The organism is Paenibacillus phocaeensis, from assembly GCF_900021165.1.
In the GTDB taxonomy this organism is placed as follows: Bacteria; Bacillota; Bacilli; order Paenibacillales; family Paenibacillaceae; genus Fontibacillus; species Fontibacillus phocaensis.
The window spans coordinates 1-113746 of sequence record NZ_FCOQ01000009.1; the positions used below are offsets into that span (position 1 = coordinate 1).

Annotated in this window: 119 protein-coding genes, 2 pseudogenes and 4 riboswitches (1 of these 125 cut by a window edge); of the genes and pseudogenes, 27 read left to right on the forward strand and 94 right to left on the reverse strand. The window is 51.1% G+C overall.

Annotated features, from left to right (window positions below; translation table 11 throughout):
* Positions 1-225: GntR family transcriptional regulator (locus BN3795_RS03010; protein ID WP_198524633.1), on the reverse strand; the 225-nt coding region annotated here is incomplete at its 3' end.
* Positions 226-357: 132 nt separating this feature from the next.
* Between BN3795_RS03010 and BN3795_RS03015 the strand changes: the two genes are divergently transcribed.
* The 3 genes from BN3795_RS03015 (at position 358) to BN3795_RS25795 (ending at position 2617) form a co-directional block, all read left to right on the forward strand.
* Entirely contained in the window at positions 358-978 is a 621-nt protein-coding gene (locus BN3795_RS03015) for a pyridoxamine 5'-phosphate oxidase family protein (RefSeq protein WP_068783280.1), read from the forward strand.
* Positions 979-1100: 122 nt separating this feature from the next.
* Positions 1101-2399 carry an aminotransferase class I/II-fold pyridoxal phosphate-dependent enzyme gene (locus BN3795_RS03020; RefSeq protein WP_068783281.1) on the forward strand — a complete coding sequence of 433 codons (1299 nt, stop codon included), beginning with the start codon at positions 1101-1103 and terminating at the stop codon, positions 2397-2399.
* 107 nt (positions 2400-2506) lie between these two features.
* Positions 2507-2617, forward strand: coding sequence for a YjcZ family sporulation protein (locus tag BN3795_RS25795; RefSeq protein WP_222860910.1), 111 nt, complete (start codon positions 2507-2509; stop codon positions 2615-2617).
* Between the two features lie 55 nt (positions 2618-2672).
* Here the strand turns inward: BN3795_RS25795 and BN3795_RS03025 are convergent, their stop codons facing one another.
* The 5 genes from BN3795_RS03025 to BN3795_RS03045 all read right to left on the reverse strand — a co-directional run bounded on the left by BN3795_RS03025 (position 2673) and on the right by BN3795_RS03045 (position 8437).
* Positions 2673-3899 carry an ABC transporter permease gene (locus BN3795_RS03025; protein ID WP_068783282.1) on the reverse strand — a complete coding sequence of 409 codons (1227 nt, stop codon included), beginning with the start codon at positions 3897-3899 and terminating at the stop codon, positions 2673-2675.
* Between the two features lie 2 nt (positions 3900-3901).
* On the reverse strand, positions 3902-4654 hold the full coding sequence (locus BN3795_RS03030) for an ABC transporter ATP-binding protein (protein WP_068783283.1): 753 nt from the start codon (positions 4652-4654) through the stop codon (positions 3902-3904).
* A gap of 23 nt (positions 4655-4677) precedes the next feature.
* Complete coding sequence (locus BN3795_RS03035) at positions 4678-6162, reverse strand: DEAD/DEAH box helicase (RefSeq protein ID WP_068783284.1); 1485 nt, start codon at positions 6160-6162, stop codon at positions 4678-4680.
* A 418-nt stretch (positions 6163-6580) separates the two neighbouring features.
* Positions 6581-7357, reverse strand: a complete 777-nt coding sequence (locus tag BN3795_RS03040) for an SDR family NAD(P)-dependent oxidoreductase (protein WP_068783285.1) — start codon at positions 7355-7357, stop codon at positions 6581-6583.
* Positions 7358-7978: 621 nt separating this feature from the next.
* On the reverse strand, positions 7979-8437 hold the full coding sequence (locus tag BN3795_RS03045) for a chemotaxis protein CheX (protein WP_068783286.1): 459 nt from the start codon (positions 8435-8437) through the stop codon (positions 7979-7981).
* Between the two features lie 267 nt (positions 8438-8704).
* Between BN3795_RS03045 and BN3795_RS03050 the strand changes: the two genes are divergently transcribed.
* Positions 8705-9607, forward strand: coding sequence for a LysR family transcriptional regulator (locus BN3795_RS03050; RefSeq protein ID WP_068783287.1), 903 nt, complete (start codon positions 8705-8707; stop codon positions 9605-9607).
* A 64-nt stretch (positions 9608-9671) separates the two neighbouring features.
* Positions 9672-10481, forward strand: coding sequence for a histidinol-phosphatase (locus BN3795_RS03055; RefSeq protein ID WP_068783288.1), 810 nt, complete (start codon positions 9672-9674; stop codon positions 10479-10481).
* A gap of 143 nt (positions 10482-10624) precedes the next feature.
* On the opposite strand, the gene BN3795_RS03060 is transcribed toward BN3795_RS03055, so the two are convergent.
* Together BN3795_RS03060 and BN3795_RS03065 are read right to left on the reverse strand one after the other, a co-directional pair.
* A complete protein-coding gene (locus BN3795_RS03060) occupies positions 10625-11188 on the reverse strand; it encodes a GNAT family N-acetyltransferase (protein ID WP_068783289.1) in 564 nt (187 codons plus the stop codon).
* A complete protein-coding gene (locus BN3795_RS03065) occupies positions 11185-11928 on the reverse strand; it encodes a DUF1361 domain-containing protein (protein WP_068783290.1) in 744 nt (247 codons plus the stop codon). The genes BN3795_RS03060 and BN3795_RS03065 overlap by 4 nt, the downstream gene beginning before the upstream one ends.
* A 172-nt stretch (positions 11929-12100) precedes the next feature.
* Here BN3795_RS03065 and BN3795_RS03070 point away from each other — a divergent pair, with 172 nt between their 5' ends.
* Positions 12101-12430, forward strand: a complete 330-nt coding sequence (locus tag BN3795_RS03070; RefSeq protein ID WP_068783291.1) for an MGMT family protein — start codon at positions 12101-12103, stop codon at positions 12428-12430.
* Here the strand turns inward: BN3795_RS03070 and nagZ are convergent.
* The 8 genes and pseudogenes from nagZ to selD all read right to left on the reverse strand — a co-directional run bounded on the left by nagZ (position 12418) and on the right by selD (position 21159).
* A complete protein-coding gene (gene nagZ / locus BN3795_RS03075) occupies positions 12418-13746 on the reverse strand; it encodes a beta-N-acetylhexosaminidase (protein WP_232729840.1) in 1329 nt (442 codons plus the stop codon). The two genes, BN3795_RS03070 and nagZ, sit on opposite strands and share 13 nt — an antisense overlap.
* Before the next feature lie 54 nt (positions 13747-13800).
* Positions 13801-14376 carry an LOG family protein gene (locus BN3795_RS03080; protein ID WP_068783293.1) on the reverse strand — a complete coding sequence of 192 codons (576 nt, stop codon included), beginning with the start codon at positions 14374-14376 and terminating at the stop codon, positions 13801-13803.
* A 29-nt stretch (positions 14377-14405) separates the two neighbouring features.
* Positions 14406-14957: a hypothetical protein gene (locus tag BN3795_RS03085; RefSeq protein WP_068783294.1), complete on the reverse strand. Its 552-nt coding sequence runs from the start codon at positions 14955-14957 to the stop codon at positions 14406-14408.
* Positions 14958-15023: 66 nt separating this feature from the next.
* A pseudogene (locus BN3795_RS03090) lies at positions 15024-15475 on the reverse strand (DinB family protein).
* A 75-nt stretch (positions 15476-15550) separates the two neighbouring features.
* Positions 15551-16324 (reverse strand): MerR family transcriptional regulator, encoded by a 774-nt coding sequence (locus BN3795_RS03095; protein ID WP_068783295.1) that lies wholly within the window; start codon positions 16322-16324, stop codon positions 15551-15553.
* Positions 16325-16511: 187 nt separating this feature from the next.
* Positions 16512-18854 (reverse strand): YcdB/YcdC domain-containing protein, encoded by a 2343-nt coding sequence (locus BN3795_RS03100; RefSeq protein ID WP_198524634.1) that lies wholly within the window; start codon positions 18852-18854, stop codon positions 16512-16514.
* A 195-nt stretch (positions 18855-19049) separates the two neighbouring features.
* Positions 19050-20084 carry a tRNA 2-selenouridine(34) synthase MnmH gene (mnmH, locus tag BN3795_RS03105; RefSeq protein ID WP_068783626.1) on the reverse strand — a complete coding sequence of 345 codons (1035 nt, stop codon included), beginning with the start codon at positions 20082-20084 and terminating at the stop codon, positions 19050-19052.
* 22 nt (positions 20085-20106) lie between these two features.
* A complete protein-coding gene (gene selD / locus BN3795_RS03110; protein WP_068783297.1) occupies positions 20107-21159 on the reverse strand; it encodes a selenide, water dikinase SelD in 1053 nt (350 codons plus the stop codon).
* A 197-nt stretch (positions 21160-21356) separates the two neighbouring features.
* Between selD and BN3795_RS03115 the strand changes: the two genes are divergently transcribed.
* The gene (locus BN3795_RS03115; RefSeq protein ID WP_068783298.1) at positions 21357-22439 is read left to right on the forward strand and encodes a permease; all 1083 of its coding nucleotides are present in this window, start codon (positions 21357-21359) and stop codon (positions 22437-22439) included.
* Positions 22440-22555: 116 nt separating this feature from the next.
* Here the strand turns inward: BN3795_RS03115 and BN3795_RS03120 are convergent, their stop codons facing one another.
* From BN3795_RS03120 to BN3795_RS03225, 22 genes are all read right to left on the reverse strand, one after another.
* A complete protein-coding gene (locus tag BN3795_RS03120) occupies positions 22556-23077 on the reverse strand; it encodes a YfiT family bacillithiol transferase (protein WP_068783299.1) in 522 nt (173 codons plus the stop codon).
* Between the two features lie 90 nt (positions 23078-23167).
* On the reverse strand, positions 23168-25525 hold the full coding sequence (locus tag BN3795_RS03125; protein WP_068783300.1) for a histidine kinase: 2358 nt from the start codon (positions 25523-25525) through the stop codon (positions 23168-23170).
* Positions 25526-25546: 21 nt separating this feature from the next.
* On the reverse strand, positions 25547-26116 hold the full coding sequence (kdpC, locus tag BN3795_RS03130) for a potassium-transporting ATPase subunit KdpC (RefSeq protein ID WP_068783301.1): 570 nt from the start codon (positions 26114-26116) through the stop codon (positions 25547-25549).
* A gap of 26 nt (positions 26117-26142) precedes the next feature.
* Entirely contained in the window at positions 26143-28170 is a 2028-nt protein-coding gene (gene kdpB / locus BN3795_RS03135; protein WP_068783302.1) for a potassium-transporting ATPase subunit KdpB, read from the reverse strand.
* A gap of 24 nt (positions 28171-28194) precedes the next feature.
* Positions 28195-29865, reverse strand: coding sequence for a potassium-transporting ATPase subunit KdpA (gene kdpA / locus BN3795_RS03140; RefSeq protein WP_068783627.1), 1671 nt, complete (start codon positions 29863-29865; stop codon positions 28195-28197).
* 31 nt (positions 29866-29896) lie between these two features.
* The gene (gene kdpF, locus BN3795_RS26225) at positions 29897-30088 is read right to left on the reverse strand and encodes a K(+)-transporting ATPase subunit F (protein ID WP_198524635.1); all 192 of its coding nucleotides are present in this window, start codon (positions 30086-30088) and stop codon (positions 29897-29899) included.
* Positions 30078-30503 carry a hypothetical protein gene (locus tag BN3795_RS03150; RefSeq protein WP_068783304.1) on the reverse strand — a complete coding sequence of 142 codons (426 nt, stop codon included), beginning with the start codon at positions 30501-30503 and terminating at the stop codon, positions 30078-30080. Before BN3795_RS03150 ends, kdpF begins: the two co-directional genes overlap by 11 nt.
* 116 nt (positions 30504-30619) lie before the next feature.
* Positions 30620-30786, reverse strand: a riboswitch (cyclic di-AMP (ydaO/yuaA leader).
* Positions 30787-30894: 108 nt separating this feature from the next.
* A riboswitch (cyclic di-AMP (ydaO/yuaA leader) is annotated at positions 30895-31077 on the reverse strand.
* 211 nt (positions 31078-31288) lie between these two features.
* A complete protein-coding gene (locus BN3795_RS03155; RefSeq protein WP_068783305.1) occupies positions 31289-32074 on the reverse strand; it encodes a nucleotidyltransferase domain-containing protein in 786 nt (261 codons plus the stop codon).
* 46 nt (positions 32075-32120) lie between these two features.
* Positions 32121-32456: a cupin domain-containing protein gene (locus tag BN3795_RS03160; RefSeq protein WP_068783306.1), complete on the reverse strand. Its 336-nt coding sequence runs from the start codon at positions 32454-32456 to the stop codon at positions 32121-32123.
* Positions 32453-33031 carry a DUF4269 domain-containing protein gene (locus BN3795_RS03165; RefSeq protein ID WP_068783307.1) on the reverse strand — a complete coding sequence of 193 codons (579 nt, stop codon included), beginning with the start codon at positions 33029-33031 and terminating at the stop codon, positions 32453-32455. Before BN3795_RS03165 ends, BN3795_RS03160 begins: the two co-directional genes overlap by 4 nt.
* Positions 33032-33049: 18 nt before the next feature.
* The gene (locus BN3795_RS03170) at positions 33050-33685 is read right to left on the reverse strand and encodes a class I SAM-dependent methyltransferase (RefSeq protein WP_068783308.1); all 636 of its coding nucleotides are present in this window, start codon (positions 33683-33685) and stop codon (positions 33050-33052) included.
* A 29-nt stretch (positions 33686-33714) separates the two neighbouring features.
* Positions 33715-34326 carry a class I SAM-dependent methyltransferase gene (locus tag BN3795_RS03175; protein WP_068783309.1) on the reverse strand — a complete coding sequence of 204 codons (612 nt, stop codon included), beginning with the start codon at positions 34324-34326 and terminating at the stop codon, positions 33715-33717.
* A gap of 345 nt (positions 34327-34671) precedes the next feature.
* On the reverse strand, positions 34672-35601 hold the full coding sequence (locus BN3795_RS03180; RefSeq protein WP_068783310.1) for a glycoside hydrolase family 43 protein: 930 nt from the start codon (positions 35599-35601) through the stop codon (positions 34672-34674).
* 25 nt (positions 35602-35626) lie between these two features.
* Entirely contained in the window at positions 35627-37474 is a 1848-nt protein-coding gene (locus BN3795_RS03185) for a glycoside hydrolase family 127 protein (protein ID WP_068783311.1), read from the reverse strand.
* Between the two features lie 31 nt (positions 37475-37505).
* On the reverse strand, positions 37506-38336 hold the full coding sequence (locus tag BN3795_RS03190; RefSeq protein ID WP_068783312.1) for a carbohydrate ABC transporter permease: 831 nt from the start codon (positions 38334-38336) through the stop codon (positions 37506-37508).
* Positions 38336-39244 carry a carbohydrate ABC transporter permease gene (locus tag BN3795_RS03195; RefSeq protein ID WP_068783628.1) on the reverse strand — a complete coding sequence of 303 codons (909 nt, stop codon included), beginning with the start codon at positions 39242-39244 and terminating at the stop codon, positions 38336-38338. Before BN3795_RS03195 ends, BN3795_RS03190 begins: the two co-directional genes overlap by 1 nt.
* A 116-nt stretch (positions 39245-39360) precedes the next feature.
* The gene (locus tag BN3795_RS03200; protein WP_068783629.1) at positions 39361-40776 is read right to left on the reverse strand and encodes an ABC transporter substrate-binding protein; all 1416 of its coding nucleotides are present in this window, start codon (positions 40774-40776) and stop codon (positions 39361-39363) included.
* A 125-nt stretch (positions 40777-40901) separates the two neighbouring features.
* Complete coding sequence (locus BN3795_RS03205) at positions 40902-42668, reverse strand: sensor histidine kinase (protein ID WP_068783313.1); 1767 nt, start codon at positions 42666-42668, stop codon at positions 40902-40904.
* Entirely contained in the window at positions 42665-44284 is a 1620-nt protein-coding gene (locus tag BN3795_RS03210) for a response regulator transcription factor (RefSeq protein ID WP_198524636.1), read from the reverse strand. Before BN3795_RS03210 ends, BN3795_RS03205 begins: the two co-directional genes overlap by 4 nt.
* A 116-nt stretch (positions 44285-44400) precedes the next feature.
* Positions 44401-46023, reverse strand: coding sequence for an extracellular solute-binding protein (locus BN3795_RS03215; RefSeq protein ID WP_068783315.1), 1623 nt, complete (start codon positions 46021-46023; stop codon positions 44401-44403).
* 47 nt (positions 46024-46070) lie between these two features.
* Positions 46071-46997, reverse strand: coding sequence for a carbohydrate ABC transporter permease (locus BN3795_RS03220; RefSeq protein ID WP_408634999.1), 927 nt, complete (start codon positions 46995-46997; stop codon positions 46071-46073).
* A gap of 13 nt (positions 46998-47010) precedes the next feature.
* Positions 47011-47934 carry an ABC transporter permease gene (locus BN3795_RS03225; protein WP_068783317.1) on the reverse strand — a complete coding sequence of 308 codons (924 nt, stop codon included), beginning with the start codon at positions 47932-47934 and terminating at the stop codon, positions 47011-47013.
* Between the two features lie 318 nt (positions 47935-48252).
* Between BN3795_RS03225 and BN3795_RS03230 the strand changes: the two genes are divergently transcribed.
* Together BN3795_RS03230 and BN3795_RS03235 are read left to right on the forward strand one after the other, a co-directional pair.
* A complete protein-coding gene (locus BN3795_RS03230; protein WP_068783318.1) occupies positions 48253-49998 on the forward strand; it encodes a sensor histidine kinase in 1746 nt (581 codons plus the stop codon).
* A complete protein-coding gene (locus tag BN3795_RS03235) occupies positions 49995-51626 on the forward strand; it encodes a response regulator transcription factor (protein WP_068783319.1) in 1632 nt (543 codons plus the stop codon). Before BN3795_RS03230 ends, BN3795_RS03235 begins: the two co-directional genes overlap by 4 nt.
* A gap of 74 nt (positions 51627-51700) precedes the next feature.
* Here the strand turns inward: BN3795_RS03235 and BN3795_RS03240 are convergent, their stop codons facing one another.
* The 17 genes from BN3795_RS03240 to BN3795_RS03330 form a co-directional block, all read right to left on the reverse strand.
* Positions 51701-52177: a DinB family protein gene (locus BN3795_RS03240; protein WP_068783320.1), complete on the reverse strand. Its 477-nt coding sequence runs from the start codon at positions 52175-52177 to the stop codon at positions 51701-51703.
* A 64-nt stretch (positions 52178-52241) separates the two neighbouring features.
* Positions 52242-52796, reverse strand: a complete 555-nt coding sequence (locus BN3795_RS03245) for a GNAT family N-acetyltransferase (protein ID WP_068783321.1) — start codon at positions 52794-52796, stop codon at positions 52242-52244.
* 45 nt (positions 52797-52841) lie between these two features.
* Positions 52842-53606 (reverse strand): GNAT family N-acetyltransferase, encoded by a 765-nt coding sequence (locus tag BN3795_RS03250; protein WP_198524637.1) that lies wholly within the window; start codon positions 53604-53606, stop codon positions 52842-52844.
* Positions 53572-54180 carry a GNAT family N-acetyltransferase gene (locus BN3795_RS03255; protein WP_198524638.1) on the reverse strand — a complete coding sequence of 203 codons (609 nt, stop codon included), beginning with the start codon at positions 54178-54180 and terminating at the stop codon, positions 53572-53574. The genes BN3795_RS03250 and BN3795_RS03255 overlap by 35 nt, the downstream gene beginning before the upstream one ends.
* A 184-nt stretch (positions 54181-54364) precedes the next feature.
* The gene (locus BN3795_RS03260) at positions 54365-55348 is read right to left on the reverse strand and encodes an ABC transporter substrate-binding protein (protein ID WP_232729841.1); all 984 of its coding nucleotides are present in this window, start codon (positions 55346-55348) and stop codon (positions 54365-54367) included.
* 68 nt (positions 55349-55416) lie between these two features.
* Positions 55417-56559 (reverse strand): helix-turn-helix domain-containing protein, encoded by a 1143-nt coding sequence (locus BN3795_RS03265; RefSeq protein WP_068783325.1) that lies wholly within the window; start codon positions 56557-56559, stop codon positions 55417-55419.
* 184 nt (positions 56560-56743) lie between these two features.
* Positions 56744-57391: a FusB/FusC family EF-G-binding protein gene (locus BN3795_RS03270; RefSeq protein WP_068783326.1), complete on the reverse strand. Its 648-nt coding sequence runs from the start codon at positions 57389-57391 to the stop codon at positions 56744-56746.
* Positions 57392-57654: 263 nt separating this feature from the next.
* Complete coding sequence (locus tag BN3795_RS03275) at positions 57655-58068, reverse strand: VOC family protein (RefSeq protein ID WP_110944982.1); 414 nt, start codon at positions 58066-58068, stop codon at positions 57655-57657.
* 136 nt (positions 58069-58204) lie between these two features.
* Positions 58205-58831, reverse strand: a complete 627-nt coding sequence (locus tag BN3795_RS03280) for a nucleotidyltransferase family protein (RefSeq protein ID WP_068783327.1) — start codon at positions 58829-58831, stop codon at positions 58205-58207.
* A gap of 372 nt (positions 58832-59203) precedes the next feature.
* Positions 59204-59728 (reverse strand): GNAT family N-acetyltransferase, encoded by a 525-nt coding sequence (locus BN3795_RS03290; RefSeq protein ID WP_068783329.1) that lies wholly within the window; start codon positions 59726-59728, stop codon positions 59204-59206.
* 130 nt (positions 59729-59858) lie between these two features.
* Positions 59859-60209 carry a VOC family protein gene (locus tag BN3795_RS03295; protein ID WP_068783330.1) on the reverse strand — a complete coding sequence of 117 codons (351 nt, stop codon included), beginning with the start codon at positions 60207-60209 and terminating at the stop codon, positions 59859-59861.
* Positions 60210-61107: 898 nt separating this feature from the next.
* Positions 61108-61446, reverse strand: coding sequence for a phosphotransferase (locus BN3795_RS24870; protein WP_110944983.1), 339 nt, complete (start codon positions 61444-61446; stop codon positions 61108-61110).
* Between the two features lie 424 nt (positions 61447-61870).
* Positions 61871-62764 carry a PhzF family phenazine biosynthesis protein gene (locus BN3795_RS03310; RefSeq protein ID WP_068783631.1) on the reverse strand — a complete coding sequence of 298 codons (894 nt, stop codon included), beginning with the start codon at positions 62762-62764 and terminating at the stop codon, positions 61871-61873.
* 54 nt (positions 62765-62818) lie between these two features.
* Positions 62819-63286, reverse strand: coding sequence for an SRPBCC family protein (locus tag BN3795_RS03315; protein WP_068783333.1), 468 nt, complete (start codon positions 63284-63286; stop codon positions 62819-62821).
* 174 nt (positions 63287-63460) lie between these two features.
* Positions 63461-64111, reverse strand: a complete 651-nt coding sequence (locus BN3795_RS03320) for a lysozyme inhibitor LprI family protein (RefSeq protein ID WP_068783334.1) — start codon at positions 64109-64111, stop codon at positions 63461-63463.
* 345 nt (positions 64112-64456) lie between these two features.
* Positions 64457-65038, reverse strand: coding sequence for a DJ-1/PfpI family protein (locus BN3795_RS03325; RefSeq protein ID WP_068783335.1), 582 nt, complete (start codon positions 65036-65038; stop codon positions 64457-64459).
* A 227-nt stretch (positions 65039-65265) separates the two neighbouring features.
* On the reverse strand, positions 65266-65724 hold the full coding sequence (locus tag BN3795_RS03330) for an NUDIX domain-containing protein (protein ID WP_068783336.1): 459 nt from the start codon (positions 65722-65724) through the stop codon (positions 65266-65268).
* A 395-nt stretch (positions 65725-66119) separates the two neighbouring features.
* Between BN3795_RS03330 and BN3795_RS03335 the strand changes: the two genes are divergently transcribed.
* The gene (locus tag BN3795_RS03335; protein ID WP_332835583.1) at positions 66120-66728 is read left to right on the forward strand and encodes a nucleotidyltransferase domain-containing protein; all 609 of its coding nucleotides are present in this window, start codon (positions 66120-66122) and stop codon (positions 66726-66728) included.
* Between the two features lie 148 nt (positions 66729-66876).
* On the opposite strand, the gene BN3795_RS03340 is transcribed toward BN3795_RS03335, so the two are convergent.
* The 4 genes from BN3795_RS03340 to BN3795_RS03355 all read right to left on the reverse strand — a co-directional run bounded on the left by BN3795_RS03340 (position 66877) and on the right by BN3795_RS03355 (position 69962).
* Complete coding sequence (locus BN3795_RS03340) at positions 66877-67737, reverse strand: class I SAM-dependent methyltransferase (RefSeq protein ID WP_232729842.1); 861 nt, start codon at positions 67735-67737, stop codon at positions 66877-66879.
* A 38-nt stretch (positions 67738-67775) separates the two neighbouring features.
* Positions 67776-68441: a PadR family transcriptional regulator gene (locus BN3795_RS03345; RefSeq protein ID WP_232729843.1), complete on the reverse strand. Its 666-nt coding sequence runs from the start codon at positions 68439-68441 to the stop codon at positions 67776-67778.
* Positions 68442-68481: 40 nt separating this feature from the next.
* Positions 68482-68814, reverse strand: a complete 333-nt coding sequence (locus BN3795_RS03350; protein ID WP_068783338.1) for a DUF3024 domain-containing protein — start codon at positions 68812-68814, stop codon at positions 68482-68484.
* 371 nt (positions 68815-69185) lie between these two features.
* Positions 69186-69962, reverse strand: coding sequence for a Cof-type HAD-IIB family hydrolase (locus tag BN3795_RS03355; RefSeq protein WP_068783339.1), 777 nt, complete (start codon positions 69960-69962; stop codon positions 69186-69188).
* A gap of 198 nt (positions 69963-70160) precedes the next feature.
* Between BN3795_RS03355 and BN3795_RS03360 the strand changes: the two genes are divergently transcribed.
* From BN3795_RS03360 to BN3795_RS26055, 3 genes are all read left to right on the forward strand, one after another.
* Positions 70161-70436, forward strand: coding sequence for a type II toxin-antitoxin system prevent-host-death family antitoxin (locus BN3795_RS03360; RefSeq protein ID WP_068783634.1), 276 nt, complete (start codon positions 70161-70163; stop codon positions 70434-70436).
* Positions 70420-70725, forward strand: coding sequence for a type II toxin-antitoxin system RelE/ParE family toxin (locus BN3795_RS03365; protein WP_068783340.1), 306 nt, complete (start codon positions 70420-70422; stop codon positions 70723-70725). Before BN3795_RS03360 ends, BN3795_RS03365 begins: the two co-directional genes overlap by 17 nt.
* A 324-nt stretch (positions 70726-71049) precedes the next feature.
* Positions 71050-71133 carry a putative holin-like toxin gene (locus BN3795_RS26055; protein ID WP_220687457.1) on the forward strand — a complete coding sequence of 28 codons (84 nt, stop codon included), beginning with the start codon at positions 71050-71052 and terminating at the stop codon, positions 71131-71133.
* Between the two features lie 443 nt (positions 71134-71576).
* On the opposite strand, the gene BN3795_RS26230 is transcribed toward BN3795_RS26055, so the two are convergent.
* The 11 genes and pseudogenes from BN3795_RS26230 to BN3795_RS03405 all read right to left on the reverse strand — a co-directional run bounded on the left by BN3795_RS26230 (position 71577) and on the right by BN3795_RS03405 (position 78123).
* A complete protein-coding gene (locus BN3795_RS26230) occupies positions 71577-71669 on the reverse strand; it encodes a type II toxin-antitoxin system RelE family toxin (RefSeq protein WP_110944984.1) in 93 nt (30 codons plus the stop codon).
* Positions 71670-71829: 160 nt separating this feature from the next.
* Positions 71830-72054 (reverse strand): hypothetical protein, encoded by a 225-nt coding sequence (locus tag BN3795_RS03370; protein WP_068783341.1) that lies wholly within the window; start codon positions 72052-72054, stop codon positions 71830-71832.
* Between the two features lie 676 nt (positions 72055-72730).
* Positions 72731-73252: a YfiT family bacillithiol transferase gene (locus tag BN3795_RS03375; RefSeq protein WP_068783342.1), complete on the reverse strand. Its 522-nt coding sequence runs from the start codon at positions 73250-73252 to the stop codon at positions 72731-72733.
* A gap of 434 nt (positions 73253-73686) precedes the next feature.
* On the reverse strand, positions 73687-73782 hold the full coding sequence (gene comI / locus BN3795_RS25805) for a competence inhibitor ComI (protein WP_229752580.1): 96 nt from the start codon (positions 73780-73782) through the stop codon (positions 73687-73689).
* A gap of 360 nt (positions 73783-74142) precedes the next feature.
* Positions 74143-74427, reverse strand: a complete 285-nt coding sequence (locus tag BN3795_RS24890) for a type II toxin-antitoxin system RelE/ParE family toxin (RefSeq protein WP_110944985.1) — start codon at positions 74425-74427, stop codon at positions 74143-74145.
* On the reverse strand, positions 74415-74597 hold the full coding sequence (locus BN3795_RS03380; RefSeq protein ID WP_068783343.1) for a hypothetical protein: 183 nt from the start codon (positions 74595-74597) through the stop codon (positions 74415-74417). Before BN3795_RS03380 ends, BN3795_RS24890 begins: the two co-directional genes overlap by 13 nt.
* A gap of 250 nt (positions 74598-74847) precedes the next feature.
* Positions 74848-75537: pseudogene (locus tag BN3795_RS03385) on the reverse strand (IS3 family transposase); the annotation flags it as partial.
* Positions 75538-75667: 130 nt separating this feature from the next.
* Positions 75668-76204 carry a hypothetical protein gene (locus BN3795_RS03390; protein ID WP_068783344.1) on the reverse strand — a complete coding sequence of 179 codons (537 nt, stop codon included), beginning with the start codon at positions 76202-76204 and terminating at the stop codon, positions 75668-75670.
* A 160-nt stretch (positions 76205-76364) separates the two neighbouring features.
* A complete protein-coding gene (locus BN3795_RS03395) occupies positions 76365-76862 on the reverse strand; it encodes a hypothetical protein (RefSeq protein ID WP_068783345.1) in 498 nt (165 codons plus the stop codon).
* 242 nt (positions 76863-77104) lie between these two features.
* Positions 77105-77596 carry a DUF6756 family protein gene (locus BN3795_RS03400; RefSeq protein WP_068783346.1) on the reverse strand — a complete coding sequence of 164 codons (492 nt, stop codon included), beginning with the start codon at positions 77594-77596 and terminating at the stop codon, positions 77105-77107.
* Positions 77597-77850: 254 nt separating this feature from the next.
* Positions 77851-78123 (reverse strand): DUF6809 family protein, encoded by a 273-nt coding sequence (locus tag BN3795_RS03405; protein WP_068783347.1) that lies wholly within the window; start codon positions 78121-78123, stop codon positions 77851-77853.
* Between the two features lie 107 nt (positions 78124-78230).
* Between BN3795_RS03405 and BN3795_RS03410 the strand changes: the two genes are divergently transcribed.
* The gene (locus BN3795_RS03410; protein WP_036714644.1) at positions 78231-78449 is read left to right on the forward strand and encodes a helix-turn-helix domain-containing protein; all 219 of its coding nucleotides are present in this window, start codon (positions 78231-78233) and stop codon (positions 78447-78449) included.
* Positions 78450-78688: 239 nt separating this feature from the next.
* Here the strand turns inward: BN3795_RS03410 and BN3795_RS03415 are convergent, their stop codons facing one another.
* The 6 genes from BN3795_RS03415 to BN3795_RS03435 form a co-directional block, all read right to left on the reverse strand.
* A complete protein-coding gene (locus BN3795_RS03415) occupies positions 78689-79117 on the reverse strand; it encodes a hypothetical protein (protein WP_068783348.1) in 429 nt (142 codons plus the stop codon).
* 440 nt (positions 79118-79557) lie between these two features.
* On the reverse strand, positions 79558-79653 hold the full coding sequence (gene comI / locus BN3795_RS24895; RefSeq protein ID WP_071784179.1) for a competence inhibitor ComI: 96 nt from the start codon (positions 79651-79653) through the stop codon (positions 79558-79560).
* Between the two features lie 268 nt (positions 79654-79921).
* Complete coding sequence (locus BN3795_RS03420; RefSeq protein ID WP_110944987.1) at positions 79922-81067, reverse strand: tyrosine-type recombinase/integrase; 1146 nt, start codon at positions 81065-81067, stop codon at positions 79922-79924.
* 132 nt (positions 81068-81199) lie between these two features.
* On the reverse strand, positions 81200-81985 hold the full coding sequence (gene sdhB, locus BN3795_RS03425) for a succinate dehydrogenase iron-sulfur subunit (RefSeq protein WP_198524639.1): 786 nt from the start codon (positions 81983-81985) through the stop codon (positions 81200-81202).
* A 12-nt stretch (positions 81986-81997) separates the two neighbouring features.
* Positions 81998-83743 (reverse strand): succinate dehydrogenase flavoprotein subunit, encoded by a 1746-nt coding sequence (gene sdhA, locus BN3795_RS03430; protein WP_068783349.1) that lies wholly within the window; start codon positions 83741-83743, stop codon positions 81998-82000.
* A gap of 85 nt (positions 83744-83828) precedes the next feature.
* The gene (locus BN3795_RS03435) at positions 83829-84500 is read right to left on the reverse strand and encodes a succinate dehydrogenase cytochrome b558 subunit (protein WP_068783350.1); all 672 of its coding nucleotides are present in this window, start codon (positions 84498-84500) and stop codon (positions 83829-83831) included.
* A gap of 284 nt (positions 84501-84784) precedes the next feature.
* Here BN3795_RS03435 and BN3795_RS03440 point away from each other — a divergent pair, with 284 nt between their 5' ends.
* Entirely contained in the window at positions 84785-85696 is a 912-nt protein-coding gene (locus BN3795_RS03440) for a LysR family transcriptional regulator (protein WP_068783351.1), read from the forward strand.
* A gap of 55 nt (positions 85697-85751) precedes the next feature.
* Here BN3795_RS03440 and BN3795_RS03445 read toward each other — a convergent pair whose 3' ends face one another.
* From BN3795_RS03445 to BN3795_RS03455, 3 genes are read right to left on the reverse strand one after another with little or no spacing between them, the layout of a single operon-like run.
* Entirely contained in the window at positions 85752-87035 is a 1284-nt protein-coding gene (locus BN3795_RS03445; protein WP_068783352.1) for an ArsB/NhaD family transporter, read from the reverse strand.
* Between the two features lie 36 nt (positions 87036-87071).
* On the reverse strand, positions 87072-87734 hold the full coding sequence (locus BN3795_RS03450; RefSeq protein ID WP_068783353.1) for a potassium channel family protein: 663 nt from the start codon (positions 87732-87734) through the stop codon (positions 87072-87074).
* 16 nt (positions 87735-87750) lie between these two features.
* Complete coding sequence (locus tag BN3795_RS03455) at positions 87751-89094, reverse strand: TrkH family potassium uptake protein (protein ID WP_068783354.1); 1344 nt, start codon at positions 89092-89094, stop codon at positions 87751-87753.
* A 66-nt stretch (positions 89095-89160) separates the two neighbouring features.
* A riboswitch (cyclic di-AMP (ydaO/yuaA leader) is annotated at positions 89161-89330 on the reverse strand.
* 328 nt (positions 89331-89658) lie between these two features.
* Between BN3795_RS03455 and BN3795_RS03460 the strand changes: the two genes are divergently transcribed.
* Positions 89659-91395 carry a CPBP family intramembrane glutamic endopeptidase gene (locus tag BN3795_RS03460; protein ID WP_068783355.1) on the forward strand — a complete coding sequence of 579 codons (1737 nt, stop codon included), beginning with the start codon at positions 89659-89661 and terminating at the stop codon, positions 91393-91395.
* Here BN3795_RS03460 and uvrC read toward each other — a convergent pair.
* Positions 91355-93175 carry an excinuclease ABC subunit UvrC gene (uvrC, locus tag BN3795_RS03465; protein ID WP_068783637.1) on the reverse strand — a complete coding sequence of 607 codons (1821 nt, stop codon included), beginning with the start codon at positions 93173-93175 and terminating at the stop codon, positions 91355-91357. The two genes, BN3795_RS03460 and uvrC, sit on opposite strands and share 41 nt — an antisense overlap.
* A gap of 144 nt (positions 93176-93319) precedes the next feature.
* Entirely contained in the window at positions 93320-93637 is a 318-nt protein-coding gene (gene trxA, locus BN3795_RS03470) for a thioredoxin (protein WP_059041077.1), read from the reverse strand.
* A 269-nt stretch (positions 93638-93906) separates the two neighbouring features.
* Here trxA and BN3795_RS24900 point away from each other — a divergent pair, with 269 nt between their 5' ends.
* Positions 93907-94062 (forward strand): YqzM family protein, encoded by a 156-nt coding sequence (locus BN3795_RS24900; protein ID WP_110944988.1) that lies wholly within the window; start codon positions 93907-93909, stop codon positions 94060-94062.
* A gap of 272 nt (positions 94063-94334) precedes the next feature.
* Here BN3795_RS24900 and dnaI read toward each other — a convergent pair whose 3' ends face one another.
* From dnaI to BN3795_RS24905, 3 genes are all read right to left on the reverse strand, one after another.
* Entirely contained in the window at positions 94335-95288 is a 954-nt protein-coding gene (dnaI, locus tag BN3795_RS03475; RefSeq protein ID WP_068783356.1) for a primosomal protein DnaI, read from the reverse strand.
* 37 nt (positions 95289-95325) lie between these two features.
* Positions 95326-96864: a DnaD domain protein gene (locus BN3795_RS03480; protein WP_068783357.1), complete on the reverse strand. Its 1539-nt coding sequence runs from the start codon at positions 96862-96864 to the stop codon at positions 95326-95328.
* A gap of 193 nt (positions 96865-97057) precedes the next feature.
* Positions 97058-97231, reverse strand: coding sequence for an anti-repressor SinI family protein (locus BN3795_RS24905; protein ID WP_110945021.1), 174 nt, complete (start codon positions 97229-97231; stop codon positions 97058-97060).
* A 39-nt stretch (positions 97232-97270) separates the two neighbouring features.
* Positions 97271-97355: riboswitch (cyclic di-GMP riboswitch) on the reverse strand.
* Between the two features lie 475 nt (positions 97356-97830).
* Here BN3795_RS24905 and BN3795_RS03485 point away from each other — a divergent pair.
* The 4 genes from BN3795_RS03485 (at position 97831) to BN3795_RS03500 (ending at position 101142) form a co-directional block, all read left to right on the forward strand.
* Positions 97831-99375, forward strand: coding sequence for a hypothetical protein (locus BN3795_RS03485; RefSeq protein WP_198524640.1), 1545 nt, complete (start codon positions 97831-97833; stop codon positions 99373-99375).
* 1 nt (position 99376) lies between these two features.
* Entirely contained in the window at positions 99377-99967 is a 591-nt protein-coding gene (sipW, locus tag BN3795_RS03490) for a signal peptidase I SipW (RefSeq protein ID WP_068783358.1), read from the forward strand.
* 102 nt (positions 99968-100069) lie between these two features.
* Positions 100070-100657, forward strand: coding sequence for a TasA family protein (locus BN3795_RS03495; RefSeq protein WP_068783359.1), 588 nt, complete (start codon positions 100070-100072; stop codon positions 100655-100657).
* Positions 100658-100806: 149 nt separating this feature from the next.
* A complete protein-coding gene (locus BN3795_RS03500; RefSeq protein ID WP_068783360.1) occupies positions 100807-101142 on the forward strand; it encodes a helix-turn-helix domain-containing protein in 336 nt (111 codons plus the stop codon).
* A 70-nt stretch (positions 101143-101212) separates the two neighbouring features.
* Here BN3795_RS03500 and BN3795_RS03505 read toward each other — a convergent pair whose 3' ends face one another.
* Complete coding sequence (locus BN3795_RS03505; protein ID WP_068783361.1) at positions 101213-101506, reverse strand: YuiB family protein; 294 nt, start codon at positions 101504-101506, stop codon at positions 101213-101215.
* A gap of 616 nt (positions 101507-102122) precedes the next feature.
* On the opposite strand from BN3795_RS03505, the gene hemQ reads away from it, so the two are divergent.
* Entirely contained in the window at positions 102123-102869 is a 747-nt protein-coding gene (gene hemQ / locus BN3795_RS03510; RefSeq protein ID WP_068783362.1) for a hydrogen peroxide-dependent heme synthase, read from the forward strand.
* 62 nt (positions 102870-102931) lie between these two features.
* Here the strand turns inward: hemQ and BN3795_RS03515 are convergent, their stop codons facing one another.
* Entirely contained in the window at positions 102932-103180 is a 249-nt protein-coding gene (locus tag BN3795_RS03515; protein WP_068783363.1) for a hypothetical protein, read from the reverse strand.
* Position 103181: 1 nt separating this feature from the next.
* Entirely contained in the window at positions 103182-104375 is a 1194-nt protein-coding gene (locus BN3795_RS03520) for an NAD(P)/FAD-dependent oxidoreductase (RefSeq protein WP_068783364.1), read from the reverse strand.
* A 419-nt stretch (positions 104376-104794) separates the two neighbouring features.
* Here BN3795_RS03520 and BN3795_RS03525 point away from each other — a divergent pair, with 419 nt between their 5' ends.
* Positions 104795-105793, forward strand: a complete 999-nt coding sequence (locus BN3795_RS03525; protein ID WP_068783365.1) for an NAD(P)/FAD-dependent oxidoreductase — start codon at positions 104795-104797, stop codon at positions 105791-105793.
* Positions 105794-106187: 394 nt separating this feature from the next.
* Here the strand turns inward: BN3795_RS03525 and sda are convergent, their stop codons facing one another.
* Together sda and BN3795_RS03535 are read right to left on the reverse strand one after the other, a co-directional pair.
* A complete protein-coding gene (gene sda / locus BN3795_RS03530; protein WP_028540204.1) occupies positions 106188-106331 on the reverse strand; it encodes a sporulation histidine kinase inhibitor Sda in 144 nt (47 codons plus the stop codon).
* A gap of 224 nt (positions 106332-106555) precedes the next feature.
* Positions 106556-107218, reverse strand: coding sequence for a YheC/YheD family protein (locus BN3795_RS03535; RefSeq protein ID WP_068783366.1), 663 nt, complete (start codon positions 107216-107218; stop codon positions 106556-106558).
* Positions 107219-107414: 196 nt separating this feature from the next.
* On the opposite strand from BN3795_RS03535, the gene BN3795_RS03540 reads away from it, so the two are divergent.
* Together BN3795_RS03540 and BN3795_RS03545 are read left to right on the forward strand one after the other, a co-directional pair.
* Positions 107415-107639: a hypothetical protein gene (locus BN3795_RS03540; protein ID WP_068783367.1), complete on the forward strand. Its 225-nt coding sequence runs from the start codon at positions 107415-107417 to the stop codon at positions 107637-107639.
* A gap of 176 nt (positions 107640-107815) precedes the next feature.
* Positions 107816-109009, forward strand: a complete 1194-nt coding sequence (locus BN3795_RS03545; protein ID WP_068783368.1) for an AI-2E family transporter — start codon at positions 107816-107818, stop codon at positions 109007-109009.
* Between the two features lie 74 nt (positions 109010-109083).
* Here the strand turns inward: BN3795_RS03545 and BN3795_RS03550 are convergent, their stop codons facing one another.
* Positions 109084-109440, reverse strand: a complete 357-nt coding sequence (locus BN3795_RS03550) for a HesB/IscA family protein (RefSeq protein WP_068783369.1) — start codon at positions 109438-109440, stop codon at positions 109084-109086.
* Between the two features lie 242 nt (positions 109441-109682).
* Between BN3795_RS03550 and mqnE the strand changes: the two genes are divergently transcribed.
* On the forward strand, positions 109683-110789 hold the full coding sequence (gene mqnE, locus BN3795_RS03555; protein ID WP_068783370.1) for an aminofutalosine synthase MqnE: 1107 nt from the start codon (positions 109683-109685) through the stop codon (positions 110787-110789).
* A 106-nt stretch (positions 110790-110895) separates the two neighbouring features.
* Here the strand turns inward: mqnE and BN3795_RS03560 are convergent, their stop codons facing one another.
* Positions 110896-111129, reverse strand: coding sequence for a YuzB family protein (locus BN3795_RS03560; protein WP_068783371.1), 234 nt, complete (start codon positions 111127-111129; stop codon positions 110896-110898).
* 78 nt (positions 111130-111207) lie between these two features.
* On the opposite strand from BN3795_RS03560, the gene BN3795_RS03565 reads away from it, so the two are divergent.
* A complete protein-coding gene (locus tag BN3795_RS03565) occupies positions 111208-111453 on the forward strand; it encodes a NifU family protein (protein ID WP_068783372.1) in 246 nt (81 codons plus the stop codon).
* Positions 111454-111515: 62 nt separating this feature from the next.
* On the opposite strand, the gene BN3795_RS03570 is transcribed toward BN3795_RS03565, so the two are convergent.
* The 3 genes from BN3795_RS03570 to BN3795_RS03580 all read right to left on the reverse strand — a co-directional run.
* Positions 111516-112289 (reverse strand): SDR family oxidoreductase, encoded by a 774-nt coding sequence (locus BN3795_RS03570; RefSeq protein WP_068783373.1) that lies wholly within the window; start codon positions 112287-112289, stop codon positions 111516-111518.
* Between the two features lie 420 nt (positions 112290-112709).
* Entirely contained in the window at positions 112710-113591 is an 882-nt protein-coding gene (locus BN3795_RS03575; protein ID WP_068783374.1) for a MetQ/NlpA family ABC transporter substrate-binding protein, read from the reverse strand.
* A gap of 61 nt (positions 113592-113652) precedes the next feature.
* Positions 113653-113746 carry the 3' end of a methionine ABC transporter permease gene (locus tag BN3795_RS03580; protein ID WP_068783375.1) on the reverse strand. 575 nt of this gene lie beyond the right edge of the window, so only the last 94 of its 669 coding nucleotides appear in the window; its start codon lies off the right edge, out of view — the gene reads right to left on this strand; the stop codon is at positions 113653-113655.

The window sequence follows — 113746 nt, forward strand, 5'->3', positions numbered from 1 at the left end:
GACCGCGGTCCGCACGTAACCGTCGGCGTGCAGCATGTCGTACGCCTGCGAGACGCTCCCCCGGGACAGGCCGTACAATTCGGCCAGCTCCCGGGTAGCTGGCAACCGCGTCCCCTCCGGCAGCGTGCCGTCGAGAATCGCCGCGCGAATCGCATGATACACGGCCAAATATTTGTATCGGTATTTCTCGCTGAACGAAGCCAGCGGGATCGTAAAGTCCGTCACCCCAAGCCCCTCCACTTCTGCCACTATCGGCGATCTTTTTAAATGGACCCATAAAATTAATCTAAATTGGTTCTTTTTTCTTGTCAATTTCCGGCGTAAGCTGGGAGTCAATGAAATGAGGGGGGAACGGAAATGCGCAGAAAAGAATTTGAAGTCACAGAAGAAACCGAAATTCGCGAGTTTTTACAGGAGATGACCTTCGGGTTTCTCGGAACCGTAGGCGAGGACGGTTGGAGCCGGGTTACACCGCTGAACTTTGTATATGACGGTGAGCATTTCTATTTTCACGGCAGCCTGGCAGGGGAGAAGATGAAGCATCTCGCCCGGGATCCCCGGGTCAGCTTCACCGTGGCTAAGGAGTATGCGATCATTCCGTCGTATTTCACCGATCCCAAGCAGGCTTGCCCGGCTACGGCCTATTTTAAAAGCGTGATGGTGCGCGGCCGGGTCGAAAAAGTGGTGGATCTGGAAGAGAAAGCTCATGCGTTCACCTTGTTTATGGAGAAGCTGCAGCCTGAGGGCGGCTATGCGGCAATCACCCCGAAGGATCCCGATTATGCCGGAGAACTGAAGGCGGTAGCGTTATGTCGAATCGTCCCCGAAGCGATCAGCGCCAAATTCAAATTCGGGCAAAACCTGAAGGAACCGAAGTTGTCCGCAGTGACTTCCGGTTTGGAACATCGAGGGGGCGAGCTGGATGTGGAAACGCTGGCTCTGATGAAGAAATACTGTCCGGCCCACCGCGAAAATTAGGCCATGAACCTCGTTATTTCACCGTGACGTGCCCGGATCGAAATGATATAATGTTAGGCAGTTTAAGCAATTTAAGACGGTACTGTCCTAAAATATCAAACCGATTTGGAAGGATGAATGTGATGAACCCACTCGCGGAGCAGTTAAACGAGAGCGTCAAATCTGGCAATAGGCACGTGTATGACATGCTGTCAACGCTGGGCAAGGAAATTTATTTCCCGAAGGAAGGCATCCTGAGCCAATCCGCCGAAGCTTCGGCCCACGCCAAGAAATATAACGCTACGATCGGCATCGCCATCGAAGACGGCGGTCCGATGCATCTGGCAGCCATTCAAGACACGTTATCCGCCTATAAACCGCAGGATTTGTACCCTTATGCCCCGCCGGCCGGCAAACCTGAGCTGCGCAGCGTTTGGCGCGAAAAAATGGTCCAGGAGAACCCGTCGCTCACCGGCAAGAGCTTCGGCCAACCGATCGTGACGAACGCGCTGACCCACGGGCTCAGCATCGTCGCCGACCTGTTCGTCGACGAAGGTGACGCCGTCATTTATCCGGACAAGAACTGGGAGAATTACGAGCTCACTTTCGGCATCCGCCGCCATGCCGACATTATCAATTTCCCGCTGTTCACCGAGGACATGAAGTTCAACAGCGCCGGGCTGCGCGAAGCGCTGCTGGCCCAGAAAGGGAAAGGCAAGGCGATCGTCATCTTGAACTTCCCGAACAATCCGACCGGATATACGCCGGGTGCCAAGGAAGGCGGGGAGATCGTTGCTGCGGTTCAGGCAGCCGCCGAAGAAGGAATCAACGTGGTTGTCGTCACCGATGACGCCTATTACGGATTGTTCTTCGAGGATTCGCTGAAAGAGTCCTTATTCGGTCAACTGGCCGGCCTGCATCCGCGCATCTTGCCAATCAAGGTTGACGGTGCAACGAAGGAGGAATACGTCTGGGGATTCCGCGTCGGGTTTATCACCTATGCCGCCGAGGATCCAGCGCTGCTGGCCGCTCTGGAGCAAAAAACGCTGGGGATCATCCGGGCCACCATCTCCAGCGGTGCCCATCCGTCGCAAACCTTCGTCCTGCACGCGTTGAAATCACCGGAATTCGCGGCTCAAAAGGAAGCGAAATTCCAAGTTATGAAAGGCCGAGCCAACAAGGTTAAGGCTTTGCTCGACAGCGGCAAATACGGAGACGTTTGGGCGTACTATCCGTTTAATTCCGGTTATTTTATGTGCCTCAAACTCAAGACCGTAGAAGCTGAAGCGCTCCGCCAGCATCTGATCCAGCAATACGGCATCGGCACGATCGCCCTCGGCGACGCCGACTTGCGGATCGCCTTCTCCTGCATCGCTGAGGAGAATCTGGAGGAACTGTTCGATCTGATTTACCAAGGCGTTCAAGACCTTCAAGGCAAATAGGCGTCTGACCGGCAGAAGAAGGGCATGATGGCCCACGCACGCTGACACCCCCTCTCATACAATACGGTGTACGACCACACAACGCCGAATGGGAAAGGGGAATGAAAATGAGCGGAGTTGAGGAAGTCAGAGGCGGCTACGGCGGCCTGTTCACGAGCACAGGGGTAATCCTGGTTCTCTTTATCCTGTTGGTTATCGTTAGCCGTTCCATCCTGTAGTCAGTGATTCAATCCAAAAACGGACCGTTCCCGTTAAGGGAAGCGGTCCGTTTTGTTATTCCTCGTCATCCTCTTCTTCGTGCCATCTGCGCCTCCAGGCGGAGCGCAGCCCCCATGCCAGCAAGAGGCCCGCAGCCAGGGAGCCGAACGTCAATACGGCGTCTCCGCCGGGAATGACAGCCATCGGCAGCCATAACAGCACGGTGATTGCAAGCAGCAGCCGGGAGCAGAGGCGCAGTGCCGCTGCCTTCCGCGCGCCGGCAGGCAGCGGATAGAAGGAGGCGGCCGGTGAATCCCGATGAACCTGGCGCAAGGAGGCCAGCTGCGTGCCTGCCAGGAACACAAACAGCAAATGGATCACCGGCCCCAGCCAGGACGTATCGTTCCATCCTGTGAGGACCATGCCCAGAAGCGTTAAACGGAGGACGATGCCTAGGAGTTCACTCCGGACAAACGTCTTGACCAGTAAATACCGGTAAGCCTCCGACGGCTGCCACGGTATTCCGTTTCCGACCCCGGACAACCAGCGGCGGCGAATGACCTTCTGCCCTTCGGCCGGCACATCCACGAACCAGCCGAGCATCAGCATCACCCGGGCGGCTGCCGAACGTTCGGCGGCGATCAGGTTGTCCCAGGGGAGCTTATGCTTCATCGGGAACCGTAAAATCAGGGCATAATTGAGGCTGACGAGCACGGTGAACAAGGCGCTTTTCCAGGCGGGCTGCCAGATCCAGGCCGCGGTCATCAACAGCAGGAAGCACCAGCGAAGCAAACGAAACCCGGCTCTGGCCCGGGACGTCGTGATTCGCAGCTCCTGCCAGGCCCCGTAGGCGCTTAACGTCTTAAGCAGCAGCAGGACAAGGAGCATCAGCCAAAGGGGCTGGATGACCCCGCCGTCACCGCTGCGCTGATATAGCGGCCAAGACAACAGGACTACGAGATAGAGTCCAATCAGCTTATAGATCAGTCCGTTCCGATAGGCCGGGGTGAGGTAGGCAGACATCTTCGTCTCCTGCGGCAGCAGAAAAATGACGTCCGCCGGCTGTGCATAGGTTCGAAAACCGGCATACACGGTTAATGGGCCCCAGAGCAGCAGCATCAGCCAGCGAATCGGCAAGCCGGGCGGAATGTTCTGCAGAAAGGCCGTGTACCAGGCCGAAAAAGCGATGATGAGCAGGAGCAGCAGCACGGCAACGCCGCTTTGAAATACATAGGGCAAATACGGGAGCACTTTGCCCCAGAAGGCTGCTTTCCGCCGGCTCCGCAGCGTTCGAAGCTCCATCGTTACTCGCCGTCCTTCACTAAGGCGTAGAACATTTGCTCCAGCGAAGCTCCCGAGACTTGCGCCTGCTTCCCGATGTCGGCCAGCGTCCCTTGGGCCAGCACCCTCCCCCGGTGCAGGACGATAAAGCGATCGCAGTAATTTTCGATCGTCGACAGAATATGCGAGCTTAACAGAATCGATGCGCCGCTCTGCTTCATCTCCAGCATAAAATCCAGCAGCGACCGGATGCCAAGCGGGTCCAATCCGAGAAAAGGCTCATCGATAATATACAGCGGCGGCCGGGCGACAAATGCGCACATAATCATGACTTTCTGCTTCATCCCTTTGGAGAGATGGGCGGACAGGCTGTCCGCCTTCTCCTCCATGTGGAACAGCTTCAGCAAGCGGTTCGCCCGTTCCCGGTAAGCCTCCGGCTCCACGCCGTAAGCTCGCGCCGCGAACTCCAGATGTTCCCGAACCGTTAGTTCCTCGTATAACAGCGGCGATTCGGGAACGAAGGCCAACTGCGACTGATAGGCCTCCGGCGCTTCGCTGCGGGTGTTGCCGGAGATCAGAATCTCGCCCCGATGCGGCGCCATAAGCCCAAGAATATGCTTCATGGTCGTGCTTTTGCCGGCCCCGTTCAACCCGATCAGCCCGACCAATTCCCCCGGCTTCACCTCGAAGCTGATGTCGTGAAGCACAGGCCGCCCCAAGCTGTAGCCTCCGCTCAGCTCCTCGACCTGCAATACGGGCAGTTCACTTCCACTCAAACGTAACGCCTCCCACGATCCGCCTAACTGCGCGGCGGCTTATTTTTCAACCATTTCGGAGCGCCCTTATTCTTCCGGTCCTGGAGACGCTCCTTCTTCCGTTCAGCGGGCGGTGATGCCTTGCGTTGTCCGCCGCCGCCGGAAGCCGCCCGGTTGTCCGACCGGCCGGAAATTTGCGCAGGCGTGCCTGCCCGTCTGCTGTTCTCGTCCCAGTCCCCGTCCCTGGCTAGACGACTCGTTGTGGCCTGCGAGCTGGTCGGGCGAGGGGGTGTTGGTTCTGCCCCCGCTTTGCCAAGGCCGGACGGACGTGTCCGCTTACCAGGCTTGCCGGGCTTGCCGGGCTTACCCGGGTTGCCGCCTTGGGCATCCGTTCCGGCGTCCGCCAGCTTGCCCCCGTACAACGCCCTAGGATTCATCTCAATGCCAAGCTCACGGGAGAACTTGCGCATGATGAACTCCTCCTGCGGTGTAATGATCGAGACGGCCAATCCTTTCCGCCCCATTCGGCCGGTCCGGCCGGCCCGGTGTACATAATGCTCGGCATCGATCGGCGGATCCAGGTTGACGACCAGCGCCAGATCCTCAATGTCCAACCCGCGGGCTGCGACATCGCTGGCCACAAGCACACGAATCTTGCCTTCGCGGAATCGCTTCAGCGTTAAACTGCGCTGTGTCTTGTCCGCATCCCCGTACAAGGCCCCGGCGCTGAGGCCGACATAATTCATCTTCCCCTCGACCTCGGCGATCTGATCGGTATTATTAATAAAGGCAATCGTCCGCTCCGGTTCGAAGTGGCGCACAATCCGCCGCAGCATATCGATCTTGTCCCGCGCTTCGCATACGAAGTACAGATGCTCCACGGTTTTGGACGTTCGTTGCTCCGGTTCGATCCCGATCTCCAGCGGCTCCTTCATCTCTTTTGCCGCCAACGAGCGAATGTCCGGGTTGATCGTCGCTGACAGGAACATCAGCTGGCGGTCCCGCAACGTCCCGCGCAAGATGTGTTCTACGTCCGCCGTACCGCCGAGCTGGAACATCTGGTCCACCTCGTCGACGACAACGGTGCGCAGCGTATGCAGCTTCAGCTTGCGGAGCGCCAATATCTCGCGGATTCGTCCCGGCGTGCCCACAACAAGCTGAGGATGCAGCCTCAGCTTCTCCAGCTGTCGTTTGATGGCCGCGCCGCCGATGAGCGCCTGGGTTTTGATCCCCAGCGGCTCGCCGTACTTCTCCGCTTCCCGCTGGATTTGCATCGCCAGCTCCTGCGTCGGAGCCAGAATCAACCCCTGTAACGATTTATCCGCAGGGGATACTCGCTGCAGCAACGGCAGCAAGTAAGCCAGCGTTTTTCCAGTGCCCGTCTGCGACTGCGCCAGGATATCCCGGCCTTCCAGTGCCGCGGGGATACACTCCGCCTGAACCGGCGACGGCTCCGATATTCCGTAATCCAGCAAGGCGGCCGTCAGCTGTTCGCCGATCCCCAGCCCGGCAAATGTCGGTTTTGTCATTTCGAATTTTCATCCTTTATTTTCATATTACTTGTTGTCCCATGCCAATATTTTCATTATATGCGATAAGCATGAGTCACAACAAATCAATGCTTCAATTTACCGGGTTCTGGAGGCGGACATTGCCCCACTCGTTCCGAAATGTTGCAATTTATACAGCATTTTAAGTGCATAACGGGCTGTCCCCCACGAAATCTTGCATTTTGTACAACATTTCACGCTCAAACTTACCTGATACGATTAAAATGCTGCACTTTTTGCAACATTTCGGCCAAAATGGATCGGAACACATCAAAAATGTTGTCTAAATTTCAACATTAGTCCTTCCAACTCGTCTCCAGGGGGGCGACTCGCTTCCGCAACCCTCCATAACTGCCTGATTCGATCCGCAAACAAAAAGCCCGCCTTCACAGGCAGGCTATTTCTTATTCAATATCCGATAGCTTAAGCGATCCGCCAGGCTCGGGAACATCTGGTACCATTTGGCCCCTACTCCGGCGATCCAGGGCAGGTTCGTTTCGGTCGTGCCTTTTTCCGCCGCCTTCACCATCGCTTTCGCAACTCGCATAGGCTTCAACATCATCCATCGCACATTCTTGACGTACCCGCCGCCGGGGTCGGCAATTTCAAAAAATGGCGTATCGATCGGGCCCGGATTGATGGTTGACACCGTAATCCCGTACTCCCGAACCTCCTGGCGAAGCGCGCTGCCGAAGCCCACGACGGCATGCTTCGTTGCGGTATAAGCCGTCGATTTGGCCGTGCCGATCTTGCCGGCGATCGAGGCCACATTGACGATCCGTCCGGACCGGGCTGCCTTCATGGAAGGAAGTACCGCCTTGGTGCATCGAACCATCCCTATGTAATTCACGTTCATCATCTCAACAAATTCAGACACCGGCATCTGGTCCAGATACTCGAATTTGCCGTATCCCGCATTGTTGATGAGGACATCCACTCTTCCAAACTCCGTCAGCACCCGTGCGATGCCTTCGTTGACCGAAGTATCGCTGCCGACATCCATCTCAAGCCTTAGATACGGCCCCGCCATTCTGGCTGCGACCTGCTTCAACTTGTCCGTGTTTCGAGCAGCCAAGACAACTACAGCCCCGCGCTCCGACATCATTTGTGCCGCAAGGGCGCCGATCCCGCTGGATGCGCCGGTGACGACGACGATTTTACCCGCTAACGACATACTCTCCTAACTTCCCTTCAAAAAAGGTTGTTCAAACCGTCATCTTCGGATCACGAAGCAGGCCATGCGGTAGATTCGACATCTAATCTTGAACTCACCCGGTCCCTCCGCCCGCTCGCGTCCCTCAAACGTACGCTCCCGCTGCTAACGGAACTCAGAGACGCTATTGCCACAGTTTCGGGGCACCCCCCGGTATAACGGAACGAGACGCCCTTATTTATAAAATAAGTGGCCGTATAACCACGAATAGAGCCCAATAAGGGCTCCTGATTCCGTTAAATCGGGAAATCGTGAGGAAATGGACAGATAAGGGCTATACGTTCCGTTAGCTGATTCAGCAACTCGAAGCGAAGCCAAGCCAAGCCAACCCGACCAAGCTAGTCTAAGCTATGCCAAGCTATGCTAACCTAAACCAACCCGAGCCAGACCCTGCTTTCAGCAAACCCTGCTCTCATCAGATCTTGCTGGACCGGGTGTCTCCCCCTGCTCTCAGCAAACCCTGCTGGACCGGACGTCTCCCCCTGCTACATCCCAACTCCCCGATGTTCCAACTGCTTTATTTCACGCTCAAGGTAAAAGCTGTTGCCGCCTCGTTACGCTTGGCTTCCTGCTGCCTATATCTTAAGAAATCATCACCTGAATGTCCAGTTCGCCAATCCCGTCCATCAATAACGGAATGCACAGCGCCTTGCGAGGTCCCATCCCGGTTGCATTCTCCGTCTTGATGACCTGAGGAGGCGTGATGTCCACGGCGAAACCCTGGTTGGACAAAATCGTGCTGGCATTGCCGCTGATCATGTTGCCCAACTCCGATATCGCGCTTTGTCCCATCTCATCCATTTCGGTAAGGACGAATCCGCCCATCATCGCGGATACGATGCGAAGCGCTACGGCTTCCTGCAAACCGAACACAACCATGCCACTGAAGTGGCCGGACATCCCGATTTGAATCCATATATGATCCTGTACAGGCATTACGTCTTTGACTCCCATACTCCCGGTGGAAGGAGAAACTTGAACAACCTGTTGTATGACCGAACGCGCGGATTCAAGAAAAGGATTTATGACTTCTGCTTTCAAAATTATGCGCCCCTTTTCACTAGGAGAATAACTTTACGATACATTAGACCCAGCTTTTAGTTAAATCTTATTATACTTTATTCCTATACATAAGTCATTAAAAATCGAATGATAGGACCTAAACAGCCCCCCTGGGGGAGATTCTGTCGAACTTGGTAAATTGCAGTAACGTTGATTTAGCAAAGGAACTTCCCCTATAATGAATAAATCACGAGGAAAGCGCCGGACCGGCGCGATCCCAAGGACGGGAAGAAAGGAGGCCTTCTGGTGAATATTAGTCAATTGGAGACGCTGATCACCATATCCAAAACGAAAAGCTTCCGAAAGGCCGGGGAGTTGCTCAACTTGACCCAGCCTGCCGTATCCGCCCAGATCAAAAGTCTGGAGGATGAATTCCGCACCGTGTTGGTTGACCGCAACCAGCCGGTCACGCTGACGGATCGGGGGCAGGTATTCCTCGAGCAAGCCGAACGAATTCTGGATATCGTCGAAGAGCTTAAGCAGAAGTTGTCCGATATGGAACATACCCCGCAAGGCCATATCGTGTTAGGGACCACCACATCCATCGCAATTCAAATTTTGCCGCGAATTTTGTCGTACTTTCAAGACCAGTTCCCTCTGATCAAAACGACCATTCAATCCATGCCTTCCAGCTTGATTTACCAAAACGTGGAGCAAGGGCTTGTCGACATCGGGATTGGCTATTTGATTGAAAATAACCCCCAGGTGCTCTCGTCGGTGTTATACTACGACACCTTCGAATTCGTCGTTTCGCCGCGCCACCCTTTGGCGGGCAACCCTACACCCACACTCGAGTCGCTGCGCGACGTTCCCCTTATCATGTTATCCCCGGATACGGTCGGGCGTCGGTTTATCGACGAGGTCCTGCGACAGCACGACCTCGAACCGAACATCGTCATGGAGCTCTCCAGCAGTGAAGAAGTCAAACGGATGGTAGAGATCAATTTAGGCGCGGCGATCATTTCACGGCAGTCGATATTACGCGAGTTGAAACAGGGTACGCTAAAGGTGGTTCCGATTCCGGAGCTCGAAGTGACGCACCCGGTTGGCGTCATCTACAAATCGAGCCGCTACATCAATTCGGCGATGCAGCAGTTTCTCGCCGACCTCAAAGGCATGCCGGAAACGCACTTTATCAGTTCGGAATAACCCGGGACGCGAAGATCGGCACCCCATTGCGCCCCTCGCCATCCCAGAAAGGAGCAGTTACCCGATGAAATTCGACCTTCACACCCATCACTTTCGCTGCGGCCATGCCGACGGGAACATCCGCGATTATATCGAAGCCGGCCTGGCTGCCGGTTTGTCGGTGATCGGAATCAGCGATCATACGCCATACTTCGGCCGCGAAGAGGATCAGCCTTTTCCCCGGATCGCCATGGGGAAACAAGCTTTTGCCGGGTACGTTGAGGAAGTGCTGAAGCTGAAGCAGGAGTACGCTGGCCGCATCGATGTTTTACTTGGGATCGAATCCGATTTCTTCCCAGAACACTTGGGCGCTTACCGGAATACGCTAAACCAGTATCCTTTCGATTATGTGATCGGTTCGGTGCACAGCGTTGGAGAGGTGAGCATCTTCAATAAGAACCGCTGGAAGGGGCTGAGCCGCGAGGAGAAGGTAGCCAGCAAGGAGGCCTATTACGCGTTGATTCGCCAATCGGCACGCAGCGGGATGTTTCAGATTCTCGGACACATCGATGCAATGAAAGGCAACTACCCGGCATTTACCGACATTCCGGCGGCCCAGGCGATCGACGAGACCTTAAAAACGGCCGCAGAGCACAAGGTTGCCATCGAGATCAACACCTCCGGCAAAACGAAGCTAAGCGGAGGCTGGTACCCGGACGATTCCATCCTCGAACGGGCCCTCCACTTCGGCGTTTCCGTGACCTTTGGTTCCGACGCTCACACCCCCTCGCGGGTTGGCGATGAATGGGAAGAAGTCGCTCAGCGCCTCAAAGAGATCGGCTTTCACGAATGGGTCTACTTCAAGAACAAACAGAGCGTCACCGTTCCGTTGTAGACAAAAAAAGAGAACCCGTCATCACACGCTCCGGGTTCCAAGAGAAAATATATATTCAAAAGGGGGTCATGTAATAAGTGTACCCCCTTTCTATTAGGGTTTGATCACAGCTATATTTCATTTGTGTAACAAAAAGCGATCGCTTATATTTCAAGGGATTTCCTTTCCGCAAGATACCTCTTCAGCCCCGCTCCCCGGCTCGTTCGACTGACGGCGGAGATCGTGCCGGCTTCCCGCAGGCCGCATTTCCTCAGAACGCGCTCCGAGGCCGGATTATCCGGGCTGCAGCGCGCTTCTACGCTGGCGAGTCCCAGCGTGTCGAAAGCGAAATCGAGCAGTCTTGCCGCAGCTTCGGTTGCGTAGCCCTGGTTCCAATGCGCCGGAGAGATCAGATAGCCGAGCCGCGCTTTTTGGCCCTCCACGTCCCAATATTGCAGGGAGCACAACCCAATCCAATCTCCATCCTCTTTTCGGATCACGGCAAAATGAAGATCCCGCAGAAATCGGTAAGATTCCTCAAAATAGCGGTATAAACGGCCCGGAAACAGCAGCTTGCCCGGGTTGATCTCCGTATACGCACGCACCTCCGGATGAGACATGCAGCGGAACATCGCCGCCGTATCCTTCGGCTGAAGCCGGCGCAGCGTGAGCCGTTCGCTCTCCAGCACCGGAAACCGCCGCCGCAGTTGCTCCTTGATTTCCGTCATGCTTGCTCCCCCCGGTTCCGCTCCAACGCGCGGAAAATGCTCGCAACCCCATAAAGCATAAGATAACAGAAGAACGTGATCAGAAAAATCCATTTGCAGAAGATCAGCGCATGCTCCACATTCGCCGCAACCGAAAAATAATGGGCCGTTTCGCGGAGCACAACCCCCGGTTGTCTTAGCAGATCCCAACTGTTCCAGCGCATAAAGCGGCCGAGATAAATGCCGAAGCTGCTTAGCAGCAGCACCATCACGGCAAATGCCCAGCCGGTTAGCCGGCCTCCCGCTTGTCGCACCAGTTGATGCACCGACGCCAGGGAGATCGACGCCAGCGCCAGGCCCAGCAATCCGGCGAACAGCAAGGTAAAGAGGTGATCCCAGAACGGCATTTCCTCCCAGAACCGGGTCCCCGCCGCAATTGGATAGCGGTTAAACGGGTGCAGCAAATCGGTAATTAAATACGCGGCATTGGGATAAAAAAACAGCCACAGCAGTCCCACCGGCACACTTAACCCAAGCCTAGCCGTCCGTGAGGTTAACAAGCTGATCAGATCAAGCAGAACCGCCAACCCCAGCGGAATCCAGGCCAGGAACACGTTCCAGATCAGAAACAAATAGGGCGGACGTCCGCCTCCCGGCAACCGCGTGTCGATCACATATTTCATCCCGATGACCGTAAAAATGAACAAGAGGACATACAAGATCCATTTCTCCGGATAACCAAGCTTCCCCCATTTCTGCAAGAGATCATCCCTCCCGTCTGCCTTTGGCCAATATACGTTCCAGGCCGGCGGATAGTTACCGTCGCCGCGAGTCCCTCCCCACGCGACGCGGGATTCGAAAGGCTGGAACTTGTCGCGGCAACATGGTATAAAACGGTATAGATATCTTAGTATGGATTAAGGAGTTAACGCCATGCAGCCGTTTACCGCACGAACGATTGAAATCATATCCGCCATCCCCCAAGGTAAGGTGATGACCTACGGACAGATTGCCGCCGCTGCAGGGAGCCCCCGCGCCGCGAGACAGGTCGTCCGTATCCTTCATAGCATGAGCGGCAAATATGGCTTGCCCTGGCACCGTGTCGTCAATGGGAAGGGGGAAATTGCGCTGCAAGAGGAATCGGCTGTACAGGAACAGACGTGGAACCTGGAAGCGGAAGGGGTGGAGGTGCTCCCCGGCGGTCGTGTTGACTTGGACCGGTACCAGTACCGCCCGGAGAGCTTGAAGGATCATAACCCGTAAGGCTTCAGGATATTGCCGATATCGCGATTCAACCGTTTCGTATCGGGCCCTGGCGCCGCTTCGTTGGTAAGGGCATATTTCTCCTTCAACTTCAACACGTTATAAACCCGTTCATCCAGCATTTCCGCCGAAATCCCTCCGGAGCTGACCGCATCGCGGAGCGCCTGAAGGACCTGCTTTTCCTTCTCTTCATCATGGCCGACCAGCACGATATTCCCGCCAGCCTGAACGAACTTCACGGCCGCATCGCGAATGTCATAATGTTCGACAACCGCCCCCATGGTCATGTCGTCGGAAATGATCGTGCCTTCATACCCAAGTTCCTGCCGCAACAAATCGTTAATGACCGCCTTGGAGAAGGAGGCCGGGTGATCAGGGTCCAGCTTGGGCATTAGCAGATGAGCGATCATCACGACGTCCGCCCCCTCTTGAATCGCCTGTTTGAAGGGAACCAGCTCCAGCTTCCGCAGCCGCGTCAAGTCATGTTCAACGACCGGCAGCCCCAGATGCGAATCCACCGAGGTATCGCCATGCCCCGGAAAATGCTTCACGACCGGGATTACGCCTTGCTCCCGAATCCCCTTCATGACGGCGATGCCCATCTTACTGACGATCTCCGGCTTCGTCCCGAATGCCCGATCCCCGATCACCGGATTGTCCGGGTTGCTGTTGACATCAAGCACCGGGGCAAAGTCAAGATTGAGCCCAAAGCTGGCCAACTCGCGTCCAAGGAGGCCGCCAATTTGCCCGGCGAACTCCTCGCTGCCGGTATTGCCGATCTTGCGGGCGGCCGGAAGCTTCGCAAGTTCTTCAGGCATGCGGCTCACCCGTCCGCCTTCCTCGTCGACGCTCAGAAACAGCGGAACCTTCTCGTTATGGTTGGCGGCTTTCAAGCCATTAAATAATTCAAGCGCCTGCTTGGCATCCTGGATATTATCCTTATAGAAAATAAAGCCCCCGACGTGATACTCCTCAATCAGCGAGCGAGTTGCGTCGTCCGGCTGAGTACCGTCCATCCCCACCAGAACCAACTGCCCGATTTTCTCTTCGGTGCTCATTTGGGCCAGCAGTTCTGCGGTTGGATCGGTCGGTGCCTCCGGTGTCTCCGGCGCTTCCGGCGCAGCGGGGCCGGAAGGGGCGGTTTCTCCCTGAGGGTTCCCGTTCCCGGCGGTTCCGTGTCCTGCACCTGCAGAAGGTGAAGGAGGCTCCGCCGCCCCCTGCCTCGGGGAACACCCTCCGATCAAGAGGAGCGCCAGCAACAGGCAGGCGATCATCCAAAGGTTTCTTTTCCGATGTTGTGTGTGTATCCCGTCCATTCTATCGCCTCCGTGTTCAACGTGATAACCTTTATCCGGCAAGGATGGATGGGCTCATTCCTGCTTCCACTTCTTCTCCGCAATAGACGGCACGAAGTGTTCCATCCGGGACAACAACTCCCCCGGTTCCTCGGCCAGATTAATCAAAGCCTCGTGCCCGGGATGTACAAACCCCGACCGGACACAGGAATGCACCAACTCCATCAGCGGCTCGTAATAGCCCTGTACATTCAGAACGCCAACCGGCTTCTGATGAATGCCGATTTGCAGCCAGCACAGCACTTCAAACAACTCTTCCAGCGTGCCGAATCCGCCGGGAAGAGCGATGAATCCGTCCGCCATTTCACTCATTTTCGCCTTGCGGGCGTGCATGCCCTCGACTTCGATAAACTGCGTCAGCCCGGGGTGGGCCATCTCGCCGTGAATCAACCCGGAGGGCATGATGCCAACCGCTTCGCCGCCGGCTGTCAGGATCGCATCGGCCACCGCGCCCATCAGCCCGTGCCTTGAGCCCCCATAAATTAAGCGGTACCCCCGCTGTGCCATGACTTCCCCCAGCCGCTCCGCTTTTACGCGGTATTGCCCATCTTCGCCGAACCTGGATCCGGCAAACACGCAGATCGATTTCATCCTCTTCCCTCCTGTATGATGAGTATGGATTACACGTGATCCAGCGAATCTAAACGCCCGCCGGCAAGGTCCCAGCGATGACTGAACTTTACCAGCCGCGGATGCGGATCGGCCGGCTCCGCCGCAAGCACAAGCCGAATTTTGACGATCCACTCTTCAAAGGAAGAGAAGGAGGCAAACTGGTTGGCCAGCTCCGGCGTCACATACAAGAAGTGGGGAGCCGGATAAACCTCCGTCAAATGACGAAGGGCCGTGTCGATAGGGGTGTACTTTTTCCGCTTCCCTTCCCAGCCTTCCACGCTGATGGCCAGCCGGGTCCCCTCCTGTTCCCGCTTCCACGCATGAAGCCGATCCTCCCTGCGATAGAGAGGACTGACCGGATCTTTGGACATCCGTCTCACCGTTTCTTCATGCAGCGGATAGAGGACCAGCTTCGTAAACTTGCGGTTCTCCGCCTCCTCGGCAGCCCGAAGCAGCTCATCGTCCGAAGTCTTTTCGAACGCATCATAATAAATCAGCGACCCTTTGCGGCTCGGGGCCGGCGGCTCGTAACCAAAGGGCACCTGAATGTTCTGTCTCAAGCCGTTTCCTCCTACATGCGATAATTAGGGATATATGGAGTAGAATGCCCTTTTTTTCGAAAAAAGCTAACGAATTCCCCGTTCGATAAAATTAGGCGAAACCGGCGCCAGTCCCAACTCCCGCGACCAAACGGACAACTGGCCGATAGATGAATTTCGTGGGCGATGGCATGTCGCAGAATTTCACCTCGCGTAAACTCTCTACCCCATGGATCGGTGACGAGTAGACCGTCCATATCGTGGGTCCAGGTCTGGAGGAATTCCTCCACTTCGATGTGAAATGAATCCGAAAGTTTTCTCACCCGTTCCAAAGTCATATAGGACTTAAAATCTTCCTGAAAATCCGGTTTCCCTTGGATGACGCGGATCCAACTCCATTCCACATCGGCGATATGAAACAACGTCTGCAGAATGCTCCCCACCCCGCCTACCCGCTTGCGCAGCAGTTCTTCCGGAGGGACGTTCTCGCACCAAAGAAACCACGGTAACCTGATTTTACCATAAGCCGCCAGACCAATTCAGCCCGCAGAATGTAAAATAAGCCCCCGGACATCCCTGTCGCGGGAGCGTCTTTGTCATTTTATCTGATTGGGTTAGCTGCCCATACGGTCCGCCTTCGGCGGATCGGCGGCATAAGCTTCGGCTGCAGCCAGCAAATAATACGCCAGCCCGGTTTGTTGTCCTTCCAGCATCGTGCGATGGAATTCGTCAGTTAGGAAGAATCGAGCTTGCGCCGCGAAATCCGCAGGAGCAGCGGGATGGCCGTGCTTCGTCATAAAAGCCAGATGGTCTTGGATGATTTGCCGGATTCCCTCATCCTGGTGGGATATTCCGGAACGTAAGGCCTCCGCCAGGTTGTTTGTAAATTCCATAGCCTCCTTGGCTTGCTCGTTTAATTCCGGCACGTCAATGGGCTGTGATCCGGGGATCTCCACTCCGTAGGTCTGGCTTAAATACTCCTCTTGCTCCCGCAGCGCTTCGCGCCACTCGGCTTCATCGGCAAATCCTACAAACAACGACTTCCCCTCCATTTCTTCCCCTGCAGTTGCACTCTCCAGTGACTTCTCCAACGTTTGCAGAATGGCCTCCAACCTCCGCTTTCGGCTGTGAAGCAGTTCCCGCTGCTCGGCCAAAATGTCGCTGCGTTGCCGCTGCTCTTTCAGAAGCGACTGAATTTGCGCCAGCGGCAGTTCGAGCTCCCGGTAAAACAGGATTTCCTGCAGCCGCTCCAGTTCCCGTTCCCCATACAACCGGTAGCCTGCCTCGCTGATTTCCCGGGGCTCTAACAGGCCGATCTTGTGGTAATGATGCAGCGTTTTGATCGTGACCCCCGACAGGTCCGATACCTCCTTGACGGTGTATAACATCGAATCTCCTCCTTATTTTTGGCGGTCACGCCGTTGTTCCACATCGGCTTCCCGACGTCCGCTTCTTGAGCGTAAGGCCTCCTCAAAGGGGAGAGTCAACTGCCATTTTACCCTTTCACAATCCAACCAAGCTTATGAAAAAGAGAGAGGCCATGAGGCCTCTCCCTGCTGACTTCACCCCGCGGCGTTAATTCAAGCCGATCGGCTGATCGGTTTGGCCTTGAAGCTTCACTAACCGCATCAGTACGGAAGCGGCTTCGGCTTTAGTGACCGGACGCTGTGGGTGGAATTTACCGTTTTGCCCTTGCAGCAAACCCAGTCGTACCGCGATGGCGACATCGCCTGGCCGGGTAATTTCCTCCGCGTCGCTAAATGGGTTGACTAAGACGTCTTTCCCGTAGAAAGACGCTAACCGATCGTATTTGACGATTGATGTCAGCAGAACGGCCAATTGTTCCCGCGTCAGCACCTTATCCAGTTGCGAAGGATCCATCGTGTCGATCCAACCCAACTCGGCGGCGTAACTCACCGCCTGATAATACTTGTTGTCTGTCGGCACGCCCGCCTTCGCCGCGGATGAGGAAACCTGCACGTAACCGGTATAATGAGGATTGGCCGCCTTGACGGCATAGGTTAACCAATCGCCCGCCGTGATCGATTCGTCCGGGTTCAGGTTCCCTTGTTCGTCGGGTTGAAGAATGCGGTATTGAATCAACGTCTTTAAATCCGCCGCTGCCCAATGGCCCTTCAGATCCTTAGGCTCTTCATATGTCCCCGCCGCTTCCGTACGGAATTCCTCAAAGGTGGTTACCCATTTCCCCGTCACCGCATCCAGGATCTGATAAGACCTTGACGGATCCTTGGACTGCGGAGAATAAACCAGGTACACCTTGGGTTCCACGTAGGAATTGTTGATCATATACCCGCCGAATTGGGCATACTGCAATTCCAATTTGTAATTCTCCAAATAGGATTTGAGCGCTTGCTCGGCAGTTACAGTCACGGCTTTGCCGTCCGGGATCTCCGGTGGAATCGCCCCGTGATTTACCGAATAGAAGAACAATCGGCCATAGGCGTCGATCGTAATGGATACCCCACCGCCAAGCACCGGAATGTCGTTCACGTAACGATTAAGCTCGAAGCGGTATTGCTCCCCGTTCGACAGTCGGCTCCAAGACTCCCCGCGATCCAGCAGCTTTAAGTCCCGACTGGCTTGCGGATACAGCTGGTTCACCCATTCCAAGGCGCGCTGCTTCGCTTGATCGTAGCTTATTTTGGAGACTCCCGCAGGCGCTGCCAGCGGTTTGCTCGGCTCTCCATAATTATAGGACTCAATTTGGAACTCTAAAATTTGTCCGCTCAAGGCATCGACCAATGCATACGATTGCGCCGGAAAATAGATCGAGCCCGAGGTGTTTTGCCGCTCCTCTTCCCATCTTAACCGCCACGTTTTGCGCTCCGGATCCCGGTAATCCTTATCAAGATTCGGATATCCCAGCTTCCGTCCTTCCGGAATAGAGACCGTCTGTTCCACCAGCTTGGCCGCTTCGTCGGACGTCAATTCCACAGTGGACGTACGCGGCTGGAACAGCTTGGTTCCCGCCGGAACTTCACTGTACGTTGCCTTCGTGGCGGTGACCTCATTGCCCTCACTGTTGATCTTATGCCCCGTCAGCGCATTGATGGCTTGGGAAGCCTCGGACGCAGGCCCCCAGGCCAAGACCCAATTCGAGATGACGCCGTTAGTATACTGCGGGACATACCCAAGCTCAACCTGGAATTCCTCCCGGAATTTCTTCTCCGCATCCGCTTGCGACACTGTTGGTACGGAGGAAGGATAGTCCATCTTCTCCCCGGGCCGGCTGAATTGCGTGACTTCGCCGTCACCGGTTACGGTGAGATGAATCGATTCAAATCCGGAAGGCAATCCGTTCTTGAGGATACTAAAATCAAAGTTGTACTGAACGGGACCTAGCAGAGCTTCGGAATCCGTGAAAAAAACCGAATCATTTTCTTTCACTTCATCGGCTGATAGAGAGGGAACCGCCTTGGCAATAAATGCTTTCGCCTTCTCCAAGGCCTGCTCTCTCGTGAACTTCGGGGGATAATACGACGGGTTCCCCTGCTGCGGAAAACTGATGTATGTATTCATCAGATCTCCGGTCAAAGCATCAACCTGGCTGTCAAAGCCATAGCTGCCGTTGCCGATTTCAACCTGCCAATGGATCGTCCATACATCTTGCTTGCGCGGAGCGGGGTACACGTTATGAACGCCATATTCGACCTGGGACACCGACGCCTCCGCCAGGACCGGAAACCACTCCCGAACCTTGGCGATCGCCTGCTCCTTTGTGATTTTCGCATTGGACGGATCGGCCGCCGTCTCCCCCGATTTCGACGGACCGGTCCCCAAGTTAGTTGAACTTATGATCACCGTCGACGTGGATAACGAGGAGATTCCCGCCTCCTTCGCCAATGCCGCACCTTGCGGCAGCGCCAATGAAAGCGCAATCAAACTGATAAATGCCATTGAGGCGGCCGGCTTCCTGCCTGCCGGCTTGCCCCATTTATGAACCCGATGCTTCAACCGCTTCACCTTCCCACTTTTCCCTTTATTTTCTTCTCTATTGTAAAGTGGACTGTCTGTATTTTCCATCCCTAAAACGGTTTTGACAAAAAAACAACCCGCAGAACTCTCTGCGAGCTGTTTTAGGAGCATGCCGATTTAAACCGGTTTAGGCAATAACCGTTCCGCCTCCGCGACCGCCTCATCAACCGAACCCGCACGAATCACTGTAAATTCCGCATCCTCGTATTGACCCTCCGTATGAGCGTAACGCGGATCATAATAGGAAATCAGCAATAACTCCACCGCCCGATCGTAACGACCGGCAAGCAAGCATTGTTCAATTTCCGCTGCAATCGGCGTGTGAATCTTCGACTTGATCCTCCGAAAGGCCTGCAGGCAGGCTTCCGGATGGTTCCAAGGCTCGTAATCCTCCAGAATAATCTGCACGCGCGCGTCCGTCGGCAGGTCGATCCGGATATGACGGCCTTGCTCTTTCTTGGCCATGAGAAAATCGGGGACGACCGCCTTGCCGATCCGTTTGCTCTCGGCTTCCATGAGCACGTAAGGGGCCTCGCGATAACGCAGCAAGTCCTCCAGCAGCAGGGAGTCGAACATCTTCTGGTTGCGGGCTTGCAGTCCGATTTGGCCAAATACCGATCCCCTGTGCCCGGCCATGCCTTCCAGGTCCATGACGGGATAACCCTTGTCCTGCAGCTTGCGGAGCAGCAGCGTTTTGCCGCTTCCGGTATTCCCGTGAATCACCGTCAAATCGGGGGCGAATTCCATTCCCTCCAGCGTGCTGACAACCCACTGACGATAAGCCCGGTACCCGCCGCTCAACCGGTAGGTGTGAATATCCATCAGGCTAAGAAGGGTAGCTGTCGTACGGCTTCGCATCCCGCCGCGCCAGCAAAACACCGCTTTGCGTCCGGAGATTTCCGCAAATTTCCGCACGAAGTCCGGCAGCTTGGCCGAAACGACTTCAAGCCCGCGCTGTTTGGCGGCTTCTACGCTCACTTGTTTGTATAAGGTCCCGATTTCCGCCCGCTCCCGATCATCAAACAGCGGAATATTCAAGCTGCCCGGAATCGTGGATTCGGCGAACTCCGAGGGCGATCTCACGTCGATCATCGTAATCGCTTTGCGCTCCCGTTGTTCCACCCAGTCTTCCAGACTCAAATCCTGAAACATATCCAATGCTGCAAACCCCTTCCTACGCTTCCACCACGATATGGCCCGCGTTCTCCGCAGTAACTGTGCCGATAAGACTGGCTTCGACGCCGGCTTGACGCAGGTCGGCCAGCAGTTGTTCGCTTTGGTGCGGGTTCACCGAAATCAGCAAGCCCCCCGAGGTTACCGCATCGCACAAAATATAACGGTCGATCTGGTCCAGCGAATCCGGGAACGTGATGTCCGCCTCTACGTGGGCATAGTTGTTCTTGGTCCCGCCAGGGACAAACCCTTGCTCCGCCAATTCCCGCACGCGCGGAAGCACAGGGACGCTGCCGTGCGAGAGGGTGATCCCGGCGCCGCTGCCCTTAGCCATCTCCAGGGCATGGCCCATCAGGCCAAAGCCGGTGACATCTGTACAAGCGTGTACGTCGTACGGCTCCATGATTTCAGCGGCCGTCTTGTTCAGCGTGGCCATGACCGCGGTGACGCGCAACGTCTCCTCCGCGCTTAACTGATCCTTCTTAATCGAGGTCGTCATGATTCCAACGCCGATCGGCTTGGTCAGGATCAGCTTGTCCCCCGGCTTGGCGCCGGCATTCGTTCTCACTTTGTCCGGGTGGACCAAACCGGTCACCGCCAAGCCAAATTTGGGCTCCTTGTCATCGATGGAATGACCGCCTACCAGCGTTGCCCCCGCCTCTTTGACCTTGTCTCCTGCGCCGCGCAGGATATCGGCCAGAATGCTCTTATCCAATGTGGATATTGGAAACGCCACGATATTCAGTACCGTCAGCGGCTTGCCGCCCATCGCATAAATATCGCTAAGCGCATTGGCAGCGGCGATCTGTCCGAACGAATACGGATCGTCGACGATCGGCGTAAAGAAATCAACCGTCTGTACCAGTGCCAACTCATCATTTAACCGGTATACCCCGGCATCATCACTGGTATCCAGACCTACCAGCAAATCCGGATTCGGCACCGTAGGCGGGAGACTCCGAATCACCTGCATCAGGTCGGCCGGGCCGATTTTGCAGCCGCAGCCTCCTTTGCTGGACAAGGATGTCAATTTTACAGGTTCAGCAGTAGACATTATTGATCACAATCCTTTCCTACATTCTGATAGGAATCCCTACTTCATCTAGATTCAAGCGTACTCCAGTTGCGGTATAAAAGGCAACCGCTGGCTGCTGCTAGGACGGAATTGATATAGTTCACTTGCCATCGTATGGTATACTATATTTCGTGTGTTTAATCAAATCTGAATGATCGTGGAGGGAATCTAGAAGTATGGTTACATCTTCATCAAGCAGCAACTACCCGCCTCAACAACCACACGGCTTCAATAAACGCAGAACGGTGGGGTTTGCCGTTCTGTTTCTCATCATAGCCATCGCCGGCTTAAGTTATGTCAAGTGGTGGCCTTATTACGGAAAAGCGTTCAAAGCGATCACCGAGCATACGATCGGCTCCTCAATCCTCGGCGCGGACGCTTCCGGCGCGATCTCATGGAACTCCGCACTAGATTATGCCGCCGCCTATTTCAAATCGGTCTGGAAGGCAGCCGTTCTGGGCATTGTGCTCGGCTCGCTGGTTCAAGTCCTGCTTCCGGCTCAGTGGCTTTATAAAGTCCTTGGCAGCAGCCGATTCAAGAGTACCTTCCTCGGCGGCCTCGTCTCCTTACCGGGGATGATGTGCACCTGCTGCGCCGCCCCGATTGCTGCCGGCTTGCGCAAACGCAATGTCTCCGTTGGGGCCAGCCTGGCCTTCTGGATCGGCAATCCGGTGCTGAACCCGGCAACGCTGATTTTCATGACTTTCGTGTTGTCCTGGAAATTCACCCTGCTCCGCCTCGTCTTCGGGATCGTCCTGACGTTCGGGGTCAGTTATTTGGCCAATCGTCTGGCCAAAGGTCAGCAGGTTCCCGCTCCGGCGGAAATGGAACGAGCTGAGGCTGCGGCCGAGATCAAGAACGAAGGCTCGTTTGCCCTGCGTTGGCTGAAGAGCCTTGGGATGATGATCCTGAATGTCGTTCCGGCGTACCTGTTGTCCGTCCTGCTCCTGGGCGCTTTCCAGGGTGTCCTGTTCCCGGTAGAACTCGGCGGCGGAATCCTGGCGATCCTGTTGTTCGCCCTCGTCGGCACCTTGTTCGTCATCCCGACAGCCGCGGAAATTCCGATAATTCAATCGTTTACCGCGCTGGGACTTGGCGCCGGCCCGGCTGCCGCTCTGCTGCTTACGCTCCCGTCCATTAGCCTGCCATCCCTGTTGATGGTGTCGCGTTCCTTCCCTCGCAAAGTGCTGGGGTTCGTATTCGCCTCCGTCGTGCTTCTCGGGATCGTAGCCGGAGCTGTTGGAGCCTGGTTGCTGTAGTAGAATCAGAGACACCTTCAAGGAGACCCCATTTCGGAAGATGGGAGGGAACGCAAAAAAACAGCCCGATGTCCGGCGAGGGACTTCGGGCTGTTAGGGTGAAAATGAGATCTGAACTAAAGGTCTAACTTTGTTCTTAAGGCGGTAATATGGGCAAGATGATGATTCCCGTGCCAGGCGTAACTGCCGAGATTATACGCCAAGCTGGTTGACTTCCCCGTCTCGGGGTGATGGAACTCACGAGCATAATCCGCGTCGCTGAGCGATCTCAACAGATGGGTCCAGCGGCGGTGCAGCGCTTCAAGGAGCAGCAGCGAAACTTCAATATCCCCTTCGTAGTCTGCCAGCGTCGCCCAGCGGTCTTCGAAGTACGGACGGATGGTCGGCGTCTCTTCGGTCAGCGCCAGCTTAAAGCGGGTATATGCATTGAGATGGCTGTCGGGCAAATGGTGTACGACCTGACGCAAAGTCCATCCCCCTTCACGGTAGGGAAGATTCAGCTGATCTTCACTTAAACCGGCCACCGCCTGCCTCAAACGCGCCGGCAGCGTCTCGATCTCATGTATCCATTGCTCCCGCTGCGCCGCGGTAATCTCGCCTTCGAATGCATACTTGCCTATCGGGTATCTCGGGTCCATAACTAGGTTCGCCTCCTGATCAGGAATAAACAGCTTCTTTCTTGTTGATTCATTTATACCTGATCAAGGGTCGCCTTGTCGATAGATAACCTATTCAGTAGAATCAGGAACCTCTGATTTTCTTATCATCGCTGAAGGATCGTAATTGGCGACGACCAGAATGTCCATATGCCGAGCTCGCCGAAGCAACGAAGGGATAACCTCTCCCCGCCATAACCGCTGCCACAGGCTTCTCCCCGATTGACCCAGGATGATCTGTGTGCTGCCGAGCTCGTTCGCCCTGCGGACTAGCACTTCCCCAAGCTTACGCGTACGAGGTCCCGTCTGCATCTCAAACGCACCGCCGAGACGACGAGTCAAGCGCTCGATCGCTTGAAGCCGCTCAAGCTCCTGCGGAGTGAGTTCACTCCCGGTATGCCGGTAGAATACATGCCAGCTGGCCTTCAGCCGGTAGGCGATTCGGAAACCGCGTCGGATGAGGCGCTCGGCGCCTGAACTCAACGTAACCCCTACGAAGATCACCTCGTTTCGATTGGCGGCCCCTCGCAGCGGGCTGCGGCGCTGCCACGATTCCAGCCGCTCATCCACGTCATCGGCAAGCTCCCGAAGCGCCAGCTCGCGCAAGGCGATCAGGTTGCCGGTTTTGAAGAAATTTCCCAGCGCTTGGTCTACTTTGTCCATCGCATAGATTTTCCCTTCCCGCATCCGCCCCTGCAAGGCTTTGGGAGCAACGTCGATCAGTTCGACTTCATCGGCCTGGCGAAGGATGAAATCAGGTACGGTCTCGCGAACCCGAACGCCGGTGATTTGCGCCACCGCGTCATTCAAGCTCTCCAGATGCTGCACGTTCATCGTCGAAATAACGGAAATCCCGGCTTCCAGAATTTCCAATACGTCTTCGTATCGCTTCTTGTATTTGCTCCCGGGCATGTTCGTATGGGCCAGCTCATCGACCAGCACGGCCTCTGGATTCGCAGCCAAGATCGCCGCCGTATCCATCTCTTCCAGTTGCGTCCCGCGATAATCGAGGACAGCTCGAGGGATCAAGGGCAGCTGGCCCATTTGGGCAGCGGTTTCCGAACGTCCATGAGTCTCAAGGAGGCCGATACGCACATCAATTCCTTTCTTGCGCAGATCATTGCCTTCCCGAAGCATCGTATAGGTCTTGCCAACGCCGGGAGCAGCGCCGATGTAGACTTTGAACCGGCCGCGGCGAATCCGCCCGATTTGCCGCTTGACCTCCGCTTCGCTCAACCGCCGATACGGCTCTGCGCCCCCTTGCTCCACACGGGTTTTGGCCGGGAGAATGCGCTCCCCCTCGGCCTCGGCTCGGTCGGCCACGACGAAGATATCCACGTTCCTCGTCTGCTTCAGAATATCCCCCACAATCGAGCCTTGCCAGAATTCCTGCATCCGGGTTTGCTTGGAATGGCCCAACACAATGCGGGTCACTCGGTTCTCCAGAGCATAGTGAACCAGAGCCGGCGCCAGCATCCTTCTCGAGGGGAGGGGGAGCTCGGTAAATTCCGCACCCACCTTCTCTGCCAGTTGAGTCAGCGAACGTTTGAACGCCGTTGCCTCCGGAGACCGTTTGCGCCGCGGATTTGCGAAAGCCACAACGAGCAGATCGCCATTTAACCGCTTGGCAATTTGCTGTCCCCGCCGCACGTAAATCGATCCGTTCCAATGATATTGAGCCGATACCAGAATTCGCTCCGCTACGCCCGCCGCTCCGATGAATCCCTGCTCCTCCCGATATTTCTCCAGCGTTTCATTGACGCCTTCGGCCATCCAGCGAAGCGCCAACTCCCGCAGAACCCCAAGATTCCCGCGGTTGAACACCGCCTTGTGCGGAATATTGCGGAGTTGGCCCGCCGACAGGCGCTGGAGCAGCGTCTCCGGGGACACGTCAATGAGCCGGACTTCATCGGCCAACTCCAGCGTCCCTTCCGGCACCGTGTCCTTGACCTCCATGCCGACGAGCTTCTGCACCAGCTCCGTCATCCCGCGAAGCTCATAAATGTTCACCGTCGTAATGACGCTGATCCCGTGGCCAAGCAAATCGTGAATATCGTCGAGACGCGTCGGGAACCGAGCTCCTTCACGGTTCTTGTGCGCCAGACCGTCGACAAGCACGACTTCAGGATTGCGCGCAACCAGTGCCTCCAGATTCAAATCTTCCTTCTCCACGCCATCCTGTTTCCAATGGATACCGGGGAGGCTTTCTAATCCGGCGAGCTGCTCTGCTGTCTCCGGCCCTTGCTGCGTTGAAACGGCGCATACAACGACGTCGATGCCCTCCGCCTTCAGCATTTGTCCTTCTCGCAGCATGTGGTACGTTTTTCCCGATCCGTTAACCGCCCCGACATACACCTTAAGACGTCCCCGATGCAGCTCGTAAATCGATTTGAGGATATCCTCCGGCGATTTTCGCTTGAAGCTCTGCAAAACGTCAATGCCTCCTATGGTTTATTTCGCGGATCTCAGTTGAACGTCGAGATTGAGCTCCAAAACGTTGACTCCCGGTTCGCCGAGAATCCCCAGATCCCGCCCCCGGGTATGGTCGCGCACCATTCGTTCCAGCTCTTTGGCAGGAATTCCTGTCGCCTGGCTGACCCTCGGAATTTGGGTTCGAGCTGCTGCGGGACTAATCTCCGGATCAAGGCCCGAACCGGAGTTCGTAATCAGATCGATCGGCAGCTTGCTAACCGGTACATTCGGATGATCTTGCTTCCACGCTTCTACTGCGTCGGCCGTCCGCTGCAGCAAATCAGCATTGGAAGGCGCATAGTTCGGCGTTCCTGAAGCCCCCGCATCATACTCGATACTGGACACGCGGCCGTGGAAGAAGAACGGTTCCGAGAAACTTTGACCTATCAACCGCGAGCCAACCACTTCGTGACTCTCATTATAAATCAGGCTTCCATTGGCTTTCTCCGGCATAGCAGCTTGTGCGATCCCCCATACAGCCAATTGATACAGGGCGATAACCGCCATCAACACAAGGCCGGCTCGAAGGGTCACCCCTATCGTCCGCATAGTTTCATCAATCCTTCCTGGAAATTTCAAATCCACAAATGGACAAACAAGTCGATGAGCTTAATTCCGACGAACGGAGCAACCACGCCGCCGATACCGTAGATCAACAGGTTGCGGGCAAGCAGCCTGGAAGAACTCATCGGCTTGTATGCAATTCCTCTCATGGCGAGCGGGATCAACAGCGGGATAATGATCGCGTTGAAGATTAGTGCCGATATGATCGCCGAGTCAGGGGAACCAAGCCGCATGACATTAAGAACTCCCATTTCAGGGATCGCCAGCATAAACATCGCCGGGATGATCGCAAAATACTTGGCAACGTCATTGGCAATGCTGAACGTTGTTAAGGCGCCGCGGGTCATCAACAGCTGCTTGCCGATCGACACGACCTCAATGATCTTCGAAGGATCGGAATCCAGGTCAACCATATTGGCTGCTTCCTTCGCCGCTACGGTTCCGCTGTTCATGGCGATTCCCACATCCGCCTGGGCCAGCGCCGGCGCATCGTTAGTACCGTCCCCCGTCATGGCTACGAGTTTGCCTTCGCCTTGCTCCTTGCGGATGACGGCGATTTTATCCTCCGGCTTGCTCTCGGCGATATAGTCGTCCACGCCAGCTTCCCGCGCAATCGTTGCCGCCGTCAGCGGGTTATCCCCCGTGCACATGATCGTTTTGATCCCCATTTGACGCATCTGTTCGAACCGTTCCCGCATCCCGGGCTTCACGGTATCCTTCAGATAAATCAAGCCGTAGATCTGCCGGTCGACCGCTACCGCGAGCGGTGTACCGCCCGCGATGGCAATCGCATCGCTGCCGGAGTCCAAATCACCCGGAATTTGCCCATCCTGCGCAATGACCCATTTCTTAACGGCATCCACCGCGCCTTTGCGGACCTTCCGGCCGTCCGGCAGATCGATCCCGCTCATGCGGGTTTCCGCTTGGAAAGCAATGAACTCTCCGCCGTTTGCAAGGGAGGGATCATAGCCTAGGCCCTCTTTCCTCATCAATTCCAGTACGGAACGCCCTTCCGGCGTGTCATCCTTGACGGAACTGATCGCCGCCCAGACGGCAACATCTGCCAGGGTTGCCCCGCCAACCGGCACGAATTCACTGGCCATCCGGTTGCCAAACGTGATCGTTCCGGTCTTATCCAAAATGATCGTGTTGATATCCCCCGCCGCTTCAACGGCTTTCCCGGACATAGCCAGGACATTAAATAGCGTTACCCGGTCCATCCCGGCAATCCCGATCGCCGACAGCAACCCGCCGATCGTTGTTGGGATCAGGCAGACTAATAAGGCAATCAACACCGGGACCTCAATCCGAACGTCCAGGTAGCTCCCGAACAGCGGCAGCGTGACAACCACGATCAGGAAGATCAACGTCAAGCTGATCAAGACGGTATTCAGCGCGATTTCGTTGGGCGTCTTCTGGCGCTTCGCCCCTTCAACCAAGGAAATCATTCGGTCAAGGAACGATTCGCCGGGATCGCTTGAGATCTTCACCTTGATCTGGTCGCTGATCACTTTCGTGCCGCCGGTCACCGAGCTGAAGTCCCCGCCGGCTTCCTTGATCACAGGTGCGGATTCACCGGTGATCGCAGATTCGTCGACGGAAGCCAGTCCCTCGACCACCTCGCCGTCCCCCGGGATCATTTCGCCTTGGGAGACGACGACAAGATCCCCTTTACGCAGGTCGGATGATGGAACCTGCTTGATTTGCTGGCCAACCAGCTTATTGGCCATGATGTCCTTCTTCGTTCTTTTCAACGAGTCCGCCTGGGCCTTGCCGCGCCCCTCTGCAAGAGCTTCCGCGAAATTCGCAAACAACACGGTCACGAGCAGGATCAGCGCCACCGTCAAGTTGAAGCCGCGGGATACGCCTCCGCCGAAAGCATCGGGCGCAAAAATCAGAACAAAGGTGATCAGAAATCCAATTTCAACCACGAACATGATCGGGTTACGAATCATCACCCTTGGATCCAGTTTAATGAACGACTCTTTGACCGCATTTTTGACGATCGTACCGGATAACATCGTTTTCTTGTTACTCATGCCCGTTCCACTCCTTCTCTCAACCTATGGCATTAATGTGAGCTGCTCGGCCACCGGCCCCAGCACCAGCGCCGGGAAATAGGTCAAAGCGCCGACGATGAGGACGATGATGAGGAAGACGCCACCGAACAGCGCCGTATCCGTGCGGAAGGTCCCGCTTGTAACAGGTACAGGCTTCTTGGCAGCCAGGGAGCCTGCCACCGCCAGCAAGGCGACCATCGAGAAGTAACGTCCCAGAAACATGACGATTCCGGTCGCGATGTTCCAGAATGCCGTATTATCGCCAAGCCCTTCAAACCCCGAACCATTGTTATTCGCGGACGACGTAAATTCATAAATCGCCTGCGTCAAGCCGTGGAACCCGGGATTGGAGATCGTATCCGGATAAGCCAGCAGAGCCAGAGCGGTGGGGGCCAGGATCAGAAACGGAGTGACCAGCAGGTTTACGGCGATCAGCTTCATCTCCCTGGCTTCCAGTTTCTTACCCAGGAATTCCGGCGTCCGGCCAACCATGAGTCCCGACAGGAACACCGCAATCATCGCATACATCAGGACGTTCATTAAGCCAACGCCCGCCCCGCCGAAAATCGTGTTCAACATCATATTGGCCAACGGAACCAAGCCGCCGATCGGCGTCAGCGTATCGTGCATTGTATTGACGGCCCCCGTCTCTGTCGCCGTTGTGACCGCCGCGAACAAGGCCGACTGGGCCAGGCCGAAACGGACTTCCTTTCCTTCCATGCTTCCCTGGCTAGGATCAACGCCAAGCGTATTCAAGGCCGGGTTTCCGGCGCTTTCCGCCGAGAGCAATATGCCAAGCATAACGATAAACATCATCAACATCGAGACAAACAAGACGCGTCCTTGCTTGGCATTCCCTACTATTTTCCCATAGGCAAAAGGCAGGGAGGTTCCGATCAGCATCATCAGCATAATTTGCAGCAGGTTGCTGAAACCGCCGGGATTTTCAAACGGATGCGCCGAGTTCACCCCCATAAATCCGCCCCCGTTATTCCCGAACATCTTGATCGACAGGAACGAGGCCATCGGCCCTCTGGCGATATTTTGCTCGGCTCCTTGCAAAGTGTGGGCCAGGGCGGCAGGCGCCAAGGTCTGAGGAACCCCCAGTGCGACGAAGATCAGGGCGGTGATGAACGATACCGGCAGCAAGACACGGGTAATCGCCCGGACCAGATCCACAAAGAAATTGCCGATGGGCTTGCCGGCCAGCCCGCGCATAAACGCCATGGCCGCGGCAACTCCGGTCGCCGTCGAGGTGAACATCAGGAATACGATCCCGATCATCTGTGAAAGATACGACAGTCCGCTCTCCCCGCTGTAGTGCTGCAAGTCCGTGTTCGTCATGAAGGAGACCACCGTGTTGAAAGCCAGTGTCGGCTCCATATTCGCAGCTCCGCCGGGATTTAACGGCAGGAACCCTTGCAGCCGAAAAATCAGATAGGCAATCAGCATGATCGCCGCATTGCTCAGCACCGCGGATCCCGCATATTTCCTCCAGCTTTGGTTCTCTTGACGAATACCGCTCACGCTGAAAATCAATTTCTCAACAGGTCCAAACCATCGGTCCAGACCGCTTCTATCGTAATCGAACGCTCTCGCTAAGTAGTGTCCGGCTGGTCGGGCGAGGAGAATCACAAGAGCCAAAGTGACCAGAATCTCGATCCAACTATAGATTGTCACATCTTATCCCTCCGAACGGCATAGGTTAGAACTTCTCCGGATTCAGCAGCGCATAAGCCAAGTAAACAAACACTGCAATAATTAAGATGCCAAGTCCCCACATCATCGCTGATCTCCACCCTCCGAAATCACTTTGGTAGCCCAAGACGCCAGCCCCGCCATCATCAAGGTCATTACGACGATCAAGCCGATCATCAGAAGATCCGTCATCGTACATCTGAACCTCCTTTGCTCTGTTTTTGCAACACAGATGATAGATCCTTCCCATTCGTATAAATGACGTCGTTGGCTCCCAGCGCCCGATACACCGCACTGGGGTTCATTTTCTGCGTAATGATATAGACCGGCTTTGTCGTCCAGGAACGGCAAAATTGCAAATACCGGCAGGTCAGCGTCAAAGACTCTTCGAAAATATACACCGGCCCAATCGGGATCTCGGGTACGACTTTATTTTTGCGCTTTGTCGTATCTACCAGAATGACATGCTCAATCCCACGGGCCTTGGCTTCGCGGCGGCTCCGGTCATTGTTGACCATCAGTGCAAACGGAATGCCGAGAAATTTCAATGTTCGAACAAAATCAACGGCTAAAGGAGTTGGAACGGTCACCAGCGCGTATTCCTGCATCCCCATTTCTTACTGTCCTCCTGTTTTTTCGAAAATAGGCATCAAAAAAGAAGCCTGGGAAGAGGGAATCTTCGCGGGCTTCCAGCATATCAGCTTATGCTTGGGGAATCGCGCTCTAAGGTTTCCTCTCTCGAACCCACTTACGAGGTTAGCTGACGGGCTCGGGCGCGAGAGTCACCCTACCCTCGCGGCAGGATAGGCCACCGCAAAGGATTCGCCCCATAGGCGCTATTTGCGCCCGCTTGGGTCCCCCGTTCCTTCGTCATGAAGGATTCAGTGTAAGACAAGTAAATTGTAAAATTTCATCAATATTGTTAATGTAAAACTTTCGTTATTTTCATTAAAGGGCATAAGAAAACCACAGAGGATATCCCTGTGGCTCGCCATCACAAGTCCATCATCCTCTCTCCCTACGCTGACGAGGTTAGCTGTCGGATTCGGGCGGTGAGAGTCGCCCTACCCTCGCGGCAGGATTGGCTGCCGCAAAGGATTCACCCCGGACCGTTCCGCCGACTCTCACATCGGCGCCAGTCTTCGGTTCCCCCGTTTTCCTTACTCGGAAATTAAGCGATACAGAATGTTATATTCGAATCATTTACGACTCGAATATTACGCTTTCCCCCCTTCTTTGTAAAGCAAAGCCGAGCGCAAAAAAGAACCTAAAAAACATTTATTTCTGTCATTATTCGTGGATTAATGGAACAAAAAAAGCCTTTCTTAACGATTTCCTCACTGGCAGACCCTTACTTGAATCCGGGATCGCGGCAGGAAAATAAGCGGCCGTTGTACCGTTAAATATCACCCACCGGAGTAAAGCCGTTCAGCCAGTTCAGTTCACTGTCTTCCATGAAACGCGACGGCCAGCTTCGTCCGTCCTCGCCCCAATCGGCGAACGTGCGAACCGACTGATAATACGCTTCGATATGCCCGGCCGTGGGTTCTTGCAGCATTCGTTCGATCAAATCCAGGAAGTCTTCGGGCCGATCGGGCGCTTTTTCCAGGACGTTAAGAAACCATTTGTGATAAGGATAGAGTATTTCATTATGCGCCAGGATCAATCTTCCGCCGAACAAAACCAAGTTATTGACGGCATGCCGCAGCAGGTAGAGGTTGTCATGCTTGAAAGCTTCGGCGGAATACCATTTCCACGCTTCAAGCTGGGCCAGGAAACGAGCGATATTCTCCCGCTTTCGTTCTGCCGGGTACCGGACGATACTCGCCAGCAGCTCTTCCAATCCTGCGATTTTCGAATAGACAAGAACGGCCCCTTCGAACGCAAACCGCGCCGGCTCGCTCCCTTTCTCGGCCACCTGCTTCATAAACCCGCAAGAGATATATTTCCCGTCCACGTAACCGGACTCATAATTCGTCGATTCGTTTTCCCAATACGTCGTCTCCCCCGTGCTTACTCGCCGGGCATAGTCCTCTTCGGACACCACGAGCATCACGTCGACATCCGAGGACGGTTTCGCGAATCCGTGGGCAATCGAACCGGAAACCAGCAAGGCCAATATGTCCTCCCGGGCTACCAGCTTGGCCTTTAATTTCTCGATCGACTCGGCATGATGTGCGTACATTTCCCTTCTCCCCTTCCTTGGATAAAAAACCGTCGGGTGCATCCATTCAAACCAACACCCGGTCCCCCCGCGTATTCGGGCGGGATATGACAAGAAACTCCACCGCTTCGTTGGATCGGTTCATGGCCTGGTGCGGAATATTCGGCGGGATCTCGATCCCTTCATGCGAATGAAGCTCATGCCCGGTCCCGTCCAGTTCGATATGCAGGCAGCCGGACAAGACGAAGAAAAACTGCTCCGCCTTCTCGTGAAAATGCCGGACTTCCTGGCTACCCGGGGGCATTTTCTCATGAATGATGCTGCATTCCCCGCGATCCACCAACCGCCAGCCATCGCAATTTCCGCCCCAAACATAATGCTCTGCGTTCTGTTTGCTGATCATTTCGTTCCGATCCTTTCTTCAATAAACTGACGTAGCCGCGCATCCTCCCAATCGTACATGGCCAGCAGCGCCTCATAAGGGTCGCCTTCCAGCCGAAAAAACCTACCGAAGGCCGGTTCCGTTTTCAGCCCCTCGGCCTTTAGCTTGCGGATGGCATCGCGAGTTCCGGCCCCTCCCATCTCCAGCATTCGGTGCTCAATTACCATATGTCTGTAGGCGTTTTGCTCCGTCACCGGCTTGGGCTGGCCAAATACCTCGAACGCAAAACCGCGGTGCGTAAAGTTCGCGACCGTACGCAGGAGGCCGCCAACGGTTTTGCTGGAACAGGCGTAATCCCGGCAAGCCCCGAAACGGAGCTGCAGCTCCGCGGCAAATCGATTGGCGTCATGAACCTCGCAGATAATGTCCAGGTCGCTTTCGGGCAAATCGATGCCCAGCGGAATCGTCCCGGCCAATACCGGATGATACGGAGCCAGCTTGTCGGCGATCCCAAGCTCCGCCATCGCCTCGTAAGCTTTGCGTTGACGTTCGTTTCCTTCCAACAAGTACGTCATATCCAAGAAACGGTTCGTCATCGTCACGCCGCCTCCAAATCAATGGTTTCCGTCTTTTTTTACAATGATATATCGCAATCTATACTTCTTCGTTCGCTGGTCGCCATAAGTTAAGGTTTCAACAACTGAGCCGGTTTCATAGATTTCCATGCCCGCGAAATGATCCGCTAAATCCTGAGCCGTGAAAAAATGAGCATACTTCCCATCAAGATATTCATATGTATTTTCTTCAATTACCCGGCCTATTCCGCAATGGGGATCTTCGTCCGAAAAGCACGTAAAATACATTAACCCTGCGGCTCTTAGATGTTGATAACAATGGTGGATGAGCTGTTTTCTCTCTTTCTCCAAAAAAAGGTGTAACACATCAAAACAATAAACCGCGTCATATACCTTGGGATACGACAGGGGATCCAGCACCGAACCCTCAATGAAATGAGAGTTTGTATCCCACTCCCTGGCTAATCGTATCGCGTTTGGCGTTATTTCTATGCCATCGACTTGGAAGCGGGACGATAGCGCTTTGGTATTCCGACCGTAACCCGAGCCGGGGACAAGCACGGTATTGATGTTGTTTTGCTGAAAAACATCACTTGCATGGTATACCGTCCTGCTCGGCAGCTCCCCCCAAATCATGCCTTCCGCAGCAAATCGCCGATCCCAATAGGAGCTCATTTTTTTCACCTTCCTCACAATCTGCCGCTTCACGGCTGAAGTCCGGGCTTCGCCCGAAGCAATTGGACCATATCCATCCAGTAGCCCTCCGCCGCGATCACGTCAAGTCCGGCCTGCTCGGCCAACTGCCGGATATTCCGCGTCTGGTGGCAGCCGTATGCCCGATAAAAAAGCGGATCCAGCGTCTTTTGCAGCACGGAAACAAAGAGGCTGGAACTGATGCCATGCTCCAACAGAAGGATCTCTCCCTCCGGCTTGCACCAGCGGCGGATTTTTCGCAGGAGTTCCAAAGGCTGCCGATAACTGCAGAACGAGAGGGTCGAGATGACCGCATCAAAAGAATGCTCGGCAAAATCCGCCTCCTCCATATCGGCGCACACGAATTCGGCATTCACGTGCAAATGCTCGGCCCTGCGTTTGGCTTTATCCAGCATGGCCGGGCTGAAATCGATAGCCGTGATCTGCACGCCGGGCGGATAATAAGGGAAATTCGCGCCCGCCCCCACCGCCAGCTCCAGCACGTTCCCCCGGGCATGGCGGAGCAATTGCTGACGCCACCGGCCTTGGGCCAGGCTTTCGGTGCGGCGGTCATACTGATTGGCCTGCTTGTCAAATATGCGGACTAGCTTCTTCTTATCCACTAAATCCCCCCATGAAAACTTGTTTTTGGATCCGCTGCTTAATGCGAATCGCTTTGTTCAGATGCAGGCGAGCGGTTCCTGCGACTTGATTTTAGCGAATTTCATTCCACCGAACAGCCATTGCAGGTATCTTCGACACGTGAAAAATTGCTTTCCCGCGAATATCCGCAGCCTGGATCTTGGGACGGGTCGCATCGTTTCGCCTGCACCTCTATGAATTTCTTTTCATCTTATTCGTGATCATTTCGGCCATTACCTTCAAGGGCAAAAAGAAAACACACCCCAATTGGTGTGTTTTCTCCCCTGTTCGATCCGGAGGAACCCGCTACTCGTATGCTTACTCGCCTATTTCCGCAGCGGTCTGGCCGCCACTCCTTCATGGGTCATCTGCACCGGCTGGATTCGTCCGTCCTCGTCAAATAACATCCGGTCCATGCAAACCACGCGATGATTCGCATCCGTTTCGCTTAGCGGCCGGCGATGGTAAACGATGTACCACTCGTCGCTGCCCGGAATTTGCAGGAATCCATGGTGACCGGCACCGGTGGCGATATCCGGATCCTGTTGCAGAATCTTTCCGACCCTCCGGAACGGTCCCACCGGCGAATCCGACATGGCATAGGCCACGGAATAGTCCGGCCCGGTCCATCCTCCCTCGGACCACATGAAATAGTAGACGCCATGACGCTTGAACATGCACGGTCCTTCAATATAATGCTCCGGGGTGATCTCCTTGAACGTAGTTCCGTCTGCAAAAGTATCCAGATGCACCATATCCTCGGATAATTTCGCCACATTACAATGTCCCCAGCCCCCATAGTAGAGGTAGGCACACCCGTCATCATCAAGAAACACATGGGGATCGATAGGCTGTGCACCAAAATGAAACCGATCGATCAACGGCTTGCCAATGGCGTCTCGAAACGGCCCTTCCGGCTGGTCGGCAACGGCCACGCCGATCCCGCCAAGCTCGTCGTCGCTCTGGATGTCGTTCGCGGCAAAGTAATAATAGAATTTCCCGTTTCGCTCCACCGGCGACGGAGCCCATAACGCTTTACTCGCCCATGTGATGTCTTCCATCTTCAGGATGCGCTCCACCTTCGTCCACTCCGTCAAATCCGTAGAATAGAACGCATCAAAAAACGTTTGCTTCTCGTATTGTGCTGAATACGTTGGGTAAATCCAATACCGATCCTGAAAAATCCTCGCTTCCGGGTCCGCATACCAGCCCGAGAATAAGGGATTACCGGATTTGTGATTCCGCTCTTCGCTCATAGGGTGCCTCCTTCTTCTTCTTGCATCAGCGCGTATACAATGTAGAATTCTCCGCTTCGGGGATCCATACCTGCATAAAATCGGGTTCCCGATTGTCCCAAGCATAATACGGAATTAGCGTAATTTGATTTCCATTCTCCTCCAGGCACGAGAGGGTAGTTACTCCCCCGAGTAATTCGGGTTGATGGTGGATGTAAAACGATTGATCCGCGGCGACGGCAAACGATTCATAGGCGAGTGCGGCGTTATCCACGGCTTCCGCGCAATATACAATCGGACCCCGTTGAAAGCTAATATGCCCGCGATTGGCTTCCACCTCGGGTCTTGAACGCACCGTTTCCACCGGCATGTCAAGCTCCAACACCAGGATTTGTCCGGGCTCCCACTTGCGGGACAAAACAACATATCCTTGACGGGTCAACGCCTCGTCTTGCCCGATTTCGACGCCTCCAACCGAAAGCCGATAATTTCGGCACCATCCCGGAATGCGTAGCCTCAAGGAAAACTCGTCCGCTATTTCCGGCTGGATCTCCAATTCAATTCTACCATCCCAAGGGTAGTTTGTTCGCTGGTGGATCCGGACGGATGCTTCGCCGCTGCCGCGAAGCGGCAATTCCCCTTCCCCGTTGATATATTGATTCACCACAATCCCTTCCTCCGTTACCGCATAGGCGTATTGCCCGATCGACGGAAGGAAACGGACCAAGTTGGTCGGACAACAAGAGGTATCGTACCATTCGGTTCGATGATGCTCCCCGCGGGATGCCAGAGGATTCACATAGAAGAACTTGTCACCCGACAGCGAAATTCCCGCCAACGCTCCATTGTACATTTCTCTTTCGACCACATCGGCATATCTGGCATCCCCAAATAACAAATTCATGCGGTGATTCCAGAACGCCATCGCAATGGCAGCACAGGTCTCGCAGTAGGCCGTGTCGTTGGGCAGATCGAAGTCGTGCGTAAAACCCTCGTTATGCCGGGAAGGGCCGATTCCTCCGGTGATATACATGTTCCGTTCCACCGTGCTGGACCATACCCGGTGCAGCGCCTCAACGTAAGACGGCTGGCCGGATGCCAGCATGACATCGGCCATCGCCGTATACAAATACATGGCGCGGACCGCATGCCCGGTCACCTTCTCGATCTGCTTGACCGGCACATCGTCTTGACAATAAGCAGGCCCCCATTCCTCCTTGTTCCAGATCTCCCCAACGCCGTAACCATGGCCGCGTTCCTCAAGGAGCCAGAGGGAAAGCTTCCAATATCGCTCTTCCCCCGTGGCCAGGTACAGTTTAACAAGGGCAAGTTCGATCTCTTCATGCCCTTCAACCCAATGACGTTTGCCTGGACCAAACAGGCGGTCGTAATGGTCGGCCAGCCGGCAGGCTACGTCAAGCAGCTTCCGCTTGCCGGTCGCTTCGTAATAGGCCACCGCCGCTTCGATCAAATGGCCGCCATTGTACATTTCATGTTTCTCCATGTCGGTCCATTTCCGTTCAGGCGCTTCCAGCGTAAAATAAGTGCACAGGTACCCATCGTCCTCTTGCGCCGCTTCAATCCATTCGATGATTCGATCCAGGTCTTGTTCAAGGTTCGGATCACGTTTGACCCTCAGAGAATAGGCGGCGCCTTCAAGTACTTTGTATACATCCGAATCATTAAAATAGATCCCTTCAAAGCCGCCGTCCATCAAACCGCCCGCTTTGGCGAAATTCGCGATCCTGCCCGTCCGCTCGCATTGATCCAAGCAAGCGGGTAACGTGACCTGCCGCAACACTTCCAGCCGCGGCCGCCAAAAGTCATCCTCAATCTTGACCTTCGTAAAGGGAACCGACTGCCAGCGCCGTAATTCTTGTTTTGTTTCCGTCACTTTCTTCCCCTCCTGCCTCTTCCTGATTCAATCATCCCTTTAGGCCGGTCAACGTAATGCCTTCCAGGAAATAACGCTGGCCTACCAGAAATACGATGACGCAAGGCAATACGACGACGGCCGAAGCGGCCATCAGCAAATCCCATTGCGCGCTGTAAGTGCCTTGGAACATTTGCAGACCTAGTGCAAGCGTATAGTTGCTGTCGCTCTTCAGATAGATTAACGGTCCCATAAAATCGTTCCAAGCTCCCAAGAACGTAAATAACGCGACGACTATTACAGCCGAACGGCTCAGCGGTAAGATAATCCGATAATAGATTTGAAAGTAACTCGCGCCGTCGACCACCGCCGCTTCATCGAAATCCTTGGGAATCCCCATGTAAAACTGGCGTAATAGAAATATATTAAACATGCCCCCGCCGAAGAACGCAGGCAACGTCAAGGGATAAAAGGTGTCGTAAAAGCCCAGCCACTTCCAGCCGATAAAGCTCGGGATCATCGTGACCGCCGACGGAAGCATCATGCTCGACAGCAAAATCGCAAACACCACGTTCCGACCCTTCCATTGAATTCGCGAGAACCCAAACGCCGAGATCGTGCTCGAGAGCACCGTCCCGATCAGGACGGAAACGACGATAATCAGCGTGTTGACAAAGAATCTTCCGAACGGCAAAATCGTCAGCGCCCTTTTAAAGTTATCCCAATGAAACGGCTTCGGAATCCATTCCGGCGGCATGATGAAGATCTGCGACAAATCCATCAGTGCGCTGCGAAGCAACCACACAAACGGAGTCATGAATAGAATGGAAATGAGGATCAGGGCGAAGTAACCGGCGGCCAGCTTCAGTTTGGAGTCTTTCATTAGCGTTCTTCCCCCTCGTAGTACACCCAAGACTTGGAAAATTTAAAGATCAAGAACGTGAAGAAAAGAATGATGATGAAAAGAACCCAGGCGAGCGCGGAAGCATACCCCATCTCGGTCTCGTTGAAGGCGGTACGCCATAAATAAAACACGAAGAACAAACTTTTATTGTTGGGTCCTCCCTGAGTCAAAATGTAGGCTTCGTTGAACACTTGGAAGGAACTGATAATGGTCATGACCGTATTAAAGAAAATGGTTGGCGTCAACATCGGAATCGTGATGCTGTGAAGCTTGCGGAACCAACCGCCCCCGTCCACTTCAATGGCTTCGTAATAACTCTTGGGAATGCCGGATAACCCGGCCAAAAAGATGATAACCGTCCCCCCGATCCCCCACAGCGTCGTAATCACAACCGAGGGAATGACGCTCCGTTCCGAGAACAACCAGGCGCTGGTCGGCAGATGAAGCCATTGCAGAACGGTGTTGACGAGGCCCAGATCCGGGTTGAGCAGCCACAGCCAAATCATCGCCGAAGCGACGGCCGGGACGATACTCGGCAAATAAATGATCGTGCGGAACAACGCCCGCGCTTTAATGTTCATATTGAGCAACAGGGCAATGAGAAATGAGATGAGAATGACGGCCGGGACGCGCAGGATTACGAAGTAGAACGTTGCGCTGAGCGACTTATAGAAGAAATCGTCCTGCCCCGAAAACATCTTGATAAAGTGATCCAGACCAACGAAGGAAGTCCGATCTTTGAATACGCTATAATCGGTCAGACCCAGGAATAGACTGGCGATCATCGGGCCGGCCGTAAACAAAATGAAGCCCAGTACGGCCGGAGCCGTGAACAATAAGCCGTACCCTAATGCCTTCCGTTCCCGCCCGGTTGCCCTAGGCTTCATCGGTGCGCCGATCGGCCGAGCTTGCGCGGATGTCTCCATATGAATGAATCCTCCTGTTCGATGAGGTAGAGGAAAGGAAGACGGCGTTTCACCAATGGAACGCCGTCTCTCTTCCTTTATTTCGTGTCCCGGCGTCCTTGAACTTGGGCCTGCGCCTTCGCCGCGATGCCATCCATCGCTTCCTGGGCGGTTTGCTGTCCGAGCCACACTTTGTCCAGTGCAGGAGTGACGATATCCATGATCTTGTTGAAATTCTTCACGTAGCCGGTCGGGGTTTGATGCGTATGGTTCAACATGACATCAATGACAGCATCCTTGTAACCGGAAGGTCGGGATTTCTGATTCTCTGTCCATTTGGCGATCAGCTCAGGCTCGGTATACCAGCTCTTCAAGGAAGGCATCCAGGTGCCGTACTGCAGTAAATCAATCGAAGACTCCGGATCGATAAGCGCTTTCACAAGTTCCCAAGATTCCTGCGGATGTTCCGTCGACTTGAAGACGGAGAACATCGCGCAGACGACGGTTGATACCGGTGTCTTCATGACCGGCAATACGCCGACGTTGAAATTAAAGTTGGAATCGGCCAGAGCGCTGGTATTCCATTGTCCGTCCACCACCATCGCTACCTTTTTCGTTTGGAGCGCCACGTTGGTAGCCGGGATGTTTTTCGCTTGCACCGGCGAAGGCGCCACATGATGGACGTTGATCAAATCGGCAAGCTTTTGCAGCGCTTCTACGGCTTCGGGCTGATTCAGCGCAAAGCTCTTGCCGTCGGCAGAGATGAAATCGCCGCCATTGGAATAAATAAAATTGCTGTACGCCCCCCACCAAGTTCCGACATTAACGCCATACTGCTTGATGTTCTTCGGATCGAAATTCGGATCTGCGGCGTTCCGTCCTTTATTGTCCAGGGTTAGCTTCTTGGCGACATCCACGAATTCATCCCAGGTCCAAGCTTCCGACGCTTTGGCCGGCGGCACAGGAATTCCGGCTTCTTTGAATACATCTTCGTTATAGAAAAGGGCAAAGGTTTCCGGACCCGGCGCAATGCCGATGACGTTGCCGACTTCGGAGGAATAGATGATATTCGGCACCAAGCTGTCGGTGTTCAAATCAGGGTCGGAATCCATAAAAGTTTGTAAGTTCAGGAATTTCCCTTCTTCCGCCAAAGGAAAAGCGATCGTCGCCGATTCCATCATCGCGACGTCCGGCTCGTCGTTGCCCGCCACCATCGTCGTCAGCTTCGTATCGTAATCCGTCGGAATCGATTGCAGCTCGACCTTCACGTTCGGATGCGTTGCCTCGAAGTTGGCAATCGCCTTCTTGTCCACCGCTACCTCGTTAGGTGTCCCCCACAACGTCAAGTGCAGGGTAATCGGCTCACCGGACGCGCTCCCTGAATCCGAGGTTGTTTTGCCGCTATTCGTGACCGGCGTTGAACCTGTGTCAGACCTCGTACAAGCGGCCAACAACGTCACGGTCATTGCCAGGATTGTAATATACGAAAAGATGGATTTCCATTGTCGTTTCATATCCAACTGAACCCCTCCCAGAACCTTTCTCGTCATAGCTGCAGCTTATGATGCTTCTCATTATAGTAGCGAGATAGCGTTTTCAAAACCCGAACCTCATTGGAATGGTGGACATTGATTGGGAATTATCGCGGAAGTCGGATCCGGACCGTTGTCCCTTGACCGGGTTCGGAGAAAATCTCCACGCCGTACGCTTCACCATAAGTCATTTGGATACGTGCAATCGTATTTTTAATCCCTACCGAGGTCGACTTTTCATAAAGGATCTGCTCAATCATCTCTTGACTCATGCCCCGACCGTTATCGGCTACCTCAAATATCCGAGCTTCTCCTTCCAGCCTTCCGGAAACCGTAATATGCCCGCCCGATTCGATTTGATCGAAGCCGTGCAGAATGGCATTTTCGATAAACGGCTGAAACAGAAGGCGCGGAACCTTTGCCTCGAACAGGAGCGGATCCATGTCGTACCGAACCTCAAACTTGTTCTCAAAACGAGTCATCATAATATAGAAGTAACTCTTCATCCATTCGATTTCCTCGGATAGATTGACAGCTTGCCACTCCTTGCGCGAGGTGTAATGAAGCATGTTGGACAGGGCGACCAGCATTTTACTGAGCTCCTTCTGGCCGGATTCGATCGCCATCCAGTTCATGATATTCAGCGTATTGTATAGAAAATGGGGACTCATCTGCATATTCAGAGCTTGGATCTCCGCTTCCTTTTCCTTTAGCTGAATTTCATAATTTTCTTGGACCAGCATTTGAATCCGGTGGTTCATGCGATTAAACCGCAGCAGGAGAAAGCCAAATTCGTCTTTGGTACCAACCTCGACTCGCGTCCCGAAATCCCCTTCGCCAACCGATTTCATCGCGGCCAACAGCTTATGGATGGGTCCGGTAATCCGTCCAAGAATGATATAGGCAAACCCTGCGGCAATCACGAGGAGCAGAACAGAAAGCACCAGGGTCGAAGTCCGCATCGTTTGAACCAGGGGACCGACCAGCGCCGATTCCGGAGTCATCACGATCGACATCCAGCCGGTGACGGCGGACTGGTCAAAGCAAACGATCCGCTTCTCCCCGTTAATGTTCATCAGCCGTTTCCCGGTGCCCGCTTGTCTCAAATCGCGAATCCAGGACTCGCCATAAGTTTGCGTGATTTGGGCGGGGTCGGAACTGCCCACGACATGATTCTGCGGATCGATCACCAAGTAGGTGGAGCCGGAAGGAATGCTGTCATCAAACAAGGACCGGAACATATCCGCTTTAAAGCTAATGTTCAGAATCGGTCGTTCTACGTTGGGATTCAGCCCCACCAGCGAGGAGTTCTCTACATAAGAAAAGTTCAGCTGTCTGGTTGCCGAGAACATATAACGGTAATCGATATCTCCCGAAGTCAGCCACGGCTGGTCGAACATCGACGTGAAGTCGTAGGTCGGGTACCATACGATCTTGCCTGCCGATTTCTTGGCGGCTTGATAGATTTGGGATCGGGTAGGATCTCCCTGGGGAAGCGAACGCTGCGTTCCGAACGTGTAATAGGAGGTCCACAATTGGTAGGCGTATACATCTTCATCCTGGGTGAAAAATTTGCTTAAGATCGCGGATACCTGCCGATCGGCATCCAGCAATTGAGCGGAATCGGAAGGGTCCAGTTCATTAAAAATCCGATTCAAATCTTTGTCCACGAACAAAGCCAATGTGCCTTGCTCGACTTTGCGCAGTTTGGTGTCCATCACCTCATTGCTTTTCTTGACGATCTCGTACACGTTCTGCTGAGCTTGTTCCGTAATCAGATGCAGGCTGGTGCGATAATAAACCAGGCTTAACGCAAACAGCGGGAGCGCGATGAGGATGAGGTAACTGGCCAATAAACGAGAACGAAACTTCAAGGAGCATCCCCCTCTTGAACCGAAGATATGGATAAATGCCGGAAGCTCTCCGGAGACATCCCCGTTTGCTTCTTGAACACTCTGGAGAAGTATTTCGTATCTTTGTATCCGCAGGCTGCGGCAATCTCATATACTTTCAGACCGCCGCCTGCCAGCAGTTCCTTCGCCCGCTTCATTCGGAGTTCAATGAGGAAGTCCGAGAAACTCTTGCCGGTCCGATTCTTAAAGAGCGTGCTGAAATAGGAAACGTTAAAATGATACCGATCCGCCACGGATTCCAGCGATAACTCCTCCATGTAATGCTCTCGAAGGAATGCGACGCAATGATCGATCACCAGCTCTCGCTTGTCCGACTTCAGCCGGCTCCAATAAGACGCCACTTCGTGGAGACAGGCCTCCACGATCGACAGGAGTTCGGAGAACTTCCGGCTGGACGGGATCAGTTGGGTCGTGGCTTCGGTAAGCTTCATCCCCGTTTCCGTTCCGATCCCTTCACTCATCCCGTTCTTCAGCTTTATCAGCGTAAGCGATGTGAACTCTCTGAGGAGATCCGGATCCGTAAGCCCTCCTGCGGCGAATGTCTGAAGAGCCGTATGGCAAAGGGCGAAGGCGGCATCGGCATCCCCTTGCTTTAGAGCCGCGTTTAAGGCTTCCTCATGCAGTTGGGCAGAGGAGCGCCCGCCCATCAGCTCGTCCGCAAACAACACTCCGTTCCAACGGTCATAGAAGAGATACTTGCTCGCATTCCGGGCCTTTCTGTATACCTCCGGAGCCTCCTCGCCCAGATGATCGCAGGCGGGACCGATGGCATGGGTGCATCTGCCGTCATCGCTCCACTTCTTGCCCAGCGAAGTGAAAGCCTCTCGGATTGCGATCCGCTCGTTCAACAGAACATTTCGTGAGGTTTGAAGGATCGTCGCGATCATCAACCGATCGTTGGAAGCCCTTTCAAGCCAAAGTGCCGAAATGACTACTCCAAAGGCATGGCCAAACCTGGACCCTATGGCTTCAAGGTCGCGTTGCACCTCCTCCGCACTGACTGCCCTTTGAGCTCCAGGATAGGGTTGGTATTCACTGAAAATCACGGTGCCTTCGCCGATAGGGAATCCGGCCAATTCAAGCTCTCGCCGACCTAACGCCGATAAGTTCCCAGCCAGCCAATCGAACGCAAGCTGCTTGAGATGCGCGCTTGTCGTGATCGACAAGCGTTCCCGAATCCGTTCGGCTTCCCTGCGCTCGGCGGCCTCCTTGCTCAATTCCGCTTCGGCACGCGTCAATACGTCCTCCAGCTTCTCGATGTCGACGGGTTTCAAAATATAATCATAAGCACCATATCGAAGAGCATTCTGAGCGTATTCAAACAAGTTATAAGCGCTCAACATGATCACCTTTGGCTTGTACTGGAGCTTCTGTAGTTCGCTTAACAGGGTCAACCCGTCCATGTTAGGCATGCGAATATCGCTTAAGATCATTTCTGGCCGTTCTTCGTGGATAGCAGCCAGTGCCTGGACCCCATCCTTGGCGATAAGCAGCTTCGCATGGGGACGAGTCGATTGAATCATAGCCGCCATTCCCCGGCAATGTCTCGGTTCATCATCAACAATGAGTACCTTCATATCCTTCATCCCTTCGTGAGTATTCCCCAAGCCTTTCCGCCTTTCCCTACACCTTATCAAAACAAAAACCGCCCTGCAATTGGATTAGCAGAGCGATTCTATAGGAATTAAACCGTTTATTTCACACTCATATAACGGTCATAGGCGTCGGTGCGGATTTTCATCAGCTTCTCCAGGCCCATGTCGTTCAGCTTCTTCACATAAGCGTCCCAGCCTTCGTCAATGCCGCCTTTGGTTACCCACTGGGCGCGCATCGTCGCCACATAGGTATCGATGTCCGTCGTCAAGGTCGGGAGCTCCTGGAACTCCTCGGCCGTATACATGACGTTCGGGAACGGCGTTGTCACGTATTCGCTGCCCATCTTGTCGATCTCCAGCTTCAGGCCGTCCCCGGCTTTCGGGTTCAGCACGATGCTTTTCTCGAAGGAAGGGCTGACGTATTTCGGTCCAAAGTCCCGCAGCGACTGCTCCCAATACCAGGCGTCCGCGCTGGTTCCGGCCGGCGGATCCATCAGCGTATAGGTGCCGTCGTCGTTCTTCTGGATGACCGTGCCGATCGCACCCCAGAAGTTCTGAATGCTCGCTTCGTTAGTGTAGAACTGGTCGGCCCAGCGAGCGGCCACTTCCGGATATTTGCAAGACGTCGTGATTAGCAGCTCGTTGCGGTTAAAGCTCATGCCGTTCGGATTGCCCGGGTTGTAGCGCTTCCCGTCGGGACCTGCGATCGGCGGAATGGCGGCGTATTGGTCGCTCCATTTGCCGAACACGGCGTCCGGCGTCCATTGGTTCGTGAACCCGACGATCGGAGCGTCCGCGTTCTGCTGCTTGGCCGACGTCATCGTCGCATCCTGAGTGAACAGCTCTTTGTCGATCAGGCCTTCCGCATACAGCTTATTGGCGAATTTCAAGCCTTCCTTGTACGCTTCGCTGATTGGATAGTACACCGGTTTCCCGTCTTTCACCAGCATGTTATTAGCGTTGATGTCCGTGATGCCGAACGGGTTCAGGAAATCCGGCGCCAGTCCGGTTTCGGTATACGGAATTTCGTCCGGTTTCCCGTTGCCGTTCGGATCTTGCTCCTTAAACGCTTTCAGCACGTTATAAAGATCGTCGATCGTGTCCGGGACTTGAAGCCCCAGTTGATCGAGCCATGCCTTGTTGATGACCGGCTGATTTTTCGTTTTCGGACGCGACGGCAGCCGGGTCGGCAAGGAGTAGATTTTGCCGTCCGGGAACGTGCTGATCTTCTTCAGCTCCGGCGTCTCGGCCATGGCGGCTTTGAGGTTCGGCATATATTGATCGATGTAATCATCGAGCGGACGGAAATAGCTTAAGTTATTGACGATATCGGAATCGGAAAAGGTCTGGTCGCCCAGGATGATGTCCGGCAGCGTGCCGCTGGCCAGCATGATCGATTTCTGCTCGCCCCAGTCGTTGGACGATACGACCTGCCATTCGATTTTGACGTTCGTGTTCGTCTCCAAATCCTTTAACCATTGGTTCTGGGTAAACGTATCGCCCATATTCCCCCAACGCATCGTCAGGACTTTGAGCGTTACCGGTTCGTTCACGATCGGCAGCCCTTCCTGATTGAAATTGCTCGTATCGCTTGGCGCTGGGTTCCCCGAACCCGCGGAAGTATCGCCTCCGCCGCAGCCCGCCAGCCCGAAGGCGAGCGCGCCTGCAAGCACCAGCGCCGTCCATTTTTTCGCTGCGAATTTGCCGGCTTGTTTGCTCATTGAAAGATCCCCCATTCATTGTTTTTGCCCTGCTTCAACGTAACGGACTAGCTCTTTACTGCGCCGATCATCACCCCCTGATTGAAGTATTTTTGCAGGAAGGGATACACGCACATGATCGGAACGGTCGCGATGATAATGACGGAATACCGCATCAGATTGGCGAGCCGGAGCGCGATTTGCGCCGCTTCGCCGGTACCCATGCCCGACTGCATTTGATTCGTGATCAGAATGTTGCGCAGGACGAGCTGCAGGGGGTGCAGGTCCGGATTTTTCAAATAAATCAAAGCGTTGAAATAAGAGTTCCAATAACCGACGGCGATCCAAAGCCCCAGCACCGCGATGATCGCCTTGGACAGCGGCAGCACGATTTGGGCGAAATAACGGAGGTTGCCGCAGCCGTCGAGTTGCGCCGCCTCCCACAGGTCCTCGGGAATGCTCGATTGGAAGAACGTCCGGGCGACGATGATATCGTACACGATCACGGAAAACGGCAGGACCATGACCAGAAACGTATCGTACAGATGGAAATCCCGAATCGTCAAGAAGGTCGGGATCAGCCCGCCGCTGAAAAACATCGTGAAGATGAAAAACAAGGAAAGGAACTTTCGTCCGACGAGATCCTTCCGCGACAGCGCGTACGCCGCTGACACGTTGACAACCAGGCCGATGGCCGTGCCCGCTACCGTATACCCTATCGTGTTTCGGTACCCGATCCAAATGTTTTCGTGCTTGAACAGCTCCTTGTACCCGTCCAGGGTAAATCCCTTGGGAACGAACCACACCTGCCCGTTCGCCACCGCTGACGGATCGCTGAAGGAAGCGATCACGATAAAATAAAGCGGATACATCAAGACGATCAGAAACAAGACGGCAAAAACATAAAGCAGTACTTCCATCACTTTGTCGGACGAGCGGTTGTTGATCGGCTGCGGGGTCGTGCCCGCCACCGAATTGGCTGTGTCCATCTCCATCTCCTCCTTTCCTCTACCATAAGCTGTTCTCGCTGTATTTTTTCGAAATCTGGTTCACCAGAATCAACAGCAGGAAGTTAATAACGGTGTTGAACAGGTTGACGGCTGAGGAGAAGCTGTACTGACTGCTCAATAAGCCGATTTTGTAGATATACGTGGACAAGATTTCGCTTGCGGGAATGTTCAGGTCGTTTTGCATGAGATAGACCTTTTCAAATCCAACCCCCAGCAGCCCGCCAACTCGTAAAATCAGCAGCGTAATCGCCGTCGGCATCAGCATCGGGATATCGATGTAGCGGATTTTGTGCCAGCGGCTGGCCCCGTCAACCGTCGCCGCCTCATACAGGCTCGGATCGACCGTGGACAACGCGGCGATGTAAATGATGCTGTCCCATCCGACATGCTGCCACACGTCCGACCAGACGTAAATGCTGCTGAACCATCCCGCCGAGCCGATCAGATCGGGCGCCTCTCCTCCGAACAGTTTGTACAGATTGCCGACTAGGCCGGTGCTCGGGGAGAGCAGGATCAGCATCAACCCGACCATGACGACCGTGGAAATAAAATGCGGCATGTACGAAATCGTTTGGAAAAACCGGCGGAACCGGTTCGCCCGCATCTGATTGACCATCAACGCCAGCGCGATCGGAATCGGAAAGGTAGCGATGCTGTACAGGCTGATGACGATGGTGTTCTTAATGGTCGTCGAAAATTGATAAGAATGGAAAAATTTCTCGAAATGCTTCAGCCCCACCCACGGACTGCCGTTAATGCCCAGCGCCGGACTGTAGTCCTTGAACGCAATCAGCACGCCGTACATCGGTTTATACGCGAACAGCAGCGTCAGCACCACTGCGGGCAACAGCAACAAATAAAGTCCGCCGTTTCGCTTGATTTGTCCGAATGTGCGCCTACTCCCAAATGCGCCGGATTTCATGACATCCCCTCCTTCTCTTTCCGTGTGTCTCCTGTTTGTTTGATGTCTGCTGCAACATCCTTAGTATAGCGCCCGGCCTTGCGCGTTTACCGGACCAGAAACAGGCGCTAACCGGACTTTTTATCACACACTCTTCAAGTCACCAGAGGATATTGGATAACGTTATTCAGACCTTCTTATGTACTTTCCGGACTTTCCGCGAAACCGAAGGGATGTCTTATTCTTTTTTTAATGAAAGGTTTTATAATAGAATTAAAATTCACTAAAGCGCATTCATATGAACCTAAAGCGCGGGAAAGGATGCGGCGCTAGCAAGCTATGGCCAAGTCGACGAAAATCAAACAGTATCCGGTCCGCCATTACGTCAATATCATGTTTCTGATTTCCTTTGTTGTCCTGATCCTGGATTTCGCCATCAGCATTTCTGCGATATCGATCGTCAAGCAGCAATCCACACGCTATTTGCAGGACACCGCCGACTTGTACATCCATCGGATCAATCACGATTTTGCCTATATCAACCATTATACGGGCTGGACGCTGGCGAACGATGAAAACCTGAAAGCGATGAACGACAGCCCCATGAACAGCGCGGAATTTTTCGAAGGGAACGAAAACCTGCACAAGCGCTTTAACGAGCTGCAGAAAAACTACGGGCAGGAATACAACTTTTTCGTGTATTTGAAGAAGCAGGATTTCTTCCTCAACTGCGCGCCGATCAGTATTCCTTACGCGGATTATCTGGAGCTGAAGGAGCAAGTGATCGCCAACGTGGAAGCGGACCGAAACTTGTACGAGAAAATTTACTCCAAATGGACGCCGGTGCAGATTAACGGCAAATATTACATCACGAATATCGTGCCTTACCACGATAGCTACATGATCAGTTTGGTTTCGGCAGATCATTTGATCCGACCTTTGCGCGCGCTGAATCTCGGCAAAGACGGGTTTGTCTCCCTCATCGACGATCGCGGCATGGCCGTAACCACCCCGATCTCCAACAACGGCAAGCTGCTGGACGCGAATCCGCAGCCGTCTTCGTTACCGGATCTGTTCCGCGCCGGAACGACGGTCAACGGGGAGTTCACGAACGCCTCTTTTCATGTGAAGCTGGTGATCCAGTTCGGAGCCTTCGAAAAAATCATGATTGCCCAGCTCCTCATCCTCCTGTTGGCCGTCATCATCTCCTGCAGCCTCGGATTCATCTTGCTATACTTCAGGAACACGGTGCTGCGGCCGATCAAGAGCTTCTCCTACAACCTGGCGTTTTGGACGGAGGAAGGCGAGCCGCTGGAATTCGAAAGCAGCAAAATCATCGAGCTGGAGAAAGCCAACAAGCAATTCATGAATCTGGTCGGCCAGATCAAGAAATTCAAAATCGACTTGTACGAGCGGGAGTTGGAGAAGCAGCGCATCCAGTTGGATTACATGAAGCTGCAGATCAAGCCGCATTTCTTCCTGAATTGCCTGACGAACATTTACAGCATGGCGCAAATGCAGTTGTACCGGGAGATCGAGCAGATGGCCTTGTCCACCTCGAAGTATTTCCGGTACATCTTCCAGAACGACGGCGACTTCGTCAAGCTGAGGGACGAGATCGAGCATGTGCGGATTTATCTCGATATCCAGAAACATCGGTATCCCGATGCTTTGGCCTACCGCATCGATGAGGAAGGTGCCCTGGCAGACGTCGAAATCCCGCCGCTCGTCCTGCAGACCTTCGTGGAGAACGCGGTCAAATACGCGGTATCCCGCGTCTCGCAGGTGCAAATCGAACTGGAGGTCCGGCTGCGGCAGGAAGGCGGCGAGGAGCGCATCACGATCCGGATCACCGATACCGGACCCGGATTCCCGCCGGCTATTCTGGAGGATTTGCAAAACGGGAACCCCCTGGATCAATCGGCGGGGACCCATATCGGGATCATGAACACGCTGCAGCGTTTGGAATCCCTATACGACGGTCAAGCAGCCGCATCGTTCTCCAACCGCGAGGACGGCGGAGCATGCGTAGTCTTATCCCTCCCGGCCTACGCCGGAATGAACAGGAGGAGCGTGGCCATATGAATGCTTTGGTCGTGGATGACGATGTCTACGTCGTCGCCGCTTTGGAGAAGAAGATCGATTGGACGGCGTTGGGGATCGAGAAAGTCTACACGGCAAACAACGTCGCCCAGGCTCGCGACATCCTGCAGCGGTACCCGGTGCAAATCCTGATCTCCGACATCGAGATGCCCCAGGGCAGCGGGCTGGAGCTGCTGGCTTGGATCCGCGAAGAGAAATATGCCGTTCAGGCCATCTTCCTGACCAATTACGCCGATTTCAACTACGCGCAAAAAGCCATCGAGCTGCAGAGCTTCGAATATTTCCTCAAGCCGATCGAATTCGATAAGCTGATGCTGATCCTGCGTAAAGCGGTCGCTCGGGCCAAGGAGCAACAACATCGGGAGAAAGCGATTCAAGAGGGGGCGCTTTGGCAGAAAAATCAGGCGAACCTGGTGGAGTATTTCTGGCGCAAGCTGGTCAGCGCCAGCGCAGCCGCGCCCGTCAAGCCGGGGGCGGTGGTCCAGGCGACGGAAGACCAGCAGCTGGCTTACCGCATGTCCGACCTCATCCAGCCGGTGCTGATTCACGTATTTCCCTACAACGGCAGCCTGGGTCGGAAGGAAAAGGGGTTATTCGACTTTGCCCTGGGGAACGTGCTGGGCGAGCTGCTGCAGAACCCGCGGTTTTCCGTCGAAACCCTCCTGGAGCTCAAGGATTATCATTGGATCGCGATCCTCAAGTGGAACGATCCGCCGGAGCCCGCGCTGCTTGCGGAATTATGCGCCGAATGGATCCGCCGGGCGAACGCGTATTTGAATTGCGACGCCTGCTGCTGCGTCGGTCTTTCCGGCCATTTGGAGAGAATCGGTCAGGCGCTGCACCAGTTGCTGGCGATGAACGAAAATTTGACCAAAACCCGCAACCGGACCTACTGGGCGGAGCGCGACGATCCGCAGAAGCAGCCGGAATACCTCCCTCCGGACTTGGCCCGTTTGGAAGAGTTGCTGCATCAAAACAATCCGGCTGCGTTTATGGAAGAAACGTCGCGTTACCTTAAGGACCGCCTGGACCGCAAGACGCTGGATACCGCGGGCCTTGCCTTGTTCCGCTTGGACATCGTGCAGCTCGTGTACGCCTTTCTGAAGATGAAAGGCATCGAAGCGCACAAACTGTACGCCGCGCGGGCCAACGAGCAATTGCTGGCCGGGTCCCTTCATTCGATCGAGGACATGGAGGAGTACGTGACCTATTTGGTCCACACCGCCCTGGCCTACCGGGACTTTGCCGCCGAGCCGAGGTCGGTCGCCGAGGAAATCAAGCAGTACATTCACGCGCATTACGGCGATGAACTGACCCGGAACGACCTGGCGGAGGTGGTTTACCTCAACCCGGATTATCTGGCCCGCTTGTTTAAGAAAGAAACGGGCGTCTCACTCGGCAGCTACGTGATCCAGGTCCGCATCTCCGTCGCCAAGCAGTTGCTTGAAACGACCAAGCTTTCGGTTTATGCGGTGGCCAATCAAGTCGGTTACGCCAACTACTCCTACTTCTCCAAGCTGTTTAAGCAGGAGGTCGGGGTCACACCGAACGAATATAAGAAGAACCCGCGAGGGGCGGCGGCGCGATCCCCGGTGGCGGAGCGGGCTTGAGGCGTGACCGTGCTGGGCGTCACAAAATGGGCCTTCCCGCCGTAAACGGCAGAAGGCCCTTTCCTTAGTGAAAATCACTGACTCAAATAGACAAAGTAATCTATTTTTATACCCTTGTAGCCTAAGTATCTAAGCATTGTCGAAATATTGCCTCGATGATAGGTTCCATGATTCACAATATGTTGAATGATCTCGGAAATTGAATACTGAAACTCTTGTCCTGCTGCGTTTCGATAAGTCACTCTCTTCTCAACATCATTCATAGATAATAAATATTGATGAATTTGTGTTTGTAATTTATTGAAGTAATTACTGGCTTCCTCAATATTAACGAATGGTTTTGTTACAAATCTGGAGGGCTTCTCTTCTTTCATCCTCGAAAACCAAACTTCGTCGGCTGAGGCAATGTGTCCAATGACTTCAGCTAACGACTTGAAACCCAAATTAACTTCTTTATGAAAGATTTCGACCGGCAACGATTGAAGATGATGGAGTACTCTTTCATTCGCCCAAACGTTGTAACCGTACAAATGAGAAATCGGTTTGTTCATAAAATTTCACCTCAAGATCGACATTATGGTTTTGCCCGAAATCTTCCCTTAACTTTGGTACTTCTTATGTTGCATTTATATAGCCGTCCCAAGCTTCACGCGTCAACTCGAACTCGTAACCGGCGAAAACGATCGGATTCCCATCCGCATCGTTGCTGAAAGAACCCGTACTTTCTCGAACCGGTCTCATGCCTAAGCGGTTCAACAGCTTGCACGACGGTTCGTTCGCCGCCGCCGTCCCCGTGATGATTTTTGCCGCCTTTAGCTCTTGAAACGCGTAAGCCATAAGCGTGCGGCAGCTTTCCAAGGCATAACCTTTCCCATGTTCCCGAAAATCGAAACAATAACCTATGTTGTACACGCCCTGCTCGTCAGTGGGGTTTAAGCAGACATAACCGATAAATCGTCCGCTTTCTTTTAAGCAGACAGCCAAATACTGATCCCCGCTCGCAAACCAATCGCAGGCTCCTTGGATACCCTCCTCCGAGGTCGGCCAAGGGTGATCGTACTTTCCATAAGGCGACGACATATATTGAACGATCATTTCCCGCAGCGGATTCCCATCCTCCTCCGGACGGAAATTACGCAGGGTCAGGCGCGGCGTTTCCATGTTTAGCATAGGGTTGACTCCTTTCGATAGAAGGATATAAAACGGCAGCCATGATTATCGTAGAATGGGTTCTCTAAGTCTTTTTATCACAGAGTGAACCGTTATTCTATGAAACGCCACTAAACTTCCTTTATAAGTAACACCGAAAATCCCATAAGGGGTTGGGGATAATGCCATCAGCTCCTCTCGGCTGTTCATATTAACAATATTAACTTGAAGTCCTAATTTTGCGGCTCCTTCCCTAACATTTTCTGTGGCTATCTCTACAAAAGGGCACTGATTCGTCCGATAAATGGTGAGTTCATGAGTTCTGTTCAATCTTCGATCCCAATCGTCCGGAAAAAAAGGGGATGGAGCATCGACTAATTTATGCACTAACAGCTCAAATCCGTAGGGGGCCTCTTGAACAAGGGAAAATCCATTTTTCAAAAAGATTTCCTTGCTGGGTGTCCAAGACGTGTCCTGATTCGTAACGACCGCAACCCCGTACTTTTTTTGCCGTCTTGCTTCTTCAATACACTTATTTAGAAGCAAAGTTCCGTAACCTTTTCCCGGAATATGAACCCATAAACAATGAATCACTAGATAATTGTCCGCATGAACTACTCTTGAGGAGTATTCTGAGGCTGTATATTCGATAAAGCCCGCCTGTTTTTTGTTCTCCAGGAGTTTAATATATTTCAAGCCTGCGTTCATCTGTTCTTCTAACCAATTATTTTTGTTGATGTATCCGTTGCTGGTCGGCTTGCTTCTCAGGCAGTATCCCCCTTGCTCTTCAAGGTTCTCACGATTTAATTCGATCATTGTAGCGGATTGCACGGTTTGGCACCCCTTCATCGATTACAGATAACTTAGTCATTTCTTCGAACTCTCTTCTTAGTAGAGAGTAGTGGTATTGATCGCAAATGGACCCGTCGCAAAACCAATAATGTTCTCGATAAGTGCCTTCGAGTTTAAAATGAAAGCTCTCCAGCAATCGGATCGAAGGTTTATTGCAAGAAGCAGTCGTAGCATAGACTTTATTTAAATTTAAATTTTCATCGTGGAAGATTTCTTCCAAGAATAAACCGATCATCTTTCTCCCCACCCCCTTTTTTCTATGGAATGGAGGAACATAATAACCAAACTCTCCGCTTCGATTTCTCGGATTATAATCAAAAAGATTTATTTTCCCTGCCATCTCACGATCTTCAAGATCAATGATAACATAGTGAAGTTGTCTTTGATTTAAACGAACTCTGAATTTCTCCCGATAAACATCGTAATCTTCCATATCTTCAATTGGACGGCAAGTGTGATATTCCTTTTCGGTTTCGTCGGCAGCCCACCGGTAAATCACCGGCAAATATTCAGAGACATTGGCCTCGGTTAATTTCAAAAGTTTGAAAGTCAATTCACTACCACGTCCTCGGCTCGAATATTGTGCACTCGACACATTCATAATATAATACCGGTTACCCTCGCGCGCGATGAGATAATTATCTTTTCCGAAAATGTGGCAATCCATTAAAGTCCCTTATCGTTCTTCTCTCCCGAATTACGGAAACCAAGCGGCTGCTATCGTTTCCCATCCTGTTCTAATTTCCTTCCCCGGAGCCGGCGGGAGCGAGCATGTCCACCGCTTCTTTCATCGTTTCGCGAATGGTAACAATGTCTGATCCGTAATACTTATCCGTATCCAGGAAGTGAATGTTGCCCTTCTTGACCGCCTCCAGGCTGCTCCATAAGCCGGATTCCCGGATCTCATCAAAGGCCTGCTTGTCGTCGCCTTCTCCCCGGACAATGAGGAACAAATGATCGCCCGCATACTCCGGCAGCTTCTCCATAGAGATTTGCACCGCCGAGCTGTTGGGGTTCTTCTCGATTTCCTCAGCCACCGCTTCGGGGGCAGGCAGTTTTAGACTGCTGTGCAACATATACCCAGCGAAATTCCGGTTCAAATAAATGCGCAGCCGCCCCCGCTCCACTCTGAAAATCGACACCGTTTCTTCGCCGATCGCTGCCGATAACCGTTCGCGGGCCAGCTCTGCTTCCCGCTCGTAGTCGGCAATCCAGGCCTCCGCTTTATCGCTTTTTCCAACGAGTTCGGCCAACTTAACATAGATCCCGTAAATCGGGTCCTGGTCAAAGGACAAGTAATACACCGGGGCAAGACTGGAGATTTGCTCCATTTGCTCCGGATAAATCTCTTGGAAAACGGTCGGAGCTACCACGAGATCGGGGGCAAGCTCCAATATCTTCTCAGGATTGGGCGGATCGCCGATGCGTTCCACGCCTTCCATTTCATCCAGCGTATAAACCACTTTAAACCCGTTATCGCCTGAAGCGATCGGTTTGATCCCCAGTGTCAACAGCTCGGCGGCGAACTCTCCCGCCACAATCCGTTCGGGAGCGAGAGGAACCTCCACTTCCCGATTCAAATCGTCCACTACGGTTCGGGTTGGGGAAGGCGCCTCCGCGGACTCCTTCGGTTCATTGGCTTGACCGCATGCTGCGGCCAATATCGCCAGCGCTAAGAGCAGCACGAGGATATAACCTGGTTTTCGTTGCAAGTTGGGCAAGTACATGTTTTCCTCCCATGTGATAATGATTATTAATATCAATATACATTCTAATCACCTCACCGGGATCACTCCATGGTGGAATGTTGCGCGAAGGATGGATCATTCCGACGTTTTACCCCATGCAGCAGCCAGCGGGCTGCCTCCTCCATCTGACAGCGAATGGATACCGGATCATAGGCAAGCCAACGGCCGACATCCAATGGGTAAACCCGATTCGATACCTCTGCGGGGTAAGCGCGGAAAAGGGGCGATACTCGCAATTCCTCCCACCGCCGCTGTGCTCCTTCATCAGGTTGTGTCACCACAAACAAATATTCCGCCTCGTAAAAAGGAATTTCTTCCATACTGATTGCACTGGAGTGAAAATGAACGTTGCACCAACTTTGCAGCTGAATTCGCTCGGGGGGAGCCAATTGAAGGGACTGATAGAAGGGGTACCCCATATTTTGCATACCGTAAACCTGAAGCAACTGCTCTCTGACCCTAAGCACGGCCACGCGGCTCTTGCCGATCCCGGCTAACTGGGTCCGCAAAGCATTGCGGCTTGCTTCATATTCCCCGATCCAGCTCTCCGCCTCTTTCTCTTTCCCGAGAAAAGCAGCAACCTGGCGGAGCTGAACATAAATCGGATCCTCCAGCACATTCAAAAACAGCACAGGGGCAATCGAAGTCAATTCCTGTGGATTATCGCGGTTCATCGCAATAATGACATCGGGCTTTAACGCAGCCAGACGCTGCATATCAATTCCGCGCTGCGGCGAAAGAGACAAGTCCTCAACCTCTTCCGTCCATGGTAGGTAGCGGCCCACTGCCGTGGAATCGGCTGCTGCGGGAACGACCCCCAGCGCCAAACAATGGCCGTATCCATCCAACGCGGCCACTCGGATATCGGGAGAACCCATATAGGCAGAAGGCGCTACTCCTACCACTTGCTTGAATCGACGGCTAAAATGATACGGATCTTCAAAACCCACTCTGCGAGCGACTTCCATGATGGAGGAGGGCGACTTGGCCAACAGCCTCTTGGCCTTGTCCATCCGAAGCCGAGCAATATAATCCGTTGGGCTGAGGCCCGTGTGTTTCTTGAATATCCGAGAGAAATGATCCGGGTTAATCCCCGCCACAGCGGCCAAATCCGAGCGGGTGAGCGATTCGTTCAAATGATTTTCTATATATGCGATCGTCTGAGTGATATGCCTATTTCGCATTACCGCATCCACCGCCCTATTCTGTGAGAATCATTATCACTCGTTATTATAACATCGATCGCACATTCGCATAAACGGATTCATGACCGGCTTGCGCCCGCGTCCGATCCCCCATTTTCCTCGCCGTACGAACATACCTAAAAAAGAAGAAGACCGCCGATCAACGGCGATCTTCCGATCTTCCTTATTTGCCAATTGACAGCAAGAACCTCTCCAAGGCCCCCGTGTTCGTAATACTGTGGTTACAGCTCTTGTTCTCCATACAGACATAATGCCCGTACATGGAGAAGTTATCGGGCGAAGCATTCGCGGACTTGGTCTTCACCGAGAAGAAGGCAAGCTCCTGAGGCCGATTGCAGAACAAGCAATACCCCTTCTTGTGGGTCGGCGTAATCCGGCCTTCGATGCCGATGAACCGGCCTTCGTGCGGATAGACCAGGAATAGCTTGTTCGTCGCGATATCCACCCAACTCAAGTACGTTACGTAACGAAAGTCGATGGAGGCTAGGTCCGGTACTTTCAGCTTCTTATTTTTAGGGAACAGCTTCTCAATCTGCTTCACCGTAATCGGCGGAAAAGGCTCCAGATAGGGTTCTAATGCGCGAAGATACCTTTGGAAATCATGATCCTTCTCGAGGGAAGTGATTTGACCCAGCATCTGCTTTTGCTCCTCCGTCAGCGCCGGAAATGCCTCCGCAATTTTCGCAGCGGCTCCAAACCTGACGGTCTCCAGAACGCTCCGATCCGCGACGGTACGCAGTGTTTTCTGAAGGAATTCCGCTTGTTTCTTGATCACGTTATACTGGTGGTTTCTAATAAATGGTGTACTCATAGCTTTCAGCCCCTTATTTGTGATGAATGAACCTGATCAATAAGGTGCAAAGCCTGTTATTAGAAACGATAAAGTTAAGTTTGGGCGATCGAATTCATCCTCTCGCACCCCACGCAAAGTATCGCCCTAGATCAGGCTTTGCATGAGGACTTCCTAGCAAATGAGCAATTGCGAATTGCCATCTGTATAACCCCCAATCTCTTTTCATAGGCAAAAGTATACCAGCAAGTTCGGATTGCCGCAATTCCATACGAGGTATCCTTCTAAATCCCCGCCGTGTTCTGCAAGACGATCCTCCAGCCATCCGGGTCGCAAAGGGTTACACCCTGGTGCTTCCAATAGGGATTCTCGGGTTCGACTTCGGGGTAGCCCATCGAGCTTAATCGCGCGACGATTTCATCTCTGGCGCTTCCATCCGGGATATAGAAGACCAATAAATTGTCTTTGGAAGGTGGTAACACAGGCACGGCATCGACATGCTGCGTAAACTCCAAGTGATAGTCCACACCGGGCAAGCCAAACATAACGCCGTCATAACCTTCATGGTTTGCAAAAGAACCTACGATTTCCAGACCGAGCCCTACCGTATAGAACTCGATGATCTTATCCATCTGATGCGTCGGCCGCGCCACGCGAAATTGAACTGCCGGCATTTGCTCTGACCACGGTTGATTCATTCGTAACCTCCTCTACCATTTTCGAATATAACCCGCTTGTTTTAGAATCATATAACTGTTTGAGTTTGAGTTGTTTCCCGATTGTCCAACTCTTAGCAAGGGCTGCTTGCAAGCGCACGCATTAATTCTGCGAGGTTCATGCAAGGAGTTGTTGAATCAGGCTAGAATGTTCTTTATTTACATCGGACACGGCTTTGATTAATAATTCCTTGTCATAACCATTGGCTATGAGCGCATCTAAAATGGCATCGATTCGGTCTTGTCTTTGTCTTCTCATATTGGATTCCAACTGAATCTCGAGAGGAACGACGGGGACTTCATATTTTCCAAATTCAACATATCTCACATTATCCCAAATAGATTTCCCACCTTCCCATATTCCATCTCCTGAATCGGAATCGGGAATTCCGGCCGAATTCGAGATTTGCACCACTTCTACAGGGAAATCTTGGATGATCCATTTGCCCTTCGTCCATGTGAATCCTGAAGCGAAGGTTTGTGTCATATAGGGCTCATCTGAAGAAGAGAACCATTCCGTCCCACCCTTAGATGGATCCAAGTTCCCCTTCCTATTGAATTCCTTCAATAGTTGAGCCATTTCTATTACATCCTCCCTGTTCCGAACATAGATATCTAGATCATTGGGTTCGATCCGCGCCTTCTGCAATACGGAACCAACCGATCCGACGATGATCCATGGGTTGGTTAGTTGGGACTGCGTGTAGAGATCACAAAATGTACGAAGAGCTTCGTTCCAAGACATTAAAAATACCTCCTCCTATACACAAAACGACCCACCTACTCGATGGGTCTGCACCGATTCTTAAAGACTGCTATATGATTAATGGTCTTTCTCCCTAGATTTCCGTATATTTTCGATGTAAATCCAAGCATAGTAGGTCGCCCAAAATACGATCGGAACCAGGATAATTAATTTCTTGTTTTTTTCTGGAAGCCATATAAATAGCAATACTCCTATTCCCAAGAAGATAGGGAGAAGAATCCAATACTTCTTATTATTCCAGTGCTTGTTAGGATTCATTGCAGGTCTCCTGTCCACCTCTCTAAGATAATCCAGTAAAGAAGTCCGGATTAATCTTAGGTTTCTTTAAAAGCATATTTTCTGCAAGTTATCTTAAAAATTCCTGATCCAATGTCTTCTTATCACATTGCCGTCTTCTTCAATGTAATTGACATCCGCTCTTCCCCCGTTCCTAAGAATGGTTCGTTCTGAAGCGATATTCCAGGCATCACAAACAACTAATACCTCCTCTATCCCAAGTTTCTTCGCTTCAACTAGTGAAAGCCTCAATAAAACCGTTGCATATCCTTTACCTCGTTCTGATGGCCGAATTCCATATCCGATATGGCCCCCCGCGTTATACAAAAATTCAGACAACTCGTGTCTTATATTTACAGCACCTAACACTCTATTTCGATCATCAATCAACCAAAATGTTGAGTCTGAAACCCACCCCTTCGGCAATCCAACGCCCCTCTCATGTTCCTCCAAAAATACAAGCATTTCCTCAAAATTACTGGGATCTCTACTGATGACCCAAGGCACCATCTCCTCGCCAGACTCTTTCCATTCTTGATAAAAAGAAAGGTATTCATCCTTAAGATTACGGTGGGGTTTAACAAGTTTTAATTCACTCATGTCGTTCCGCCTTTCAACTCTTTGATCCGATATACGAACGAGCAGATCGCCATCCCCACTCTTATCCGCGATGGGTTAAGATGGTTGCGAGCGTGTCCGCCTGTTGCAGATTGTTGAGTCCTATTCATACTTATTCATGAGCAAGAATATTGATCAACTTTCCAAATGGATCTCGTACAAAAAATCGCTTTACCCCCCAAGGCTCATCTGCGGGCCCATATTCGATTGGAATCCCTGCTTCCCTCATTCGTGCCAATGCAACATCTAAATCATCAACTTCGATTGACAAATCAGGAACAGGAGTTCCAGAGCCCCCTTGAGTAGCAAAAGAAATTTGTATGTTCATCTCTTGATCAGACCCATATGTTATTATCCATCCATGGTTCATTAACACATCGAGCCCCAATAAATCATGGTAAAACCACTTTGCCAGTTCAACTTGATCTGTATGGATGTTGGTTATGATCCGCTTGACTCGCATAGTTAACCCCTTTCACATAAATCCGGAACTCTTGATTCCATTTTGCTAGAATTGCCGTTAGTATGCTCCTATTCACGAAATAACCCAGCCTTATATAACTCTTATCTTAGGCTGAGTCGGTTCTTGGACTTACCTCTTAGTTTGTATGATCTTTCTCCAATTTAGCTATTAGCTTATTTTCGATAAGTTGGAACATTATAATGGTGAATACGATTAGTATCAAAAAGATAATTCTTATAGTCATATCTTCCTTACTACTCATAAAAATATTCACACCAAAATATACGATGAAGGGTATTGTTATAAATAGCTCTAAGGTTCTTCTAACTGGTTTTCTAAAAACACCTATTACTAAGCCGAGAAAAGCTGCGGCAAGATAGATGAAAATATTAAGATGTACCCCACCCAAATGAAAACACCCTAATATTATTATAAATTCTAAAATGATTAGAATGGATCTTGAACTTCTAAATTTTAACAACGATGATTTTGAGAATGTATTGTGTTTTATCACTTTTTTCATCCCTCTCAGCTAACGTCTATGTATTCACGAACCCTCACCGCCTTAAGTGACCGAAGGAAACGGCCGTGATACGGTTAGGCATGGCGGCTTGCTGCCGGGCTAGTTAATCCATAAAATATCACTGCATTTATTGCGAATGAAACTGTCAATAATATGTATGCCACCCTCTATTTTAGCGTATCTAGTGCTTAGCATATTCAGGCTCACTGACCCTGTAAAAGTAAGGAAGCAAGCAACCGCCATAGCATATAACCGTCACTTTATCCGCGCTTGTACGGTTAATCCATACAACAAGCAAGATAAAGATCCCGCCCAAGATGAAGGGAAGGGCTGTCATCTTTGTAGAGATCGGCCAAGGCAGTGATCTTGCTATCTTTAACCTTCAGAATACCACTTTGGTTTTATAAGTCTAAAATGTTCATGCTCTTCCAACACCCGATCAATCTTATTCATCATAATATCCGTTTCTTCTGGTTTCACTTTTATTATCCAAACCATAGATGAAATAAGACACATCGCCAGATAAAGTGAATATAATCTCCAGAAAGATTCATTAGGTTCCGCGTCTCGATGATATCCCCTAATTTGACCAATCGAAAAAGGAATACTTACTTCAGAACTAAACATTCCCACCTTTAAGAATTCATGAATGGGATCGCCCCAATCATATCTACTAAAATCAATGACTCCTGAAAGTTGATTGTCCTTAAGTATAAGATTCCCGACATGAAAATCATCATGCTGAAATCTATTGGGTCTATGTCATTCTTAATCCTAACCTCAAGCTGGAGATACTTCTCAAGATATTCTTTATGCTTCTTAAGCTTTCGCTCATACCAAGAGGCAATATCACCAGGAGCTATATACTTGTGGATTTTTTGCAGTTCCACTCCGGCTTCAAACCCAATATTAAATTGCTCTGTCAATGAAATGCTGGGAAGCTTTCTGAGGCATCGTCACCTTCTATGAAGGATAAAATCATATATCCCATTCCCAAGTCATGCAAATTTCCTATCTCTATCGGCCTTGAACATTTTACGTTATATTCCTTCATCCTCAATAAAGCCCCAAATTCTATTTCCTTTGAAGCATAGTGCTTATGATCAAAAGTTCGGAGAAGAAGTTGGCTCTTCTTCGATTACGCGTACATCACATCTAATTCTTGAACAAATACTCCTGTTCCAGAAACAAAAACATCCATTCCCTGTGGAGTTCGTTTGACACTCACATATACCTTCCCGTCTCGATTGATTTCTTGTCCTTGCTCAACCATGAAATCGATATGATCGATTTCTCTATTCAAGAAGGTTAAATAATAGGCCCCCATAACTCCTGATGCTGTACCGGTTACCGCGTCTTCAACGGTACCAGAATAAGGGGATGAGAAGTGTCTGGCATGCATCACAACTTTATCCCCACTATTTTGTATGGAAAATGGATGAACGGATGTCTTCGGCTTCTCTACAAGAATATTCGGAAACTCCTTATTATTCGGATTCATTTTCCAATAACTATCTAATGACTTAACATGTACCAACAAAGTCCAAGTCCCTGTACTCCCATACACAATCGGTAGCGTATGGTCAATTTCATCCACTGGGATTCCCATACTTCTTGCAAGAGCATCTACGGATCCCTGAAAAGGCATGAATTGAGGTTCATCTTGCTTCATTGTTACGAATAAATCTTCTTCTCTCGTTTCGAATCGGATAGGGAGTATGCCTACATTGGTTTCAATTGTCACTTCATCTTTCGTATCGCTAATTATCCCCATAGATTTCATACAGTACATGGACCCAACGGTAGCATGACCACATAAATTGATTTCATGCCCAGGGGTGAAATACCGCAGCCTGTAATCCGCATGATCAGATTTTACGACAAAGACGGTTTCATTAGATCCAACAGCTTTAGCGATTGACTGCATACCTTCATCGCTCAAATGGTCTGCATTCAATACCACTCCAGCCGGATTGCCCTTATTTGCAATAGATGAAAATGCATCATAATGCAAAACTTTTTGTTTTTTCATCTTGTACCTACTTTCAGTATGCATTTTGCCAAATTCTTCACCACTTCCTTCAAACTATTTATTTACATGGGCATCGGGCGCTTTATCCATAACAAGATTTAGTTTGAGGTTATATTCTAAAAATGATTTTAGTCCACAGAGAACGATCGTATATCCCCCCATGGAGTCCATACATTGATTCAATAGTTCATCCGTATTGCCAACGAATCCATAGTTCTCAATGGAAACAAAGGTTTCATTAGCAGTGGTTGGAGTAAAGTTCCATTCAATCGTAGTGCCATCGGAGGAATCAATAACAATGCGTTTGTTATTCTCGATCTCTCTCACATCGATTTCATCCGAAACCCCATACATCTCCCACTCCCAAAGAACTCGTTTTCCAACTTCTAGTTTTCCACTACTTTTTGTGAACCAAAAGTTCGTAGTAATCTCAGGGTTAATAAAGGCTTCAAACACTTCTTCGACAGGTTTTCTAATAAGCATTTCGGATTTCACAACGGGTCCTTGGTTTACTAATTCCATAAGATATTCCCCTTTCGTATCATTTTACCATTCAAATTTTAACTGTAGCGAATCACAAATTGGCATATAGCCGATCTTTCGATAGATGCTATTGGATGTGGGATTTGCTAAGTCCGTATATAAGACGCACTTCTTAAATCCTTTGTCCAATGCAAGTTGGCTGATATTCCAACTCTATTTTTTACTGTGGTATAAAAACTCAACTTCACGGTCCAGCAAATATCGATATTCCAATAGTTGCATGGTTCTTTCTCTAATTCTTTCCTTTATAACCGTGTCGAGACTTACCGATCCTTGGGATCCTAGGTAACCATTATCAATAAATGCCGTCTCTACAAATTTTGTTTCCTTTAAGTGATACTGTAACCATTCTTTCTGCGATTCAATCAGTGCTTCCCTTGGTTCTTTATCCAACTTTGAAAGAAGCTTGTTATATATTTGATTCAACTCTTTATCCCAAATCTCGGTATATTTGCTTTCCAACGCCCCCCATCTCAATGTAGTCACCTCATCGGAGTTTTGTAATTCCTGAAGTTCCACTTCATAATCATGATCTATAGGGTTTCGAAGCATTTCATCATAAAATTCTCCACTCAAATCATAGTTCCCGATGCTCATGGATAACACTTCGTTGTTAGAAGGATCTAATTGACCTTCAGTTTTTTCTTTCGATGCTGTTCCATTACCTGTACTCCCTACATCAGGAGCCAAATCAGAGTTCCTTATTGGCTTAATTTCGCTGTTCAAGGCAGTCGATTGACTCATATTTTGACAAGATGACAACACTATCGTCATAAAAAATAATAAGAATATTTTACTTTTCATAATTGTTCTCCTTAAATTTGATCTTTAATATTTTTGTGTGATGAGGATGTTCTGGCCATCTTCGAGTTGCTACATCATTTCTCTGCAATCAGAGTTTTCATTGCCTTTTTGTTATGGTATCATTTGTATAAGAAAACCGAGTGCTGAGAACACTCGGCTATACAATTGGCTTGGATGGTTTATTCCCCTCTAAGTCATTTAAGGAACAAAACCCACCTTCGGCCGTTAACCTTGGGGTAGGTTTTTACTTTCTCTTGTTGTTGTTGCCCACCCAAGATTCAATTGTACTCCCTCATTCTACCACATATATCCATTCTTTAACAGAATGTTTGTTCGTGTTTTATATTACACTTCAACGATTCCTTTAGCTGTATAAGGGTAATCCAGCTGCTTTTTGACGATACTCACCTCTTCTTTGCCTACAAACCGTTCAATCAGAAAAATCCCCAGATCGATCGAGGTGGCTACTCCTCCTGCCGTGATCACGTTGCCATCTTTGACAATTCGCGTTTTTATCACTTCTTTACAATAGGGTTCTAATAGTTCATAAGCATTCGGATGAGTAGTCGCGGTCTTGTCCTTCAGAAAACCGGCAGCCCCCAATAGTAGAGAACCCGTACAAACGGAAACTTTATAAGGCACGGATTCAGCAGTTCGGAGCCATTCCACAAATTCAAGGTCCTCTTTCAGCTTTCTTGTTCCCATTCCACCAGGAAGGAACACGAGATCGTATTTAGACAACTCGGGTTTTATGACATTCACTTTCACTTGCATTCCAAGTTCATCCGTTACTTCCTCGGTTAACCCACAAATATCCCATGTGGTTTCCCTGGTTTTATCGAATTGGCGGAGTCGATAGATGACGTCATAAAAACCGACAAAATCAAGAAAAGTGACCCCATTGAAAAGAACGAGTGCCATCTTCATTGAACCAACCCTCCCCTCATGTTTTTATCAGGCCCTCAAAGGCTATCGTTTTCTTGCTTTGAATACAACAGTTACGGGAAGCATCTTTGCTTTTTCTGCAAAATCGCTGGGATCGTTCCTAGATTGGATAATCTCATCATCGCACCAATAATGTTTGTTCGATAAGCAGAACTTTTGTCCATCCGAACACGCTCCAAATTTTTTTATGAAAAACCTAACTATATTTCTTAACTCTCTCCGAGTGTACTTTCAAAATACGGCCCCGGAATCCCCTTCATGTAGTGTTCAATCATCCTTCTCATGGGTAGAGGAAGTAGATTATGTTTATCCATCTCACTTATAGGTATCCAATAAAATTCCAAATGACTTTCTTTGGATTCCGGATTTTTTCTACTATCAACGTTCTCCAATTTAGCAATAAAAACGTGATTGATCTCCTGATGATAAATTCCTTCATCTTTGTGTTCAGCTTCTACTGCTCCAAGGTAGGGACCAACCTCGCTTATGAATCCAAGCTCTTCATATATTTCTCGATACAAAGTGGTTCGAATACTCTCATGAAATTCAACATGCCCTCCCGGTAAAAATGTATTATCCATTCCTATGCAATGTGCAACTAACAGATGATTATCGACTATGATGACTCCACGAGCTAGCACATGGTATTTAGGTGTTTTTTCTTGCATGATTAGTCCGCTCCTTCATTTCATTAGGATCTGTCACCATCCGCTTAACTTTGCTGGATTGCCCGCTGCATCAACTCGTTCATCGAGTTTCAGGACGATTACCACATCATTCCATTGTTCAATAAATGAAAGATCCCTATAATCGTATTTATGGTTTTCATTCTAGTTTTCCTTTCAAATTAGCCGTATTCACGAAACAACCCAGCCCTAGATTACTCTTATCTTAGGCTGGGTCGTTTGGTGTTTGAGCTTTTTCCATGATTATACATCGGATAACCAAGGGGAGAAAAGCCCGATGTGTGAAGATAAGGATTTAACTTCTTAATAGAATTAATATTAAGAAGGTTTTTGGGTCTTATTTCAAGAATTCTACAATCCTAAAGAGAATGGGAGGGATGGATTTGAGGACGGATATAAGTAATTGGATGCCAATAACCGTGCAGGAAATAAATGAAATTTTTTCTGACATGCCAATTCATTGGTGTATCGCTGGAGGTTGGGCTTTAGATTTGCATCTAGGTAAGCAAACAAGGGAACATAGCGATGTAGATGTGATTATCACGCGAGATGAGCAATTCATCGCTTACCAGAATATAAAACGTGATTGGATGTTATACAAGGCGCAGGATGGCAAGCTTGAACTATGGGAAGATGGAGAATATTTGAACTTTACGGGAGACATATGGGTTAGTAAGAGTAGTGAAACGCCTTGGGCATTTCAAATGATGATCATCGATACCGAAGAGAAGTTTTGGACGTATAAGAGAGATCAATCCATCAGAAGGCCCCTTGATGAAATTTATTTAAAAACTGTTGAAGGCATACCTTATTTAAGACCTGAAATCCAACTTCTCCATAAGGCAGGTAGTTCGCAAGTACGAGAAAAGGATTTTAATGATTTCCAAACGATGCTCCCTTCACTTCTACCCTCAGAAAAAGCATGGCTGAAATCATCGTTAAACCGGCAATTTCCAGAAGGTCATGCCTGGCTCAAGTTTCTATAGGGAAAAATTTTCGTATTTTTAAATTTCATTTTCACCCACACAGTTGTCGAAAGGTCTCACGTGCTAAATAAAAAATTATTTCAAAAAATAAAGGACCTCAACCTTCACATTAGAGTGAAAATTGAAGTCCATCCACTAAATATCAACTCTAGGTAGTCGCAATAAGAAACTCCTCTCCTCTTGGCAGTTGCAGTCCATCGGTTCGGCCGGTGAAGTAGCGTTCGTTAAGATCGCCAGAGGATACGTGCCGGACTTCTTGGAAACCGGCTTCGCGCGCCATCTCCAACATTTCCGGCGGTGTAAAAAAGCTGATAAAAGGTGTGCCGCTTGCTCTTGCCCCTTTCTCTGCGGCATCAACCTCAGAACGCTCCTTGGGTTCCGACAGCTCAAACGGCAACAAAAAGGTCATGGCCAGGGTGGAGCCGGGGGCGAGCCTTGCAACCTGTCGAAGTGTCGCAGTGATTGCGTCCTTGGTGAGATATTGCGTCACGCCTGTGGAAACCACCACAGCTGGACGGCCCGTGTCGAAACCGGCATTCTTCAGTTGTTCCCACCAGGACCCGCCGGCCTCGAAATCCACCGGAACGAGACGCAGCCACTCCGGGACTCCAAAGCCAAGTTCAATTAAACGTTGTCTCTTCCAGGCCTGTGTGCCGGGTTGGTCGACCTCGAACACCTGTATCTGGGAAGCGATCTCCGGTCGGCGTTGGGCAAAGGTATCCAGGCCGGCGCCAAGGATGACATACTGAGTGACTTCTTGCTTGAGCTGTTCGAGGACCAAATCCTCAATGAAGCGTGCACGGGCCACGATCGAAGCTCGGAATCCTCTGGAGAATTCAGGATCCATGTCGGGGCGTTGGCGCCATTCGTCACCCGGGTCAATCAATTGTAAACCGACCTTATCCCTAAGCACATGCGGAGGGGAATCCACTTGTACATGCAAAGCCCTCCACAACGCAACCCTTACTGCCGTGTGGTCAGGTTCTTTATCGTGTATTTCATGCATCATGTTCGTTCTCCTTTCGAGCGGGTACGTGCTTTGTTTTGTTAAGTTTCATTTTCATCCTGACGGTTGCCGACAGACCTCGCGTGCTCGCGCAGTTCTTCCAGATTCCATGCCAGTTTTCCGGACTCAATATCAGTGATAACGGCTTGGACCCATCCGATTTCAGCCTCAAGTACAGCTTGTTGATACTCGTTCTCTAGCAAAAAAAGCCGCGGCAGTCCCAGCGAGGTGCTTTTCTGGAACTGATCTTTCAGTCGAGCAAGCGAATGCTCCAACGCTTGAGCCCGTTCGTTGAAAAGGCGGGCTACATCTTCTGGCGTCAATAGGGCCAAAAAAGACACCGCCGCGGGAAACTCTAAAAATTCCTGAGCCGGTGTGGAGATCATCTCACGGATCCACGAATAGGCAGCTTGGCGACCCAGATCCGTGATTTCATAAACCGTCAAATCTGGCCTGCCTTCAGTCTTTTTTTTGCCTTGAATGGCAATGGCCTTGTCTCGGTACAATCGTTCAATCGTTTGGTAAATGCTCGTCCGATGGCGAACGTTAATGACCTCGTCTTTCTCCCTTTCTTTAATTAATTGCTGCATACGATAAGGATGCATAGGTTCCTCAATAAGAAAACAGAGGATGGCTAAAGCGACCGTCGATTTTTTTATTCCCTTTTCCATAGTAATAATATTACTATTAACGATATGATGCGTCAATCCAGTTCGCTGTTACAATCATGCTCTCACATCGTCTTTCTTATCCCCAAAATAATCCCCGATTATCTTGGTCTACTATTCTTAGTTGCTTTTCAAAATTTTCATCTGGGATTATATCATCAACAAAATGCCATTTATTCTTGCTATCTCTCCAATAGACTTTCCATTTATTTTCTTCAAATCGAAATTGGGCTACATCCAATTCGACCCATCCTTCACTTTGAAATGCAGGTCTTTCTTCAAAAAGAGTTACACTATTCCCTCTGAATTTATAATTTAGTCTTACCTGGTTTCTTAGATGTTTAGGTACCTTCTGCTCTGTGTAATCGGACAGAAGCTTTTCAATCTTCTTTTTTGTAAATGCATCCAGCATATGTACACCTCGTTGTTTGTTTGTTTTTAACACTCTGCAATGATTTTTACCCTCGAATTATCTACTAATTCATTCTTCTTATCATTCGCTGCTTCTCCGTATTTCCCCATACTGATCCTTCTTTCTTTTTACAGATTCGCAATGATTTCGGATAACGTTGGTGTATTCACAAACCGTCACTGGCTTAAGGCAGCTTGCTACCCGGTTCGACGGACTTAGCCAATGCAGGGTTCTCTGCTGAAATAATCTTCCTCGAAATCCCTCCAGCAGACCAAGGGGCGTAAGCCCTGCAGCGTAGACATGGTGTTAAGTGATGTCATTGTCTTCTGCGATTCTGCTAACTTATTATTCTATTCGTAATTACTTCTGTATTAAATGACACCAAATTTTTTTAACGCGTAGGAAATCCCGCCTTCACTTGCCTTTTTGGTGATAAAATCCGCTTTTTGTTTTAGTCGTTCCTCGCCGTTCCCCATAGCAATTCCCAATCCTACATACTCCAACATGTCTATGTCGTTTCCGCCGTCTCCGAAAGCGATGGCTTCTGATCTGCTAATGTTGAAATAATCCAATACTCTTTTAATCGCAGTTGATTTGGAAACTTCCGTTTCTTCCAGAACGTTCGTCACGTAGTCATGAAAACGCTCGAACCTGAGCCTCGGAAATCTGTCTAAGAATTTTTCAGTTTCGCTGTCGTCTGCATACAAACATATGCAGTATACTTCATCTGACAGAGAGCCCCTCATTTCGGGATATTGTGTAAGACTCAAAGTTTCTCTTAATGCCCTCATAATCCGCTCATCTTCGGAGCCGATGCCGTTCATAGCGAAGTGCTCGGTGAAATAGGAAATGCCGTGACCGTTCAACTCGGCGAAAGCTGAAACATCTCGAACTGTTTCTGTCGTAAGCAATGATTTATAAATTGTTGTATCATTACATTTTATAAGCGCACCGTTTGCAGAAATAAAAGTATCAATTCCCATCGTCTTAAACTCTTCGCACAAATTATAGGGTCTCCCTGTCGCAACCACAACTTTTATTCCTCTTTCAATCAATTTTTCAATTGCTTCTTTCGTGGTTTGCGGAATGCTTCTATCAATTTCACTTAATAGAGTGCCGTCAACATCAAAAAATACAATCTTGTACATATTCTGTGAACAAGCCTCCTTAGTAATTTTTAATTTTCGCTTAACGTTTCCGCGTTCACGACGTCCTTTCACCTTAAGAGGCGGCTTGTCCCCCGATGAGTGAACACATTGTGTAAGATGTCAGGGGCTTCCTTGAAATACCCAACAAAAATATACTCTTTACTCCATGTATTATTTATCATAATTATGGTGATGACCATGCCTACGATTCGTCCTATCTCTGACTTAAGAAACAATTTTAATCTTATCTCCGAAATTGCTCATCATGACGGTGAACCCGTTTTTATTACCAAGAATGGTCAGAGTGATCTTGTCGTGATGAGCCATGCTTCATATGAAAAACAACAAGCTTTAATTGAACTGTACCAAAAACTCGCTGTAGCTGAAAAACAAAGTAGTGAAGGTGTCCAGAAGAAGAGTCACTCTGAGGTGATGAAAAATCTAAGGAGTCAAATCCGTGGACAAGAAATATAAAATCGAGTACTTGCCCATCGCTGAAGAGGAATTATCCAATATCATCCATTATATCATGTTAGATAATCCTGATGCGGCTTTATCAATGGCGGATAAACTTGATCAATCCATATCTATTCTGGAGTTGTACCCGAATAGCGGTACTATTCCGAACGATATTCGGCTTCAAGTACTGAATTATAGAATGTTAGTTGTTGAATCCTATCTTGTCTTTTATGTGGTTTTAAAAGATACTGTCGAGATCCGGAGAACCCTTCACGGAAAACGAAAATACAACTTCCTGCTTTAACCCTCGCATACGTGTCTTTCCCCTGATTTCTTATAACGTTTTATTCACGAAACGCCCCAGCCTTAGAAGCTCTTATCTTAGGCCGGGGCGTGTGTTGTCTGAATCTATGTCTGTGAGTTTGCTTTTGCTTCTGACAACCAAGGGGCGAATGCCACGCAGCATAGATGCATTGTTAAGTGATGTTACTACCTTCTCTGTGTTTACATTCTCATATACGGTTTTGTTTCCTATGTATTCTGATCATGTCTGATATGTTATAATTTTCTAGTACAATATACGGCTATAAGGGCGGTCGGCTAATCTCCCAGAAGGGAGGTGATGCCCATGGAGGTCAAAGATGCACTTTCCTTAATGTTCATGTTCGGCATGTTCATTCTGGCATTGCTTACCTACATGAAAAAGAAATAGACCGCCCTGGCTAGGATAACGGTCTATTTCCGACCCATCTTACGTGGCCGACTGCTCTTTATGCAGTTATTGTACTTTGGAGTCGTGTTCGCGCACGGCTCCTTACTTATTCTTACCTCAGTATAACTCATTTTATAACGCTTTTATAGACTTTTTTGTTATTTCAATTTAAATAAGGTTTGTAATGTTGTCTGCAGTAATTTCACTTAACGTTCCCGTATTTCTGACGTCCAAGCGGCTTAAGGCACAAAGTGCCGGGTCGTCAGACTTAGCTGATTGGATGTGGCGCCAGATTCTACTTCTCTGACATACTTCTTGGCGACCAAGGAGCGTCAGCGACGAAGCAGAAATGTTATGTTATAAGATGTTGGCGGCTTCTTGAATATCTCACATAATCTTCTTAAAATAAAAAGAGCCCTAACTTTATTGCTAGGGCTTTGGTGTCATTTATATATGTCTCCTCTAGGTCCTATACGAACTACAAAGATGATTAATTCATTATTAAGAACCTCATAGATTATTCGATAATTTCCCACACGTAATCAATAGACTATCCCTTCTTTACCCTTCATTTCCTTTGTATTCGGATAGTTAAACGGGTCATTAGATAATTCTCCAAGGGATATAAAGATTCTTCCTAAGGTAACTCGGTCTATTTTCCTAAGGTTCTTTTCAGCTTCACTTGAAAATGTGACTTTATATTTCAAGTTCACGTTTTAAATCCTCCAAGGATTTAGTCTGACCATTTTGATATTCAATACGCCCCTGTTCTATCGCTTGAATATCTTCAGGTGTCAGACAGTCATCATCTTCATCAAGCTGTTTTTCAAGTAACCATGATAAAAAGCTCTTTGCGACAACCTTATTTTTCTCATTTAAATTGCTTAATATGGTTTCCAGTTCATCATTCGGGACACTCATCAACTGTACCCCCTTTATTATTCATTCTTATTATACCTCAATATATAAGGACGCTCCATACATAGCTTTTTCACTACTCGATGTATTAGCCTTCATTTATCCGCTCTTACGCCAATTTCTTATAACGTTGTTGTACTCACGAACCCTCACTGGCTTAAGGGGCACCTGCCCCGGGTCCGACGGATTTAGCCAGTACAGGGTTGTCTGCTGATTAAGCTTCTCTGAAAACCTTCTTGCAGACCTAGGGCCGAATGGCCCGCCGCGTGAATACTGTGTTATGGGATGTTGACGACTCCCCTGAGTTACATAGAAATCAGTATTCATAAATTCTTCTTGTTGGCTTTTCTAATAATTCCATTAATATGGAAACAAATAGCACCCCTCCACTATAAGACTCTGCTTGTTCTCTATACTAGTCATAATAATTCCTTTAATAATAGGCTATAAAATTTATCTCCAATAACCTCATTACGATCCAATGGTGTAAACCCACAATCACTAATCCCCCTATAAAGCCCCAGCCTTAGATAGCTTTTATCTTAGGCTGGGGCGTTTGTTGGCTGAACTACCTCCACGATGATCATCTGACAACCAAGCAGCCGTTAGGCTCCGCCGCGTGAATGCATTGTTATACGCAGTTTCTGCCATCCTGAGTTACAATAGAAATCTTTAAGCCCTACCATCCTTCTCTTGATATTAAAGATTGAATCTGTGAAATGTGATGTCTGTCATGCCATAAATATCTTTGCACTGCTGTTTCAAGGCTCATATTTCCATAGGCCACACTATTCATTTCTCGTTTATAGTCCAGAGGCTCCAGGTTGCGGAGCAATGTGAGAAATCGCGAATAAATCGATTCAATTAGTTTGAGAGATATTTCAACCGGCAGATTGTAATCTTCCAGTTCAGCCCATTTGTCTTGAGTATAAGATGGTATTACTGGGCACTCCTCGGTCAATGTTCTCTTGAATCGAAAATATGCATTCATGTTATTGTCCGCGATGTGGTGAATAATCTGTCTAATCGTCCATCCATCTTGCCTGTACGGCGTATCTAATTGTTTATCATCAAGACCATCCACACTGTTCCTTAACAGTGATGGCATTTTTTCTATCTCCAGAATCAAAGATTTTATGTAATCTATATCAGGGTTTAGATGTTCTTTAAATGGACCTATGGGATAACGAATACTATCCATAACTTGACCTCCCTTGAATTTGCAGAAATTGCGTATAACGTTCTTGTGTTCACGAACCCTCACTGGCTTAAGGGGCGCTAGCCCCGGGCCCGATGGACTTAGCCAGTGCAGGGTTGTCTGCTGATACCGCTTCTCTGAAAATCCTCTTTCAGACCAAGGGACCGTTAGGTCTCGCCGCGTGAATACGGTGTTATAGGATGTTCCAGCCATCTTCGCGTTGCTTCATAATTCCCTTATAAGGTTAGTTGGATTTTATTCAGGTTTTTATTCAGGTTTTGCAATCAGAGTTTTCATTGCCTTTTTGATATGGTATCATTTATATAAGAAAACCGAGTGCTGTGAACACTCGGCTATACAATTGGCTTGGATGGTTTATTCCCTTCAAGTTCCAGGTAATAAAAACCCACCTCTGGCGCTAACCTTTGGGTGGGTTTTTACTTTCTCTTGTTGTTGGAATTAATGTATGTTAAGAGGGCAAGGATAAACGTTCCGAAAAGGAACATGATTGTCAATGCATCTTTAACCTCCATGGCTTCACCTCCTTTTGAAGGGAAACCATGCCCACCCAAGATTCAATTGTACTTTCTCATTCTACCACATATACCCATTCATTAATAGAATGTTTGTTCGTGTTTTATGTTTGTATACAGTTTGCCGGAATTTCCTATAACGTTCTTGTATTCACGAAACGACCCAGCCTTAGATAGCTCTTATCTTAGGCTGGGTCGTTTGTTGTCTGAGCTTCTTCCATGATTTATACATCTGGACAACCAGGGGCGATAGCCCCGATGCGTGAATACGGTGTTATACGAAGCATGCTTGACCAACCTAAAAAAAACAAAAAAACATCATCGATCTCACTTAGGAAGTCATGATGTTCTATAACCTTTTCATTTATGAAGTCTTCTAGTTTGATGTAATACTGTTAATACTTCTATTCCATCTGTACTGATTCTGTATATAATTCGATAGTTCTTATACAACTTTTCTCGGATCCTATGCTCTTTATATTCTGGCACTTTTCTACCCGCCAATGGAAATTCAGTGATGTCTACTGTTGCGGTTATCAATTGCCTAATGAAATCCCCTGCATTTTCTTCCGAATCCTGTTTTATATATTCATGTATAATTTCTAGATCATTTAATGATCTAGGCGACCATGTTAATTTAGCCATTTAGAGATTTTCTCCATCGCTTCATTATGTGGTATGCCTTGCCCTTCGTTTAGTTCATTTAAACCTTCTTCGATCTTCGCCCGAACATATAGTTTATAAAGGATGTCCTCCATCGTTGCATCTTCCGGCAATTCCTGTATAAGTTTAATCACTTTACCCTTAATGCTCATATCCTTCACCTCGCGCGTTTCTGTATTATCTACAGTATAAACCACAACCAAAAATGTGTGTTATTATTTATGGGTTTAAATATTGGTTTTTATAAGTTAGCCTCCAATGTTTCGTATAACGGTTCCGCATCTACGACGCGACCCGGCCTTAGATAGCTATTATCTTAGGCCGGGTCGTGTGTTGTCTGAATATTCTTTGGAGTTGTCAAAAAAAGTGCAGTTTGAAAACACACTCATGAGAACCCCATGATTAAGCTGCCTGTGACAGCATTCTTTCGCGATAAATAGTTGGGGGCCAGCCCCCTGGATTAGAGGTGTAGACCCTCTGTCTGTTGTAATAGACCATGATGTATCGGAAGATGACCGATTTAATATAGGCCATCGGGTATTGCTCGGTTTTGATCTTATATAGCTTTTCTTTCTTTAGCGTAGCAAAGAAGCTTTCCATTCTTGCGTTGTCATAGCAGCGCCCTGTGCCGCTCATGCTTTGAACGACATCTCGTTTAGCCAGACACGCTCGGAATGCCTGGCTCGTGAATTGGCTGCCCCGGTCGCTGTGATAAATCATTCCACGAGCATTTCTGGCCTTGCAGGCGTTCTCAAAAGCTTGGATGCAGAGTTCCTTGCGCATGTTGTCATCCATGGCCAGACCCACGATCTCCCCATTGAAACAGTCCAATACGGCGGACACATACAGCTTACCGTCTAAACAAGGTACTTCTGTGATATCCGATAGCCACTTCTGGTTGGGGGCTGAGGCGCTGAAGTCTCTCTGGATCAGGTTCTCGCTCTTTTGAGCTGTAGCATCCTCACGTGTAATGCCGTTTGGATGACGCCTCACTTTCTTCAGCAGACCGTGCTTCTTCATGATGCGATAGACGGTGCTGTAGCTGGTCACGATCTCTTTTTGCGCTAGAGCCAGCATAATCCGCTGGGCACCGTAATTGCTGTTGTCTTCGGGTGTGTCCCCTGAATATGCTTCTCCGAAATGCCTCTAGGGGACCGAGGGGCCGCAAGGCACCGATGCGTGAATGCGGTGTTAACTGAAGTTACTGCCTTCTTTGAAATACCTACATGGTGTTCTTACTTTTTTGATTTTTATTATACTTTTTCTTTAATTTTCGATAATATTTTATATTTTCTGTAGAAAGCTCAATATTTGCCACATTTCTAATAGTTTTTTCGGTAGCACTTATACCTGATACATTTCTAATTAATACCTTTGTTTCTTTAAATTTTGATCTGAATTCGTCTAATAGCACTTGCCTCTGATCATCAAAAAGTAAGTCATCAAAACCAATAAGAGTCATCATGCAATGTGCAATAATTTCTTCATCAATATAGATGTAGTTGGTGTCCATATAATCAGAAATCTTGAAAACAACTTCAGTCCAACTTTCAGTAACAAGATCTTTGTCATCAATTTCCTCAAGTGAAAATGAAAGTTTTTCAGCCTCAAGAAAAAGTTGGTACAAATTTTCGAATATCTGAAGTCTTCTTAGGAAAATTTCTTTTGTGAATATTTCGATTCTGCTTTTACGTCTGAAAAACTCACCAATAAATATTCCGATTAATACTCCTGCAAGTCCAAAGATAGCGGGTAACATTAATGCACCTCTTTATTTTATTGTGTTTGCAGTAATTTCAGTTAACGTTCCTGTATTCACGACTCGACGCATGTCGAGTATCCGGCGAATGCCGGATCAAGGGCGTATGCCCGCCGCGTGAATATTATGTTATAGGATGGGAACATCCTCTCTGAATTACCTATAAATCCTCTTTAATGTTTAACCTTTGTTTTTCAAAGCCCTCGTATTTAGGCCTATATTTTAAATGCAAAAAGGCTTCAATTAAATTCAAAACAAATATCCCCAACGTAGCATCTATTAAAAAATCTATTCTTCTTGTATTGGTTTTAATCCATTCTTTAATCGTCGTTACATCAAGATTTAATTCTATTAATTTAGGATCGGCCAATAGTGACTTGGCTAAATTACTTTGAGAACTTTTAGGGTCGTAATGTTGACTGTTGAATCTCGCATTACTGCTAGGGCCAGCTTTACCTATCTTCAAAAATCTGTCTTGGTAGATAAAAGAGTATATAGCCATTCTGTCTTTAGGTAATGTTGAAGTTTTGTGAGGTACTCCTCGATCTAAGATCATAATTTGATTTTCATTAATTTCAGTTCCTGTTGATTTAATAATCTGAATTAACTGTTCTTTTAGTTCGTGCAAATTTTGTTCTTCCAATATTGTTTTATACATGATCGTTCTGTTCCTTTCCTATAACGTTTGTGCATTCACGAATCCTCACCACCTTAAGGGGAACCGGGAGGCTTAGATAGCTCTTATCTTAGCCTCCCGGTTCTCCGACCGCGATGCGGTTAGGTGGTGCAGGGTTGTCCGCTGAATCAGCTGCTTTAGGAATCGCTTCTTGCGGACCGAGGGGCTTTAGCCCCGATGCGTGAATGCTATGTTATATGAAGTACGAGCCAGCTTGTTAGCTTTCACATAATAATCTTACCAGTGTTTTTTTCTACAAATGTCTTCATTCGATCAATGATTTCCTTTCCATGAAGATGAATAATTTCATGATGATCTTCACATAAAAGCCATTGGAACTTCTTAGATATTAGAAAGTATTCATTCAAATGACATAACTCAGGAATCACTCGAAAAATGGTATCTCTCGTACCTTCATAGAGCCACATCTTGTCATATAGATCTTCCACAATGAACCAGATATTCTCATCTTCAATAAGATCTTTAATATATTTAAATGGTCGGTCAACGAATCTCGCAGTGAATTTAGGTTCTTTAAGCCTATTCCATCCCCAATGTAATCCATGTGTATAATGAGCCTTAACTAAGAATCGCTCTTCTACATTCCTTAAAATATCCTTCCATTGATCTTTCCTAACTTCGAAGAGCCCTTCTCGATTTAATTCCAGAGTCTTGATAACTTCCTCAATTTCAAATCGAACCGACAAGGAATTCATGTATATAGCTCCTTAGATTATTTTTTATCCTTTTGCTTGTATTTCATATAACGTTCTTGCATTCACGAAACGCCCCAGCCTTAGATAGCTTTTATCTTAGGCTGGGGCGTTTGTTATCTGAGCTTCTTCCATGATTATACATCTGATAACCAAGGGGCGAAAGCCCCGATGCGTGAATACGGTGTTAACTGAAGTCAACGACTTCCTCGAGCTACTTTACTCTCTAATATATCATCCGTCTTAAAAATTCTTCTTTATTTTCCATCAGCATAAGCCTCCGTTACAATTTGAACACCCATTTTGAAACCATAGATGAAGACTTCGGTTGAATATATCGAAGAAGACCTTCCCAACAGATCATATATTTTTTCAAGAAGCTCCACCTCATCCTCCGTCAGGCTTGTTATTAACTTCTCCTTGAAGCTTGAAATTTCGCTATTCAACAATTTATACTCTGGATTCTTTGGTATAATCTTTTCTTCTGGTCTAATTTCTCCAAAATACAATTGCTCTAATAAGCTACTCATCCCACATTCCCTCCATTGTATTTCTCATAAGAGCATTTTAGCGATTTTATCGCTAAAACTCAATAGCGAATTACTCGCTAGAGTATTTTTATGTTGGAGGTGTTTGTATGTACCCAAGAATTAGAAGCTTGCGAGAAGATAAGGATTTAACTCAATCTCAAATTGCGGCATATCTCAACTGCAGTCAACGTATATACAGTAATTATGAACGCGGTGAAGTTGATATTCCAACCGCCATACTCATTAAACTTGCCGACTTCCACCAAACCAGCACCGATTATCTTCTTAATAGAACTAACATTAAACAAGCTTATCCCAAAGATTGAAGAAGATTTTGGGGGTTCTTATTTCACTATTGTTGATTTCAGTTAACGTTCCCGTATTCACGACGTCCCACCGACTTAAGGCTCCGCCAGGAGCCGGCCGCGATGCGGTTAGTCGGTGCGGATGTGTCCGCCAAGAAACGGATCGGCGTTTAGCTCGATCCGTTTCTTGGCGGACCGAGGGCCGAATGGCCCGATGCGTGAATGCTGTGTTATGTGATGTCGACGACTTCCTCGAATAGCTAGATCCCTAGAACAGAAACATAATCTTGTGTTTTCAATTGCTCCTTAATCCATGTTACAAACTCTATTATTAATTCACGAAGTCTCTGAACATTATTATCAAAGTCTTGACGAAACTCTTCTTCAGAACTGCCGAAGACGAAATACACATGTTCTTTGAGTAACTCAATAGTTACATTCTCATCAAGGAGATTAACAAGCGTATTCAATCTCTCAAGGATCACCAGCCAGGTATCCCGATGTATTTCGTTAAATGCGTAATGATCATATCCAGAGAATATATTTTCTAATGATTTCTCTAAATAGCCAAATACTTCTTCATCAAAGAAAATTGAGTTTTCATTCCAGCACTGTCCAAGGTACTTTCCGGGTAAAACTTCAATATAACAAGTTCCTTCAAGTTCTTTCATATCTCTTATTAACTTCATTGACTCCACCCTCGTTAAACAATCTTGTCGATTTCATATAACGTTCTTGTATTCACGAACCCTCGCTGGCTTAAGGCAGCGAAAGCTGCCGGGTCCGACGGACTTAGCCAGTGCAGGGTTGTCTGCTGATTTAACTTCCTCGAAAATCCTCATGCAGACCAAGGGCCGTATGGCCCGCAGCGTGAATACTGTGTTATAGGATGTTCCGGCCCTCTTCGAAATACTTATAAAATCTCCTTTGAAAGGGTTATAATCTTTAATCAGGTCTTTCATTCAGTTTTTTTATTACGGGTTTTCATCGTCTTGTAGATATGGTATCATTTGTATAAGAAAACCGAGTGCGGCTAACACTCGGCTATACAATTGGCTTGGATGGTTTATTCCCTTCTAAGCTACAGGTAATAAAACCCACCGTCGGCGGTCAACCTATGGGTGGGTTTTTACTTTCTCTTGTTGTTATTCCCGATGTATGTTAAAAGTGCAAGGATAAACATTCCAAACAGGAACATAATCTGAATTGCATCTTTAACTTCCATGGCCTCACCTCCTTTCGAAGGGAAACCATGCCCACCCAAGATTCAATTGTACTCCCTTATTCTACCACACATAGCTAGTTCTCGATAGAATGTTTGTTCGGGTTTTATGGTTTATATCTTGTTTGCCGGAATTTCCTATAACTCCCCTATCTCTGCACTTCACCAATCTCATCTTGACCCGAGGATTTGCGCACTCGTTCACACACCCTTAATTATACCTCCATTTCTTGATTATGTAATTTCAAATCTACGCCCCAGTTGGAAGATGCTACTCCCCCTTCTGATCACGTACAATACGGTCAAGCGGACTCTGAATCCGTTTCAGATTTTTGGTGCTGACATGGGTGTAGCGTTCGGTGGTAGAGGGATTAGCGTGGCCCAGAAGCTCCTGGATATAACGGAGATCGGTGCCGTTCTCGAGCAAATGGGTTGCGAAGGAATGCCGCAGGACATGGATGCCCGCCTGCTTCTGGACGCCGGAGGTTTCTAAGGCTTCCTTAAAGACCTTTTGTAAGGAGCGTTCATGCAAGTGGCTCCCCGGATACTGCCCCGGAAACAACCACATGGAGGAAGGGAGTCGCTCCGCATCTACATATTTTCGGATCATCTCCCAGGCCGTTTGAGACAGCGGTGTGTGTCTATCCTTTTTGCCCTTTCCTTGCCGGACTCGAAGGATGCCGCGTTCCGGGTCGATATCCGTGATTTTCAGCCGGACAACTTCGCTCACCCTCAGCCCTGAAGCATAAGCCAGATACAGCATCGTGCGGTGCTTTAAATTAGCCGGTGCTTGGATCACGCGAAGCACTTCCTCCTCCGAGAGGACATAGGGCAGCTTTTTCTCTTTTTTCGGTCGAATATAGCTGGTTTGTTCAGAGGGTTGTTTGAATACCTCGGCGGCAAGAAACCGCAGGGCACTGATGGCTTGATTCACATAAGCAGGGGAATGTCCCTGCTCAAGCAACTGCAACGCATATTGTTGGGCATGGGCCGAGTCGATCGTCATGGATTTGGAAAAATCCTCGTCCTTCCGGGCTCCTGAACCTCCCATCTCCGAGAGATCCGCTTGGCTCTGCAAAAATCGCCGGACATGCCCTCGGTAGGCCTTGCTCGTTTTGAGGCTATATCCCTTCAGTTTGAGCGCCGTGTTTAGCTTCTGTTCCAGGGCTTGAATGAATGGTTCGTCGTTGGATAGCTTTGACGACACGGCAAGCCCGTTCACTCGAATCTCCACTCCCGGAAAGCATTCGGCGAATTGCCGTAGCTTCTCCTCCGTGCAAGGAAAACGCCAGAATTTTCGGTCGGGATCCCACTTTCCTCCCCCAACCGCACGCAGTTTGGCTAACTCCTCCCTCGAAAAATTCGCAAGTTTCACGGAGATCTGATCGTTCTCAATCCGGTGAATTTGAATGTTCATCCCTAGTCCCTCCTTCTATTCCATTTATTCGCCGCCCGGTAAAAATAAAAAAAGAGACAGCCCCTCGGGGTCTGTCTCCGATTCTTTCGGATGAACGGTGAACCGTTATTCGGTCAACGGTATGGCCCTATATTACTGCGTGAACCACGTTTTGAACATATGCTTCGTGGTCGCTTTGTTCATTTCGGCGATGGAGGTGGTCAGCGGGATGCCTTTCGGGCAGGCGCGCACGCAGTTTTGCGAGTTGCCGCAGCCTTCGATGCCGCCATCTTCCATCAGCGCTTCCAGACGCTCATCGGCGTTCATCTCCCCCGTGGGATGCGCGTTGAACAAGCGCACTTGGGAAATGGCCGCCGGACCGATGAAGTCCGTCTTCTCGTTCACGTTCGGGCAAGCCTCCAGGCAGACGCCGCAGGTCATGCACTTGGACAGCTCATACGCCCATTGACGTTTCTTCTCCGGCATGCGCGGGCCGGGCCCGAGGTCGTACGTGCCGTCGATCGGAATCCATGCTTTTACCCGCTTCAGCGCATTGAACATCCGGCTGCGGTCGATTACCAGATCGCGTACGACCGGGAAGGTCCGCATCGGCTCCACGCGGATCGGCTGCTCCAGATTGTCGATCAAGGCCGCGCAAGCTTGGCGCGGTTTGCCGTTGATCACCATCGAGCAGGCGCCGCACACTTCCTCCAGACAGTTGGACTCCCAGCAGACCGGGGAGGTAGACTCCCCCTTCTCGTTCACCGGGTTCCGCTGGATCTCCATCAAAGCGCTGATGACGTTCATGCCGGGGCGATAGTCGAGCTCGAATTCCTCCGTATACGGTTTCGAGTTCGGATCATCCTGGCGCGTAATGATAAATTTGACTTTTTTGGCCGTGAATTTCTTGGCCGATACATCCGTTTCCGCCATTGCCATGGGTATCCCCTCCTATTTGTCCTTCGAGTAGTCGCGAATCCGCGGCGGGATCAAGGAGACGTCGACCGGTTCGTACGAAATTTGCGGGCCGTCCGGCGTCCACGATGCTTTGGTTGTCTTGAGGAATTCCTCGTCGTTCCGCTCCGGGAACTCCGGTTTATAATGCGCGCCCCGGCTTTCGTTGCGCAGCAGCGCCCCCAGCGTCATCGCTTCAGCCAGCTCCAGCATGTTCCACAGCTGGCGGGTGAACGCCGCTCCCGTATTGTTCCAGCGGGACGTATCGTTAATGTTGATGTTTTTATAGCGTTGTTTCAGTTCCTTGATTTTGCCGATCGTCGCTTCCAATCGATCATTATGGCGTACGACCGTCATGTTGGCGGTCATCCATTCACCCAGCTCTTTATGGATAACATAAGCGTTCTCCGTACCGCTCATCGCCAGGATACCTTCGTATTTCTCCTCCTGCGCCTTGCGATAGCTATCAAAAATCCCCGAACCGAGGTCTTCCGTCGATTTCTTCAGGCCGCGGAGATATTCCACCGCTTTAGGTCCGGCCACCATGCCGCCGTAAATGGCCGAGACGAGCGAGTTGGCGCCAAGGCGGTTGGCCCCGTGATACTGGTATTCGCATTCGCCCGCCGCAAACAGGCCGGGAATATTCGTCATCTGGTTATAATCGACCCACATGCCGCCCATCGAATAATGGACCGCCGGGAAAATCTTCATCGGAATTTTGCGCGGATCATCGCCCATGAATTTCTCATAAATTTCGATGATGCCGCCGAGCTTCACGTCCAGCTCCTTCGGATCCTTGTGGGACAGATCGAGATACACCATGTTCTCGCCGTTAATGCCCAGCTTCAAGTCCACGCACACATGGAAAATCTCCCGCGTTGCGATATCTCGCGGCACAAGGTTGCCGTATGCCGGATACTTCTCTTCGAGGAAGTACCACGGTTTGCCGTCCTTGTATGTCCAGATCCGTCCGCCTTCCCCGCGTGCCGATTCCGACATCAGCCGCAGCTTGTCGTCACCCGGAATCGCCGTCGGGTGAATCTGAATGAATTCGCCGTTCGCGTACGTCACGCCTTGCTGGTACACTGCGCTGGCCGCCGTCCCTGTGTTAATGACCGAGTTCGTCGTTTTGCCGAAAATAATCCCCGGGCCTCCGGTCGCCAAAATCACCGCATCGGAAGGGAACGTGGTGATTTCCATCGAGCGCAGGTTCTGCGCGGTAATGCCGCGGCAGACGCCTTCATCGTCCAATACAACGGAGAGGAACTCCCAGTTCTCGTATTTCGTAACCAGTCCGGCGGCTTCGTGGCGGCGCACCTGCTCATCCAGCGCGTACAGCAGCTGCTGTCCGGTCGTCGCTCCGGCAAACGCCGTGCGGTGATGCTTCGTCCCGCCGAACCGGCGGAAATCAAGCAATCCCTCCGGCGTGCGGTTAAACATCACGCCCATCCGGTCCATCAGGTGAATGATGCCCGGTGCCGCTTCGCACATCGCCTTCACCGGAGGCTGGTTGGCCAGGAAGTCCCCGCCGTATACCGTATCGTCAAAATGCTCCCAAGGGGAGTCGCCTTCCCCTTTCGTATTGACGGCCCCGTTAATGCCGCCTTGCGCGCACACCGAGTGAGAACGTTTCACCGGTACGAGCGAAAACAGCTGCACCGGGACGCCCGCTTCGGCCGATTTGATCGTAGCCATCAGTCCGGCCAGGCCGCCGCCAACGACGATTAAGCTTTGTTTAGCCATTCGATTTCAACTCCCAAAAGTTTTGTATGCCTTACCTCATCTACGAACACAGGCCTGCTTCGCAGGCATTTGTATCATTTAAGCATTAAGCCACCCAAGCCTTTGCCGTCTCCAACAAGGCCGCGCCTTCTGCCTGGAACTCCGCGCCGCGGAACGCGATCAGCGACCACACGAACATGACCGCTACGATCACGAACAAGCTCATGCAAATATAAGAAGATACGCGCTGCGCCCGCGGGCCCACCGTCACGCCCCAGCTGACGAGGAACGACCACAACCCGTTCGTGAAGTGGAACGCCGCCGACACGACCCCGATCAGATACAATACGAAGAAGATCGGATTGCTGACGATATCGTGCATCAAGCCGCCCAATTCCTCATGCGTCACATTGCCAAGCGCCACCTGTACGCGGGTTTCCACCACATGCCAAATGACGAAGACGAATGCGATCACCCCAGTGATCCGCTGCAGCAAATAACGCAGATTCCGTTCGGTCGGGAACCGCCCGTTGTTCGGCTTCGCCTGAAACGCGATATACATACCGTAAACCCCGTGATACAACAGCGGCAGCCAAATCCCGAAAAGCTCCAAAGCCAAAACGAGCGGCAGGCTATTCAGAAATGCCACGGCCTCCTTGAACCCTTCGCTCCCCCCCTCGACCGCCGAGAAGTTGGTGATCATGTGCTCGATCAGGAAAAAACCCAGCGGAATGACGCCCAGCAGCGAGTGCAGTTTTCTGGAATAAAACCCTTTCATAAGTGCGTGTACCCCTTTCTCAATCCATCATCCGTTTCAACTTGCGCAAAATCATTCAAATATCGACCTCACCAGGTGCGGACGTTGTATATGATAAATACCACACCAAAGCCAGTAAACCCCCGTTGTGCAAAAGGTAACATGTGAACAACTTGTGTCACTTTTCATGTTACTCCTTTTTATCTTATAATGGAATTGCAATTAATTTATTAATCATTATAACGAATTCACATATGCAAACCTGTCGAAACCTGTCATTCACCTAGAAAAAGGAGGTCAGCCCCATGCTGGAAGAGTTGCTGGTATTCACCACCGTCGTGGAGCAATCCAGTTTGAACAAGGCATCAAAGCTGCTGAACCTGTCCCAGCCGGCCCTTTCGCGCAAGATCGCCAAATTGGAGGAAGAGTGGGGGGTCTCCCTGTTTCATCGCCGAGGCAAAAGGCTTGAGCTCACCCGCGTTGGCCAGGAGGCTTACCAATACGCGCTGGAGCAGCGGCAACGCCATCAGAACTTCCTGCAGGCCGTGTCGCGCTTCAAGGCCGCAGAGCGCCGCATCGTGACGCTGGGCGCCAGCCTGACGACGATCCAGACCACGCTCCCGCCGCTCGTCACCGCGCTGATGGAGAAGTTCCCGGATATTGAATTAAAGCTCGTCACCGGCAAAACCCATGAAATCGTCTCTTATGTCCGCGATAAGAAAGTAGATATCGGTGTTGTCGCCTCCATGGTGACCGAGACCGGCCTCAAGTGCCTGCCGCTGTTTAAGGACCACCTGGAGCTGGTCGTCCCCAAAGGGCACGAGCTGGCCGCCGCCGGGCAGAAGCGCCGCCTCGTGATGGACGATCTGAACGGACGGTCGATGATCGTCTTCTCCAAGGGGACCTGGTACCGCCGGCTGATCGACGACCTGTTCGGCCGTTACAGCATCCTGCCCGACATCCGCATGGAGATCGATTCATTTGAGGCAATCGTGCGCCTCCTGCCGATATGCAAAGCGGCCGCCCTGCTGCCCAAATCATACCTGCGCATGCCGCTCTTGCGGGATAACGGCCTCCTCACCGTGCCGATCCCCGAGCTGGCGCAGACGCGCCGCGAGACCTGCCTGGTCTATGGCGATAAATCGGAGCTGTCCAGCGAAACGAAGGAATGGATCTCGCAAATCCGCGAAACCCTTGTGAAGGAACTTCCGCTTTAACCACCAAAAAAGCTGCTGCCCCGCCAGGCCGTAACCTGGAAGAGCGGCAGCTCTTCTATAGAATAAAATAGCGCAGATAGACGTACACACTGGAGATCAGAATCGTGACTCCCATCAGCGGCAGCCCGTATTTCAAATACTGGAGGAAGCGGATCGGCTCTCCCTCCTTGGCGGACATCCCCGCGCCGATCAGGTTGGCGCTGGCCCCGATCAAGGTTCCGTTCCCGCCCAGGCAGGCTCCCAGCGCCAGGCTCCACCACAGCGGCTCCAACTGGGAAATCCCCATCTGCCCCATATCCTGAATCATCGGAATCATCGTCGCCACCAGCGGAATGTTGTCGATAAAGGCGGAGGCAACAGCGCTCAGCCACAAGATCAACACCGAGGTGGTTAACGGATCGCCTCCGGTTAAGCGCATTACCTCTTCGGCCACTTTGGTGATGATCCCCGTTTCAACCAAACCGCCAACCAATACGAATAACCCTACGAAGAAGAAGATGGTGGGCCACTCCACCGAGCGGAAGGCTCGCTCCATCGCGGATTCCCCGGTCATGACCAGCAGCAGGAATGCGCCGGCCAACGCAAGGGTCGCCGTCTCCAGATGGAGGTACTGGTGCAGGAAAAATCCGAGCAAGGTCACCCCCAAGGCGATCAGGCACTTGGTAAGCAAGCGTGTGTCCGTAATCAACCCCTTGAGGCTGATCTCCATAAGGTTGTGTTGATGGGCCACCCCCTGCTTCAGCTCCTTGCGAAAAATCACGGTCACCAGCGGCAAAATCACCGCCAGAATCAATAGGACGACGGGGGCCAAATTTTCCAAGAAGGCCATGAAGGTCAGTTCCTTCACGGCGCTGCCGATCATAATATTGGGAGGATCCCCGATTAAAGTCGCGGTCCCGCCGATATTGGTCGCCATAATCATGGAGAAGAGATAAGGGAATACGCGCACCCTCAACCGGCGTGTGATGCTGAATGCCACGGGAACCATCAGGATGATCGTCGTCACGTTATCCAAGAATGCCGAACCCACCGCAGTGATCAACGCCAGCAGCCAGAGCAGGGTGATCGGATTGCCTTTGGCCCGCTTGGCGGTCCAGAGGCCGATATAAGAGAACAGTCCGGTTTCGGCTGTCGTATTGACGATGATCATCATGCCGATCAACAATCCCAGCGTGTTGAAGTCAATATGGTGGATCGCGCGTTCCTGATCCAGAATGCCCAGCATGATCATCAAAGCGGCGCCGGCCATCGCCAGCAGCGTCCGATGTATTTTTTCAGAAATAATGAGTGCGTAGGTTAGTAAGAAAATGCCCAATGCCCAAATCGCTTGTTGTCCCATGGTCCTCTCCCGTCCAATGCCACAACCGTTTCTCGTTTATTGGTTGAGTATCGTCTCGAATTGCTCGATATTTTTTTTCGCTCCAATAATCACCATGATATCGCCTGCGGTCAGTTGATCCATGGCGGTTGGCGCCACCAGCACGCCACCTTCGCGATGGATCGCCACGATGCTGCAGCCGAACCGCGCCCTCGGATTCAAATCGCCCAGGCTTTTATTGTTCAAGCAAGCGGGCACGTTCATTTCCACGATGCTGTATTCCTTCGATAACTCGATATAATCCAGCAGATTGGGAGTCACCAGTTGATGAGCCACCCGAATCCCCATATCTCGTTCGGGATAGATGACCCGGTCAACCCCAAGCTTCTCCAAAGCCCGGCCGTGCAGGACCGAGATCGCCTTGGCCACCACCGTTTTGATGCCTAGATCCTTGAGCAGAATAGCCGCCAAAATGCTCATTTGGATATCGGTGCCGATCGCCACGATCCCGCAATCGAAGTTGCGGACGCCCAGCGACTTCAGCACTTCCTCCTCCGTTGCATCCGCGACGACGGCATGCGTCAGATGGTCGCTCATTTCCTCGACGAGCTCTTCATTCCGGTCGATCCCCAGAACCTCGTAGCCCAGATCCATCAGTTCCAAGGCCAAGCTGGACCCGAAACGCCCCAGACCGATGACTACAAACTGCTGTGTTTTCATAAACGATAATTTCCCCTTATCCAATAATGATTTTGCCCTCTGGGTGACGATACAGCTCTTTTCCTTTCTTCGGGCCAAGCGCGTAAGCAAGCGTCAGCAGTCCAAGCCGACCGGCGAACATGGTGAAGCTGATAATAATTTTGCCGATCACCGTTAGTTTCCCCGTCAATCCCATCGACAAGCCAACCGTCCCGAAAGCCGAAGTCGTTTCGAATAAAATTGACAGAAAACTGGCATCCTCCGTGGTAGAAAGCACCATCGCCACTGCTATGACAAGGAATAACGCGAGAAACGTAATCGTCAGCGCCTTGAAGATCCGCTCCTCGGCCATCCGGTATCGGAACAGGACAAGGTCGGTGCGTCCGCGGATCATCGAGATGACCGCCCCGACCAGAATGGTAAGAGTCGTCGTTTTGATCCCGCCCCCTGTCGAGCCCGGGGAGGCCCCGATAAACATCAGGATGATCATGAAGAATTGCGTTGCCTGCCGCAGCGCCCCGATGTCCAGCGTGTTGGCTCCTGCCGTACGCGGCGTCACCGATTGGAAAAACGTTCCCCAGATCTTGCCGCTCCAACCGAGCGAACCCAGCGTTCGCGAGTTCGTGAACTCGAAGATGAAGATGACGATCGCCCCAACCACGATCAGCGCGGAGGTCATCGATAACACCACCTTCGAATGCAGCGACAGCTTCCGCCGCTTCCAAAATTCGAACACATCCGACAACACGATAAATCCAAGCCCGCCGGAGACGATCAGAAACATCGCCACAAAGTTGACGATCGGGTCGCCCACATAATTCGTTAAGCTTTGATATTCGCCAAACAGGTCAAACCCCGCATTATTGAACATCGATACCGCGTGCCAAATTCCGAAATAGAACGCCCGGCCAAACGGCATATCGAAAGCCCAGCGAATCGTGAACAGCAGCGCCGCGCTGGATTCGATGATCAGTGAATACAATAGCACCTTACGGATTAACCGTACGATCCCCTCAACGGAGTTCTGGTTCATCGCCTCTTGGAGGAGGAGACGGTCCTTCAGCGATATTTTTCGTTTCAGAACAAGGGAGAACAAGGTTGCCACGGTCATGAACCCAAGGCCCCCAACCTGGATGAGCAGGATGATCACAACTTGCCCGAAGGTGGAAAAATAAGTCCCCGTATCAACCACGATCAGCCCCGTCACGCAGGTTGCCGAAGTCGCCGTGAACAGCGCGTCAACAAATGGCAAGGTTTCCCCGGTCGCACTGGAAATCGGCAGCATGAGCAGCAGTGCGCCCAGAAAAATGATCAGCGCAAACCCGATGACCAATATCTGCGGCGGAGAAAGGCTAAGTTTCTTGAATTGCAACGCGTTCACCTCATCCTAGTTATGAAAAAAGTACAAAAGAAAAAAGCACTGGAAATCCAATGCCTTTCGGTGTTTGGCTCCTGTTGCACGGGCCTACGAGGTTAGCTGACGGATTCGGGCATGCCAGTTGCCCTATTCGCAGACGCTTCGCCGCACTCCTCACCGGCGGTGTGAAGCTCTGTGAAATTCACCCCAAAATATACGGTTCCCCCGTTTTCATCAACGAAATTCGGCCGATCTTCTTTTCAGTTGTTTTCATTCATTTTTCGTCAAATGGATTATATCCCTTATTGTCTCCCGCCACAAAGCTCTATTTTCAGGAAAAAGAGCAAAAAAGGACGATTTGGAGGAGTGGCAGGATAAACTTCGCCCCAAATCTGATCGATGCGAAGGCATGCCGGAGTTCTTGCCGTTTCTCGTCAATTTTGCCCCGTGTCTGGCATAGGGGGAGCAGCTGTGTTATCTTTACTTTGATGTACTTGAGGTCAAATCATACCTCATCTACCGTAAAGCGAACGTATTTTATCGTTAAATTTACCAAATGACAAAGGAGTTTTGCGAGTGAGTTCCTCTATGACACCAACCGACCGCCGCAGAATGAAGACAAAAAACCTGTGGCTGCTGGCCGCGATCGGATTCATCGTGTTCATCGCCGTTCAATTGTTCCCCACCACCGACTCGGAGTCGCTGCAGCTGCAGCAAGCGGATGAGGTCATCAGCAAACCGGAAGCGGCGGCGAGTGCAGCTGAATTCGCTCAATCCGTATTGGAGTTGGACCTCTCCGAACAACAGAAGGATCAGGCTTTAATTACATACGAAACGCGTTCCGATTTGTTTGGCTACTTGACCAAAGCGGATCTGCTGGCTCCCTACTTAAAAACCTACGAAAAGCAGTTTCCCTATGATGTATTTCGGGTTCGTTACACCGATCCTGCTGAGACGTTAAGCGCCGTGACGATCGATGTCCACATGACGACCGGCCAAGTCATCGGCTTCGAGGAGATTGCCTCCTCCAGCAACGCGAACAAGCAGATGATGCTTGATCTGGGATCGGAAACCCTCGATTCCATGAAAGCCTGGGAAGGCGATTTGACTTTAGCCGAGAAGGAACAGCTGGCGTCGCCTTACCTGAGCGCCTTTGGATTTAAAGCCGGCGAATTAGAGCTCGCCTCCGGCGATGGGGATGTCGGCTTGCAATACCGGATCAAAGGCTACACCTTGGGCGAATCCCAAGCGCACCTCAAGCTTAGCTTTGAGTATGGGGCCGTGTCCTCATTCGAACGCTATTTCAGCGTGCCGCAGGCGCATTTGGACTACGTGGCCGGGCAGACGAAACTTGCCAATTGGCTCACCTACGCCGGTTACGCCTTGTTGACGTTCGTGCTGGCGATTCTTGCCATCGTCTACAGCGCGGTGACGCGGGCACATACGTCGTTTAAGCGCGGGATTTTCCTGGCCTCGGTCTACTTCGTATTATCCACGGTAGGGACGATCAATATGATGCCGGTGTTCCAAAAAGACGGCCTCGAATCCGGCGTGCTCATCTTCGGCTTCTTCTTCCAGGGTCTCGTGACGTTGTTCCTCGCCGCTTCCGTGTACTTCTCGCTGGTCGGCGGCGACGGGCTGTGGCGGAAGAACGGCATCAACCTGTGGCCGCGTTCGCGGGAGGAAGGGTACGGGCGATACGTGCTCACCTCGATGGCTGACGGTTATGCCTGGGCGCTGATCCTGCTGGGCGTCCAATCCGTCGTCTTCTTCATTCTGGAGCGAACGATCCATACCTGGTCGACAACCGATGCTACGCAATCGCCGTACAACATGGTCTATCCGTTGCTGCTCCCGCTGCTGGCCTGGGTTGCCGGGATCGGGGAAGAAGCGGTTTATCGCTTGTTCGGGATCCCGATGCTGAAGAAAATGTTCCGCAGCACCTTCATCGCCAGCCTGCTCTCGACCTTGATCTGGGCGTTCGGACATACGTTGTATCCGATCTATCCGGTCATATCGCGCCCGATCGAACTAACCTTCATCGGACTGCTGTTCAGCTTCGTATTCCTGCGTTACGGCTTCGCCGCCGTCGTCTTCTCGCACGTCATCTTCGACAGCATCCTGATGTCGCTGAGCCTGATGTTTATGGGCGGAGCGCTGAACATCAGCGCCGGAATTTTCTACATCGCCCTGCCGGCGATCGTCGCTTATGTGATTTACCTGTTCAACCCGCCAAGCAAGGAACGGAAGCACCCGCCGATGCAGCGAAAAGAGGTGCCGTATGTTACGACTCCTCTGGCGGATCCTCGTCCCGAAGGGCATTGATAATTTCGCGGGCTAGTTTTTCCCCGATAGAAAGAGGCCGGAAGTCTTCGACGGAGGCCTCTTTTATTTTTTTCAGCGAGCCAAAATGCTTCAGCAGCGCCTTCCGGCGCTTCTCCCCAATCCCGGGAATCGCATCCAGCCGCGAGGTGACCATCGATTTGGCCCGCTGCTCGCGGTGGAAGGAAATGGCGAAGCGGTGCACCTCGTCCTGAATCCGCTGCAGCAGGTAGAACTCCTGGCTGTCGCGCGGCAGGTACACCGGCTCCGGCGGATCAAACGCCATGAGCTGTGCCGTCTTGTGCTTGGCATCCTTAACCAGGCCGCACACCGGGATAAACAAGCCCAGCTCGTTCTCAAGGACGTCGGTCGCCGCGGAAATCTGTCCTTTCCCCCCGTCGACCACGATCAGGTCGGGACGCGGCAGATTCTCCTTCAGCACCCGCTCATAGCGGCGGCGGATCACCTCGCGCATCGTCTCGTAATCGTCCGGGCCTTGCACGGTTTTCACTTTATATTTGCGGTATTCCTTCTTGGCGGGCTTGCCGTCGATGAATACGACCATCGCCGAGACCGGGTTCGTCCCCTGGATGTTGGAGTTATCGAACGCTTCGATCCGCGACACCGACTCCAGGCCAATTGCCTTGCCGAGGTTCTCGGCGGCCTTCGACGTCCGCTCCTCATCCCGTTCAATCAGACGGAACTTCTCGTCCAGCGAGACGCGCGCGTTCTCCTCGGCCATCTTGGTCATCTGACGCTTCAAGCCGCGCTGCGGCACCAGCGTCTTCACGCCCAGCCACTCCTGCAAGGCCGTTGGGGCATCGATCGCAGCCTGGTCGTCGTCCTGGTCCTCCGGCTTCTCCGGCAGCAGAATCTCCTGCGGCAATGCCGGATTTTCACTGTAATACTGCGTCACATAGGACATAAAATCCCCATAGGCATCCCCATAGAACGGAAATACCGAAGCGTGCCGCTCGATCATTTTCCCCTGGCGCATGTACAGGATCTGCACACACATCCAGCCCTTGTCCACCGCATAACCAAACACGTCGCGGTCCTTCGCGTCGTTCACCGTAATCTTCTGCTTCTCCATCAGCGCATCGATATTGATGATTTGGTCGCGCAGCTCCTTGGCCCGCTCGAATTGCAATTCCTCAGCCGCCTCGTGCATTTTGCGCTGCAGTTCTTTCTTGATCTCTTCATGGCCGCCGCTAAGGAACGAGGTGATCTCCTGGATCATCGTCTCGTACGTCTCCTTCGCCACATCCTGCACACAGGGAGCCAGGCATTGGCCGATATGATAATACAAGCACACTTCCTTCGGCATCACATTGCATTTGCGCAGCGGATACATCCGATCAAGCAGCTTCTTTGTCTGCTGAGCCGCGAAGGCGTTCGGATACGGGCCGAAATATTTCGCTTTATCTTTAAGCACCCGCCGGGTGACCTCCAGCCGGGGATGCGGTTCATTTGTGATTTTAATATAAGGAAACGTCTTGTCGTCCTTGAGCAGGATATTAAATCGCGGATGATGTTCCTTGATCAGGTTGCACTCCAGAATGAGCGCTTCCATGTTGCTTGCGGTGACGATATATTCGAAGTCGCGGATCTCGGACACCAGCAGTTGGGTTTTCCCGTCATGGCTGCCTGTAAAATAGGAACGAACCCGGTTCTTCAGTACCTTGGCTTTCCCGACGTAAATGATCATGCCATCCTTGTTCTTCATCAGGTAGCAACCCGGCGAATCCGGCAGCAGCGCCAGCTTATGCTGAATTCGCTCCATTGCTTTCTCATAACTTAACGTTTCATTAGTGGGTGCGTCCAAGCTTCCTCCTCCTTTCTCCTCTCTAGGTTAACGCAGAAAACGCCCCCGGCCCAAACCGGAGGCGTCATCCAAGGCGTCAAGTGACGCGCCTGATCGTCTGGATTATTGGTGTTTCGCGATCAGGTTCTTCAGCGTATCCTTCGAGTTCAACCCGACGATTTTATCGACCGGTTGACCGTCTTTGAACAGGATGAGTGTAGGAATGCTCATTACGCCGAAACGGGAAGCCGTTTCCGGATTGTCATCCACGTTCAGCTTGGCAATCTTCACCGAGTCGCCTACTTCGGTAGACAACTCCTCCAGAATTGGAGCGATCATCTTGCAAGGACCGCACCATGGAGCCCAAAAATCAACAAGAACCGGACCTTGCCCTTCGATTTCGGCGTTGAAGGACTGATCGGATACATTCACGATAGCCATGATTATTTCCTCCTTATTGGGGTTGCCCAGCCCCGCCGTGTAGCCTGCGGGCACTCGAACAACGGAATAGTTGAACTAAAATGAGGCTGACAGCCTGGAAACAGCTGCCGAACCCATTATACCACACACCACTGAAAAAAAGAAAGTGCATGACAACGCCTTCTTTACAAAGTGAAAAGGGTTTGGTTATACTAAGAATAACCTGAAAACGGATTGTCTATGACATCTTTCATTGACGAGACGATTATTTCCTGAGGAGGCCCGTCGCCATGGATGCTAACACGCATGCGAACGATCCGCGGCAGCATATCAACGAAGAACCCCGCAACGATTTGTTCGACTTAATGAATGGCTTTTTTGGCATGTTGACGTTTATGGCCGTGATTTTCTTCGGCATGGTCATCATTAAATTTCTCGCCAGCTAAGCGTATCTGGCGGTAACAAGACCGCGAAAAAAAACGAAAGAGCCAGGCATTCCCCTGCAAGGGAAGCCCGGCTCTTTTTCTCTGCCGTTAATGACATGTTCAAAAAGTCAGGTTTTCAGGACCGAGAAGGTTGGATGAAGCTAGGGGCTGAGTAGCGGAGCGTACGTTTTGGGTACGTGAGCAACGGAGGACCCGGCTGAATTCAAGATTCGACGTCGAATCCACTTCACATACTCTGCTTCGTCATGGAAAGATGACTTTTTGAACTACCTCTACGCTCGTCCGCGTTTATTCGTCCCGTTCACTTGCACGACGTTGACGAACGGAGCGATTCGGTCCATCAACCGCTGACCCTTGTGCCGCTCCTCCCCGTCCTTGCTCGTAAAGCTCAGATGTTTCTCCAGCGCGTTCAGGGAATAATTCGACGTGTAAAAGGTTGGTTTGCGATTCATCCGGTAATTCAGAATCGCGCCCATCACATGATCGCGCACCCACGGATTCAGGTTCTCCGCGCCGATATCATCAAAGATCAGCAGATCGACCTGCTTCATCATCTCCACCGTCTCCCGCAGCTTGTCGCTGTCCTGCAGCATGCTCTTCAACTCTTCCACGAATTCCGGCATGTAGACGATGGCGCCGGAATATCCTTCCTTCGCCAGTTCATGCAGCAAATAACACATCAAGAACGTTTTGCCGGTGCCGAACGGCCCTTCCAGATACAACCCCTTCGTTTGCAGGCCGGACTCCTTGGTGTCTTCAATGTAGCGAAAAACTTGACCTACGGCGGGTGCCCTCAGGCTGTCCTTGGCCATGATTTCGACTTCATTATACCCTTCCTCCAGCGCCCGCTCATCCACGTAGAAGCTGTGAATTCGCTTCTTCACCGACAATTCCCGCTCATACTGCAGTTGCTTGGAGCATGGAACCTGCCGGTCCACCAGCTGCGGGCTGCCGCCTACCTGTTCGACCGACAATTTCGTAAAGTGACCGGGGAAATCGTTGGGACAGTTCGCAAGTCCCGGGCAATGGGCGCAGCGCTTGCTGTCGTTCACATACTGATACAGCTTGGCCATGCCGCGCGTCAACTGCTCCTGCTCCAGCTCCGGATGACGATTCCGCAGCTCCCCTACCAGCGGATCATTCATCAGACGTGCGGTCAGTTCCTCCGAGCGTTGTTTTAATTGCGTATTCTTCATCTGCGTGAGCAATTCCCCAAGGGATTCCATCGCGGTACGTCACCTTCCTTCCCAAGCCCGAACGGATTCAGACCTCTTTTTTATGCTTGCCGGACTGCATGCGCTCGGCCATCTTGATCAATTCAGCGAATTCTTCCTCGGATACCGCAGCTTCCGCACTAGCACGCTCCACAATCGGGATCTCCGGCTTCGGCTTGGTCCCGCGGCTGCCGTAGCTGCGCGCCCGACCTCCGCCGGCAGCGCCGGCCGACTTCTCCTTCACCTTCTCCTTGACCTTCGACTGGTCGCGGATATATTGCACCGCCTGCTCATACGTGCTGATCTGCTTCAGCAGCATATTGGCGGCGATCGCATCGATAAAGTTGCGATTGATCCGCTGCTCTCCTCCCGAAGTGAGCAGCGACATCAAATAATGAATCAGGACATTAATCACTTCGCCGGGCAGCTTGTAATTGAGATCGATCTTCTCGAAGATATCCAGCAGATTGTCCGGGATCGTCCCGGGGAAGAACGTCTTGAGCAGCCGGGTATACGGCTCATTGCGAAGCATCATATTATATTGATGAATATCGCATTTGCTTTGGAATTGCGGCGGTACGTCGACGTAATACTCCATCTGCACCGCGACTTCCTCCGTTATGCCGCCGGAAGAAGCTGCCGCCTCCGGCGTCTCCCCGCGAATCGCAACGATTTTGCCGTAGGCCACCTCACGCTCTTCTTGACGCCGCTTGCCTTGGCGGAATTGAAGGTTCGCCTTGTGCTGGAGTTCATCCAGCAGAATTCCGCCGCCCGGATCAAAGACCCCGTCTTCGTCCAGCAGCCGGCAAAGGTCCTGCACGCTTAAATCGTATTTGCGGGCCACAAAATTCACCACGCCCATCCCTTCCGGATCGAATCGCAGCGCCTCTACGAATGAGCGATTTTGCGATTCCCGCGGAAAGCGAAGAATGATGTCCGCATAGTTGATCGCGTCCTCCTCCAAGGCCGGCTTGAGGCCGGGCTGCCTGGCCATCGCCGTCTCGGCGATCGCCTGCTCCAGCTCGTAATCAATCGAATGCGTGTTCAGCTCAAATATCTCATAGAACGGAACCGTAATATTTTCCTTATTGAAACCAGGTTTAGGCCATGCCTCCGGCTCCTCGCGGAACAGCTGCTCCCGCAGGGACAACACCGCGAATTTCCCGATCTTGTCCCGCAGCAGCAACGTCAGGTGCTGGGTCCGAAAGAATTCCGCCGGGGCTAACGGGGCCTGGAGCTCGTATTCGTACAAATAATCGTCGCTGTCGGGAAGATACAGCCGGTTCGTTTGAAGCAGGCCGACGGCTTCCAGACGGGATGCCTGCTCGATCAGGAACTTCCGCCCTTTCTCGCTGGGGTCCAGCCCCAACGTCAGGAACAGCTTCCGCTGCTGCTCCACCTCCGAATATCCGACCTGTTCCAGGGGAACCTGCTCCGCCAGCAAGCGGTAGAGCGAAACAGCGAACGCCCCGACCATAGGCTGATATACCAATCCTAGCATCTTGCCATCGACGGGACTGAGGCCGAAGTCACGATAGACGCAATAACGGTGATTTTCGGTAAAATGCAGCATGTTGTTCATGCGCACGGCTTCATCGCTCCTTCCCTATCACGCGCAAATAGACTTCCTCTATTTTAGCATAAAAGCTTCCGTCCTGAATCGTCCCCAGCTTGCAAAAATCGTTCTTTTTCCTCCTGCTCCGCATGGGGACAACGTTTTACGCCGAAATTGACAAAAAAAAGAACCCTCCCAGCACCCCGGGACGATTCCTTATGCCTATCTATTCATTATATACATGCCATTCTGAGAAACTTGGCCGATCCCCTGCCAAGAAGCGCCGAACTTCTTCAATGGAGATCCCCGCCTCTTTGGCCGCGGCGAGCAAAACCACCCATTCCGGATCAACGTTACCGGGGTGCCAATCGTAAACAATAACCTGGGCGGACTTCTTCAACAACAATCTCCTCCTAAGATCATTATTTTGGTTTTGTCCCCAGGCAGTCCAGCCATCCTAGTATCACTACCTTAGATCTGAGACTTTGTGCCCCTGCTTTTCAACAGGTTTACCCTTAACTGGTGCCTTTGTTGGCGGATCACGTACTTATGAGCCAGCAAGCTTTCCTGGTTCCTATTATATAAGCCCGGAGTTGAAAAGTATGTCACTCTGCGTAGACCGGGCAACTCGTTTTCGTCGAAAAGGTTAGCTTTTTTTGTTTGATCCCTAACGATCTTGTCATTTACGGCAAAAAAAACAACCGATCGCTGAAATCCGGATCATTGTTCCTTATAATGAACAAACATCTGCAATATTCCATGTTTTAGGCCGAATTTTAAAGATAAATCAAGATAATCGTTCTTTATTAAGAACAAATCGCCGAATTTGCGATTTTCCTTTTTTCGATTCTATCAGGTATATTCGAATCACGGCATTCGTTCTTGATAACGAACATAGTAACGAACGGATGGAAGCACCTTTGGAAAGGAGCGACTACTCTGCGAAGAACCCGAGCTGAAGTGATCCGTAAATTACGCAAAAAACGGAAGAAGCAAAATATGGTTAAATCGCTGCAATCCGGATTAATTCTCTCGACTCTGCTCTTGTGGACCTCCCAGCAGGTCGGCACGACCTTCGGCGAATTCACCAGCGTACGCGAGGATAACTCGGAAATCAAGGCTTGCCGGGTATTTCCAAGCCAAATCGAAAGCCAGCTTGCGATTTTGGCCGAGCACCTGGAACGGGCCGCTTCCTTAAAAGGAAAGTTCATCGGCGCAACCCTGACCTTCACTGCGATAGATCCAACGATCCTGGCCCCGGTTCCCTCGGAGGTTACTCCATCGGCTCCGTCCATCACGGACGCGGTTTATTCCGGCGGTGACGGATCCGGCAGCTCCGAGGTCGTCGCGGATTTCTCGGCGAGTCTGCAACTAGAAGCCGCCGCCGAGACGGTGTCGGCACGGATCAGTGAACTGAACGCCACCATTCAGCAGCTTAAGCAGCAACAGGCGCTGAACCAATCGATCTGGCAAGAGTTGGTGCAGGAACTGGCCGCAGCAACTGCGGTGGTTCACGGGTTGCTAACCTCGCTGAACGACCTCGAGCCCAATTGCGCCGAACTCACGCAGACCGACTTGATTGACCGTATTGCAAACCTGCTGAAGGGCAGCGGATTGCTGTCCGGGCCGCTTCACGGCACACTGCAGGAGATCCTGAGCTACTTGCGCGGCATCCCTCAATCCGATTTAGCTCTCTCGACCAGCGATGGGTCGGCTGGTGCCATTGCCAGCCCGCTTAGCCTCCATTCGGCTCTTGATGAATCGGCCTTAAGCGATCCGGCGGGCGGCGAAGCGCGCGCTTCCTTCGACAGCGTGCAGGCGTCACTGGAATCCGCAATCGCCGGTTTAACCGCCGAGATCTCCAGTCTCGAAGCGCAGCGAGCTCAACTGTTGGCGGAAGCGGAAGCCCAGCGGCTAGCTGAAATCGAACGTTTGAAGCAACTGGAGGAAGAGAAGGCCAAGGAAGAAGCGAAGCAAGCCGAAGATCCGGCCAACCCGGATGAGAACGCCACCCCCGATGCAGGGGAGCCGCAGGAGCCGGGAGCGGAACAACCGGCGGAGGAAACACCTGATGGGGATGTCCCTCCTACGGTAGACGACCCCGGTGAAGGAGCGGTTCAACCTCCTGCAGACGACGCAGCTTCGGATGACGAAACTGCAGACGAGGAGGTACCGAACGAGGAAACTTTGGACCATGAAGGTTCCTCCGATGAGCAAGCCCCTCCTTCTGGAGATTCGGCCGGACACGAGCCTTCATCAGATCCTGCGAATCCGCCCGCTGGCGGCGACCCGGTTGCTCTTCCGCCGGAGGCGCCGACAAACGGGGACACGCCGGTTCTGGAGTCCCCGCTGCCCTCTGCGCAGCCGGATCCGCTGGAAGATTGGGTTCTGACGAAGCCGGAGGATGAGGATCTACCCCCGAGCGGCGATTTGAATGACGACGAAGATGAAGACGAAGACGAGGATGAAGATGAGGCTCAAGTTGTGGATGCCCCACGGCCTGTGATCCCTTCTCCCGCAACTTCTTCGGAGGCAGGTGAGTAACATGCGGTTTCGTAAATGGTTAGGAAACGCGCTGACGTTCCTGATGGCGGTTGCCTTTTTTACCGTGGCCGGTTCGGTGGTGCTCTCGAAGGTGTCCGGCAGCGAGCCGAATTTCTACGGCTATCAACTGAAAACGGTGCTGTCCGGTTCGATGGAACCCTCGATCCCTACCGGTTCCGTTGCGGCCATTAAACCCGGGGGCGATATGACGCGGTTCAAGGTTGGCGACGTGATCACCTTCCGCTCCAGCGACAATAAGCTGATCACCCACCGGATTGTTGATGTCACGCGCAACGAGGAAAGCGGCCAGGTGCTCTACCGGACCAAAGGGGATAGCAACGGCGCTGCCGATTCCGCCCCGGTGAACCCGGCGAACATCACCGGTGTTTATACCGGATTCAACGTTCCGTACGTCGGCTATGTATTAAGCTTCGCCGGAACGAAAACGGGAAATGTCGTACTGCTGATCATCCCGGGGCTCCTCTTATTCCTGTACGCACTCGTTTCCCTATGGAAAGCGATCGCCGGGCTGGAGGAACCGAAATCCGACCCGAACCGGTCGCCATCCCACACGGACGCCAAGGTAACCTGACCCTTTTGGGAGCCGATTCACATCAAGCGGTTGTTCTCCTTATGAATTCATAAGGATGCAATATATAAAATAATCTTTTTAAAATCAGGGAGGAATTCAAGAATGGGTATCAAAAAGACGTTAGGATTCGGAGTAGCCACTGCAGCACTGGGTTTGACATTGATCGGCGGAGGCACGTTCGCTTACTTTAGCGATACGGTCGAAACGACCGGGACGTTCGCCGCGGGTACATTGGATATCAACGCGGATCCTACGGCGATTGTGGATATCGGCAACTTGAAACCAGGGGATCAAGTACTTCGTTCGTTCAAACTCAAAAACTCCGGCACGCTGGACATCAAGGAAGTACTGCTGAAAACTAGCTACACGGTAACGAACCGCGCTGGCGCACCGGCTAACACGGACGATTTCGGCAAACATATCAAAGTGAAAATCCTGAAAAACGTAGACAAACTGAATGACGTCATTTATGAAACTACGTTGTTCGATCTGCAAAATCAAACCCCGGACGCGGTTGAAAATGGATTTTTCCTCGGGGAACGCAGCGGCCTGAAAGCCGGCAACACCGATATCTTGGCCGTAGCCTTTGAATTCGTCGACAACGGTCAAGACCAAAACCAATTCCAAGGCGACGCCTTGAACCTGAAATGGACGTTTGAAGCCAAACAAGGCAACGGCGATCTCAGATAATCTCGGATCATCCGAAGCAGAACACCTGGCCCCGCTCCTGGGACTACGGTGTTCTTTGCTTCTTTAAAATCCGACTAAACGCCTTTGTCCGATCCCGGTTATTCTGCTATAATGGCATCAAATGATTCTGATAGAAGGGCGACGGCTACATGGCAGAACATATTGGCGAGCGTATTCAGAAAATTCGGCAAGACCGAGGGTACTCCTTGTCCGAGTTGGCGGAGAAAGCGGATGTGGCAAAATCCTACCTCAGCAACGTTGAACGCAATATTCAATCGAATCCCTCCATTTCCTTCATCGAGAAGATAGCCGACGCTCTTAACGTCTCGATCAACCTGCTATTCTATGGCGACCGCCCCGCACCGGAATTGCTTGATCCGGAATGGTCGGAGCTGGTGCAGGAAGCTATGACTTCGGGCGTCAGCAAGAAGGAGTTCAAGGACTTCCTGGAATACCAGAAGTGGAAACGAAGCCAGCAGGAATAACGCAAACCCAAAAAAGCGCGAGTCGCCAAGGGCTATCCCTTAACGGTGCTCGCGCTTTTTGAATTACTTCTTAGAACATTTTGTACCCGCCCAACCGGAGTTTGCGGATCGTCCACCCGCTCAGGATCGCTCCGCACAGCCCGGCGAATGCCGTCAGGTAATCAACCAGCCGGAACGAGGCCAGATAAGTGCCGAAGCTCTGGTCATGATTCCACAGCGTGTAGACTACGATCGGCAAAATCACGATGATGAAGACGTACGCCGGAAACCAGGTTGTTTTCATTAACATATTCAGAATAAAACCGATGCCGAACATCATGACGAAGAATAGAACCATCAGCACCAGTACGATGAGCCACCCCATCGCTCCCCCACCCTTCTTAGAGGTAATTGAAAAAGGCATCTTTCGATCACGGAGCAGGTCAATGAAGGGGATTCGACATCGAATCTTGAATTCAGCCGGGCCTTCCGTTGCTCACGTACCCAAATGTACGCTCCGCTACTCAGTCCCTAGCTTCATTCAACCTTCTCGGTGCTCCAAACCTGCCTTTTTCAATCTTCATTGTAACGGTCATTCAAAAAGGCATCTTTCGATCACGAAGTTTTCCGAAGAAGCTTACTCGACATCGAATCTTGAATTCAGCCGGGCCTTCCGTTGCTCACGTACCTAAATGTACGCTCCGCTACTCAGTCCCTAGCTTCATCCAACCTTCTCGGTGCTCCAAACCTGCCTTTTTCAATCTTCATTGTAACGGTCATTCAAAAAGGCATCTTTCGATCACGAAAGTCGCTCGAACTATAACTTAAATCACACCTATTCAGGCTAGTAGTTAGTTTACTAGAAAATATGTAACGAAGCAATGAACTTTGCATGAAAATTGAGTGAATCGATTTGCCCCGTTCAGGCTCCTTGCGCTACAATAAGAATCGTATTGACGATTCGGGAATAAGGATCAGAATGAATCTAGGAGTGATTATACATGAACGAAGCTACCTTAACCCTTGAAGGTTGGTATGCGCTTCACGATTTCCGCACCATCGATTGGACCGCCTGGAAAGAGGCGGATGACGAGGAACGCGCCGGAGCTCTGGAGGAGCTGCATACGTTCCTGAAAGAATGGAACCAAATGGAAGAATCCAGGACGGGCAGCACCGCCGTGTATTCGATCGTCGGACAGAAAGCCGATCTCGTGTTTATGCACCTGCGGGAAAGCCTCGAAGAGCTGAGCGCTTTGGAGACGGCCTTCAACAAAACAACCTTTGCTGAATATACAACCAAGGCGTACTCTTATGTCAGCGTTGTAGAACTGAGCAATTATCTGGCATCCGGGGGCGGCGACCCGAAGGCGAATCCGGAGGTGATGGCCCGGTTGCAGCCCATCCTGCCGAAATCGAACCACATCTGCTTCTATCCGATGAACAAGAAGCGTGAGCTAAGCGACAATTGGTATATGCTCTCGATGGACGAGCGCCGCGAAATGATGCGCAGCCACGGCCTGATTGGCCGCAGCTACGCCGGCAAAGTGAAGCAAATTATCACCGGCTCTGTCGGCCTGGACGACTGGGAATGGGGGGTCACCCTGTTCGCTGACGACGCGCTGCAGTTCAAGAAACTGGTTTATGAGATGCGATTTGACGAAGTCAGCGCACGGTACGGCGAGTTTGGCGCCTTTTATGTCGGCAACTTGCTGAACGCGGAACGGCTTGACGATATGCTGAAGCTGTAAACCCACAAATAACAATAAAGGGGGTGCCTGCTCCTACGAGCGGCACACCCTTTATTTCTTATTCATTCCGCTTCCTCTTCCGCCTCCAGCGACTTCAGGAACTCCGCAGTCGCCCGGTCACGGTCGCGGCTCTTCTCCTTCAGCCGTTCGATCGCCGGCAGGATCAGCAGATCCACTTCCTTCTGCACCGTATAAGCCAAATCGTAACGCTGCTGCGCTTCCAGATAAGAGCCTACTTCCATCAAGGCGTTGTAGCGGTCCAGCTCATCCCGCGTCAGCAGCCCTCGAACCTGTACGCTGCAGTGACGCATGTTAGAAGAATCTTCCTTTTTTCAACACGAGCGGGATACCGCCGATAATGAACAGATAACGCATATCCACCAGCTTCTTCAATTGGGCAGCTACCCAACCTTTGTACTTCTTGCCAAAAGCGCTGGCCACCGCTTCCCCTTTCCCAAGCGAAGCCACCGTTCCTTTGTTGCTGAACACGAATTTCTTGAGCTCTTTGCCGCGAATGGACGCCACCACATTTTGCGCACAGGTCACCCCTTGCTGCATGGCGATTTGCGCTGTTGGCGGATACGGACGCCCCTCCGGATTGAACATCAGCGAATTATCCCCAATGATAAAGACATTGTCATGACCCGGGGCCCGTAAATAATCGTCGATCTTCACCCGCCCGCGCGCGGTCTCAAAGCCCGCCGCTTCGATCAGGCGATTGCCGCGGATGCCGCCAGTCCATACGACCGTCTGCGACTTAATTTCTTCGCCGGTGGCCAGAATAACACCATCTGGTGTACATTCCTTGATCGCAACGCCGATCTTGAATTGGACGCCCTTCTTCTTAAGCACGTCCATCGCATATTCGACCAGCTCCGGATCGAAGCCTGGCAGAGCTGTCGGCGCGGCTTCGACGTTGTACACGTTCACGAAGTTCGGATCCACATCATATTCCTTGCACAGCTGCGGGATGCGGTCAGCCAGCTCGGCGACAAATTCGATGCCGCTGAAGCCCGCACCGCCCACGACAAAGTTCAGACGGTCGGTCCGGCTTTCGTCCATTTTGTACAAGGCGAATTGATATTCGATATGCTGGCGGATCAGGCGAACGGAATTGATGCTGCGAATCGTCATCGCATATTCCGTCAACCCCGGGATGCCGAAGGATTCCGGCTCACCGCCCAGCGCGATAATCAGGTAATCATAAGAAAGGGTTCCGTCCTGCAGCACGACTTTCTTATCGGCTAGACGGATCTCCTGTACGTTCGATTTCACAAGGTCAATCTTGAATTCGTCAATCAATTTGGAAATAGCCACTCGGGTATGTTCGATGGAGTCCGTCCCGGCAGCCGGCATATGCAGATGGGTCGTGAAGTAATGATAGTCGTGCCGATTCACCAGGGTGACGTCCGCTTCATTGTAATTCAGCTCTTTCTGCAGCCGCTGCGCGGTAAGAATGCCGCCATAACCCGCACCAAGAATTACAATTTTGGGTATGGTACTCATGTATTTGTTCTCCTTCCAATTTACACACTCTATATTTGATTTAAACCAAAAAACGCAATGTGAAAATTAACACATAAAAATCCAGTCTTTCGTACTATATCTAAGTATTACCTAAAACCAGAGACATTTGTCACAATTAGTTTAACCCTTATTTATAGGATGAGCAAAAGCCTTCTGTCGTATAATCATAAATGTACTTTTTTCGTCACAAATATGAGTGCATACATTTGAATGATATCGGCTTTTACCTAAAAGATCAAGTCTTATTTTACCTGCAACGAGAGGACTTTCCACGGATTATTTTCCATCTTTTCGACAGTTTTCTTCTCGCCTTTGCAAGCGGGGGTGTGACGATTATAATAAAGTAGAATTGACATTATAGCTAGATAGAAAAGAAACCATCTGGAGGTGTTTGGCCCGTGTCATCTCAAAACAACGTCGAGTTTACTGATCTCCTGATTATCGGGGGCGGACCGGCAGGCATGTTTGCCGCATTTTACGGCGGAATGAGAAAAGCTTCCGTCAAACTGATTGAAAGTATGCCTCAGTTGGGGGGACAAGTTGCTGCCCTCTACCCTGAGAAATATATTTACGACGTGGCCGGCTTTCCTAAAGTAACGGGCCAGGAGTTAATCGACAACCTGAACGAGCAATTGAAGCTGTTCGAGCCGGATGTTCGTCTGGAGGAACGGGTGCTGCAGATCGAGAAGAAAAAGGAGCGCCATTTCGTGGTGACGACCGATAAGGGCGTACACTTTGCACGTGCCTTGATCATAACCGCAGGGGTCGGCGCTTTTGAACCCCGCCGACTTGACCTGGAGAACGCCGCGCGTTTCGAGAAAACCAATCTGCATTATTTCGTTAGCGACATGAACCGGTTCCGCGGGAAGAAAGTGCTGATCAGCGGCGGCGGCGACTCCGCTGTCGACTGGGCGCTGATGCTGGAGCCCATCGCGGAGCAGGTCACGTTGATCCATCGCCGCGACAAGTTCCGGGCGCATGAGCATAGCGTTGAGAAGTTAATGGCTTCCCGCGTACAGGTCATCACGCCTTCGGAAATCGCGGAGCTGCATGGCGACGAGCGGATCGAACGCGTGACACTGGCGGACGTGAAATCGAAGGAGACCCAGGAGGTTGCCGTGGACGACGTTATCGTCAACTTCGGTTTCGTGTCTTCGCTGGGACCGATCGCTGAATGGGGTCTCGACATCGAAGGCAACGCCATTGTCGTCGACTCCCGGATGGAAAGCTCGATTCCCGGCATCTTTGCCGCCGGAGACATTACGACATATCCCGGCAAATTGGACCTGATTGCGGTAGGATTTGGCGAAGCCCCTACAGCGGTCAACAATGCCAAGGTCTACATCGATCCGGAAGCGAAATTGTCCCCGGGCCACAGCAGCAATATGAAGCTCTAGTTCGTACAGAAGATTTGCGACATTACATGTTCTAACAAATAAAAGGGTATCTTAACTTTACGGAAGATGAAGCCGTAAAGGAGAGATACCCTTTGCCATTTATATGCCCGTTATGTAACGGTTTGGCTGCATTGCATGCTACCTGCCCGGATTGTGGATACGTTCTGGAGAACGCGGGAAAAAAAGAAGATTACGCCGGGCCCTACAGCCCATACGGCTCCGCTGATCAATACACCTCAGCCATCTCCGCGCGTATTCCTTCCGGCTGCGAACATGTCGTGCAGTGTCCGCATTGTCATGAAGCTTATATATATCATGTCAACGCCTGGCAGGCGCCTTGAAATTTGGGGATAACTTCATCTTCACACTGGGAAATTGCCAAGTTGTCCACAATTCAGTGCAGAACGGACGGCGCGGCAAGCTCTAATTCGCGTTTGCGAATTTCTGCTAACAGCAGTGCGATAAACTCCCGATCCAGTTGCAGTTCGGTTGCTTTCTGATAGGATTCCAGGAGCAACTCATCCGTTAACAGCGCCATTCATACCACATCCTTTCTAGTATTTTCCTCATCATAACAGGAAAAGTTTAGTAGAACAAGTGTTCCTGTTATCCACAATGGCTTGTGGAAATCCTGTGAATAACGTGTTAGTAATTATCGAAAACCGTTGAAAAAACTAATGGGATAATGTGGATAAAAGTTATTCACAGGACATTTGTTCCCATAATTCACCAAAAATTTTTTTATTTTTCGACGATCCGAGCTTATTGCGGCCGCGTATTGACTTCAAAAATCCAGATCTTCCCGTTCCGATCTACGCCGTAATCAAATCCCAACTGCCCGATGCCCGGAAAACGGGTCTCCAATATTTGCACACATGTATTGGTCAACGTGCGCATTTCCCGCCGTTTGCGGCCGGAGACCTTGCGGCTTAAGGAGCGGCTAAGCCCCTCGCGCGCACTGAGCATCGTTCCGCCTTTGCACAGATTGGTTACGAACAGCCCGGGACGGGCCAAGCGCCCAACCATTGAGCGGTACACCCATGCCCCGTTCTCCTTGACGACCTTCACCCGGTAGTCGATCGGCCGACCGCCGATGCGCGCCAAATGGATTCCTTGCTGGATCATGTACTTCCGCCCGACCTTCACTCGGTTCAATGCCCGAAACATCGCCTCAAAGCTTCGGAAGCCATGCCCCCGGGACATATAGGTATAGGCATAAACTCCGCCTGCGTAAGTTACCTTGATTACACCGTAACCCCCGCCGCCGCGGAGCGGTTTAATCACGACCATGCCGAACTGATGCAGCATGCTCCTTAATGCATCAGCACTGTACAATCGGGTTTGCGGTATGTGGGCGGCCACGTCCGCGTTGCTTAGAAGCGCCTCGGTCTTGAGCCATTTATTGGCCAATTGTCTTCCCGCCATGACACCATCCCCTTTCTCGCACTATACGATATCCTACTCATTTGTAGATTAATATTCTTGGATGTTTGTCCAAGGCGTCAGCCCCTTTCTCCATGGCCGCCGTCTACAGCCTTCTTCTATGCAAAGGGAGGGATTTCGCGTATATTAAGGGGGGACATTGGTCTATACCTAGCAGAGGAAGGGGAAATCAAAAGCTTTGAATACGGGGGATTCTTCATTTGAGGCAGCTTTGTTCGAGGTGCTTTATTGGTTTGCCATGATCGCCATGTCGCTGGTGCTGGCAGGCATCACCGTCGCTCTGTTCCTCACGGGCATAAAGATGGCCAAAACGGCGCGCAAAGGTCTCGGCATCGGCTGTATCGTCTTCTCTCTCGTGGCGGCCTCTATGGTCGTCATGATGGTGAATCGGCAATTTTTCTAAACCGGGTCGGGAAGCGCCTGACCGCCGTCGAAAGGCTCGGGTGATCGCCTGCGCGCGGGATCCGAGCTTTTTTCCTAAAAATTGTGGGAACCAAATTGCTTTGATTCGTATTACTACATAGGAAATGAAAAGATTGTGAATTGAGACAGAAGGAAGATACAGGAGGCTCTAATGGCATGACACAACCTTGGGGGAACCGATTCAAAAGGTTTTTTCTAAACAATCGTTTTGTGGTATTTCTTCTTATCGTCTTGCTGATCGGCTTAAACATTCTCGTGTTCGCCAAGATTCCGTTTGTGTTCAAACCGCTTGCGGTGCTGCTCAAAACGGTGCTGCTGCCGATTCTGCTGACCGGGGCGATTTATTATCTGCTGAATCCGCTTGTAGATTGGTTGGAAACCAAGCGAATCCGCAGAGTCTATACGATTACCGGATTGTATCTTTTTATTGCGGGCATCCTTACGGTGCTGATCATGACCGTTATCCCTTTGGTTCAGGCGCAAATCCTCAGCTTGATCGAAAACCTCCCGAGATACATCGCGGAGGTGCAGCGGCAGTTCGAAAGCTTGATCGGCAGCAATTTCTTCCATCAGGTTCAAACGTCCACCGGCTTTAGTCTTGATGACCTGTCGAATTCCCTGTCGGAGCAGGGAACTGCGCTGCTGAACAACGCCTGGTCCGGCATCGGCGGTTTTATCGGGGCTGTGAAGAACGTCGTCCTGGCGATCGTCACCGTGCCGTTTATCCTGTTCTATTTGTTGAAGGACGGCAAGAAGCTGCCTGCCTTCATCCTGCGGTACGTACCCGTACGCTTCCGCGAACAAACGCATCATGTCATGACTGAAATGAACGGCCAGATCAGTTCCTATATCCGCGGGCAGATCATCGTCAGCTTCTGTATCGGGGCGCTGATGTATGTCGGCTTCCTGATCATCGGCCTCGACTACTCGCTGACGCTGGCGATCATCGCTTCGTTCACGAGCATCGTACCGTACCTCGGTCCGGCCATCGCGATCACGCCGGCGATCATCGTGGCCCTCGTCACGTCGCCGATCATGCTGCTGAAGCTGATCGTCGTGTGGACGGTCGTCCAACTGATCGAAGGCAAGTTCATCTCGCCGCAAATTATGGGCAAGACGCTGCGCGTCCATCCGATTACGATCATCTTCGTGATCCTGACCGCCGGCAATCTGTTTGGTGTGCTGGGCGTCATCCTGGCCGTGCCGGGGTATGCCGTGCTGAAGGTCATCTTCACCCATTTGTTCCAATGGTTCGAACGGCGCTCGCATTTGTACGAGGAAACGGAGACAGACAGGCCTGCCCCTGGTCAGGATGCGATTTCTGAAATTGCAGACGAACCACAGCATTAAACAAAAAAAGGATTCTTCCAGACGGAAGAGTCCTTTTTTAGATTTGATCTCAACTGCTGTGCTTCTATTTCTTATCAATCGCAAGGCTGTGGCTGACCCTCTTCGTCCTTGAAGCGGAACGATTGGCCGCAGCCGCAGGTGGCGATGGCGTTCGGGTTGTGGATGGTGAACCCGCCGCTCATGCCGGATTCCTTGAAGTCGATTTCCAGACCGTTCAAATAGCGGACGCTCTCCTTATCCACGACCACCTTAAGTCCGTTAATATCCATGTATACGTCCTCTTCGCTCTCCTGATCATCCAGGCCCATGCCATAGGAGAAGCCGCTGCAGCCTCCGGGATTCACCCCGACCCGCAGGAACATATTCGGCGTTTCTTCCGCAGCTAACATATCCTTAATCCGCGCCATGGCGCTTTCACTTATGGTAATCATCGTGCACTCACTCCTTGTTAAAGTATGATAAAAATCGGCAGCGATTTGAGAAATTCATCAACTATAAAGAAATTATACTCCTTCTCCTCATTCTACTCAACAAATGTGATATTTCATGTTGCCAAACTTGATTCTTCTCCTCTGTCTTATTGCCCGCTTGGGATGTGAGGTTTATAATAGGTAGGTAATTCATACAGTTAGAATACGAGGTATTTCATGCATTTGGAAACGGAGGGAACGTTATGTTCACTGTAGTCACCCCAAACACCGAGAAGAGAATGGCCGAAATTGTGGACAAAGTCCGCCAAGGCGAACGTCTTACCCTCGAAGACGGTGTCTATTTATATGAAAGCGATGATCTATTGACTCTTGGACAATTAGCCAATGAAGTGAATTTGCGCAAGAATGGCAAAAAAGTCTATTTCATCGAAAATATGAGCCTCTACTTCACGAACGTCTGCGAATCTCACTGCGCGTTTTGCAGCTTCCGCAAGGACCAAGGCGAAGAAGGGGCTTATACGCTTTCCGGGGAGGAAATGGTCGCATATGTGAATCAACATATCACCCCGGGCGTCCGCGAATTCCATATCGTGGGCGGGCATAATAACCATGTTCCGTTCCAATACTACGTCGATTCGCTCAAAGCGCTGAAGGAGAATTTCCCGGAGGTCACAATCAAGGCGTATACGGCGGCGGAGATCGAATTCTTCACCCGGATCAGCGGCCTGAGCACGAAGGAAGTGCTGATTCGCCTGCAGGAAGCCGGACTTGAATCGTTAACCGGCGGCGGCGCAGAGATTTTGTCCGACCAATATCGGGAAAAGATGAAGGTAGAAAAGGCCAACGTCGACCAATATCTGGACGTCCATCGGACCGCACACCAGCTAGGCATGAAGACGCCGACCACCATGCTGTACGGCTCGATCGAATCCTATGAGGATCGCATCCGCCATATGATGCAGATCCGCGAGCTGCAGGACGAAACCGGCGGGTTTCAGGTGTTTATCCCGTTGTCGATGCAGCCGCGCAACAAGAACGCCAGCATCATGCGCCGCAACTCGGCCTACGAGGACCTCAAGACGATCGCGATCAGCCGCTTGATGCTGGATAACATCCAACACATCAAAGCGTACTTTATCAATATCGGCGTCCAATTGACGCAAGTAGCCATGGCCTTCGGTGCTTCGGATGTGCACGGCACAATCCTGAAGGAGCAAATCAGTCACGCCGCCGGTGCGCAAACTCCGGAAGGACTGACGCTCAAAGAACTGATCTGGCTGGTCAAAGGCGCGGGGCGCATTCCGGTTGAACGGGACACGTTCTATAACGAAATTCGGGTTTACGAATAATCGGCCGACAACAGCCTGACGGCAATAGGATGGTGAAAGAGGGCGAGACGCCGCGGCTAACGCAGAGCTAAATAAGGCAGCACACCCAAACCAAGCCTGAAGAGGCCTATGGATGGGGCTCCCTGATTTTTTGCAAAATGCGCTGTGCAAGCTGCTCTGCGTCTTCCCCTTCCACCTGCTCCCCGTCAACCAGGATGTACGGGAACAAATAACAGGTGCCGCAAGCGGTCAGGCAGCCGTACTCGTAGACGTCGCACTCCACTTGTTCCTTCACTGCCCGGATCGCTTCCCCCGTACCTAAGCTGGCGTTATTTGCACAAAATTCAAGGATCGGTTTCATCTTCCGTCCTCCCCATGAAGAAGCATTTAAATTTTTGACTTTTTGTAATATAATAAGGCAAGAAAGGAGTTGAATACAATGAGTGAACATGTACAAGATAAATTGTATGATGAAGTATTGGAAGTATTGGACAAACTGCGGCCTTTCCTGCAGCGTGACGGTGGCGACGTTGAACTCGTCGACGTGGAAGACGGCATCGTGAAGCTGAAGTTGATGGGTGCCTGCGGCAGCTGCCCCAGCTCCACCATCACCCTCAAAGCGGGGATCGAACGCGCCCTGTTCGAAGAAGTGGACGGCGTAGAAGAGGTTGTTCAAGTATTCTAATTCTGTTTAATAAATCGACCCGGCCCCCGGCAGATTGCCAGTGGGCCGGGTCTTTTGTTTGTTCAGGAAGGCTTGATCCACGGCCGGATCGGATCCAGGCCGCCGGAGATATCCATGATGTTGCCGGTGATGAAATCCGAATCTGTATGGCACAGGAACGCGATCACGCGGGCGATATCCTCCCCGCTTCCCGGTCGACCCAGCGGCGTCTCCCCGTCGCGGAGCCCTCGGACCTCATGAATCGACATCTCCTTCTGGCCGCCGCGGATATCGCCCGGGCATACCATGTTCACGGTGATGCCGTAAGGCGCTTCCTCAACGGCCAGCGTCTTCGTGAAGGACACGAGCCCGGTTTTGGCTGCGGCATAGACGGCCCTGTGCGGCCAGGCCCGCGATTCGGAAGCATGACCGAATCCGAAATGAATGATCCGCCCCCAGCGCTTCTCCCGCATGCCCGGCAATACGAGATGATCCAGCAGCAGGCTGCCGACCAGGTTCCCCTCGATCATCGCCAGCACTTCGGTCTGGCTGTAATCGGCGAACAGCTTACGCTCCCGGATAAACGGGCCGGCATTGTTGACCAGAATATCGATCGTTCCCAGCTGTTCCTCCACCTGCCGGGCCAGACCCTCGATTTGTTCGCGGCGCGAGATATCCGCCTGCACCGCGATGCAGCGAACCCCCATCCGCTCGATATCGGAACGAAGGGAGAACGCTTCCGCTTCGCTATGTACGTAATTCAGCGCGATATGGCAGCCTTGCTCCGCCAGCGTCAGCGCCGTTTTTTTCCCGAGACCCTTCGCGCTCCCGGTGATTAAGGCGACTTTCCCTTGCAACGTTCCTCCTCCTCCAGATGCGATTATCTCAAGTATAAAAGATTTGGCACGTTCCCACAAACGGAAGCGCTGTGACATCCTCCCTTCCGATGATGCCGCCCGCCTATCTTCAAATGCATAAGTACAGGTGATTTTCACCAAAAGGCCCCGACAGTAGCCTTCAAATGCATAAGTGCAGTTTCTTTCCGGCCCAAAGGGGATATTCTGGCGAATCGCCGCCAACCAGATGCACTTTTGCATTTCAGTCGGCTTCTATCGGGAATTTGCCGGAGAGGTACTGCAGTTTTGCAGTTGAGGTGGAGGCGGATGCCGATGCGAGCAATGGGTTCTTGCCTTGGTCCGGCGGCACCACTTCTCGTCGGGCTCCAGCAATAAAAAAATCCCGCTGCATGTGCAGCGGGAACCCTTCAAGTCTTAATCTTAGAATACCGGAACAAGCGCCCCTTGGTACGTATCGTTAATGAACGTTCTAACCTCATCGGAAGTCAGAGCTTTCGCCAGCTTCTGAATCGCATCGGAGTCCTTGTTGTCCGGGCGGGCAACCAGGATGTTCGTGTACGGCGAATCCTTATCCTCGATGAACAATGCGTCCTTCGTCGGATTCAGCTTCGCTTCCAGCGCATAGTTGGTATTGATCAACGCCAAGTCCACTTCCGCCAATTGACGCGGCAGCATCGCTGCATCGGCTTCGATGATTTTCAGGTTTTTCGGATTTTCGACGATATCCTTTTGCGTTGCGGTGATGCCGGCTTCATCCTTCAGCTTAAGCAACCCTTGCTTCTGCAGCAGCAGCAGCGCGCGGCCGCCGTTGGTTGGGTCGTTCGGGATCGCGACTTTTGCGCCATCCGGAATTTCGTCTGTGGATTTGAATTTGTTGGAGTAAGCGCCAAACGGTTCAACGTGAACCCCTACGACCGGAACGAGATCGAAGCCGTTTTGGTCATTTTGCTCGTCCAGGTAAGGCTGATGTTGGAAGTAGTTGGCGTCCAGTTCTTTTTCATACAATTGTACGTTGGGCTGCACATAGTCGGTGAACTCTTTGACTTCTAGCTCCACGCCTTCTTCCTTCAGCTTCGGTGCGATAAATTTCAAAATGTCCGCGTGAGGGACCGTAGCGCCTACAACCAGCTTCACGGGCTCGGCTGCAGTCGTGTTCTCCGCTTTTGCCGCGTTCCCTTCAGCAGCCGACGATTCTCCTGCCGTGTTACCTGCAGTTCCGTTGTTGGCGGCGTTATTGTTGCCGCAAGCGGCCAGCACCAGAACCAAGACAAGCGTCAACAAAGATAAAGTCCATTTTTTCATCACTGTTTCTCCCCTTAAATTTTATTTTGAATAAGGATATGTCTCTATATTTAAAGTTTCCTTATTTCCGCGTAAAAAAGATCACCAGCCGGTCGCCCAGCATTTGCAGCACTTGTACCAGAATGACCATGAGAAACACCGAAACGATCATAATT

What these genes read in the sequence shown, in the direction of transcription:
- mnmH (WP_068783626.1), bottom strand. Translation starts at nt 20,084, where the DNA reads ATGTTTCAGGATTTGAGTCTGGAAGACTGGGTGGAACAACGGGAGCGC.
- BN3795_RS03220 (WP_408634999.1), bottom strand. Translation starts at nt 46,997, where the DNA reads ATGGAGATGGACACAGCCAATTCGGTGGCGGGCACGACCCCGCAGCCG.
- BN3795_RS03290 (WP_068783329.1), bottom strand. Translation starts at nt 59,728, where the DNA reads ATGAGTGAATTAAAACTTGTTAAACCCCACCGTAATCTTAAGGATGAA.
- BN3795_RS03265 (WP_068783325.1), bottom strand. Translation starts at nt 56,559, where the DNA reads ATGCGAAATAGGCATATCACTCAGACGATCGCATATATAGAAAATCAT.
- BN3795_RS03445 (WP_068783352.1), bottom strand. Translation starts at nt 87,035, where the DNA reads ATGGGACAACAAGCGATTTGGGCATTGGGCATTTTCTTACTAACCTAC.
- BN3795_RS03315 (WP_068783333.1), bottom strand. Translation starts at nt 63,286, where the DNA reads ATGGAATTAGTAAACCAAGGACCCGTTGTGAAATCCGAAATGCTTATT.
- BN3795_RS03390 (WP_068783344.1), bottom strand. Translation starts at nt 76,204, where the DNA reads ATGTTACCCGCTATCTTTGGACTTGCAGGAGTATTAATCGGAATATTT.
- sipW (WP_068783358.1), top strand. Translation starts at nt 99,377, where the DNA reads ATGCGGTTTCGTAAATGGTTAGGAAACGCGCTGACGTTCCTGATGGCG.
- mqnE (WP_068783370.1), top strand. Translation starts at nt 109,683, where the DNA reads ATGTTCACTGTAGTCACCCCAAACACCGAGAAGAGAATGGCCGAAATT.
- nagZ (WP_232729840.1), bottom strand. Translation starts at nt 13,746, where the DNA reads ATGGACGGGATACACACACAACATCGGAAAAGAAACCTTTGGATGATC.
- BN3795_RS03500 (WP_068783360.1), top strand. Translation starts at nt 100,807, where the DNA reads ATGGCAGAACATATTGGCGAGCGTATTCAGAAAATTCGGCAAGACCGA.
- BN3795_RS03280 (WP_068783327.1), bottom strand. Translation starts at nt 58,831, where the DNA reads ATGTCTTGGAACGAAGCTCTTCGTACATTTTGTGATCTCTACACGCAG.
- BN3795_RS03395 (WP_068783345.1), bottom strand. Translation starts at nt 76,862, where the DNA reads ATGTATAAAACAATATTGGAAGAACAAAATTTGCACGAACTAAAAGAA.
- BN3795_RS03575 (WP_068783374.1), bottom strand. Translation starts at nt 113,591, where the DNA reads ATGAAAAAATGGACTTTATCTTTGTTGACGCTTGTCTTGGTTCTGGTG.
- BN3795_RS03360 (WP_068783634.1), top strand. Translation starts at nt 70,161, where the DNA reads ATGCCTACGATTCGTCCTATCTCTGACTTAAGAAACAATTTTAATCTT.
- BN3795_RS03350 (WP_068783338.1), bottom strand. Translation starts at nt 68,814, where the DNA reads ATGCTGGATGCATTTACAAAAAAGAAGATTGAAAAGCTTCTGTCCGAT.
- BN3795_RS26055 (WP_220687457.1), top strand. Translation starts at nt 71,050, where the DNA reads ATGGAGGTCAAAGATGCACTTTCCTTAATGTTCATGTTCGGCATGTTC.
- BN3795_RS03120 (WP_068783299.1), bottom strand. Translation starts at nt 23,077, where the DNA reads ATGGACCCGAGATACCCGATAGGCAAGTATGCATTCGAAGGCGAGATT.
- BN3795_RS03420 (WP_110944987.1), bottom strand. Translation starts at nt 81,067, where the DNA reads ATGAACATTCAAATTCACCGGATTGAGAACGATCAGATCTCCGTGAAA.
- BN3795_RS03115 (WP_068783298.1), top strand. Translation starts at nt 21,357, where the DNA reads ATGGTTACATCTTCATCAAGCAGCAACTACCCGCCTCAACAACCACAC.
- BN3795_RS03040 (WP_068783285.1), bottom strand. Translation starts at nt 7,357, where the DNA reads ATGTCGTTAGCGGGTAAAATCGTCGTCGTCACCGGCGCATCCAGCGGG.
- BN3795_RS03160 (WP_068783306.1), bottom strand. Translation starts at nt 32,456, where the DNA reads ATGATCAGCAAACAGAACGCAGAGCATTATGTTTGGGGCGGAAATTGC.
- BN3795_RS03355 (WP_068783339.1), bottom strand. Translation starts at nt 69,962, where the DNA reads ATGTACAAGATTGTATTTTTTGATGTTGACGGCACTCTATTAAGTGAA.
- BN3795_RS03370 (WP_068783341.1), bottom strand. Translation starts at nt 72,054, where the DNA reads ATGAGTGTCCCGAATGATGAACTGGAAACCATATTAAGCAATTTAAAT.
- BN3795_RS03330 (WP_068783336.1), bottom strand. Translation starts at nt 65,724, where the DNA reads ATGCAAGAAAAAACACCTAAATACCATGTGCTAGCTCGTGGAGTCATC.
- BN3795_RS03405 (WP_068783347.1), bottom strand. Translation starts at nt 78,123, where the DNA reads ATGAGTAGCTTATTAGAGCAATTGTATTTTGGAGAAATTAGACCAGAA.
- BN3795_RS03310 (WP_068783631.1), bottom strand. Translation starts at nt 62,764, where the DNA reads ATGAAAAAACAAAAAGTTTTGCATTATGATGCATTTTCATCTATTGCA.
- BN3795_RS03495 (WP_068783359.1), top strand. Translation starts at nt 100,070, where the DNA reads ATGGGTATCAAAAAGACGTTAGGATTCGGAGTAGCCACTGCAGCACTG.
- BN3795_RS03225 (WP_068783317.1), bottom strand. Translation starts at nt 47,934, where the DNA reads ATGAAATCCGGCGCATTTGGGAGTAGGCGCACATTCGGACAAATCAAG.
- BN3795_RS03070 (WP_068783291.1), top strand. Translation starts at nt 12,101, where the DNA reads ATGCAGCCGTTTACCGCACGAACGATTGAAATCATATCCGCCATCCCC.
- BN3795_RS24900 (WP_110944988.1), top strand. Translation starts at nt 93,907, where the DNA reads ATGGATGCTAACACGCATGCGAACGATCCGCGGCAGCATATCAACGAA.
- BN3795_RS03410 (WP_036714644.1), top strand. Translation starts at nt 78,231, where the DNA reads ATGTACCCAAGAATTAGAAGCTTGCGAGAAGATAAGGATTTAACTCAA.
- BN3795_RS03245 (WP_068783321.1), bottom strand. Translation starts at nt 52,796, where the DNA reads ATGCTAAACATGGAAACGCCGCGCCTGACCCTGCGTAATTTCCGTCCG.
- BN3795_RS03550 (WP_068783369.1), bottom strand. Translation starts at nt 109,440, where the DNA reads ATGATTACCATAAGTGAAAGCGCCATGGCGCGGATTAAGGATATGTTA.
- BN3795_RS03180 (WP_068783310.1), bottom strand. Translation starts at nt 35,601, where the DNA reads ATGAGCGAAGAGCGGAATCACAAATCCGGTAATCCCTTATTCTCGGGC.
- BN3795_RS03440 (WP_068783351.1), top strand. Translation starts at nt 84,785, where the DNA reads ATGCTGGAAGAGTTGCTGGTATTCACCACCGTCGTGGAGCAATCCAGT.
- BN3795_RS03295 (WP_068783330.1), bottom strand. Translation starts at nt 60,209, where the DNA reads ATGCGAGTCAAGCGGATCATAACCAACATCCATACAGATCAAGTTGAA.
- BN3795_RS03235 (WP_068783319.1), top strand. Translation starts at nt 49,995, where the DNA reads ATGAATGCTTTGGTCGTGGATGACGATGTCTACGTCGTCGCCGCTTTG.
- BN3795_RS03560 (WP_068783371.1), bottom strand. Translation starts at nt 111,129, where the DNA reads ATGAAACCGATCCTTGAATTTTGTGCAAATAACGCCAGCTTAGGTACG.
- BN3795_RS03460 (WP_068783355.1), top strand. Translation starts at nt 89,659, where the DNA reads ATGACACCAACCGACCGCCGCAGAATGAAGACAAAAAACCTGTGGCTG.
- BN3795_RS03155 (WP_068783305.1), bottom strand. Translation starts at nt 32,074, where the DNA reads ATGTACGCACATCATGCCGAGTCGATCGAGAAATTAAAGGCCAAGCTG.
- BN3795_RS03020 (WP_068783281.1), top strand. Translation starts at nt 1,101, where the DNA reads ATGAACCCACTCGCGGAGCAGTTAAACGAGAGCGTCAAATCTGGCAAT.
- BN3795_RS03060 (WP_068783289.1), bottom strand. Translation starts at nt 11,188, where the DNA reads ATGACGGAAATCAAGGAGCAACTGCGGCGGCGGTTTCCGGTGCTGGAG.
- BN3795_RS03535 (WP_068783366.1), bottom strand. Translation starts at nt 107,218, where the DNA reads ATGGCGGGAAGACAATTGGCCAATAAATGGCTCAAGACCGAGGCGCTT.
- BN3795_RS03150 (WP_068783304.1), bottom strand. Translation starts at nt 30,503, where the DNA reads ATGGGGATGCAGGAATACGCGCTGGTGACCGTTCCAACTCCTTTAGCC.
- BN3795_RS03485 (WP_198524640.1), top strand. Translation starts at nt 97,831, where the DNA reads ATGGTTAAATCGCTGCAATCCGGATTAATTCTCTCGACTCTGCTCTTG.
- BN3795_RS03375 (WP_068783342.1), bottom strand. Translation starts at nt 73,252, where the DNA reads ATGGATAGTATTCGTTATCCCATAGGTCCATTTAAAGAACATCTAAAC.
- BN3795_RS03215 (WP_068783315.1), bottom strand. Translation starts at nt 46,023, where the DNA reads ATGAGCAAACAAGCCGGCAAATTCGCAGCGAAAAAATGGACGGCGCTG.
- BN3795_RS03100 (WP_198524634.1), bottom strand. Translation starts at nt 18,854, where the DNA reads ATGGCATTTATCAGTTTGATTGCGCTTTCATTGGCGCTGCCGCAAGGT.
- sdhB (WP_198524639.1), bottom strand. Translation starts at nt 81,985, where the DNA reads ATGGCAATGGCGGAAACGGATGTATCGGCCAAGAAATTCACGGCCAAA.
- BN3795_RS03270 (WP_068783326.1), bottom strand. Translation starts at nt 57,391, where the DNA reads ATGAGTACACCATTTATTAGAAACCACCAGTATAACGTGATCAAGAAA.
- dnaI (WP_068783356.1), bottom strand. Translation starts at nt 95,288, where the DNA reads ATGGAATCCCTTGGGGAATTGCTCACGCAGATGAAGAATACGCAATTA.
- BN3795_RS03190 (WP_068783312.1), bottom strand. Translation starts at nt 38,336, where the DNA reads ATGAAAGACTCCAAACTGAAGCTGGCCGCCGGTTACTTCGCCCTGATC.
- BN3795_RS03325 (WP_068783335.1), bottom strand. Translation starts at nt 65,038, where the DNA reads ATGAAGATGGCACTCGTTCTTTTCAATGGGGTCACTTTTCTTGATTTT.
- BN3795_RS03435 (WP_068783350.1), bottom strand. Translation starts at nt 84,500, where the DNA reads ATGAAAGGGTTTTATTCCAGAAAACTGCACTCGCTGCTGGGCGTCATT.
- BN3795_RS03170 (WP_068783308.1), bottom strand. Translation starts at nt 33,685, where the DNA reads ATGAGCTCCTATTGGGATCGGCGATTTGCTGCGGAAGGCATGATTTGG.
- BN3795_RS03240 (WP_068783320.1), bottom strand. Translation starts at nt 52,177, where the DNA reads ATGAACAAACCGATTTCTCATTTGTACGGTTACAACGTTTGGGCGAAT.
- BN3795_RS24890 (WP_110944985.1), bottom strand. Translation starts at nt 74,427, where the DNA reads ATGGCTAAATTAACATGGTCGCCTAGATCATTAAATGATCTAGAAATT.
- BN3795_RS03200 (WP_068783629.1), bottom strand. Translation starts at nt 40,776, where the DNA reads ATGAAACGACAATGGAAATCCATCTTTTCGTATATTACAATCCTGGCA.
- selD (WP_068783297.1), bottom strand. Translation starts at nt 21,159, where the DNA reads ATGTCTACTGCTGAACCTGTAAAATTGACATCCTTGTCCAGCAAAGGA.
- kdpC (WP_068783301.1), bottom strand. Translation starts at nt 26,116, where the DNA reads ATGCGGACGATAGGGGTGACCCTTCGAGCCGGCCTTGTGTTGATGGCG.
- hemQ (WP_068783362.1), top strand. Translation starts at nt 102,123, where the DNA reads ATGAACGAAGCTACCTTAACCCTTGAAGGTTGGTATGCGCTTCACGAT.
- comI (WP_071784179.1), bottom strand. Translation starts at nt 79,653, where the DNA reads ATGGAAGTTAAAGATGCAATTCAGATTATGTTCCTGTTTGGAATGTTT.
- BN3795_RS03520 (WP_068783364.1), bottom strand. Translation starts at nt 104,375, where the DNA reads ATGAGTACCATACCCAAAATTGTAATTCTTGGTGCGGGTTATGGCGGC.
- comI (WP_229752580.1), bottom strand. Translation starts at nt 73,782, where the DNA reads ATGGAGGTTAAAGATGCATTGACAATCATGTTCCTTTTCGGAACGTTT.
- BN3795_RS03565 (WP_068783372.1), top strand. Translation starts at nt 111,208, where the DNA reads ATGAGTGAACATGTACAAGATAAATTGTATGATGAAGTATTGGAAGTA.
- BN3795_RS03380 (WP_068783343.1), bottom strand. Translation starts at nt 74,597, where the DNA reads ATGAGCATTAAGGGTAAAGTGATTAAACTTATACAGGAATTGCCGGAA.
- kdpF (WP_198524635.1), bottom strand. Translation starts at nt 30,088, where the DNA reads ATGTACGATGACGGATCTTCTGATGATCGGCTTGATCGTCGTAATGAC.
- BN3795_RS03195 (WP_068783628.1), bottom strand. Translation starts at nt 39,244, where the DNA reads ATGAAGCCTAGGGCAACCGGGCGGGAACGGAAGGCATTAGGGTACGGC.
- BN3795_RS03055 (WP_068783288.1), top strand. Translation starts at nt 9,672, where the DNA reads ATGAAATTCGACCTTCACACCCATCACTTTCGCTGCGGCCATGCCGAC.
- BN3795_RS03335 (WP_332835583.1), top strand. Translation starts at nt 66,120, where the DNA reads ATGGATTTGAGGACGGATATAAGTAATTGGATGCCAATAACCGTGCAG.
- BN3795_RS03415 (WP_068783348.1), bottom strand. Translation starts at nt 79,117, where the DNA reads ATGAAGTTAATAAGAGATATGAAAGAACTTGAAGGAACTTGTTATATT.
- BN3795_RS03340 (WP_232729842.1), bottom strand. Translation starts at nt 67,737, where the DNA reads ATGATGCATGAAATACACGATAAAGAACCTGACCACACGGCAGTAAGG.
- uvrC (WP_068783637.1), bottom strand. Translation starts at nt 93,175, where the DNA reads ATGGAGCGAATTCAGCATAAGCTGGCGCTGCTGCCGGATTCGCCGGGT.
- BN3795_RS03080 (WP_068783293.1), bottom strand. Translation starts at nt 14,376, where the DNA reads ATGAAATCGATCTGCGTGTTTGCCGGATCCAGGTTCGGCGAAGATGGG.
- BN3795_RS03095 (WP_068783295.1), bottom strand. Translation starts at nt 16,324, where the DNA reads ATGTTATACACCGTCAAGGAGGTATCGGACCTGTCGGGGGTCACGATC.
- BN3795_RS03320 (WP_068783334.1), bottom strand. Translation starts at nt 64,111, where the DNA reads ATGAAAAGTAAAATATTCTTATTATTTTTTATGACGATAGTGTTGTCA.
- BN3795_RS03275 (WP_110944982.1), bottom strand. Translation starts at nt 58,068, where the DNA reads ATGAATCAACCGTGGTCAGAGCAAATGCCGGCAGTTCAATTTCGCGTG.
- BN3795_RS03165 (WP_068783307.1), bottom strand. Translation starts at nt 33,031, where the DNA reads ATGACGAACCGTTTCTTGGATATGACGTACTTGTTGGAAGGAAACGAA.
- BN3795_RS03230 (WP_068783318.1), top strand. Translation starts at nt 48,253, where the DNA reads ATGGCCAAGTCGACGAAAATCAAACAGTATCCGGTCCGCCATTACGTC.
- BN3795_RS03015 (WP_068783280.1), top strand. Translation starts at nt 358, where the DNA reads ATGCGCAGAAAAGAATTTGAAGTCACAGAAGAAACCGAAATTCGCGAG.
- BN3795_RS03210 (WP_198524636.1), bottom strand. Translation starts at nt 44,284, where the DNA reads ATGAAGGTACTCATTGTTGATGATGAACCGAGACATTGCCGGGGAATG.
- BN3795_RS03545 (WP_068783368.1), top strand. Translation starts at nt 107,816, where the DNA reads ATGACACAACCTTGGGGGAACCGATTCAAAAGGTTTTTTCTAAACAAT.
- BN3795_RS03505 (WP_068783361.1), bottom strand. Translation starts at nt 101,506, where the DNA reads ATGGGGTGGCTCATCGTACTGGTGCTGATGGTTCTATTCTTCGTCATG.
- BN3795_RS03035 (WP_068783284.1), bottom strand. Translation starts at nt 6,162, where the DNA reads ATGACAAAACCGACATTTGCCGGGCTGGGGATCGGCGAACAGCTGACG.
- BN3795_RS03515 (WP_068783363.1), bottom strand. Translation starts at nt 103,180, where the DNA reads ATGCGTCACTGCAGCGTACAGGTTCGAGGGCTGCTGACGCGGGATGAG.
- sda (WP_028540204.1), bottom strand. Translation starts at nt 106,331, where the DNA reads ATGGCGCTGTTAACGGATGAGTTGCTCCTGGAATCCTATCAGAAAGCA.
- kdpB (WP_068783302.1), bottom strand. Translation starts at nt 28,170, where the DNA reads ATGAGTAACAAGAAAACGATGTTATCCGGTACGATCGTCAAAAATGCG.
- trxA (WP_059041077.1), bottom strand. Translation starts at nt 93,637, where the DNA reads ATGGCTATCGTGAATGTATCCGATCAGTCCTTCAACGCCGAAATCGAA.
- BN3795_RS03025 (WP_068783282.1), bottom strand. Translation starts at nt 3,899, where the DNA reads ATGGAGCTTCGAACGCTGCGGAGCCGGCGGAAAGCAGCCTTCTGGGGC.
- sdhA (WP_068783349.1), bottom strand. Translation starts at nt 83,743, where the DNA reads ATGGCTAAACAAAGCTTAATCGTCGTTGGCGGCGGCCTGGCCGGACTG.
- BN3795_RS03450 (WP_068783353.1), bottom strand. Translation starts at nt 87,734, where the DNA reads ATGAAAACACAGCAGTTTGTAGTCATCGGTCTGGGGCGTTTCGGGTCC.
- BN3795_RS03400 (WP_068783346.1), bottom strand. Translation starts at nt 77,596, where the DNA reads ATGAATTCCTTGTCGGTTCGATTTGAAATTGAGGAAGTTATCAAGACT.
- BN3795_RS25795 (WP_222860910.1), top strand. Translation starts at nt 2,507, where the DNA reads ATGAGCGGAGTTGAGGAAGTCAGAGGCGGCTACGGCGGCCTGTTCACG.